The organism is Rhizobium sp. 05N49, assembly GCF_056396805.1.
On record NZ_JBFTME010000001.1, the window covers coordinates 1 to 111966 of the forward strand.

At 61.6% G+C, this 111966-nt stretch carries 110 protein-coding genes, 3 pseudogenes and 1 riboswitch; of the genes and pseudogenes, 58 read left to right on the plus strand and 55 right to left on the minus strand.

Annotated features, from left to right (window positions below):
• Positions 1–310, plus strand: a pseudogene (locus AC1DF8_RS00005) (SGNH/GDSL hydrolase family protein); the annotation flags it as partial.
• A gap of 469 nt (positions 311–779) precedes the next feature.
• Here the strand turns inward: AC1DF8_RS00005 and AC1DF8_RS00010 are convergent.
• Positions 780–1019 carry a hypothetical protein gene (locus AC1DF8_RS00010; RefSeq protein ID WP_477994422.1) on the minus strand — a complete coding sequence of 80 codons (240 nt, stop codon included), beginning with the start codon at positions 1017–1019 and terminating at the stop codon, positions 780–782.
• Between the two features lie 823 nt (positions 1020–1842).
• On the opposite strand from AC1DF8_RS00010, the gene AC1DF8_RS00015 reads away from it, so the two are divergent.
• The gene (locus AC1DF8_RS00015; protein WP_477994423.1) at positions 1843–2403 is read left to right on the plus strand and encodes a hypothetical protein; all 561 of its coding nucleotides are present in this window, start codon (positions 1843–1845) and stop codon (positions 2401–2403) included.
• A 20-nt stretch (positions 2404–2423) separates the two neighbouring features.
• On the opposite strand, the gene AC1DF8_RS00020 is transcribed toward AC1DF8_RS00015, so the two are convergent.
• The 8 genes from AC1DF8_RS00020 to AC1DF8_RS00055 form a co-directional block, all read right to left on the minus strand.
• A complete protein-coding gene (locus AC1DF8_RS00020) occupies positions 2424–3026 on the minus strand; it encodes a hypothetical protein (RefSeq protein ID WP_477994424.1) in 603 nt (200 codons plus the stop codon).
• A gap of 279 nt (positions 3027–3305) precedes the next feature.
• Positions 3306–3656, minus strand: a complete 351-nt coding sequence (locus AC1DF8_RS00025) for a hypothetical protein (RefSeq protein WP_477994425.1) — start codon at positions 3654–3656, stop codon at positions 3306–3308.
• Positions 3657–4205: 549 nt separating this feature from the next.
• On the minus strand, positions 4206–4427 hold the full coding sequence (locus AC1DF8_RS00030) for a hypothetical protein (RefSeq protein ID WP_112543187.1): 222 nt from the start codon (positions 4425–4427) through the stop codon (positions 4206–4208).
• A gap of 207 nt (positions 4428–4634) precedes the next feature.
• Positions 4635–4898 carry a DUF982 domain-containing protein gene (locus AC1DF8_RS00035; protein WP_018115841.1) on the minus strand — a complete coding sequence of 88 codons (264 nt, stop codon included), beginning with the start codon at positions 4896–4898 and terminating at the stop codon, positions 4635–4637.
• 154 nt (positions 4899–5052) lie between these two features.
• Positions 5053–6696, minus strand: coding sequence for a calcium-binding protein (locus AC1DF8_RS00040; protein ID WP_477994427.1), 1644 nt, complete (start codon positions 6694–6696; stop codon positions 5053–5055).
• A gap of 195 nt (positions 6697–6891) precedes the next feature.
• Positions 6892–8139, minus strand: a complete 1248-nt coding sequence (locus AC1DF8_RS00045) for a calcium-binding protein (RefSeq protein ID WP_477994428.1) — start codon at positions 8137–8139, stop codon at positions 6892–6894.
• Between the two features lie 688 nt (positions 8140–8827).
• Positions 8828–9550, minus strand: a complete 723-nt coding sequence (locus tag AC1DF8_RS00050; protein WP_477994429.1) for an SGNH/GDSL hydrolase family protein — start codon at positions 9548–9550, stop codon at positions 8828–8830.
• Between the two features lie 235 nt (positions 9551–9785).
• Positions 9786–10136 (minus strand): hypothetical protein, encoded by a 351-nt coding sequence (locus tag AC1DF8_RS00055; RefSeq protein ID WP_018115837.1) that lies wholly within the window; start codon positions 10134–10136, stop codon positions 9786–9788.
• Positions 10137–10457: 321 nt separating this feature from the next.
• On the opposite strand from AC1DF8_RS00055, the gene AC1DF8_RS00060 reads away from it, so the two are divergent.
• A complete protein-coding gene (locus AC1DF8_RS00060) occupies positions 10458–10661 on the plus strand; it encodes a hypothetical protein (protein ID WP_477994431.1) in 204 nt (67 codons plus the stop codon).
• A gap of 41 nt (positions 10662–10702) precedes the next feature.
• Here AC1DF8_RS00060 and AC1DF8_RS00065 read toward each other — a convergent pair whose 3' ends face one another.
• The 3 genes from AC1DF8_RS00065 to AC1DF8_RS00075 form a co-directional block, all read right to left on the minus strand.
• Positions 10703–11218, minus strand: a complete 516-nt coding sequence (locus AC1DF8_RS00065; RefSeq protein WP_477994432.1) for a hypothetical protein — start codon at positions 11216–11218, stop codon at positions 10703–10705.
• A gap of 59 nt (positions 11219–11277) precedes the next feature.
• A complete protein-coding gene (locus tag AC1DF8_RS00070; protein ID WP_018115834.1) occupies positions 11278–11784 on the minus strand; it encodes a hypothetical protein in 507 nt (168 codons plus the stop codon).
• A 110-nt stretch (positions 11785–11894) separates the two neighbouring features.
• Positions 11895–12158, minus strand: a complete 264-nt coding sequence (locus AC1DF8_RS00075) for a KTSC domain-containing protein (protein WP_112543180.1) — start codon at positions 12156–12158, stop codon at positions 11895–11897.
• A 251-nt stretch (positions 12159–12409) separates the two neighbouring features.
• Here AC1DF8_RS00075 and AC1DF8_RS00080 point away from each other — a divergent pair, with 251 nt between their 5' ends.
• The gene (locus AC1DF8_RS00080; protein WP_018115832.1) at positions 12410–13102 is read left to right on the plus strand and encodes a GntR family transcriptional regulator; all 693 of its coding nucleotides are present in this window, start codon (positions 12410–12412) and stop codon (positions 13100–13102) included.
• Between the two features lie 7 nt (positions 13103–13109).
• On the plus strand, positions 13110–13802 hold the full coding sequence (locus tag AC1DF8_RS00085; RefSeq protein ID WP_477994433.1) for a GntR family transcriptional regulator: 693 nt from the start codon (positions 13110–13112) through the stop codon (positions 13800–13802).
• Positions 13803–14055: 253 nt separating this feature from the next.
• Here AC1DF8_RS00085 and AC1DF8_RS00090 read toward each other — a convergent pair whose 3' ends face one another.
• Positions 14056–15945, minus strand: coding sequence for a bifunctional sugar phosphate isomerase/epimerase/4-hydroxyphenylpyruvate dioxygenase family protein (locus AC1DF8_RS00090; RefSeq protein WP_477994435.1), 1890 nt, complete (start codon positions 15943–15945; stop codon positions 14056–14058).
• Between the two features lie 233 nt (positions 15946–16178).
• Between AC1DF8_RS00090 and AC1DF8_RS00095 the strand changes: the two genes are divergently transcribed.
• From AC1DF8_RS00095 to AC1DF8_RS00125, 7 genes are all read left to right on the plus strand, one after another.
• Entirely contained in the window at positions 16179–17009 is an 831-nt protein-coding gene (locus AC1DF8_RS00095) for a transporter substrate-binding domain-containing protein (protein WP_018115829.1), read from the plus strand.
• Positions 17010–17119: 110 nt separating this feature from the next.
• Positions 17120–17572 (plus strand): type II 3-dehydroquinate dehydratase, encoded by a 453-nt coding sequence (gene aroQ, locus AC1DF8_RS00100; protein WP_112543177.1) that lies wholly within the window; start codon positions 17120–17122, stop codon positions 17570–17572.
• Entirely contained in the window at positions 17569–18237 is a 669-nt protein-coding gene (locus tag AC1DF8_RS00105) for an amino acid ABC transporter permease (protein WP_018115827.1), read from the plus strand. Before aroQ ends, AC1DF8_RS00105 begins: the two co-directional genes overlap by 4 nt.
• A gap of 7 nt (positions 18238–18244) precedes the next feature.
• Positions 18245–18889: an amino acid ABC transporter permease gene (locus AC1DF8_RS00110; protein WP_018115826.1), complete on the plus strand. Its 645-nt coding sequence runs from the start codon at positions 18245–18247 to the stop codon at positions 18887–18889.
• Positions 18890–18971: 82 nt separating this feature from the next.
• A complete protein-coding gene (locus tag AC1DF8_RS00115) occupies positions 18972–19700 on the plus strand; it encodes an amino acid ABC transporter ATP-binding protein (protein ID WP_183847537.1) in 729 nt (242 codons plus the stop codon).
• Between the two features lie 27 nt (positions 19701–19727).
• Positions 19728–20783, plus strand: a complete 1056-nt coding sequence (locus AC1DF8_RS00120) for a Gfo/Idh/MocA family protein (protein ID WP_477994437.1) — start codon at positions 19728–19730, stop codon at positions 20781–20783.
• Positions 20776–21603, plus strand: a complete 828-nt coding sequence (locus tag AC1DF8_RS00125; RefSeq protein WP_477994439.1) for a shikimate dehydrogenase family protein — start codon at positions 20776–20778, stop codon at positions 21601–21603. Before AC1DF8_RS00120 ends, AC1DF8_RS00125 begins: the two co-directional genes overlap by 8 nt.
• Before the next feature lie 220 nt (positions 21604–21823).
• On the opposite strand, the gene AC1DF8_RS00130 is transcribed toward AC1DF8_RS00125, so the two are convergent.
• The 7 genes from AC1DF8_RS00130 to AC1DF8_RS00160 form a co-directional block, all read right to left on the minus strand.
• The gene (locus tag AC1DF8_RS00130) at positions 21824–22150 is read right to left on the minus strand and encodes a hypothetical protein (RefSeq protein WP_183846535.1); all 327 of its coding nucleotides are present in this window, start codon (positions 22148–22150) and stop codon (positions 21824–21826) included.
• Positions 22151–22349: 199 nt separating this feature from the next.
• Entirely contained in the window at positions 22350–23438 is a 1089-nt protein-coding gene (gene opgC / locus AC1DF8_RS00135) for an OpgC domain-containing protein (RefSeq protein ID WP_113213154.1), read from the minus strand.
• Between the two features lie 920 nt (positions 23439–24358).
• Positions 24359–24694, minus strand: coding sequence for a hypothetical protein (locus AC1DF8_RS00140; RefSeq protein ID WP_477994443.1), 336 nt, complete (start codon positions 24692–24694; stop codon positions 24359–24361).
• Positions 24695–24848: 154 nt separating this feature from the next.
• The gene (locus AC1DF8_RS00145; protein WP_018115817.1) at positions 24849–25790 is read right to left on the minus strand and encodes an HlyD family secretion protein; all 942 of its coding nucleotides are present in this window, start codon (positions 25788–25790) and stop codon (positions 24849–24851) included.
• Entirely contained in the window at positions 25787–26032 is a 246-nt protein-coding gene (locus AC1DF8_RS00150; protein ID WP_113146577.1) for a DUF3302 domain-containing protein, read from the minus strand. Before AC1DF8_RS00150 ends, AC1DF8_RS00145 begins: the two co-directional genes overlap by 4 nt.
• 33 nt (positions 26033–26065) lie before the next feature.
• On the minus strand, positions 26066–26332 hold the full coding sequence (locus tag AC1DF8_RS00155; protein ID WP_477994447.1) for a DUF982 domain-containing protein: 267 nt from the start codon (positions 26330–26332) through the stop codon (positions 26066–26068).
• A 5-nt stretch (positions 26333–26337) separates the two neighbouring features.
• Positions 26338–26622, minus strand: coding sequence for a GlsB/YeaQ/YmgE family stress response membrane protein (locus tag AC1DF8_RS00160; RefSeq protein WP_018115814.1), 285 nt, complete (start codon positions 26620–26622; stop codon positions 26338–26340).
• Between the two features lie 1225 nt (positions 26623–27847).
• On the opposite strand from AC1DF8_RS00160, the gene AC1DF8_RS00165 reads away from it, so the two are divergent.
• Positions 27848–29761, plus strand: a complete 1914-nt coding sequence (locus AC1DF8_RS00165; protein ID WP_477994448.1) for an adenylate/guanylate cyclase domain-containing protein — start codon at positions 27848–27850, stop codon at positions 29759–29761.
• Positions 29762–29854: 93 nt separating this feature from the next.
• On the opposite strand, the gene AC1DF8_RS00170 is transcribed toward AC1DF8_RS00165, so the two are convergent.
• The 12 genes from AC1DF8_RS00170 to AC1DF8_RS00225 form a co-directional block, all read right to left on the minus strand.
• Positions 29855–30184: a hypothetical protein gene (locus AC1DF8_RS00170; protein ID WP_113015314.1), complete on the minus strand. Its 330-nt coding sequence runs from the start codon at positions 30182–30184 to the stop codon at positions 29855–29857.
• 62 nt (positions 30185–30246) lie between these two features.
• A complete protein-coding gene (locus AC1DF8_RS00175; RefSeq protein WP_477994450.1) occupies positions 30247–31155 on the minus strand; it encodes an RDD family protein in 909 nt (302 codons plus the stop codon).
• A complete protein-coding gene (locus tag AC1DF8_RS00180) occupies positions 31152–32231 on the minus strand; it encodes a stage II sporulation protein M (RefSeq protein ID WP_113015312.1) in 1080 nt (359 codons plus the stop codon). The genes AC1DF8_RS00175 and AC1DF8_RS00180 overlap by 4 nt, the downstream gene beginning before the upstream one ends.
• The gene (locus AC1DF8_RS00185; protein WP_477994452.1) at positions 32228–33535 is read right to left on the minus strand and encodes a DUF58 domain-containing protein; all 1308 of its coding nucleotides are present in this window, start codon (positions 33533–33535) and stop codon (positions 32228–32230) included. The genes AC1DF8_RS00180 and AC1DF8_RS00185 overlap by 4 nt, the downstream gene beginning before the upstream one ends.
• Positions 33536–34492: an AAA family ATPase gene (locus AC1DF8_RS00190; protein ID WP_018115807.1), complete on the minus strand. Its 957-nt coding sequence runs from the start codon at positions 34490–34492 to the stop codon at positions 33536–33538.
• Complete coding sequence (locus AC1DF8_RS00195) at positions 34479–35753, minus strand: DUF4350 domain-containing protein (protein WP_477994453.1); 1275 nt, start codon at positions 35751–35753, stop codon at positions 34479–34481. The genes AC1DF8_RS00190 and AC1DF8_RS00195 overlap by 14 nt, the downstream gene beginning before the upstream one ends.
• Positions 35746–36453, minus strand: a complete 708-nt coding sequence (locus AC1DF8_RS00200) for a hypothetical protein (RefSeq protein WP_477994455.1) — start codon at positions 36451–36453, stop codon at positions 35746–35748. Before AC1DF8_RS00200 ends, AC1DF8_RS00195 begins: the two co-directional genes overlap by 8 nt.
• Positions 36454–36494: 41 nt before the next feature.
• On the minus strand, positions 36495–36941 hold the full coding sequence (locus AC1DF8_RS00205; RefSeq protein WP_018115804.1) for a DUF805 domain-containing protein: 447 nt from the start codon (positions 36939–36941) through the stop codon (positions 36495–36497).
• Between the two features lie 21 nt (positions 36942–36962).
• Positions 36963–37409: a DUF805 domain-containing protein gene (locus AC1DF8_RS00210; protein WP_113015308.1), complete on the minus strand. Its 447-nt coding sequence runs from the start codon at positions 37407–37409 to the stop codon at positions 36963–36965.
• Between the two features lie 243 nt (positions 37410–37652).
• Entirely contained in the window at positions 37653–38096 is a 444-nt protein-coding gene (locus AC1DF8_RS00215; protein WP_029616564.1) for a DUF805 domain-containing protein, read from the minus strand.
• Positions 38097–38404: 308 nt separating this feature from the next.
• Positions 38405–38851, minus strand: a complete 447-nt coding sequence (locus tag AC1DF8_RS00220) for a DUF805 domain-containing protein (RefSeq protein ID WP_477994456.1) — start codon at positions 38849–38851, stop codon at positions 38405–38407.
• A 411-nt stretch (positions 38852–39262) separates the two neighbouring features.
• Positions 39263–40669: a DUF5939 domain-containing protein gene (locus tag AC1DF8_RS00225; protein ID WP_477994458.1), complete on the minus strand. Its 1407-nt coding sequence runs from the start codon at positions 40667–40669 to the stop codon at positions 39263–39265.
• A gap of 239 nt (positions 40670–40908) precedes the next feature.
• Between AC1DF8_RS00225 and AC1DF8_RS00230 the strand changes: the two genes are divergently transcribed.
• Complete coding sequence (locus tag AC1DF8_RS00230) at positions 40909–41415, plus strand: hypothetical protein (protein WP_477994459.1); 507 nt, start codon at positions 40909–40911, stop codon at positions 41413–41415.
• A gap of 40 nt (positions 41416–41455) precedes the next feature.
• Here AC1DF8_RS00230 and AC1DF8_RS00235 read toward each other — a convergent pair whose 3' ends face one another.
• From AC1DF8_RS00235 to AC1DF8_RS00245, 3 genes are all read right to left on the minus strand, one after another.
• Entirely contained in the window at positions 41456–41902 is a 447-nt protein-coding gene (locus tag AC1DF8_RS00235; RefSeq protein WP_477994460.1) for a DUF4952 domain-containing protein, read from the minus strand.
• Positions 41903–41978: 76 nt separating this feature from the next.
• The gene (locus AC1DF8_RS00240) at positions 41979–42497 is read right to left on the minus strand and encodes a cytochrome P460 family protein (protein WP_477994461.1); all 519 of its coding nucleotides are present in this window, start codon (positions 42495–42497) and stop codon (positions 41979–41981) included.
• A gap of 159 nt (positions 42498–42656) precedes the next feature.
• The gene (locus tag AC1DF8_RS00245) at positions 42657–43331 is read right to left on the minus strand and encodes a VIT1/CCC1 transporter family protein (protein ID WP_477994463.1); all 675 of its coding nucleotides are present in this window, start codon (positions 43329–43331) and stop codon (positions 42657–42659) included.
• A gap of 657 nt (positions 43332–43988) precedes the next feature.
• Between AC1DF8_RS00245 and AC1DF8_RS00250 the strand changes: the two genes are divergently transcribed.
• Entirely contained in the window at positions 43989–45314 is a 1326-nt protein-coding gene (locus AC1DF8_RS00250) for a DUF2254 domain-containing protein (protein WP_477994464.1), read from the plus strand.
• An 83-nt stretch (positions 45315–45397) separates the two neighbouring features.
• Here the strand turns inward: AC1DF8_RS00250 and AC1DF8_RS00255 are convergent, their stop codons facing one another.
• Positions 45398–45841: an SRPBCC family protein gene (locus AC1DF8_RS00255; protein WP_018115791.1), complete on the minus strand. Its 444-nt coding sequence runs from the start codon at positions 45839–45841 to the stop codon at positions 45398–45400.
• 199 nt (positions 45842–46040) lie between these two features.
• Here AC1DF8_RS00255 and AC1DF8_RS00260 point away from each other — a divergent pair, with 199 nt between their 5' ends.
• From AC1DF8_RS00260 to AC1DF8_RS00280, 5 genes are all read left to right on the plus strand, one after another.
• Positions 46041–47045, plus strand: coding sequence for a LacI family DNA-binding transcriptional regulator (locus AC1DF8_RS00260; RefSeq protein ID WP_477994466.1), 1005 nt, complete (start codon positions 46041–46043; stop codon positions 47043–47045).
• A 62-nt stretch (positions 47046–47107) separates the two neighbouring features.
• A complete protein-coding gene (locus AC1DF8_RS00265) occupies positions 47108–48469 on the plus strand; it encodes an ABC transporter substrate-binding protein (RefSeq protein WP_477994468.1) in 1362 nt (453 codons plus the stop codon).
• Positions 48470–48533: 64 nt separating this feature from the next.
• On the plus strand, positions 48534–49490 hold the full coding sequence (locus AC1DF8_RS00270; RefSeq protein ID WP_477995046.1) for a carbohydrate ABC transporter permease: 957 nt from the start codon (positions 48534–48536) through the stop codon (positions 49488–49490).
• Positions 49483–50331 carry a carbohydrate ABC transporter permease gene (locus AC1DF8_RS00275; protein ID WP_477994470.1) on the plus strand — a complete coding sequence of 283 codons (849 nt, stop codon included), beginning with the start codon at positions 49483–49485 and terminating at the stop codon, positions 50329–50331. Before AC1DF8_RS00270 ends, AC1DF8_RS00275 begins: the two co-directional genes overlap by 8 nt.
• A gap of 18 nt (positions 50332–50349) precedes the next feature.
• Positions 50350–51555, plus strand: coding sequence for a glycoside hydrolase family 172 protein (locus AC1DF8_RS00280; RefSeq protein ID WP_477994471.1), 1206 nt, complete (start codon positions 50350–50352; stop codon positions 51553–51555).
• A gap of 107 nt (positions 51556–51662) precedes the next feature.
• Here the strand turns inward: AC1DF8_RS00280 and AC1DF8_RS00285 are convergent, their stop codons facing one another.
• A complete protein-coding gene (locus AC1DF8_RS00285; protein WP_477994472.1) occupies positions 51663–51809 on the minus strand; it encodes a hypothetical protein in 147 nt (48 codons plus the stop codon).
• Positions 51810–51827: 18 nt separating this feature from the next.
• Positions 51828–52376, minus strand: coding sequence for a phosphatase PAP2 family protein (locus AC1DF8_RS00290; RefSeq protein WP_477994473.1), 549 nt, complete (start codon positions 52374–52376; stop codon positions 51828–51830).
• 303 nt (positions 52377–52679) lie between these two features.
• Between AC1DF8_RS00290 and AC1DF8_RS00295 the strand changes: the two genes are divergently transcribed.
• Positions 52680–53012 (plus strand): HNH endonuclease, encoded by a 333-nt coding sequence (locus AC1DF8_RS00295; protein WP_477994475.1) that lies wholly within the window; start codon positions 52680–52682, stop codon positions 53010–53012.
• 61 nt (positions 53013–53073) lie between these two features.
• On the opposite strand, the gene AC1DF8_RS00300 is transcribed toward AC1DF8_RS00295, so the two are convergent.
• Positions 53074–54447, minus strand: a complete 1374-nt coding sequence (locus AC1DF8_RS00300; protein ID WP_477994477.1) for a TIGR02594 family protein — start codon at positions 54445–54447, stop codon at positions 53074–53076.
• Between the two features lie 165 nt (positions 54448–54612).
• Entirely contained in the window at positions 54613–55026 is a 414-nt protein-coding gene (locus AC1DF8_RS00305; protein WP_477994478.1) for a helix-turn-helix domain-containing protein, read from the minus strand.
• A 69-nt stretch (positions 55027–55095) separates the two neighbouring features.
• On the opposite strand from AC1DF8_RS00305, the gene AC1DF8_RS00310 reads away from it, so the two are divergent.
• Together AC1DF8_RS00310 and AC1DF8_RS00315 are read left to right on the plus strand one after the other, a co-directional pair.
• Positions 55096–56340, plus strand: coding sequence for an MFS transporter (locus AC1DF8_RS00310; protein ID WP_477994479.1), 1245 nt, complete (start codon positions 55096–55098; stop codon positions 56338–56340).
• A gap of 207 nt (positions 56341–56547) precedes the next feature.
• On the plus strand, positions 56548–57186 hold the full coding sequence (locus AC1DF8_RS00315; protein ID WP_477994481.1) for a glutathione S-transferase family protein: 639 nt from the start codon (positions 56548–56550) through the stop codon (positions 57184–57186).
• A 37-nt stretch (positions 57187–57223) separates the two neighbouring features.
• On the opposite strand, the gene AC1DF8_RS00320 is transcribed toward AC1DF8_RS00315, so the two are convergent.
• A complete protein-coding gene (locus AC1DF8_RS00320; RefSeq protein ID WP_018115780.1) occupies positions 57224–57550 on the minus strand; it encodes a hypothetical protein in 327 nt (108 codons plus the stop codon).
• Positions 57551–57690: 140 nt separating this feature from the next.
• Positions 57691–58449, minus strand: a complete 759-nt coding sequence (locus tag AC1DF8_RS00325; protein ID WP_477994482.1) for an SDR family oxidoreductase — start codon at positions 58447–58449, stop codon at positions 57691–57693.
• A gap of 264 nt (positions 58450–58713) precedes the next feature.
• Here AC1DF8_RS00325 and AC1DF8_RS00330 point away from each other — a divergent pair, with 264 nt between their 5' ends.
• Positions 58714–59421 (plus strand): hypothetical protein, encoded by a 708-nt coding sequence (locus AC1DF8_RS00330; protein WP_477994484.1) that lies wholly within the window; start codon positions 58714–58716, stop codon positions 59419–59421.
• Between the two features lie 181 nt (positions 59422–59602).
• Here AC1DF8_RS00330 and AC1DF8_RS00335 read toward each other — a convergent pair whose 3' ends face one another.
• The gene (locus AC1DF8_RS00335) at positions 59603–60028 is read right to left on the minus strand and encodes a GNAT family N-acetyltransferase (protein WP_477994486.1); all 426 of its coding nucleotides are present in this window, start codon (positions 60026–60028) and stop codon (positions 59603–59605) included.
• 262 nt (positions 60029–60290) lie between these two features.
• Between AC1DF8_RS00335 and AC1DF8_RS00340 the strand changes: the two genes are divergently transcribed.
• Positions 60291–61373 (plus strand): MerR family transcriptional regulator, encoded by a 1083-nt coding sequence (locus AC1DF8_RS00340; RefSeq protein ID WP_477994488.1) that lies wholly within the window; start codon positions 60291–60293, stop codon positions 61371–61373.
• Positions 61374–61404: 31 nt separating this feature from the next.
• On the opposite strand, the gene crcB is transcribed toward AC1DF8_RS00340, so the two are convergent.
• Entirely contained in the window at positions 61405–61836 is a 432-nt protein-coding gene (gene crcB / locus AC1DF8_RS00345) for a fluoride efflux transporter CrcB (RefSeq protein WP_113203861.1), read from the minus strand.
• Between the two features lie 77 nt (positions 61837–61913).
• A riboswitch (Fluoride riboswitch) is annotated at positions 61914–61975 on the minus strand.
• A 364-nt stretch (positions 61976–62339) separates the two neighbouring features.
• Positions 62340–62627: a DUF4242 domain-containing protein gene (locus AC1DF8_RS00350; RefSeq protein ID WP_018115774.1), complete on the minus strand. Its 288-nt coding sequence runs from the start codon at positions 62625–62627 to the stop codon at positions 62340–62342.
• 155 nt (positions 62628–62782) lie between these two features.
• On the opposite strand from AC1DF8_RS00350, the gene AC1DF8_RS00355 reads away from it, so the two are divergent.
• The 3 genes from AC1DF8_RS00355 (at position 62783) to AC1DF8_RS00365 (ending at position 67553) form a co-directional block, all read left to right on the plus strand.
• On the plus strand, positions 62783–65407 hold the full coding sequence (locus AC1DF8_RS00355) for an ATP-binding protein (protein WP_477994490.1): 2625 nt from the start codon (positions 62783–62785) through the stop codon (positions 65405–65407).
• A gap of 327 nt (positions 65408–65734) precedes the next feature.
• Positions 65735–66679 (plus strand): DUF3616 domain-containing protein, encoded by a 945-nt coding sequence (locus tag AC1DF8_RS00360; RefSeq protein ID WP_477994491.1) that lies wholly within the window; start codon positions 65735–65737, stop codon positions 66677–66679.
• Positions 66680–66731: 52 nt separating this feature from the next.
• The gene (locus tag AC1DF8_RS00365) at positions 66732–67553 is read left to right on the plus strand and encodes a M15 family metallopeptidase (RefSeq protein WP_477994493.1); all 822 of its coding nucleotides are present in this window, start codon (positions 66732–66734) and stop codon (positions 67551–67553) included.
• Positions 67554–67585: 32 nt separating this feature from the next.
• Here AC1DF8_RS00365 and AC1DF8_RS00370 read toward each other — a convergent pair whose 3' ends face one another.
• Positions 67586–68482: a LysR family transcriptional regulator gene (locus AC1DF8_RS00370; RefSeq protein WP_477994494.1), complete on the minus strand. Its 897-nt coding sequence runs from the start codon at positions 68480–68482 to the stop codon at positions 67586–67588.
• Positions 68483–68590: 108 nt separating this feature from the next.
• On the opposite strand from AC1DF8_RS00370, the gene AC1DF8_RS00375 reads away from it, so the two are divergent.
• Positions 68591–69535 (plus strand): AEC family transporter, encoded by a 945-nt coding sequence (locus tag AC1DF8_RS00375; protein WP_113015288.1) that lies wholly within the window; start codon positions 68591–68593, stop codon positions 69533–69535.
• Between the two features lie 327 nt (positions 69536–69862).
• On the opposite strand, the pseudogene AC1DF8_RS00380 reads toward AC1DF8_RS00375, so the two are convergent.
• Positions 69863–71892 (minus strand): annotated as a pseudogene (locus AC1DF8_RS00380) (ATP-binding protein).
• A gap of 380 nt (positions 71893–72272) precedes the next feature.
• Here AC1DF8_RS00380 and AC1DF8_RS00385 point away from each other — a divergent pair.
• Positions 72273–72458, plus strand: a complete 186-nt coding sequence (locus tag AC1DF8_RS00385) for a hypothetical protein (RefSeq protein ID WP_018115767.1) — start codon at positions 72273–72275, stop codon at positions 72456–72458.
• A 153-nt stretch (positions 72459–72611) separates the two neighbouring features.
• Here the strand turns inward: AC1DF8_RS00385 and AC1DF8_RS00390 are convergent, their stop codons facing one another.
• The gene (locus tag AC1DF8_RS00390; protein WP_477994497.1) at positions 72612–72899 is read right to left on the minus strand and encodes a hypothetical protein; all 288 of its coding nucleotides are present in this window, start codon (positions 72897–72899) and stop codon (positions 72612–72614) included.
• On the opposite strand from AC1DF8_RS00390, the gene AC1DF8_RS00395 reads away from it, so the two are divergent.
• Both AC1DF8_RS00395 and AC1DF8_RS00400 read left to right on the plus strand, forming a co-directional pair.
• On the plus strand, positions 72898–73695 hold the full coding sequence (locus AC1DF8_RS00395; protein ID WP_477994498.1) for a class I SAM-dependent methyltransferase: 798 nt from the start codon (positions 72898–72900) through the stop codon (positions 73693–73695). The two genes, AC1DF8_RS00390 and AC1DF8_RS00395, sit on opposite strands and share 2 nt — an antisense overlap.
• A 180-nt stretch (positions 73696–73875) precedes the next feature.
• Positions 73876–74352, plus strand: a complete 477-nt coding sequence (locus AC1DF8_RS00400; protein ID WP_477994500.1) for a hypothetical protein — start codon at positions 73876–73878, stop codon at positions 74350–74352.
• A gap of 115 nt (positions 74353–74467) precedes the next feature.
• Here AC1DF8_RS00400 and AC1DF8_RS00405 read toward each other — a convergent pair whose 3' ends face one another.
• Together AC1DF8_RS00405 and AC1DF8_RS00410 are read right to left on the minus strand one after the other, a co-directional pair.
• The gene (locus AC1DF8_RS00405; RefSeq protein WP_477994501.1) at positions 74468–75205 is read right to left on the minus strand and encodes an SDR family oxidoreductase; all 738 of its coding nucleotides are present in this window, start codon (positions 75203–75205) and stop codon (positions 74468–74470) included.
• Between the two features lie 137 nt (positions 75206–75342).
• On the minus strand, positions 75343–76230 hold the full coding sequence (locus AC1DF8_RS00410) for a LysR family transcriptional regulator (protein WP_477994503.1): 888 nt from the start codon (positions 76228–76230) through the stop codon (positions 75343–75345).
• Between the two features lie 351 nt (positions 76231–76581).
• On the opposite strand from AC1DF8_RS00410, the gene AC1DF8_RS00415 reads away from it, so the two are divergent.
• Genes AC1DF8_RS00415 through AC1DF8_RS00435 form a run of 5 tightly spaced genes read left to right on the plus strand, consistent with a single transcriptional unit; the run spans position 76582 to position 82822 of the window.
• Positions 76582–77217 carry a phage connector family protein gene (locus tag AC1DF8_RS00415; protein WP_477994505.1) on the plus strand — a complete coding sequence of 212 codons (636 nt, stop codon included), beginning with the start codon at positions 76582–76584 and terminating at the stop codon, positions 77215–77217.
• Positions 77210–79309 carry a phage tail protein gene (locus AC1DF8_RS00420; RefSeq protein WP_477994507.1) on the plus strand — a complete coding sequence of 700 codons (2100 nt, stop codon included), beginning with the start codon at positions 77210–77212 and terminating at the stop codon, positions 79307–79309. The genes AC1DF8_RS00415 and AC1DF8_RS00420 overlap by 8 nt, the downstream gene beginning before the upstream one ends.
• Entirely contained in the window at positions 79290–79766 is a 477-nt protein-coding gene (locus AC1DF8_RS00425) for a hypothetical protein (protein ID WP_477994509.1), read from the plus strand. Before AC1DF8_RS00420 ends, AC1DF8_RS00425 begins: the two co-directional genes overlap by 20 nt.
• Entirely contained in the window at positions 79759–80271 is a 513-nt protein-coding gene (locus tag AC1DF8_RS00430) for a virion core protein, T7 gp14 family (RefSeq protein WP_113203872.1), read from the plus strand. The genes AC1DF8_RS00425 and AC1DF8_RS00430 overlap by 8 nt, the downstream gene beginning before the upstream one ends.
• 7 nt (positions 80272–80278) lie before the next feature.
• The gene (locus tag AC1DF8_RS00435) at positions 80279–82822 is read left to right on the plus strand and encodes a DUF5585 domain-containing protein (protein WP_477994510.1); all 2544 of its coding nucleotides are present in this window, start codon (positions 80279–80281) and stop codon (positions 82820–82822) included.
• A gap of 58 nt (positions 82823–82880) precedes the next feature.
• Here AC1DF8_RS00435 and AC1DF8_RS00440 read toward each other — a convergent pair whose 3' ends face one another.
• Positions 82881–84536, minus strand: coding sequence for an alpha/beta hydrolase (locus AC1DF8_RS00440; protein WP_477994512.1), 1656 nt, complete (start codon positions 84534–84536; stop codon positions 82881–82883).
• A 229-nt stretch (positions 84537–84765) separates the two neighbouring features.
• Here AC1DF8_RS00440 and AC1DF8_RS00445 point away from each other — a divergent pair, with 229 nt between their 5' ends.
• Together AC1DF8_RS00445 and AC1DF8_RS00450 are read left to right on the plus strand one after the other, a co-directional pair.
• Positions 84766–86364: a hypothetical protein gene (locus AC1DF8_RS00445; RefSeq protein WP_477994514.1), complete on the plus strand. Its 1599-nt coding sequence runs from the start codon at positions 84766–84768 to the stop codon at positions 86362–86364.
• Positions 86361–86774 carry a hypothetical protein gene (locus AC1DF8_RS00450; RefSeq protein WP_477994516.1) on the plus strand — a complete coding sequence of 138 codons (414 nt, stop codon included), beginning with the start codon at positions 86361–86363 and terminating at the stop codon, positions 86772–86774. The genes AC1DF8_RS00445 and AC1DF8_RS00450 overlap by 4 nt, the downstream gene beginning before the upstream one ends.
• Positions 86775–86850: 76 nt before the next feature.
• Here AC1DF8_RS00450 and AC1DF8_RS00455 read toward each other — a convergent pair whose 3' ends face one another.
• The gene (locus AC1DF8_RS00455) at positions 86851–87522 is read right to left on the minus strand and encodes a VOC family protein (RefSeq protein ID WP_477994517.1); all 672 of its coding nucleotides are present in this window, start codon (positions 87520–87522) and stop codon (positions 86851–86853) included.
• A 105-nt stretch (positions 87523–87627) separates the two neighbouring features.
• A complete protein-coding gene (locus AC1DF8_RS00460) occupies positions 87628–88545 on the minus strand; it encodes a LysR family transcriptional regulator (RefSeq protein WP_477995047.1) in 918 nt (305 codons plus the stop codon).
• A 118-nt stretch (positions 88546–88663) separates the two neighbouring features.
• On the opposite strand from AC1DF8_RS00460, the gene AC1DF8_RS00465 reads away from it, so the two are divergent.
• The 3 genes from AC1DF8_RS00465 (at position 88664) to AC1DF8_RS00475 (ending at position 91926) form a co-directional block, all read left to right on the plus strand.
• Positions 88664–89542 carry an aldo/keto reductase family oxidoreductase gene (locus AC1DF8_RS00465; protein ID WP_477994519.1) on the plus strand — a complete coding sequence of 293 codons (879 nt, stop codon included), beginning with the start codon at positions 88664–88666 and terminating at the stop codon, positions 89540–89542.
• A gap of 257 nt (positions 89543–89799) precedes the next feature.
• Positions 89800–90804: a carbon-nitrogen hydrolase family protein gene (locus tag AC1DF8_RS00470; protein ID WP_477994521.1), complete on the plus strand. Its 1005-nt coding sequence runs from the start codon at positions 89800–89802 to the stop codon at positions 90802–90804.
• 204 nt (positions 90805–91008) lie between these two features.
• Positions 91009–91926, plus strand: coding sequence for a translation factor GTPase family protein (locus AC1DF8_RS00475; protein WP_477995048.1), 918 nt, complete (start codon positions 91009–91011; stop codon positions 91924–91926).
• 277 nt (positions 91927–92203) lie between these two features.
• Here AC1DF8_RS00475 and AC1DF8_RS00480 read toward each other — a convergent pair whose 3' ends face one another.
• Together AC1DF8_RS00480 and AC1DF8_RS00485 are read right to left on the minus strand one after the other, a co-directional pair.
• Positions 92204–92914 carry a hypothetical protein gene (locus AC1DF8_RS00480; RefSeq protein ID WP_477994522.1) on the minus strand — a complete coding sequence of 237 codons (711 nt, stop codon included), beginning with the start codon at positions 92912–92914 and terminating at the stop codon, positions 92204–92206.
• Positions 92915–92984: 70 nt separating this feature from the next.
• Positions 92985–93224, minus strand: a complete 240-nt coding sequence (locus AC1DF8_RS00485) for a hypothetical protein (RefSeq protein WP_477994524.1) — start codon at positions 93222–93224, stop codon at positions 92985–92987.
• 182 nt (positions 93225–93406) lie between these two features.
• Between AC1DF8_RS00485 and AC1DF8_RS00490 the strand changes: the two genes are divergently transcribed.
• The 16 genes and pseudogenes from AC1DF8_RS00490 (at position 93407) to AC1DF8_RS00565 (ending at position 111959) form a co-directional block, all read left to right on the plus strand.
• Positions 93407–95719: a hypothetical protein gene (locus tag AC1DF8_RS00490; RefSeq protein ID WP_477994526.1), complete on the plus strand. Its 2313-nt coding sequence runs from the start codon at positions 93407–93409 to the stop codon at positions 95717–95719.
• A gap of 32 nt (positions 95720–95751) precedes the next feature.
• Positions 95752–99591, plus strand: coding sequence for a hypothetical protein (locus AC1DF8_RS00495; protein ID WP_477994527.1), 3840 nt, complete (start codon positions 95752–95754; stop codon positions 99589–99591).
• Between the two features lie 55 nt (positions 99592–99646).
• Positions 99647–99898: a hypothetical protein gene (locus tag AC1DF8_RS00500; RefSeq protein ID WP_477994528.1), complete on the plus strand. Its 252-nt coding sequence runs from the start codon at positions 99647–99649 to the stop codon at positions 99896–99898.
• Positions 99899–100046: 148 nt separating this feature from the next.
• Positions 100047–100250 (plus strand): hypothetical protein, encoded by a 204-nt coding sequence (locus AC1DF8_RS00505; protein WP_018115743.1) that lies wholly within the window; start codon positions 100047–100049, stop codon positions 100248–100250.
• Entirely contained in the window at positions 100247–100642 is a 396-nt protein-coding gene (locus AC1DF8_RS00510) for a hypothetical protein (protein ID WP_029616554.1), read from the plus strand. Before AC1DF8_RS00505 ends, AC1DF8_RS00510 begins: the two co-directional genes overlap by 4 nt.
• A gap of 209 nt (positions 100643–100851) precedes the next feature.
• Positions 100852–101658, plus strand: coding sequence for a hypothetical protein (locus tag AC1DF8_RS00515; protein ID WP_477994530.1), 807 nt, complete (start codon positions 100852–100854; stop codon positions 101656–101658).
• Between the two features lie 425 nt (positions 101659–102083).
• Positions 102084–102671: a thioredoxin family protein gene (locus tag AC1DF8_RS00520; RefSeq protein ID WP_477994531.1), complete on the plus strand. Its 588-nt coding sequence runs from the start codon at positions 102084–102086 to the stop codon at positions 102669–102671.
• Between the two features lie 62 nt (positions 102672–102733).
• Positions 102734–104365 carry an FAD-dependent oxidoreductase gene (locus tag AC1DF8_RS00525; protein WP_477994533.1) on the plus strand — a complete coding sequence of 544 codons (1632 nt, stop codon included), beginning with the start codon at positions 102734–102736 and terminating at the stop codon, positions 104363–104365.
• On the plus strand, positions 104362–104688 hold the full coding sequence (locus AC1DF8_RS00530) for a 4Fe-4S binding protein (RefSeq protein ID WP_477994535.1): 327 nt from the start codon (positions 104362–104364) through the stop codon (positions 104686–104688). The genes AC1DF8_RS00525 and AC1DF8_RS00530 overlap by 4 nt, the downstream gene beginning before the upstream one ends.
• A gap of 11 nt (positions 104689–104699) precedes the next feature.
• Positions 104700–105536 carry an ABC transporter ATP-binding protein gene (locus AC1DF8_RS00535; RefSeq protein WP_477994537.1) on the plus strand — a complete coding sequence of 279 codons (837 nt, stop codon included), beginning with the start codon at positions 104700–104702 and terminating at the stop codon, positions 105534–105536.
• A gap of 16 nt (positions 105537–105552) precedes the next feature.
• Positions 105553–106410 carry an ABC transporter permease gene (locus AC1DF8_RS00540; RefSeq protein WP_477994538.1) on the plus strand — a complete coding sequence of 286 codons (858 nt, stop codon included), beginning with the start codon at positions 105553–105555 and terminating at the stop codon, positions 106408–106410.
• A 29-nt stretch (positions 106411–106439) separates the two neighbouring features.
• Positions 106440–107474, plus strand: coding sequence for an aliphatic sulfonate ABC transporter substrate-binding protein (locus AC1DF8_RS00545; RefSeq protein WP_477994539.1), 1035 nt, complete (start codon positions 106440–106442; stop codon positions 107472–107474).
• A gap of 436 nt (positions 107475–107910) precedes the next feature.
• On the plus strand, positions 107911–108738 hold the full coding sequence (locus AC1DF8_RS00550; protein WP_029616552.1) for an oxidoreductase: 828 nt from the start codon (positions 107911–107913) through the stop codon (positions 108736–108738).
• Between the two features lie 22 nt (positions 108739–108760).
• Positions 108761–109762, plus strand: coding sequence for an AraC family transcriptional regulator (locus AC1DF8_RS00555; RefSeq protein WP_477994541.1), 1002 nt, complete (start codon positions 108761–108763; stop codon positions 109760–109762).
• A 371-nt stretch (positions 109763–110133) separates the two neighbouring features.
• A pseudogene (locus AC1DF8_RS00560) lies at positions 110134–110526 on the plus strand (hypothetical protein); the annotation flags it as partial.
• A gap of 206 nt (positions 110527–110732) precedes the next feature.
• The gene (locus AC1DF8_RS00565; protein ID WP_018115731.1) at positions 110733–111959 is read left to right on the plus strand and encodes an HlyD family secretion protein; all 1227 of its coding nucleotides are present in this window, start codon (positions 110733–110735) and stop codon (positions 111957–111959) included.
• Positions 111960–111966 lie beyond the last annotated feature (7 nt).

The following is a 111966-nucleotide window of genomic DNA, read 5'->3' on the forward strand; positions in this document are numbered from 1 at the left end:
CCTCAACGACTGGGCCGGCTGGGACTACCTCGACAGCTCCATCCGCGGCCCGGTCCAGATCGGCAACACGGTGACCGTCACCGGCGGCGGCTGGACGACCGGCAACTACATCGGCGGGCGTGGACGTTCGCTCATCTGCGGCTCGAAACTCTGGCTGCCGACGGGGCTGACGATGACGAACATCCGGCTCGATAACCTGCTGATCTTGAGGCACTTGTGCAATACGGGCGGAACAGGTGTTGCCAAGATCGGGGCGCCGGTCATTCGCAAGATTGGCAGTCCAAGGACGGCGTGGGAATTGGCGGCCTGACGTGGCCGCCATTCATCAAATGGCCATACGGTTAGCCGGATCACGAACGCACATCGATCGGCGGCGGTCAGGTTACCGGAGCACGTTTCAGCAGCCTGGATCGCGACCGGGGCGACCCTCGCATCTTTACCGCCGCGACCTCATGTCTCCGAAACGGGTGTCCTGGAAGCTTTCAGCCTGCCTCTCACGAGCAAGAGCAGTATGCCTGCTGCAGTGAGGGCCTGCAAAGACAAGTACGCGTACAAGATCCACCAGAACATGATCACCTTCCTCTCCCTCGGTAGGTGAACATAGAACAGCAGATACCGAGGAAAACACGGACAAAGGTCTGATGTGCGATGCCATTTTTGATAAAGCAAAAGAAACGCCTGAGAGCACAAGCGGGTCTTAAGCTGGCGGGCTCCAATAATTCAAGCTCGCAGAGGCGGCGCAATGTCAGGTGCTTGTATCAAGGGCGTATCTCGGGCGCCTATTCCTGCCCTCGGCGGACGTTGAAGCTGATCTCGGCCAGCGTGCCGAGAGCGATGGCGAAGATTAGAATGTACGTCCCGCGGGCGATCACTTTGCCCGAACTTGGGCCTGGCGCGAATAGCGGCAGAGCGGACGGTCCCAAGAACCCGGTTCCTACTCCGAGACCGATGACGACCTGAAACGCACCTAATACGAGCGCAAGCCAGGCCACGATCCTGGCGAGTTTGCTGAAAATCATGTGTCCCCCCGTACAACTCAAGCATGGCCATAGTGCCATAGATGATGCATGGCGTTGCACGTAAGTTCAATTGATCGGGACAACTTCTCAGGGCGGGTCGTGAGGCGTTCGACAAGGTTCCGACCAGAGCCTTCGAAATCAAGCCTTGGCTGCGGACCGACCCCGCGTTAGGGGCAACCTCGATCAGCATAGTCGACCCATGCCACCAAGCCTAGCAGTCTGAGACCGAGGAAAAACATAGGGCCAAACGCGCCGGCCAGGGCAAGTTCAAGCCCAATCATCGAGACACCGATAGCGAGAAGCCATAATGTTATCTTATCGGCTGTCCGCAACCGGCATGGGAGTTGGCGGCCTAGGCCGCCGCCAGTACTCGCTTGACACAATGAGGCACCCCTGCTCTTGTCTCAACGGGGGCACGGGTGGACCTAAATCAACAACCACATACTGTTGAAGATTGGCTGGTGCTCGCCGAGCGCCACCGCAACGGCGCCCAAATTATGCGTCGCAATAAGCAGTATTCGTTGGCTTGGGATCACGTTGGGTTTGCGGTCGAATGCTACCTCAAAGCCGCGATCATGAAGAAAATGCGCTGGAACCGCTTTCCGGATCGGGATGACCAACCGCGGCTTTACACGCACGATATCACCTACTTACTAAGCGTATTAAGGATAAGCCCGTCGGGCCTTGTTAGGCACCCCGTAGGACCTCATCTAAAAACAGTAATGGATTGGAGTAGGCACCATGGCTATAATCCAAATTCGATGCCGAGAACCTATGTCGATGCGATATATGAGGCCGCGTTTTCAGGGAGAGGAGTGGTCGAATGGATAGCGAAGACCTTTCAACTACCCTGCTGAAGGCGGGCGAGGAATATCTCGCAGCTCTTCGTCGACTTCATCTGGAGCCGGACGGTCTTCTCTGGGCGCGTGAGAACGAGGTTCGAACATCGGAAGACCCTGACGGGAAAACGGAAACAAATAATCTCGGTGATTGGCACTTGGTATTGGTCACGAGCACTATCGATGTTGCCGGGCCGCTCGCCATGAATGCCTTGCTCTTCAAGGCATATAATCTCTCGGCTACGCCTCAGGAAATCTCTCCTTTTATTGTCGATGTGATGAGCACCAATTCAGGGTTTGTTAGGGAGCTAGTCGAAAGCCTCCGTGAGCACGACGATATGCGCGCCGGATTGGGGATTTTCGGGTTCGGCGACGGCGAGAACGCTAGATCTTTTGCAGAGTTTGTGCCAAATCAAGCGCTCGTGGATGGGCTGTGGTTCAATAAAAAATGGATATACCACCTAACAAACTACAAGCCCAAGGAAGTGGCTGGGGAAAAAGCTTGGCGCGACTTTAAGAGGAGCGTAAATGCTCTCGCCGCGTAGGCTAGCCCCGTACCCCAGCATCACATGACAGCGTCAGCGCCTGCCTCAAGCGGCTGTTCCCCATCATGGCCATATGCGCGATTACCGGCGCCGTGTGGCAAACCTACGATCACTGGCGTCAAAGCCTGTCGGAGGGCGTTTAAGCGATGCGACACATCCAGTGCATGCTCTTTACTCGTCAATTGCTCTCCGTGAACGAGCGCGTCAAGAAGTTGAAAGCCAATATGGTTGTCCCGGTTCAAGAAGCCCTGAAGGGGATAGGCCTCCTCCACTCTTCTAACCAGGTCAGCAGGGTAGTGGGGAATAACTTGAGTTTGCTCAGGCCAGTTATTAGCGGCATTGCGAACAATCCCCTCTACAGAACCTGCAAGCTTGAAAAGCGTGTAAGCGGCATGAAGTTTGTCTCGACGGTTAACTTCTAAAGCGGCAGCCCTTGCATCGGCGAGTTCCAGCCGCTGCACCTCAATTTGCTCTTTTAGGAGCCGTGAATTCTCCAGCGCAGCTTGTCTCGTCGCATCGACTGTCCATTTGGCTGCGAGAAGCGCCATGAATCCCGCTGCCGCGGTGGCAAATGCGGAAGTCGCCCCAATGACAACGCTCCATTCTGACGCACCCCAAGACATTTGCGACTCCTCGACTGTGTTTGCATTGCAGATATCTCAGCGACATGAAGCACCCCACACCTCATGCGCAAACGATTCCACAGATAGCTAAACTGCGCGTTATTCTGTTTAAATACCGGCTCTCTCGATACACGCAAAATGAAACCACGCGATCCCGGAACACGTCCCAGAGGCCTTTTCTCCTAGGTTCTTGTTATATTCGAGTTCAGGGGGAAATAGAGGACGCGCAAACCAGCCATCAAGTGCGCAAGGCCATCAACGTGAGACGTACAGCATCCCCTACCGGCATCTGTCAGCGAGGACTTTCCTGCCGAAGAGCCTTGCGATGGAAGCGACGCCCGCATGCCAGGCAACGGATGCGGCAGAAGCTCGGCGAACGATCGGCTGCGGGCCGGCCTTCGGGCGGGAGCGAGGTGTCAGTTGGCTCTCTTCTTTCATGGACCCAGCCTCGCCTTCCCGCATGTCTGCGCGTCCGGGCGAAATCGCTTCCTTGACGATCCTGCCTTCTGAAAGCTCGCGCTTGGTCACAACAGCGGCCTGTATCAGCTCGTCGATGTCGTGAACTTGCGGCTCTTCTTCAAAAAGCCGCTCGAGCTCTGCTGCTTCCTCAAATAACTGCTCGATGCTCATTCCATCTCACTCCGGAAACTTCAACCGTGAGGCAGCGGTATCAGGCTGCAAATTTCACGTAAATCGCGCAATGCATCGCGCTCGGGAGAAAGTCTGATCAAGGTCAACCGGTAAGGTTAAATACCTGCCGTCCCACCCTCTTTTGCCGGGCTGGGGGTCAATGCCCGCCGCAGATCGTCGGCGGGCGGCGCCATCCGCGCCTCAACGAAGCCCGCCAAGGGGTGTTTGGCGGGCATCTCAGGAGAAATGTTTGAAAAGGGCGCTTCCGGTCAGGGAGAGACACCCTTTTCGTACTGACTCTGGAGGCATCAGTGGAAGAAGAATTAATACGCTGATCGCCATCTTCAATCGGACTAAAGTCCCAAATGCCACCATCATCTTGGGTGAGGATCAGCACCGGCGGTCTGGCAAAAAGAAGCCCGCCGAAGCGGGCAAGCTTCCGTGAGGAACGGTGGAACCGCACGGCCGAAGCGATTGAAGGGTCAAGGAGACGCGCATCGGCCGCGCGATCCACCCGCTATAGACTGCAAAGGTGCCGGAAAGTTCCCGTCAGCCCTTGCCTCTGGCAGCAAATACCAGCGCTTTCAGCTGATCGAAATTATGGACGCCCTGACGGTATAGTTCGATCGTGATCGCGGCGATGCGCACCGTCTCCTCGTCATCCTTGTCGAGCTGGAATTCCGCCTTCACGGCATCCAGTACGCGCTGGCAAATGGCGAGGTCTTCCGATGTCATCGGTTGATCGCGCCCGCTTACGTGACGTTCAATCATTCGATCCCTCCATTATGGAAATCGGGATTCGAGATAATTTGTGATCGCGGATTTTCAAGCGGGTTTCGCCGGAATATGTAGGGCAGGCAGAGACCCGACCCCTCGTGCTGACCGGGCCTCCCCCATACCACCTCATAAGGCTGAGCATGGCGGCGGGTCCCTACCCCCTTCACCGCCATCAGTCAATCGCCGGCGCGTTCCCTCTGGTCAGTGAAGAACGGTAAGGGCCGTAACGCCCGCTTCGTCCGCGGCCCGGATGATGGCGCCCCTGAGCTGGTCAGGGTCAGCCCTGCCGGTCATCACGTCCAGGCAGGCCTTCACGGCCGCCAGGAACTCCTCCCCGTCATCGGACGGCCATTCTCTCATCAGCGCGTTGGCGGCTTCCCCGACCGTTCGGACAATCAAACGCCTGTTTCCATCCTTGAAGACAAGGATGACAGGATCGAACGATGCAGAAGTGTCCCATTTCATTACGCTTGGTTCCCGACCAACTAACATATCGGTAACCTTGCAAAACTCGTGCCGCTGCACGCGGTGGTTTGGCGACTGCCCTCGGCCGCTCTCCGGACAACGAAAAACGGCCGGCAAAAGCCGGCCGTTTCAGATGCGGTAACTGCTGCATTCCTCAGACCAGGAGCGAGCTGTTGATCAGGATATCGCTATGGTCGAAGAACGCCTTGTTGACGCCGACGAAGGCGATGTCCTGGGCGGCATCCTTGCCGGCGCCGTCGTGATCGTAGGAGAGCACACCGGTCGCGGCGTTGTAAGTGAGCACCGCATGATCGCCGCTGACCTTCGGACCGTTCTTGACGAGCACGAGGAAGGCGTCGTCATCGACTACGCCGTTATTGTCCTTGTCGAGGCCGGTGAAGACGGAGCCGAGCGAGATCTTGTCGTCGGCATCGAAATCCCAGATCGAATCCTTGTTGGCAGCACCCATTTCGTTGAAATGGAACGTATCGGCGCCACCCTTGCCGTAAAGGCTGTCATTGCCGGCGCCGCCGGCGATGATGTTGGAGGAGGCGCTGCCGGTGATCATGTTGGCGAGGCCATTGCCGATGCCGTTGATGGCAGTGCCGGACAGCCGGAGGTTTTCGACATAGGCGTTGTCGTTGAGATTGACGCTAACCGAGGCCCAGATCGTATCCGTGCCGCCGCCCGCTGCTTCGTTGAGGACGCGATCGCCGGCATTGTCGAAGACATAGCCGTCATCACCAGCCGAGCCATGGACCGTGTCCGCACCGGCGCCGGCGTCGATCCAGTCCTTGCCTGACGTGCCGTAGAACGTGTCGGCAGCGGCCGAACCGACGATGGTCACGCGCTCCACCGAGGTCAGCGAAACGGTCGAGTGGTAGCCGTTGGCGCCGAGGATATCGTAGACGACCGTACCGGATTCCAACGTCGCGGTAACGTGCTGGGCGAGCGAAAAGTCCAGTCCGGCAGAATCGTTGCCGTCTTCACCGACGAAATATGCGGATTGGCCGTGGAGGAATGCTAGGGGATCCGCTTCCCCTCCCAAGCCCAGCTTGTACACCAGCACATCGTCACCAGTGCCGCCGTAGATGAAGGTGCTGGAGGCATCACTTGTCACCAGGAATGTATCGTTACCTTCCCTGCCCTCAAGCGTGTTACTGCCCGCACGGCCATCGAGGATGTTGTTGCCCTCGCTTCCCGTCAACCAGTTATCGAGTTCGTTGCCATAGCCTGACGCGTTGCCCTGAAGAAGATTAAGTTTTTCGAGGTTGGCCCCAAGAGTGTAAGTCGAAAGCGTCGTATTAACGGTATCGCTCAAACTGAAATTGCCGCCAAGTTCGATGACCTGATCGCTGACATCGTCAACGACGTAGGTGTCCATCTCGTCACCTCCAATCATCGTATCGGCCCCGGCGCCGCCGTTGATGAAGGCGGTCCAGCCACCACCTACCTTGATGTAATCATTGCCGGCACCCGTCACGATGCTTGCAGAGTTTACACTCGCCGCTTCGATGTAATTGTCGCCATTACCACCGTATACGCTTAGGAAGTCGGCGGTAACGTTATGGACGTTCAGCGGCGTATCCGAGAGCTGACCAGCGAAGAAAGCCTCATTCATCAGGTTATCGCCGTCAAAATAGAGCCAATATGGCCCCGTCCCGAGAGTAAGTCCGAGCGATGTATCAAACGAACCTATCGCCAGCGAAGTATCGGCGGACCCGCCCGTAAATGTCGTGCCGTCGATAAATTGACCGAAGTATTCGTCGTCAGTCTGAGTAAGAATGATCGTTCCCATTAAATCCTCACAAGAAAATTGTGCGAAAAGGCGATTTCTTTTACGGTTTGCAACCACACGCCAAAATGCCATGTGGGAATTCTTGGCGGAGTGACTTGAGACATCTCGGCACAAGGCAGATCGCGGCTGACGCCTGCCCATCACTCAGAAACGGCCGGCGAAAGCCGGCCGTCTCCAATGCGCTAATTGCGTTCCTCAGACCAGCAGCGAGCTGTTGATCAGGATATCGCTATGGTCGAAGAAGGTCTTGTTGACGCCGACGAAGGCGATGTCCTGGGCGGCGTCCTTGCCGGCGCCGTCGTGATCGTAGGAGAGCACGCCGGTGGCGGCATTGTAGGTGAGCACCGCATGATCGCCGCTGACCTTCGGACCGTTCTTGACGAGCACGAGGAAGGCGTCGTCGTCGACAACGCCGTTATTGTCCTTGTCGAGGCCGGTGAAGACGGAGCCGAGCGAGATCTTGTCGTCGGCATCGAAGTCCCAGATCGAATCCTTGTTGGCTGCGCCCATTTCGTTGAAATGGAACGTATCGGCGCCACCCTTGCCGTAAAGGCTGTCATTGCCGGCACCGCCGGCGATGATGTTGGCGGAGGCGCTGCCGGTGATCATGTTGGCAAGGCCGTTGCCGATGCCGTTGATGGCAGTGCCGGAAAGGCGGAGGTTTTCCACATAGGCGTTGTCGTTGAGATTGGCGCTGACCGAGGCCCAGATCGTGTCCGTGCCGCCGCCTGCTGCTTCATCGACGACGCGGTCGCCGGCATTGTCAAAGACATAGCCGTCGTCGCCTGCCGAACCATAGATCCTGTCCGCACCGGCGCCGGCGTCGATCCAGTCATTGCCCGACGTGCCGTAGAACGTGTCGGCAGCGGCCGAACCGATGATGTTCACGCGCTCCACCGAGGTCAGCGAGACTGTCGAGTGGTAGCCGTCAGCGCCGAGGATATCGTAGACGACCTTATCCCCATCGACGGTTGCCGTAACACGCTGCGCAAGCGAGAAGTCGAGCGCAGCGTTGTCAGTACCGTCCTCACCATCGAAAAATGCCGATTGGCCGTGGTCGATTGCCCAGGGCAGCTCTCCGCCACCCAAGCCCTGCTTGTAGACCAGGGTATCGTCGCCGGTGCCGCCGAAGATTGCGTTGCGCGATTGGTCGCTTGTGACGAGGAACCTGTCGTTACCTCCTCTGCCCTCAAGCACGTTATTGCCTGCGAAGCCGTTGAGGATGTTATTGCCATCGCTTCCGGTGAGGTTGTTGTCGAGTTCGTTGCCATAACCCGATGCGTCCCCCACCAGCAGGTCGAGGTCCTCAATGTTCGCCCCGAGAGTATAGGTCAGGAGTGTTGTGCTAACGCTATCGTGAGAACCAAAGTTGCCGCCGAGGTCGATTACCTGATCGCCAACATCATCGACCATATAGGTGTCGTACTCGGATCCTCCGATCATTATGTCGGCGCCGGCGCCGCCATTTATGGAGACGGAACCAAAGGAGCCAACGGTGGAAATGTAGTCGTTGCCTGCGCCCGTTCCAATGGAGGCGAACGCCGAAGTGATTGCCTCAACGTGATCATCACCATTACCTCCGTACACGAAGAGCGTCTGAGCGGCCACATTGGCATTTAGCGGTGAGTCAGAAACGTTGTCGTAAGCATACGCGCTGTACATCGCGCTATCGCCGGAGAAATATGGAGATGATGAGGATTCTGAGCCGAGAACAACGCCTAGAGACGTGTCAAAAGCTCCGATCGACATGTATGTTAGATCGGTTGATCCGCCAGTAAACGTCGTGCCATCAATAAACTGGCCGAGATACGAGTTATTGGTATTGCTATAAGTAAGGACAAGCGTTCCCATAAAAACCCCACAAAAAATCTGCGCACGCGGGATTTCTTCCACAGACACAACCAGAAGTCAAAGTATTGGTTAACAAATACCCAATACTGTTGCATCGCAGCAATATTTTAGATCATATAAATATATCGATACTATAAGGCGTCCCCTCGCCCATCAAAATTGAGGGTTCCCGGCTTCCTGCAACCCCAGAAATACAGCAATGTTGCGCTTGGAAGACGTAAATTCCTTTTATTACCGCCGCAGTTTCAGCTTAAGCCATTGGCAAGTCCTGCCGACCTGCCTACCGCAGCCCAGCCTCCTCAAGCGAAGACCTCAAGACAGTGTACCCATCCGGAGATAGATGCAGTTTATCAACGGCATAATTCGCGCAGCCCTGCTTGGCGAAGCCGCATGTCAGCTCATCCTCGTCGATCTTGACGAGCGTCACGCCGGTCTTTCCAGCAAGGTCACGTTCGATATTCGCATTCACCTCAAGGCGATCCTTGGCGCGGAAGGTGAAGCCCGAGCCGCGCGGAAGGATGGGCACGACATAGATCGGGCTGTCGCTCCAGCGGCTTCTCAGCGCATCGACAACCGCCACGACACCCTGCGAAACTCCGCAGGGGGCAAAGGAGCCATCCCACAGGTTGTTGGTTCCGATGATGAGCACGATATTCTTGGGCTTGATTGCCGGCGGCATTTCCTTCAGGCGCCAGAGGAGCTCCTGGATGTGGTCGCCGAAGATACCGAAGTTTCCGACGGTCGCGGCCCCGAAATCCCGTTTGAGATTGGGACCCCAGTTCTCCGCCAGCGAATCCCCGAAGAGCGCCACGTCGAGCGCGCCGGAGATTTTCTGCTGCTGGCGTGCCTTCATGATCCGGGCGGGAGACTGCTCGATGACAGGGGTTTGCGCGACGAGAGCCTGAACGGGATCGCAGGCCGGGGCGGCGTTCGCCTGGGATGCTGCGCAGAGCATTAGTCCGGCGATCGCCCAAGGGAGCCACYGCGTCAGAAAATCCGTCATGTCGAGCCTCGCTGCCGAAGCGTGTCGCGCGCTCAGTCACTGGGCCGCCACGCTTCAGGTTTCTGCTTTCCGCACGCCTTAACCGCAAACTAGCGGCACGTCTGCGCGCCGCACTTTAACGTGCGGATATTGCCGCGATCATGATGTGGCCGATAAATAAAGGCGCGGTCGCGATCTCCGAGATCCGCTTGGCACGCATCAGGACCTTGTTGCACACGCTTCTGCGCGACATGCTTCAGAAAAGAAACCACAGGAACACGGCCAGCAGCAGCGCGGCGGCGGCGAACTTCAGGATAGTGGCTGGAGCGAGCGGAGGCTTCCTGCGGGCGACAACATATGGCTCGATGATATTCTGGAAGAAAATGTCACGGTCTTCGGGTCGAGCGGCCATCAACTGTACGTAGCGGGATTTCGTGATGCCGCTTGCCTGGCCGCTGCCGCCATCGGCGTACAGGATCTCGAGGCTCCGGTCGCTCTCATTGTACTTCACCTTCCGTACCTTGTGACATTCAAAGGAAGTCCAGGTCATTGTGGCGTCCAAATAGAATTGCTCCCGATGCGAAGGACTATTGCTCACCTGCGCCATGCGATAGCCAGGTGATCCCCATAGTTACTGATGATGCTGAGCTTGACAAATTGCCCATAATAGTTACTTGCCACCGCCTCTTTAGCTGCAATGCTAGGCCAACACCCCGTTTATAGCCGGGATGTGACGGTTGTTATATCTTTCGACGGAGAGCCGGGGTAGGAGATGGGCGGAACGATCCGGGTTCGTCTCCTGCTGGATTTGCAGCATCGGCAGCGGGCAAGCGAGCGTGGGCAGCAGGAAAGCCCACTGGAGTTTGCGCACCGCAACCGACAGAGGAAAGCGGTGCCCAGGTGAAGACCTCACCTGCTACGATACTCGATGAAGCCAGTGCACTATCTCTTGATCATCTTCATTGCGCCGCCGCTTATTGCGCTCGCGCTCGGGATCGTCGTGATCGTCTCGTCATTCCGCGGCGAGCAGGCTGACTCGCGCCCGACGGGAACGATCGGCGTCCGAAAGGGCGGCAGGATCGGCAATCCCGGCTATGTGCTTCCGCCGCCATCGGACGGTGACTTTCAATAGAACTGTAGCCACCCCTCGCCCACCGCCGCTGGCGCGGGCTCTCAGGATCTGCGCGCCAGCGGCGGCAGAGTTATGAAGGCATTGTCGGGATCGTAGCTCGCCTTCGGCTTTCCCTTGCCGGGCTTGAGCAGCCCTGGTGCCAGATGCCCCTTCGGGCCGAAGAGATAGGCGCTTCCCGCGCAGAGATGGGCAAGCGCGCGGTAGTCGAAATAGCGGAACGTGCTGTCGGCAAGGAAGGCCGCCTCGTTATAGGCCGTGCCCTTGATCTCGGCAAAGCGTGTCTCGGTCATGTAGGCATAGAGCGCCTTCTTGTTGAGCGATGCGCCGCTGCAGAGCGTGGCGAGCGAATTGGCGAGCTTCACCACTCTCAATGTCTGGGCATCCGGATTGTCGAGCGGCCTCATCGCCTCGGCGACATAGTGGTTCGTCGCCGGATCGTTCGTCATGGATTTCTTCCAGAAGGCCGGCACCTCCTCGGCTGCGGCCGGGCCGGGAGATACAAGGCCCGAGATCGCAAGAAGCGCGGTGAAGAGACAAAGTCTGAAATGATAGGTCACGCCATCCCCCGTTCGGCATATCGGCCCGGCGCCATCGCAAGCCCTGCGGAAATGCCCCGTCAGCGCTGCTTCAGTTCGAGCCGGATCCTGTAGAAATTCGCGGCATCCGCCATCGCCTTCACGTCGCATTGCTTGGTGCCGACGGCGACTGTCGCGATGTCGCGGACATCGGTTGTCAGCCAGATCGGTGCCTCGCGCGTATAGGAGCGGCCGGGCAGCGCCCGCCAGTTGGCGAAGAAGATGCCGATCTCCTCGCCGGCCGCATTGAGGAAGGTCGCGACGACGCAGACCTGGTCGTCATCGTCAGGGTCTTCGTTCTTCAGCGTGATTCGCGACATGACGGAATTCGTCTTCGGGTCGGCGCGGAAGGAGAAGCTGTAATATTGCGGCCGCTTCCAATCCCACTTGTCCTCGACGAGCTTGCAATATCCATCCTCGGAGGAAAGGCATTCCTGCGCTGCCTGGACGCGCCAGACATAGTTCTTCCATCCGTCTTCATCGGGAATGGGGGCGTGGTCGCTGGTCAGGAGGCCAAGGGCGATGGAGAGTTGTTTGAGGGTCGGCATACCAGGATGCTCGCCGGATTCGCCGCACCGCGCAAGCCCCTGACACCAGGGGCCTTCGGGCCGGACCAGACGATCCGGTCTTCTATCCTGTCAATGTGTTGCAGGCGCAGTCACGACAATTGACCGCGCTTGCCGGTCACCATGCGAAACATCTGTTTTGCGCGTCCATCAGCACCTTCGGCCGAGCGCGGATAGGCATCGCGGATATGGCGCGTGTAATACCAGCCGGGCGACGTGGCCGTGATCAGGTTTTCATAGACGACCGGCGGCACGTTGAAATAGCGGCGGTGGCCCTTGAGGCGAATCTCGATGTCGAGGACCCCTGTCGACGGGTCGTAGGCAACGGATTTCACGAGTTTTGACGAAAGTTCCATCGTTGCTCCATATGCTGCGTCGCACAATGGAACCATGGTTAAGATAATAGTCAAGCCTTTGTAATGTTTCAGGACACATTACCTCACAAACCTTGCCTAACGTGAAGCCCGCTCTAAAAGGCCGATCCGCAGGCAGTTGCCGCCCTGCAGCATTTCGCCTCACCCGCTGCTTGCGCCAAAATCCGTTTTCCGTTGTGCCCACCCTAGTTCTCCCGCTATATAGGAGGAAATGCAAAATCTCGGAGACAAGCATGCGACAGGAAGATATCGAGGAAACCGTCGCCGAGAGTGGCTACAGGCAGATTCGTGCCGACATCATCTTCGGCCGGCTTGCGCCGGGACAGAAGCTGAAGCTCGAAAATCTCAAGAGCGCCTATGGCACGAGCGTCAGCACGCTGCGCGAAATCCTGAACCGGCTGACCTCGGAAGGGCTCGTCGTTGCCGAAGGGCAGCGCGGCTTCGAGGTGGCAGGCGTTTCCGTCGCCGATCTCAGGGAGATTGCCGCACTCCGGCTGCTGCTCGAGGAACATGCGCTGGAACAATCCTTCGAACAGGGGGATGTGGAATGGGAGGCGCAGCTCGTTTCGGCCCATTACAAGCTGGCGCGCATGGAAAAGGTCATGGCGACGGGCGATACCAGCCAGGCCGAGGACTGGAAGCGCTATGACTGGGAGTTTCACCAGGCGCTGATTGCCGCCTGCGGCTCGCGCCTGCTGATGGAAACGCATTCGGCCGTCTTCGACAAATACCTGCGCTATCAGATGGTGGCGCTTTCCTATCGCGGCAACGTGGCGGAAGAGGAGCACCGGCAACTGCTGGAGACGGCCCTCAAGCGCGACAGCAAGACCGCCAAGGAGATCCTGCAGCGGCACATTCAGGCGGGCGTCGAACATGCGCTCGGCCGGGGGCTGCTGTCGGCCCTGCCCGCGCAGGCCAGGGGATGACGGCCTGATGCGCAGCGAAAAACCCGTGCCGAAAATGGCAAGCGAAACCTCCGAGACGATCAGCGATGTCGTCTTCCGGCAGGTCCGGCAGGATATCATCTCCGGCGCGCTGGCGCCGGGCACCAGGATCAAGCTCGAACAGGCGCGCGAACATTATTCGATCAGTGTCTCGTCGCTGCGCGAAATCCTGAGCCGCCTTGCGATGGAAAACCTCGTGCTTGCCGAGGGCCAGCGCGGCTTCGAGGTGAGCCCGGCCTCGATCAAGGAGCTGGAGGAGCTTGCCGATCTCAGGACAGTGCTCGAAACCCACGCGATCGGCCTCTCCTTTGCCGCCGGCAACCTGGAATGGGAAGGCCGCATCGTCGCCGCCCACCACAAGCTGGCAGCCGCCGAGCGGAAGCTGCTTGCGGGGGACGCCTCGAGGACCGTCGACTGGGTGCGCTATGACTGGGAGTTTCATCAGGCGATCGTTTCCGCCTGCAATTCGGCGACGCTGATGGCGACGCTGTCCTCGGTGTTCGACCGGTTTTTACGCTACCACATGCTGGCGCAGAGTTTTCGCGGACAGGCCGTGGTGGATGATCACAAGCTGCTGTTCGAGCTGGCGCTGAAGCGGGATGTCGAGGGTGCCAGGGCGGTGATCGTGCGGCATGTGCAGAGTGGTGTGGCGCATGTGTTGAAGAGTGGGCGGATTGGGTGATGGTGGCAGACCTGTACTGGCGAACCATTGGAGCTGCACCGTGTAGCACCCCCTCTGTCCTGCCGGACATCTCCCCCACGAGGGGGGGAGATTGGCTGGGAGCACCCCTTTCCTCAAACAAATAGCGTTGCAGACCGTATCACGTCAGAGATGTGTGAAGGTCCGGCCGCTTGTCGATCTCCCCCCTTGTGGGGGAGATGCCTGGCAAGGCAGAGGGGGGTGCCACACCGAGCACACTCGCCATCCAGCACCCTCACCCCGCATCCCTCGGAACCCCCTCCGGCCGCATCTGCTTCTTCAGCGCTGCAATCCTGAAAATCGCATTCGGCGCCCCGTAGCCGCGATAGCTCCGCCGCTCCACCACCTCGAAGAAGAAGCCCTCCCCGTAAGTCCCGCTATAGAGCTGAAAATACTCGCCCTCCCCATCCCGGTCATAGAGGATGTTTTCCGCCTTCAGCCGCTCCGTCAGCTCCGGCTCGAGCCCGAAGCGGGCTTCCACATCGTCGTAATAATTGGGCGAAATCGGCAGCGGCTTGAAGCCTTTCGCGCGCAGGCGCTCGGCAGTGGCGAAGATATCGTCAGTGGAAAAGGCCAGATGCTGGATGCCGGAGCCGAATTTCTCGGCGATGAAATGGCCGGCGAGCGTGCGGCGGTTTTCGGCGCCGTTCATGGTGATGCGAAGCGTGCCCGCCTCGTTCTCGATCACCTGGCTGCGCACCACGCCTGATGGGTCGATGATGTCGACGACAGGAGTTTTCCGGGTTTCGAAGATCGACGTGTAGAAGAGCAGCCAGGTCAGCATCTCGTCATAGGAGACCGTCTGGGCGATATGATCGACCTGCTTGAGGCCGGCATCGTCCTCAACACCCTGCCCCGCCACCGGCTCGAAATCGATCTCGGAGAAGCGGCCGAGCGGGCTTTTCTCGTCGATGAGATAGATCAGCCCGCCGCCGACACCGCGGATCGCCGGCAGCTGCAATTCGCCTTCCACGACCGCCTGGGTGAAGGGCTCGGCATCGAGCGCCAGCGCCCGGGCATAGGCTTGCGCCGCATCCTCGACGACGAGCGCCATCGCATAGGCGAACGTGCCGTGCACGGCATAGGCGGCATTGGCGAAACCCTCGGGATCGACATTGATGAGGATGCGGATATTGCCCTGCTGGAAGAGCGTCACCTTCTTCGAGCGATGCACCGCCGCCTTGCGGAAGCCGAGCGCTTCGAGAATGCCGACAAGCTCCACTGCCTCCTCGTCATCGGTCGCGAATTCGATGAAGCCGACGCCCTTGACGGCGGCGCGCGCGGGCATGTCGATGCCGACTGACGTCTCCACCTTGCGGCGGATCTGGTCGGCCAGATAGATCAGCGAGCGATGGCCGTCGGCGGCGATTGCCCGTGTCGAGCCGCCGCGGAACTGGTCGTTGAAGATCTCCAGCGAGAAGAAACCGTCATAGCCTGTCGAGGCCACGGCCTCGGTAAATTCGGTGACGGGAAGATCGCCCTCGCCCGGCATATTGCGGAAGTGCCGCGACCAGTAGAGCAGGTCCATGTCGATCAGCGGCGCATCGGCAAGCTGCACGATGAAGATCTTCTCTTTCGGGATCGAGCGGATGGAATTGATGTCGATCTTGCGCGATAGCGAGTGGAAACTGTCGAGGATCAGCCCGACATTCTCATGATCGGCGCGCCGTACGATCTCCCAGGCGTCGCGATGGTCGTTGACGAAGCGGCCCCAGGCAAGCGCCTCGTATCCCACTTTCAGCCCGCGTTTTGCCGCCCGCTCCCCGAGCTCGCGGAAATCGGCCGCCGCCCGGTCGATGCCGCCAAGCGCCGCCTGCGAGACATTGGAACAGACGAGCACCATGTCGGTGCCGAGCTCCTGCATGATATCGAACTTGCGCTCGGCCCGGTCGAAGGTGCGGCTGCGCAAACTCTCCGGCATGCCCTCGAAATCGCGGAAGGGCTGGAAAAGCGTGATGATCAGCCCGAGATCGCGCGCCATGCGGCCGACATCGGCCGGGCTGCCGTCGAAGGCCAGGAAGTCGTTTTCGAAAATCTCCACGCCGTCGAAGCCGGCGCGAGCGATCGCTTCGAGTTTTTCCGGCAATTCGCCTGACAGCGTCACCGTCGCAATCGAGGTCTTCATACCAAGCATCCTCCTCGTTCGGGCCACGATGGACAAAGCCATCGACCCTCCTGAGGGCATTATGGCGAATGTCGTGAGTATTTCAATTCAATTGATCAAATCAAAAGTCTCATATGATTTTCAAAAACTATGTTGATTTATGAGCGCGCCTCTGGCAAACATGATGAGAACAGTCGGGAGAGGATGACTGTGAGGCTGCTTTTGGGCGGCCGCCAAAAAGGAGGAGAATTCCAATGCTGAAGTCGTTGCTGACGCGGCGTGGCGCCATGCTGGGTGCCGCCGCTCTTGTGGCCGCCATAGGTCTTGCCAACCCGGCCGCTGCCGTCACCCCCGATGAAATCAAGGCCCGCGGCAAGCTGATCGTCGGCATCCAGGGCGACAACCCGCCATGGGGTTTCGTCACCAGCGCCGGCAAGCAGGATGGCTTTGATGCCGATATGGCTGCGGCCTATGCCAAGGAACTCGGCGTCGAAGTCGAATTCGTGCCGCTCGAAGTCAACAACCGTATCCCGGCGCTGACATCGGGCCGCGTCGACGTGCTCTTCGCCACCATGGCCATGCTGCCGGATCGCGCCAAGGCGGTGCAGTTCAGCCAGCCTTACAATGCCAATGCCATCGTGCTGATTGGCCCCAAGAACAAGTCGATCAAGACCAATGACGATATGGCGAACCTGACCATTTCCGTCGCCAAGGGTGCCGCACAGGACACGCAGGTCACCAAGAATGCCCCGCCGACCGCCACCATCCGCCGCTTCGACGGCGACGCGGCAAGCGTTCAGGCGCTGGTTTCCGGCCAGGTCGATGCGCTCGGCGGCAACATCTTCTACATGGACCGTGTGGAAAAGGCCCGCCCCGGCGAATTCGAAAACAAGCTGGAATTCCAGAAGCTCTATAACGGCGCCTGCACCCGTCTCGGCGAAAAGGAACTCAACGCCTCGATCAATGCCTTCATCGACAAGATCAAGGCCAATGGCGAGCTGAAGGTGATCTACGACAAGTGGATGAAGGTGCCGGTTCCGGAATTCCCGAAGAGCCTCGAAGGCATTTCGTTCACGGCCGGCTGAGCCATAGCTTCTTACAATCCGAACACCAGGGCGGGCATTTCGATGCCCGTCCACGCCACCCCCATGCCCAAGACCAAGCAACCAGCTTTGCCCCGTTCGAGGTGCGCGACATGACCAGAACCATCTTCGTCCTCAACGGACCGAACCTCAACCTGCTCGGCGAGCGCGAGCCTGCCATCTACGGCTCCACCACCCTTGCCGATATCAGGGAGAAATGCCTGGCGAAGGCGAAGAGCCTCGGTTTCGAGATCGATTTCCGCCAGACCAATTTCGAGGGCGAGCTGGTGGAAAGTGTGCATCAGGCCCGGAAAGAGGCCTGCGGCATCATCATCAATCCCGCCGCCTATACCTTCACCTCGGTGGCACTGCTCGATGCGCTCAAAACCTTCGATGCGCCGAAGATCGAGCTGCATATTTCCAATGTCCATGCCCGCGAGGAGATCTACCATAAATCCCTGATCTCGCGTGTCGCCACCGCCATCATGATCGGCTTCGGCGCCCGCGGCTATGAGCTGGCGATCGAGGCGATGGCCGGAATGGTGGGAGCGGCGAAAGCAGCATGAACTATCAACTGGATTTCACGCCCGTCATCGATGGCCTGCCGAGCCTGCTTCTCGGCTGTCTCGGCACGTTCCTGCTGGCGCTCTGCGGCATGGTGCTTGCCGTGATCATCGGCATCGGCGGCGTGGCGCTGAGGGATTCGCATATCAAGGCGCTGCGCTGGCTGGTGATCGGCTTTGTCGAGCTCATCCGCAACACGCCCTTCCTGGTGCAGATCTTCTTTCTCTTCTTCGCCCTGCCGCTGATCGGCATCAGGCTCGCCCCGACGCCGACGGCAATCATCGCGCTCGGCATCAATGGCGGCGCCTATGCGATCGAGATCATCAGGGGCGGCGTGCAATCCATTCCCAAGGGGCAGATGGAGGCGGGCCTGGCGCTCGGCCTGCACAAGGTGCAGGTGTTCCGGCTGATCATTCTGAAGCCGGCGCTGAGGGCGATCTACCCGTCGCTGACCAGCCAGTTCGTGCTCCTGACGCTGTCGACCAGCATCTGCTCGGCGATCTCCGCCTATGAGCTGACCTCGGTGGCGCAGCGCATCGAATCCGACAGTTTCCGCAGCTTCGAGGTCTATTTCACCATCACCGTGTTCTACCTCGTCATCTCCTGGCTGATGATGCGCCTCTTCGCGCTCTTCTCGGCCCGTTATTTCACCTATCCGGTCAAGTGAGGGCACCATGGGCAGCGAAGAATTCATCTTCCTTCTGATCGGCCTGAAATGGACCGTTCTTCTCTCCGCCGTCGGCTTCGTCTGCGGCTGCCTCGCCGGCCTTGCCGTGGCGCTCGCCCGCACCTCGGGCATGCCGTGGCTGGAGCGGCTGACTTCGGCCTATATCGCCGTCTTCCAGGGCACGCCGCTCCTGATGCAGCTCTTCGTCACCTATTACGGGCTCGCCCTTATCGGCTTCAAGCTCGACGCCTGGGAGGCGGTGGCGATCGGCCTCACGCTCCATGCCAGCGCCTATCTCGGCGAGATCTGGCGCGGCGCAATCGAAGCCGTGCCGCGCGGCCAGACGGAGGCGGCCAAGGCGCTGAGCCTCAAATATGTCTCGCGCATGAAGGATATCATCCTGCCGCAGGCGCTGCGCATTTCGCTTCCGGCCACGATCGGCTTCCTGGTGCAGCTCATCAAGGGCACCTCGCTCGCCTCCATCGTCGGCTTCACGGAGCTGACGCGGGCCGGCAACATCATCTCCAACCAGATCTTCCAGCCGCTCACCGTCTTCGGCATCGTCGGCATCCTCTATTTCCTGATGTGCTGCCCGCTGACCATCCTCGGCGCCCGCCTGGAGCGGCGCTTCAACGCGGCCCACGCGCGCTGATGCAGCGCCCTCACGAATTGGACCAGAGACCATGACATCAGCTCCCGCTCCATCCCCCAATCAGAACATGATTGGCGAAACCATGATCACCATGAGCCATGTGGAGAAGTGGTACGGCGCCTTCCAGGCCCTGCACGATATCAATATCGATGTGCACAAGGGCGAGCGCATCGTGCTCTGCGGCCCCTCGGGAAGCGGAAAATCGACGCTGATCCGCTGCATCAACCACCTGGAGACCTACGAGAAGGGCGAAATCCGCGTCGGCGGCATATTGCTCGGCAACCAGGCCAAGGCGATCGACGCGATCAGGCGCGAGGTCGGCATGGTCTTCCAGCAGTTCAACCTCTTCCCGCACCTGACCGTGCTGCAGAACTGCATGCTGGCGCCGATGCGCGCACTCGGCGTCGCCAGGGCCGAAGCCGAGGACCGGGCGCGGACCCTGCTGGCCCGCGTAAAAATCTCCGAACAGGCGGAGAAATATCCGGTGCAGCTCTCGGGCGGCCAGCAGCAGCGCGTGGCGATCGCGCGCGCGCTCTGCATGCGCCCGAAGGTGATGCTCTTCGACGAGCCGACCTCGGCACTCGACCCTGAGATGGTCAAGGAAGTGCTGGATACGATGATCAGCCTTGCCGAGGAAGGCATGACGATGATCTGCGTGACCCATGAAATGGGCTTTGCCCGCCAGGTCGCCAACCGGGTGATCTTCATGGCAAGCGGCGCGATCGTGGAAGAGGCGCACCCGGCCGAATTCTTCACCAATCCGCGCCACGAGCGCACCCGCAAATTCCTCGGCGAAATCCTGCGCAACTAGGCCTGAGCGAAGACCGGGAGAAGCTCCATGTCAAAACGCCCCCTTGCTATCGCCGTCATGGGCGCCGGGCTGATCGGCAAGCGCCATATCGAAGGCGTGCTGGCCGAGCCGCGCACCACCCTTGCCGCCATCATCGACCCCTCGCCCGCCGCGCGTGACGAAGCCCGCGCAAACGGCCTGCCCTGGTTTGCAAGCCTTGCCGAAGCGCTCGCTGAAAACCGCCCCGATGGCGTCATCGTCGCCACCCCCAACCAGCTGCATGTGGCAAATGCCGACGATGTGGTGGCAGCCGGCATCCCCGTCCTCATCGAAAAGCCAGTTGCCGACGATGCGGCGGCCGCAGCCGGCCTTGTCGGCCGCGCGGAGCAAGCCGGCGTGCCCATCCTCGTCGGCCACCACCGCCGCCACAACCCGATCATCCGAGAAGCCAAGCGCCTGATGGAAAGCGGCCGGCTCGGCCGCATCCGCTCGATCAACGGCAGCTTCTGGGTCGCCAAGCCCGATGACTATTTCGAGGTCAAATGGCGCCGCGAACCCGGCGCCGGCCCGATCTTCATCAACCTCATCCATGATGTCGATCTCTTCCGCCATCTCATCGGCGAAGTCGAAAGCGTGCATGCGATGGAAAGCAATGCCGCGCGCGGCCATGCGGTCGAGGATACCGCCGTCGTGCTCCTGCGCTTTACAAACGGCGCGCTTGCCACGCTCAGCGCCACCGATGCCGTGCCCTCGCCCTGGAGCTGGGAGCGGACCTCGGGCGAAAACCCCGGCTTCCCCAGGGAAAACCAGTCCTGCTACCAGATCGGCGGCACTGAGGGCGCGCTCACGATCCCCGATCTCACCCTCTGGAGCAATGAAGGCCGCCCCGACTGGCGCGAGAAGCTGGCGCAAGAGCGCCTGTCCGTTACCCCGGCCGACCCGCTCACCCTGCAGCTCCAGCATTTCTGCGATGTCATCGAAGGTACGGCCACCCCCCTCGTCAGCGGCCGGGAAGGCCTCGCCACGCTTGAGGTCATCGAGGCGATCAAGGCCTCCGCCAGCACCGGAAGGACTATATTCCTAAAAGGCAAATCCCATGATTAGCGGCACCACACGGCTGATCGCCCATCTCGGCTACCCGACGGAAAGCTTCAAGGCGCCGCTGATCTACAACCCCTATTTCGAGGAACAGGGCATCGACGCCGTCGTCGTGCCCATGGGCTGCCGGCCGGAAGACTACCCCGCCTTCCTGAAACTCGTCTTCCGCCTCTCCAACATCCACGGCGCCCTCATCACCATGCCGCACAAGATCCCGACCATGGATCTGCTCGACGAAATCTCCACCAACGCCCGCGTCGCCGGCTCCTGCAACGCCATCAAGCTCGGCCCCGACGGAAGACTGATCGGCGACATGTTCGACGGCGAAGGTTTCGTACGCGGCCTCAAGCGCAAGGGCCAGACGATATCAGGTGCCAAAGCCCTCCTCATCGGCGCCGGCGGCGTCGGCTCGGCAATCGCAGCGTCGCTCGCCTCCGCCCAAATCGGCCACCTCGCCCTCCACGACGACAACAAGGCCGCCCTCGAAGGCCTGAAAACCCGGCTCAACACCTGGTACCCCGCAACCCGGGTGACGACAGGCTCCAGCGACCCCGAAGGCTTCGACATCGTCATCAACGCCACCCCGCTCGGCATGCGCAAGGATGATCCGCTGCCGCTGGATGTGAGCAGGCTCTCGGCCGGAACTTTCGTGGGGGAAGTGGTGATGAAGGAGGAGATCACGCCGTTTCTGGCTGCGGCGCGGGAGCGAGGATGCCGGTATCAGGTGGGGACGGATATGCTATTCGAGCAGATACCGGCCTATCTGGAGTTTTTCGGGTTTGCGACGACCACGGCCGAGCATTTGCGGCGGGTGGCGCGGTTGTAGAGTGCGGCTGGCAAAGCAGAAGTCGGCTCGGGACCGAGGTCTCTCATGCCCCGGCTCCGCGATCACGAGGTTGCCGTGCGCCGGACCTCGCCGAAGCCAATCCTATGTCTTTGAATGGGCACTCATCCAATGAGGCCAGACATGCTCTTTGGTTAGGCCAAACCCGCCGCAGAAGATGCATTTGCCCTGTGGCTTTATCACAAGGCTCATGAACTCTTGATCACGACAATGATTTGCTTTTCCCGAAGAGCTTCGCGACGAATGCGAGCGCCATGTGAAGGACCGTGGATACGCCGGACGGACGGCGAACGATCGGCGGCAATCCAACCTTCACGCGAGAACGAGGCGTCAGTTGCACGGTGTCATGCATCGACCATCCGTCCGCCTCGCGAACTTTGACCAGACCCAGCGCTTCTGCCTCTTTGACAAATTTGTCTTCCGAGATTGCGATGCCGGAAAGCTCACCGCTGTTGGCGGCAACCTTCTGTATCAGATCGTCAATACCTTGAAATTGCTGTTTCTCTTCGAACAGCTTCTCGATGCTCATTTATACCCCACCCCATAACCTCAACCCAAGGACAGCGGTATCAGGTTGTGATTTGCACGTAAACCGTGCGATGCAGCAGAGGTTGTAAAAAGCCTGGAAAATGGTCAACCAGTAAGGTTAAGGCTGACCAGGTACGGATGCGACCCTGCTGGACACGGGGAAGCCGTGACCGAGCATCATAGGCGATGAAGATGTTTCTTCACGAGGGCAGCGCAGCAACTGAGTGCGACTGCTTGTATCGCTCCAACAGAATTCCCGTAAGGCCGACGAATGCAGCGCAGGTGAGAGAGAAGACGATGATCTCCGCGGGAGTCAGCCCAATTGCAGCGGCAATCGCAGAGAAGAAGTAAACAGACAAGCAACTGACGAGATAGCACTCAAGCGAGTTTTTCCCGATAACCGCAACAGTTCTTGCGACGAACGTCTGGTGATAGGTCTGAGTAAAGTTGAGGAACGCGGCAAGGAAAGCTAGTACCACCGCTGTGTGGATTATGCGGAGCGCTCCGAGGGCCTCCTTGTCCGCTAAGACGGCGTTCAGGCCAAGCAAGTTTGTCCTATAGCTCACGGCAGCGAATGCCAGCGTGGCCAAGGCAAGCAGGGCGATCCGGCGCTTTTGGGTCCACGCGAACAACTTCCGATGAACCTTCGCCATTCCAAGCATGATCCCAAGAAGAAACAGGAACTGATAGGCGAACGGGTTCATATTGTATTGGTAATCGTCGGCCTGAGGACCACCCGGGAGATTTAACCAGTCGAATGAGTTGGCAGAGAGATATGCCAGGAAGGATACCGCGACCGCAAGGATCGGTCTGCGCCGAATGATATCAGCAGCGAAAGCCGTAATGATCATCAGAATTATATAGACTTGGAGCACGTCCACGAGGGCCGGAGCCTGGCCGAGCAGCAGGAACTGCAGTGTCCCCTGTAGAGGGTTCTGGATCGTAAATGCCGTGCCCGAAGCAACCTGAAAGTTTTTCGGGGCGAACCAGCCGACCGTAATGACTGCCGCAAATAGCAGTGCATTTACGAAGTACAAGTACGAGGCGCGGTGCAGCAGTCTTTTTTCTATCTCTGGTTTCCTGAAATAGACCAGTCCAACCATATAGCCGGACATGGAAAAGAAGATTTCAGCGCCGCTCGAGTATCCGAACTGTGTGAGCGTCGGGATGATTGCTCCTTGGTAGCCCATACTTTTGCAAAGCCAAGCGAGGTGGTTGACCGTAATGGTCAACATCGCAAACCCTCTGATTAGATCGATACGAGAATCTCTTACTTGCAATATAGTCATCACTAACACCTCGACGAGTTTAGCAACTCGTTTGAAATGAGTTTGTTTTCTAGGACGAAACTCAGATTAATTACGGTTCCAGAGTCGTAGGTCTGAACCGGAGGTGCAGAAAATGCCAAGTTATATTAATGTTAAACTGTATCTCGATCATGCGTCGATCTGTGATGCGGACAGCAGTCCACAGCACGCCTCCCAAAGTTCCTCAACCCAGGGAGATAATTAACAACCTGTCGTTTAGGCGTAAAGCGGGATCCCTATCGCGTCGGTAGAAATACCAAAAAAAGTCAAGAAGAAGAGCCGCCTCTCCTCCTATTGCAATGTTGCCAGCAGCAGAAAGTAATCGAAAAACCACAATACCATCCATCCAGTGGAAATAGCTGCGAGCAATGCGGCGGTGAGCTTCACATGGCTTATAGAAACTCGACGGACGGGTTTTCGACTTACAATAAACGGTTCAATGAAATTGACGAAGAACGTGTATTGGTCATCCTTGTGTGAATTGATAAGTTCTTCGTACCTAGACGCCGTTATGCCCACTGCGCGCGCCGTTGAGCCATCTTTGTATAGAATGGATAGAGATTTGTCGTCGATGCTGTATTTAACAGAGCGAATCTTGCGGCAATAGATTTGATTCCAAGTCATCAACTGATTCGCATAGTCACGTGTTTCATGTCAGTGGAGACATTATGACTTACTGATCGATTTTAGCCAACACGCGGCTATGGAATACTATCGCCACGGTTAACCGCCGATCTTGGTAAACGCTGGCGAGAGCACAACTTAAGGGCGTAAAATAATATATCTGCGAAAATTGGAGAAAAGGTAGCTCGACGGCGCGAGCGCCGGAACGCGGAGATGAGAATGGAGAGGGTTGCCGCCTTGAGCTGTTGCCGGCAGCTACCCTCTTCCCTCACCCTCGCCTACAACTTGCACCCCTTCGAGAGCGCCGCACTCTCCATCGCCGAAACCTTGCCCTTCGACACCGCGACCTCACCTTCCTTGTCCCCGCCGGCCACACTGCCGATCGGCACCCCCACCAGAAACACCCCGAAAGCATCGCCATTGGCGGCCGAGATCTGCTGCTTCGACAGGTCGTCGAGCTTCTTCTTTTCCGTCGTGTGGAGCTGGGCGATCTGCGGGCAGCCGAGATTGGTATAGGCCTGCATCGGGATGTCGGCCTGGACGATGGCGTCCGGTCTTTTCGCGCAAGCGGCGAGTGTCGCGGCAAGTGCCACGGCGAGAACGAGTTTTTTCATGATGTAACCCCAGTTAGCGGCCGATTTCTAGCATTGCCGCCCGTGTGGCGCGAGTAACTGGGAGGAACAACCACAGGAGAATTATCTGACGCCGCCAGCGGCTTTTCGACCACCGGCCCTGCCTTTCAGGTGCACCCGCCCCTCGGAGAGTTCCTCAAAGAGGATTGATGTAATTCATGATCGCCACCTGCCGCAGCACCACTCGGCGGATGATGTGGGTCGCCTTCACATGGTCGGTGAAGATTGCCGCCGTGCCGGTGGCGCCGGCCGGCAGGCTGGCGGCGAAGGCCTGGTCGTCGAGGCGCACGCGCACGACGAGCGGGGCGGTCAGGATCGCCGATGGGGCGATGGCGCTGCCGGATGTCTGGGTCTGGCCGCTGGCGACGGCCTGGATGACCGTTTCCACCTTGCCGGTGAAGATGCGGCCCGGCGCGAACTTGAAGGTGATTTCCACCGCCTGGCCGGGCTCGATATAGCGCGCGTTGATCTGGGCGATCTCCACCCCGATCAACGTATCCGACGTATCGATGAAGGCCATGACGGGCGCAAGCGGCAGGCTGGAGACGCGGGCACCCGAACGCAGCGCCAGATTGGTGACATAGCCATCGGCCGGCGCGCGCACCACCGTCTTGTCGAGATCCCATTGGGCGCCGGCGATTTCGGCGGTCAGCTGCTCCACCTCCGCCTGCCGCTGCTCGACATCATAGGCGCGCCCTGCCCCCGTCGTCTGCAGACGCGTGGTCTCTTCCAGCCGCTGCCGGTTTAGGCCGAGCTGCGCCTTCAGTGCGTCGAGCTTCGCCTGATAGGGCTGCGGATCGATCCTGAACAGGGTATCGCCGGCCTTCAGGGCCACGTTTGCCTTGACCGGCACATCGGTCACCTCGCCCGCGACATTAGGCACGATCGCCACCGAATTGCGCACCACGAGCGCATTGCCCTGCGGCGCGCCCCAGCCCATGGGAATGAACAGGCCGACGAGCAGAAACAGGAAGACGAGGATGGGCGAGATCTTCCAGAACAGGTTGAACCTGACGATATGCAGCTTCACCAGCAGGAAGAGGATCACGAGATAGGTGTTGAGCAGGACGACGATCATGGCGCCCGCTCCGGCGCCGCCTTGCGGGGAATATCGACATAGGCCCAGATGAGAACGAGCGGCCAGAGTGCAAAGCCGAGAAAGAGCGTCACCCAGCCGCCGACGGTGACCGCCTCCTTCCAGGGATGGTCGCGGCGCCTGGCGATCATGCCGGGTAGCATCGCCATAAAGACGACGACGAAGACCGTGCTGGCGATCAGCACGATCAGCACGATCCAGGCGAAGATATCGATGCCACTCATCCCTCACTCCGTTGACGATACCAGACGGCATTTTTACCAGGACAAACCGGCTTCCCGGACGGCATCCTCGAAAGCGATCCTCGCCAGGTAGCTGGGCGACCAGCTTTTCATGACATCGCCGCAAGTGGCGACGGCATGGTGATAGGCCGCTTCGCGCACCGGCCACCTGTCTGCCAGGCGGGCCAGCGCCTGCCTTGCCGAACTCACGAACTCGAAGCCGTCGTGCTCGGCACTGCGAACGAGCACGCATACGTTCCGCGGACCGGGACTGAGATCATCGCCTCCACCATCCTTGGCCATGGCGCTCACCAGTCGTTCGGCGGGCGCGGCTTGCGCAGGCGCACGCGCATCCACCGCACCGGCGCCAGCAGCAGGCACGCCCCGACGAAACCGAGCGCCAGGAATTCCACCCAGCCGCCATAATGAAAGCCGAGCCCCTCGAACATCGCATTGAGCAGGACGGCGCCGGCAACGCCCGCCACGACATCGACAATCAGATGGGCATGCGCATGCATGAACTTGTTTGCCATCCACCCGGCCATGCCGCCGATCAGGATGGCGCTACCCCAGTCGACCGGTCCTTCGTTCATCGGTCTTCTCCATCGGCGTTCGCCCGGACGATAGCGCGGTCGCATGCCGTGGGAAGTACGTAACGGTAAATGCGGGGCCTCATTTACGTTGCAATCGAGTATTGCGAACATCCGCCGGGCGCCGGCGGCACGGTCGTGACGGGCCGTAATCGACGGGCAGAAGGCGCCGGCTCGCAGCCGGAAGAGCCGCTTCATCTACCCCCTGCAACGGAATGATGAGGGGCGGCCGGCGGGCATGCGCGGGCCAGTTTCGGCCTAACCCTTTTGGATGAATTGCGAATCGTCCGAACCTCGACGAAAGTAGCTAGGCGGCGGTAGTAGGATTACTTGGACCGAAACCGATGCGGGGGGCTTGCCGAGTATCGAGTGGAAGCCCTTCAATTGTTGATGCCTGCGCCGTGCAGAGCGCGGGTGAATGATCAATGGCCGCTTCCGCCTGAAGCGGCCATTATCGTATCGGCAGGCGTTGAGGCATGCTCCGGGCCCTCCGCCGCCTGCATCGCGCAGCCATCCAGAATCGCAAGTGAGGGTCATGATCGGAGACGCGCGGCCGCCGGGCGGGGCCGTGGTATCGCGAGGAAATGAGACAGGGAAAGGCTGAAATCTGCTGTGAATTTGAAGCCAGTTATAGGGCCCGCCACGCCATACGTTCGCGAGCCTCTATACCTGCTCAGTCCGCCAAAACGCGTTTAGCGCGCGAAATAACCATGAATAAAGGCCGAAGTCGCGTGAAAAGTGTGTGACACGCCCGACCGGGCAATATCCCATTCGGCACGCGTCATTTTTCGCTGATCCTCGCGCGCCGTCATCCGATCGCAGCCCTGCGCCCGCCGCTCGATACCGCCTGCAGCGCCTCCCCGTGATGGCTGTTCTTCTCCGCATCCTGCACCGCCGCGACCCGCGACGGACCGGAAGAGGAAGCCCTCGGGCGCGTCGGGTAACGGAGCTCGCGTACGCCCTTCCCGCTCTTGCCGTGCGATCGCCGGAGGGATCGCCTGATGGCATGAAGGCGAGGCGTCAGCGCCAGCCCGCACCCCGATCGGGTGCAACCAAGAGGAGTACTCCTATCGGTGCCTTGTATAACCCGTGAAAAAGCGGTTAGCTGCGGCAGTTGGGTACGCTCATTCCGCATGGTCGAGTGCGCCCGCATGTCGAGGCCCGGCATGTGGCGGCTCCGCATTTCGAGTCCGCGCATTTTGAGGCCCCGCATTTTGAGGGAAGTTCCGTGGGCTGGTCCAAACCCTTAAGGCTGCATCTCGGCGTCCTGGTCGTCGCATCGCTGCTCTGCACGTCGATGCCGATCATATGGCTGGCCTTCAGCCGCGGAAGCGAGGCCGCGGTCAGCGCCGGCGTACAGCAGATGCGCGGCATGAGCCTGCGGCTGATCGAGGGATACCGCAATACGCTGGAGGGCGCCATGGAAGCGGCGGCGCTCGCCTCCACCTCGCCCCAGCTTGCCTCCCCGCCGCCTCAGGATATCAAGGCAAAGCAGGACTTCTTTCTGGAGGTTCTGCGCAACGTCCCCAACGCGACAAGCGTCTATGCCGGCTATCCTGACGGCTCCTACCTGCAGGTCATCAACACCGAAAGGCAGGATACCCGCCGCACGCTCGCAGCCCCTGACGGGACGGCTTTCGCGATCCGCACCATCGCCGGCAGGCAAAGCGCCGACGTCGTCTCGACGCTGCAGTTTCTCGATAGCGAGACAAGGCCTATCGGCGAGCGAAAAGTGGACTACGCCTCCTTCGATCCGCGCCAGCGCCCCTGGTATCAATCCGTCGTCCAGGATGGCATGCCGGTCTCCGTCGGGCCCTATGTTGCGGGAACACTGGGTGTCCCGACGCTGACGATCGCAGCGCCCATGCGCGACGATGCCAAGGTGGTGGTCGGCATCAACATCCACCTGGAGACCATCAGCCGGCTGCTGGACGCGCGCGGGATCTCGCCGCGTGCGCGCGCCTATATCATCGATGCCGGCGATGATCTCATCGCCCATTCCAACCCCGATATCATGAGCAGGATCATCGCCATCTGGTCGCGAACGGCAGGCACGCTCGACGCAACGGCCAACGGCTTCGAGACGAGCATCGAGACCGTGGCGAGGCTGAGGCGCGATCCGGCCTTTGCCAATGGCGGCCTGGCACGCATCGAGCTCGACGGCGAAAGCCATCTCGTGCAGATCGCCCCCGTCAGCGTCTCCGGCCTGTTCAAGGGCAGCGCGGCGGTGATCATCGTGCCGATGGAGGATCTGGTGGCCGAGGCCAACCGGCTGCTCCTGCACAATCTGCTGATCGCCGCGGGCTTGGTGCTCGCTGGTGTCGCAGCTTCGGTGCTTCTGTCGCGCATGGTCAGCCGCTCCCTCTATCGGCTGGCCGACGAGGCGCGCAGGATCGGCGATCTCGATGTCGGCGAGAAAGCCATCTCGCACTCCTTGATTACCGAGATCAACACGCTGGCGACAGCTCTTGCCGCCAGCCGCCACGCCATCGGCCAGTTTGCCCTCTATGTGCCGCGCGAGGTGGTCCGCCGCATCGTCAGCCCCGGCGGCCGGGCCGTCGTCAAGGCGACGCGCCAGGATGTGACCGTGCTCTTCACCGATATCAGGGATTTCACCGCCATATCGGAGCAGCACTCGCCTGAAGACGTGGTCGATACGCTGTCAGCCTATTTCGAGCTTCTGAACACCATCGCCGAGCGCCATGGCGGCACGGTGGTGCAATATCTCGGCGACTCCATCTTCGTCATGTGGAATGCGCCTGTCGAAGATCCGGCGCACGCCGAACACGGCTGCCGCTGCGCCCTCGCCATGCGCGCCGCGATCGATGGCCTGAACGACGAGAACGCCAGAAACGGCCGCCCCGAACTCATCACCCGCTTCGGCCTCCACACCGGCCCCGCCGTCGTCGGCAGCTTCGGCGCCGTCTCGCGCCAGCAGTACACGGCCATGGGCGACACGATCAACGTCGCCTCGCGTCTGGAAGGCCTGAACAAGGAATTCGGCACCTCGATCCTGACGAGCGCGGCGATCCACGACGCGGTCGGAACCCGGTTCGGCTTTCGCCCGCTGGGGCTGGTGCAGGTGAAGGGCCGCGCTGAGAAGGTGGATCTGTGGGAGCTTGTCGGGGAGAGCGGCGGCTAGTGCTGTCGAGCAATATCACGATCAGCCGCAAACGATGCCGTATTCCTCCGCGCCGTCCTTAGCCTGATACCGGCTTATCCATGCCAGCGTCAGTCACTGCCACCACTTGGCCTTTTCAAGCGTAACCTTGCGCAGCACATTGCGATTGTCGCGCGCCTGGATCTCAATGGTTTTGCCTTTGTTTCCTTTTTTCATCTCGGCACAAACTGCAAACATCGCCGAAAGCGTTGAATCGAGACCGGGAGCAGTCATTCCAAAAGTGCTTGCGGCTTTCATTGCCGATTCTGTCGTCATGTTGAAACCGCATGCCGACTTTGTCATGGCGTGAAAGGTAGCTGCCGCTGCGGCTGTGCGACCGTCAGCCTGAGCATGACCCGTAGCAGCAAGAACAAGCGCGACAGCGCCCAAAATACGCAGATTCATTACGTCGCCCCCCAATATGATTTCTAAGCACAAGACAGCCGATGAGGCCCGCCAACCCCGCCTCAGACAAGCTTCTTCGGCTCTGTCTTCGTATGCTCGTGATACTTGTTCTCCCGCGCCTTTCCGAACAGCTTCAGGCTCTCCAGATGCTCGCGCTGGGCGCGGTAGAAATCGTTGAGGAACAGCATCTCCTGGCCGGGCTTCACGGGATCCTCATAGCGGATCCTTCTCGTAATCGTGCGCACGATCTTGACGATCTCTTCGGTGTTCGGCTTCTTCGTGGTGTCGCGCAGCACATCCTCCAGCGTCTGCAGCTCGTATTTGCCGTAGATATCGAGATGCTCGGGCAGGAATTCGAATGCCGGCTGCGACGAAGCCTTGGCAGGAGACGAAAGCGCGAGATCCGAGAGCAGCACCGAGCGCGGATTGTCGACCACCAGCGTGCCGGCGATCATGTCGCCGATACGTTGCCGGCGGCGGTTGGCGAGCGGAACGATCACCACCACCAGGAGCCAGGCAGCCGTCAATCCGCCTTCCAGCCCCGACTGTTCGCCGATCGTGCCCAGAAGGCCCATTGGAGCGAAGATCTCCACCTCTTTCATCAGGTTGCGCGCGGTCACCTGATGCGGCGTCAGGCGTCTGCCATCGACGTTGATGACGCGGATGCCGGTTATCCGCTTTCCGAGCGTGCGCCCGTTCCAGATCAGCTCCGAGAGCACGTAATAGGGTGTCCGCAGCAGAAAGCCCATCAGGGTGATCAGGACCGTCATGGCGCTAAGGGGCAAGACCCCCGTGAAGATGACGGCAAGCGCGATAATGATGAAAAGCAGGGTCGTGAAGATGATATCGAGGATCTGCGCGCCCAAACGCGCTCCGATCGAGGCGATCGCGAAACTGATCGGCACGCCCTCCGGCGGAATGAACTGCATGACGCGCTTGCCGTCAGTCATCGTCTGGTCCGGCTGCTTCATCTGGCGGCCCCATGCTTGGCCTTGCCTTCGCGCCCTGCAAGCGAGAGCCATGCGACCCAGAAGACACCCATGCCCCAGCCGATGCCGATCCGCCAGACCGGCTCCTGCACCAGCTGGCGCAGGAAGCCTTCGATAAAGGCTGCCACGACCAGCATCAGGGCCGCGAGGATTGCGAGCTTGACAGCATCATGCCCCTGGTGGCGCAGAGCCTCTTTGCGGGTTCTCGCCCCCGGAAGAAGGACGGCGAGCCCGAGCCCCGCTCCGCCGGCGCAGGCAATCGAGATCGCCGCAAGCTCGGTGACGCCGTGGATGGAAAGCCAGGCGAAGGCATCGTAGCCGAGCCCTTTCTGCCGGAACATCGCGAAGAAGGCGCCGAGCATCAGGCCATTGTAGAAGGTCAGAATGAAGCTCGGCACCGATGCGAAGACGCCGAGCGCGAAGATCATTACGGCTATCCCCGTATTGTGGGAAAAGAGATAGGCCGAAAAGGCTGCGAGCCCGTCGCTCTCATGCCGTTCATTGCCGTAGATCGTCGAGCGCAGGTAATCGGCCGACGCGTCCGGCGTGCGCAGATCGGCGAGCTCCGACGGCACGAACGTATAGAACCAGCTCGGATCGCTGCTGCAGAGCCTGTATCCGGCAAGAGCGCCGAGAACGAGCGCCAGGAAGCCGATGAAGAGAGGCAGGGCCGAGCGGCGCACCGCCTGCGGAATGCCCTTCAGCAGCAGGCGGGAGATCAGCCCGCCGAGGCTTTCCTGCGGCGCATAGACGACGAGATAGGCGCGCGCGCAGAGGCTTTCGAGATAGGCGACCAGGGCCCTGTCGAGCGAAATATCGCGCGCGACGCTGAGCGAATTCATCGCCTGCCGGTAGCCGGCCGCAAGGTCGCGCACCTCGTTATAGCTGAGTGCAGCTGCCCCACCCTCCTCCGCCCGGCTCACCAGCTGGTCCAGCTGGCGCCAGTGCGCCTCGCGTTCCAGCCGGAAGCGGGCCGAGCGCAGGAGATCGTTCTGCACCCCGCCGGCATGGAGCGTCGCGCCACTATCCATCCTGGGGTCGATGCGCAGATCCGTCATATCATCTCGCGGGATTTGATTTCGATGTAGCGGGCAATGAGATCCGATGTCAGCGCCTCGGGCGTGCTGTCGAGGCAGAGCACGCCGAGACGCGAAAGCTTCTCCATCACGGCCCGCCGCTCCTGCACGATCTGCCGTGCCGCGACAGAGCGGGCGATGGCATCGAGCGTCGTCTCCTCCGGCTCCACCAGCTTTGCCAGGACAGGATCGCGCAAGGCGACGTAAACGATGAAATGGTGCCGCGCGAGCACCTGCATATTCTCGATCATCAACTCCGCCGTGATGCTGTCCACGAAATCGGAGAATATCACGATCAGCGAGCGCCGCTTGAGACGGCCGGAAAGATGCGTCAGCCCCAGCGTATGGTTGGTCTCCTGGGTTTCGTAGGCGAGATCGGCGCAGATCGTCTGCAGACGTGGAAACGCCGCACGCCCCGGCAAGGCAGGCTGGAAGAGGCGCGGACGGCTGTCGAAACTGTAGAAGCCGACGAGATCGCCCGCGAGCCCTCCCGCCCAGCACATGGCGAGCGCCGCATTGATGGCGCGGTCGAGCTTGGTGAAGCCGCCGACCTGCTCGGCCATCAGCCGCCCGGAATCGACGCAGAGAATGATCTGGTGGTTTCGCTCCGCCCGCATCTCGCGCACCACGAGATTGCGCATGCGCGCCGAGCGCTTCCAGTCGATGCTGCGCGGATCCATGCCGGCGGCAAATTCCCGCAGCTGATGGAATTCCGATCCCTCGCCGCGCAGCCGCAAATCCTTCTGGCCGGCTTCCAGCGGCAGGATCTGCGTCTTGACCGCGCCCGACAGCACCGGCGAGATATCGGGAATGACGGCGATCTGGCGCCCCACCGGCAGCCGCACGATCCTGTCGATCAGCCTGAGGCGCGACGGCCATTTCAGCCAGAGCTCACGCACCGAAAACTGCCCGCGCCGCGTCAGCTGCAGATCGAAGGATGCCTTCACCGGCCCGGTCTCGGCACGCTCCATGCGACGCTCGCCGATGACGAGCTCCGGCGCGACATCAAGCCTGAGATCGATCCCCTCGGGCAGCTTGCCCTTCTGCCTGTCGATGACAACAGTGAAAGGAGCCGCATGGCCGACAAAACCCTGCGACGGCAGATCGACATCGACAGCCATCCGGCCAGACAGCGCCGACAAGACGAGATCGCCCGCCGTGACGACCGCCAGCGCAACCCAGAGGAAGACCAGCGGCATGCTCATGTCGCGCCACCACACGCTGACGATGACCGTCAGCGCCGCCATGGCAAGAACAAGCGCGATCAGGTGCGAGGACGGCCGCATTTACCGGGGCGCATCCACGCGGTTCCGGAGGCTGCGCAGCACATCGTCAGGCGTGCGCCCGTCGATCTCTGCCGAAGGCGACAGCACGATGCGGTGGCGCAAGGCCGGTGTCAGCAGCGCCTGCACATCGTCAGGCAGGCCGTAGTCCCGACCCTCGAAGGCAGCCCGCACGCGCACGGCGGCAGCAAGCGCATCGGCGGCACGGGTCGATGCGCCATAGAGGATATCGGCATCGGAGCGCGTGGCGCGCACGAGGTCGACGATATAGGTGAGGATCGACTTGTCGAGATGGATCGCATCGATCAGCGCCCGGCCGGCGGCAAGCGCCTCGCTCGTCACCAGCGGCCGGATGCCGGCTTTGCCTATATCTGATTTCAGCGCCTGATCGGCATGGCGCGACAGGATCGAGATCTCCGTCTCACGGTCGGGGAAGTCGACGACCAGCTTGAACAGGAAGCGGTCGAGCTGCGCCTCCGGCAGCGGATATGTGCCCTGCTGCTCGATCGGGTTCTGCGTGGCGAGCACGAAGAAGTCAGGCCCGAGCTGATAATCGACGCCATCGAGCGTCACCATCCGCTCGTTCATCGCCTGCAGCAGCGCCGATTGCGTCTTTGGCGGCGCGCGGTTGATTTCGTCGGCGAGAAGGATGTCGGTAAAGACCGGTCCCTTGGTGAGATGGAACTGGTTGGTCTGGAAGTTGAAGAGATTGACGCCGAGCACATCGCCCGGCATCAGGTCCGGCGTGAACTGGATGCGCCGATAATCGAGCGCCATGGCAGCCGAAACCGAGCGGGCAAGCAGGGTCTTTGCCGTGCCCGGAGGTCCCTCGACGAGGCAGTGCCCGCCCGAGAATATCGAGATCAGCACGAGATCGATGATCGCATCCTGTCCCTGCACCACCTTGCCGATCTCGCCCCTGACAGCGGCGATGAGATTGCGAAATTCACCCAGATCCAAAGTCGACGCTCCCTAGCGATTTCCTGAATGTTTCAAGATTGCGGTGCAGATCCGCAGATTTCATCAAATGCCCGCGGTCAATCAGCGCCTGAGCCGACGAATGCAGCGCCTGCGCCGCCGCGTGATCGCGGCGCGCCAGACGTTTGAACAGCCGATCTATGCCGGCCTCGTTTCCGGCTCCGGGGCCGAAGAGCAACTGCGCCTTGTCGGCAAGCAGATGGAGCACGAACTGCGACACCATCCGCCCGTCATTGCCCGACAGGCGAAGCAACCTGGCGGTTGCTTCGATCGCCGCAGATTTCGACAGTTCGATATTTCCCGAGGAATCCTTGAGCGGCGGTCCGAAACGCCAGAACCCGCGCCAGAAGCAGATTGCCACGACAACGAACAGGGTTCCCCAGATGGCGGAGAGCGGATAGGCGAAGAAGCGCTTGAGATCGGAGCCGGAACGCTCATAGCTGCGCCCTTCGTCCACCGGTTTCTTGTCATCAAGCGGCGCGCCAGTCGTGTCGATATAGACCGGCCGCGTCTCGCCGACGCCACGCAGATACTCGAAGAGGGCCACGGCAAAGCTGGCATTGTCAGCGAGCGCCAGCCCGTGATTGGTCACGAGATCGGGGTCGGACAGCAAATAGACGTCGGGATTGTCATCGCAGCGAACGAGCAGCGCGCCCGACGGCATGCCGACGATCTCCTTGCAATCGTCCGACAGGCTTTCCCGATCGAAGGTCTGCGCCTGATACAGGGCGATCTTCATCTGCTGGAACTGTTTCAGACCGACTTGTGCCTCTTCGAACTCAGGCGCGTTGCGCGAGAGATGCTTGCTGGAAAGTTCGACCCTGTTGAGCCTCTCCTGTATGGCGGRCAGAGCCAGCAGGTCCGACTGCCCTGCAATGCCATCCCTCAACACGCTGCCGCGCCATTTCGGCATGACGATCAGCGTCGGCAGACCGTGGTTGACCGCTTCGTAGGCCCAGTCTTCCGGAGACACATCGCCCGTTTTCTCTTCTCCCGCGGGTGCGGCGGTCTCGATCTCCGATATCGGCAGGAAAAGCATGCGCACGGAGATTTCCGCCCGCGCCCTGACGAAATGCGGATCGGAGCGAATAACGGGAATGCCCTTGGCTTCCAGCCAGACCTGCAGCCCGCGGCTGCCGAGCGGCGAATGATCGAAATCATTGTCCCGCGGCATCCCGAACAGCGCCAGCGCCGCAAGCCCTACCAGAACCAGCAGGATGAGAACGGGCGCGGCATTACGCATGGCTGAGCCTGCCTACCGACAGCAAAGCGCGCGCCGAGTTGAGAAGCGTATCGAAATGCCCTTCCTGCAATGTGCGGCCGCCATAATGCACGAGCTCCGCCTCGGCCAGCAGATGTTCCAGCCGCTCGCGGTCGGGCATGGTTGCCGGCAGGCGGGCAAAAACCGCCCGCTCCGTATCCGAGCGGAAAAGCCGTGTCCCCGTCGCGTCAGCCGCGTGCAGCAGGCAGTGCCGGAGTAGCAGCACCAGGGCCTGCCGGCGATCGGCCATGGCGGCAATCCGCGACAGGAAATCATTCGGCCTTTCCTCGACCGCAGCGTCGGATGTGCGCCAGCTCTCCGGCGCCTCCCCCTGCCGCTTCTTCACGTCACGCGGCGCAGATGAGAGCAGCACGCCGCCATTGCCGAAAAACATTGCAAGGCCGATGATGACGACAAGGGCGACCAGCACCAGTACGACTGCCAGCGAACCGCCGACGGCTGGCTCCTGCGAAGAAAACGAGCGGTTGTCACGCGATAGCGCCGCATCCGGCACGCGCTTCGACTTTTCGACGCCATCATGGCGATAGGTGAGCTTGCAGCGCACGCCATTCAGCGCACATTGCGCGGCATATTCGCTGCCGACGACGCTGAGAGGCCGGTCGGCCTGCTGACCGCTGCTGTCCTGCGCCAACGCAGGATAAAACTGGGCCGAGGCGGCCAACGATAGCGCCAGCAGCAGGCCAATATGACGGAGGATGCGGCTCAGGTGAAAACCTCCGCCCGTGGTTCCGCAATCAGCGAATTCGGCCCGTATTTGTTCGGACCTTCCGTGCCCGGAAGCAAGCAGATCACGATCACCGCAGGCCCGGCAAGGATCGCCAAACCCGGAATGGCACAGAGAAGAACCAGCGTGCCATATCGGGAGCTGGAAATACCGCAATCCTGGAAACGTCGCGCGTGAAGGGCCGTTTGCGGCGACAAGGTCGCCAATAGGAACAGGATCAGGATGGTCATCATGACTTCTGCGATCTGCGAAAGTCCGTCAGGCCCATCCGTCGCCTCGCTGACCGTAACAAGCAGCGGGACATACGCAGCCAGCAGCGCCCAGTAGAGCAGTTGGAACCACCAATATTCCGAGCGGGAGGCGCGACCGGAGAAGATCGCGTACTTCTTCGACAGAACCGTTCGGACAGATTCAGCAAACCCCATTTGAAATGCCCACTCCCAGCCCTAGGCGAAAACCTCGGCCCTGCCCTCCGGGCGCAGCGGATCCGGCCCGTATTTGTTCGGACCTTCCGTACCCCTGAGCGCCGAAACGATAAGAATTCCTATGCCCGCACCGCGACCGATATAGGGAACAAAGCTCAGAATGACTGCCACAAAATACCACCAACCGGACATGTTGCGATCATGGAAGCGGCGAACATGAAGGGCTGCCTGCGGCAAGAACATTGCAAGTATGAACAGTCCAATCACGACAATAATAAACGTAGTCGATGACGAATATCCGTCAGGCCGGCGCGTCGCGTCTGTGACCACGCCGAACAGCACAAAAAGGGCAAGCAAAAGCCCCCAGAAAAACAGCTGAAACCACCAATATTCTGAACGGCCGGCGCGACCGGAAAAGGTCAAATATTTCCTCCTCAGAACCGTCCGGACAGATTCAGCAAACCCCATCGAAATGCCCCATTTCCGCTTACCCCAAGCGCCCCCACGTCAACCCATCCCACTGGAATGGCAGTCGTTTCGGATAAAAAGTGCTACAATTCAAACGTGGGGATTGCAACAACACAGTTGTATCGCCTCGCATTTCAAAGAAATAACGATCTTGCGTTGTTTTTCTGCATCGCAGTATCGCTCGAGACTAATTTGCCGGGAACGCAGCTCTCGGCAAGTCGATATTGCGGGTAAACCAATGCCCTAGGCAAAAACCTCCGCCCTTACCTCAGGACGCAGCGGATCCGGTCCGAACTTGTTCGGACCTTCCGTGCCCCTAAGCACGGTAATGACGAAGCCCGCGAGGCCCGCGACAACATTGAGGTAGGGAATGAAGTTTGCGATAAAAATCGCGAGATACCACCAGCCCGAGATGTTGCGATCATGGAAGCGGCGAACCGTGAGGGACATCTGCGGCAACATCATTGCGAGCACAAACAGGCCGGCGATGACCCCAATGGCAATGAGCAGTGACGACGGTCCATCCTGACCATTGGAACCGGCGGCCAAAGCAGCAAAAATTCCAAGCCCGACCAGCACCAACCCGTAGAACAGCTGAAACCACCAGCACTCCGAGCGGGAGGCCCGACCGGAGAAGGTAGCATATTTTTGCGTCAGAACCGTCCGAACAGCTTCGGTAAACCCCATAAAGTGCCCCCATTTCTGCTTGTTGCTCGCGTGGTGACCTCTCACCATCGCCTTGGAATGACAGTTGTTTCGAATGAGAAACAGCTACGATTCAAACGCAGAAATTGCAATAAATCAGTCGTATCCGTCACTATTCAAAAATGAAAACGCTTTTGCGTTCAATTTCTTCACACAGCTGGAATTAGGCCGTCGATTCCATCGGAAGCGGGCCGCCGCGCCGATTGACCTGCCCCCCCCTGCGAAAGGCAAAACAGAGCCAAGGTGGCAATAGCGCAGCCAGCAAACCCAACATTCCCGATGGCGATGCCTTAGGCGAAAACCTCGGCTCTCACTTCCGGACGCAGCGGATCCGGGCCGAACTTGTTCGCGCCGACAGTGCCCGGAAGCACGCTGATCACGAAAATGGCGATGCTCGCAATCAAACCGACATAGGGAACCAGCCCCAGGATCACCAGCGCGAGGTACCACCAGCCGGACATGTTGCGATCGTGGAAGCGGCGGATCTGAACGGCTAACACCGGCAAAATAGTTGCAAGCAGACACAATCCGCCGATGACCATGAGACCAACGACAAGCGACGAAAGTCCATCCCAACCGCCAGAAGCAGCGGCGGCCACACCAACTACAATTCCAAATCCGATCCACACCAAGGCATAAAATAGATAAAACCACCAATATTCCGAGCGGGATGCCCGACCGGAGAAGGTTGCATATTTTTCTCTCAGAACTGTGCGAACAGCGTCAGTAAACCCCATTGAAATGCCCCCATTTCTGCTTGCCGCGAGCGCGGTGCCGACTCACCATCGCCTAGAAACGATAGTCGTTTCGTAGGACAAAGTGCTACAATTCAAACGCAGAGATTGCAATAAGTCAGTTGCAGCTCTCCGCGATGTGAGAAAAGCAACGATTTTGCGTTGAGTTTTTTCATCTCCAGGGCCGACGATGCCTTAAAGGCAATGGCGAAGTACAACCGGAATTCTTTCAACGACGTGCCCCGCCGTTGCCGATATGGTATTCTCGGCCACCACCGGCTGACGTTAGGGATATTGCCGCAGCCAGGTTTCTTTCGGGGAACTATCCGGAGGCACTGTCGCTTCTGGAAAAAATGGCCGAGCCCGGACCTCGCCCTTTCAAGCCGCCACATCGAAGACGCCGCCGGCCGATCCTCACGACAGCGCGAATATCCTCACCTCGCGCGCGATGCCCTGCAGCTCCTCCATGCGGGAGGCCGAGGTGATGCCGCTGTCGCGCAGCATTTCCGAGACTTGCTCGTTGCCGACGACCGCCTCCGTCGTCAGGATCACCTGCGGTTCGGCAAGGCCCTGCACGCGCGAGGCGATATTGACGGTCTGGCCGAAATAGTCCTGCCGGTCGTTCATGCTGACGGCAAGGCATGGTCCCTCGTGGATGCCGATCTTCAGGAGCAGATCCTCGCTGCCGCGCTCGGCATTCAGCCGCATCATTGCCTCGCGCATCCTGAGCGCTGCCGCCACCGCGCGGTCCGGGCTCGGGAAGGTCGCCATCACGGCATCGCCGATGGTCTTGACCACCGCCCCGGCCTCGGTGGCGACGATCTCGTGCAGGACCCGGAAATGGGTGCGCACCAGGTCGAAAGCGGCGAGATCGCCGACGCGCTCGTAAAGCGCCGTCGAGCCACGCAAGTCGGTGAAAAGGAAGGTCAGGCTGGTGATCTTCAGGCGCTGGTCCACATCGAGCGTGTCGGTGCGGTAGATGTCGCGAAAACTCTGGTTGGTCAGCAGGCGCTTGGCCGTCAGGAAGGGCCGCCTGCGGCCGAGAATGTCGTGCATCTCGTCTGCCGCGATACAGACATTCGGCAGCACGCGGCGATCGGTGTGATTTTCCAGCGTCAGGCGCAGCACACCGGGGTGCATGACGAGCGTATCCTGCTGTGCATGACCGTGACTGAGGACCATCGAGAGGTTCTGGCGTTCGCTGGTCGGCTCGCCCTTCACATCGATGAACTGCGCCGAATGCGTCACCGCATCGAAGATGATGACGAATTCCGCCGGCAGCTGCAGCGAGACGAAGGCCTTCTCGCCGGGATCGAGCTCGATCATTTCAAGCAGGATGCGCGCAAACCTTTCCTCGAGATCGTCAGGCAGGTCGACGCCGGAGGAGAAGAAGATCTGCCGGTAATATTCGAAGGGCGGCAGCCGGTCCGGGTCGTGGCCGGCAATCCGGCGCACGCGCGGGCTGACAGTGAAGGTGACCTCGACCATCTCGTCGAGCGTCGGCTCGTAGCCGGCCGCACACAGCGCGCAATGATAGGCCTCCCGGTCGACGGCTTTCAGGGTGGCGCCGGTATCGAGCACTCCGCCGCATCCCGGGCAGAGAACGTTCCAGGTCATCTCGAAGGCGCCGATGCGGGCTGCGTGCAGAAAGGCTGCGATCGACCTCTCTTCATCGAGATCGTGTGCCTTGGCAAAGGCCAGCGCATTGATGCGGTTGAGGTCGCGATCGGCGCCGTGCCGGACGATATTCTCGATGCACTCGACCGCCTGCGGATCGGCCGCTTGTCTCAGGGCCGAAAAGAGAACGTCCACTTCGCTCATCGCACAGGTCTCCGTGCACGCAACGCCACGGCTGATGATGCCGTATCAGGCTGAAATTATATCACGGAACGTGCTGATAGAAATCGGTATGGCGGGGTGCCGCGCAATACCCGATCGAATGCCGGATTTTTTCGAAACCATGCGCCGTCCGGCTCTGGAAATCCGCGACATCGGGCTGTCGCCCGTCACAATCTCCCGCTAGAAGGTCAGGCCCGGATCGGGCAAGGGAGACCAGAAAGTTGCAGCAGCGAAAGTCACTGAAGATTGTACCCGTCCTGACGGCCGTCGCATCCCTGTGGTGCGTATCCCCTCTGCAGGCGCAGGACCCGGCTGGCGGCCTGGCCTGGTCGAAAGATCCGGCCAGCCATTGCGAATTCGTCTCTCCCGTGTCCCTGACCGCAGGCCCGACATACTGGACCGGCGCATGCCCTGATAACAAGGCGTCCGGCCCGGGGATGCTGCGCCGCCGCGACGGCGATCGCGCCGGACCTGCCTTCTATGGAGAGATGCGGGCCGGCGTGCCCGTCATCGGCGTGATCGACGACGAAGGCTACCGCGTCGGCAAGTTTAGGGGTGGCGATATCGGGGGCGATGCGGAACTGGACCCTCAGGTCAGGCTCGACGCGTTCCGCGCAGCCGCAAAGGCCGCCCGTGACGTTGCCGGCCTCTACGCCAAGCAAGGGAACGCCGCCTCATCCCGCCACTATGAAAGCGTGGCGAAACAGCTGGACGAGCAGATCGAATGAAGGCCCGGCGCCTCGGCTCTGCGGATTGAGATCCGCCTCGTCACATATCCTCGGTAAACGTCTCGACCGTGATCTCGAAGACGACGATCTGCGGCCACTCGCTGCGGCTGGACACCATGGTCTCCTCCGAGACCATGGAGATCAGGAAGTCGCGGCCGACTGAATCACGGTACTGGCTGGCCGGCGAATCCCACAGGCAGCAGGAGCGCTTGAGCCGGTTCAAACCCACGGCCTTGATGAGATAGGCCTCGGTTGCAGCCGCAAACCGGCCGGAGACGCGGTATGTCGCCTCAAGCGGTTTGCCCTGCCGATCCGGGGCATAGTTGCAGCCGGCGAATTCGACATGAGCAGGCTTCTTCCTGATCTGCGCCAGGAAATCGCCGCAACCCTGCGCCGTCACCGGCCTGGGTGCGGACGCTGCCATCAGCGGTGGCGCAACCATATTGCCGAGCGACCATATGGCAAGAAGACAAGCGGCAAACTTCATGACCAGCCCCGTCCGGACACCCGATGCCGGCATCGAGCCTTATAGCGGATAATCGGGTCGGGGACAGATAGGCCGGTCAGGGTGCGTAGCGGCTGAACACGAAGTCGCGGTCCTTGACGACCGAGTGACAGGAAAAACATGCTTCGGGCATTGCTTTTGCGGAGGGCTTGCCGTCGTCGAACTCGACATATCCCCAGCCGCCTGTCGAAGCATATTTTGTCGCGTCCTTGACCATGAACTGCACGCCGTTCTTGGGCAACCCGGCAACGAATGACTGGGCAGCGCCAAAGGCCGCCTCGCTCTCTTCCAGCGGGTGATAATCCCAGGCCAGGCGCCCGATGATGGTGCCGTCGGGATAGGTGGCGGCCCCCTCCCGGAAGGCTTTGATCGCGATATCATTGCCGAGGATGGCCCTGATATCGTTGAGCTTGCCTTCCTCATGCGCCACGGTGATCAGCGGCCAGTCGCGGTAGCCGGCAGGCAGCTCCGACAGGGCCGGCGCACGTCCCTCATCGGCCCCGGATGCGGCGGCATTGTAACCGACGAGGCCGGTAACCAGACCAACGGCCAGTGACACCACGACAATCTGCTTCATTGAATGCTCTCCTGCGATCAAATGCGGAGCAACATTCGCAGATATTGCCGCGAGCGAAATCATACCTTGATATGGTAGAACAGTCCCGCTGCAAGTCTAAGGGCCCTGCTGACAGGCGTGAGTGCCGCGCCGGTTCCGCCGGTGAAGCGGCGTATTTCCTCAGCCGCCCAGGGCGACCGCGATTGCAACCAGGAACAATCCGAGGCAGGTCATGGTGATGCCCGCATAAAACGGGCGGCCGCCCGAAAACCGGGCCCACGCATAGCCGGTCACGAACAGCAGCGCGATCAGAAGGAAGTTGCTCGCTCTCAGGGCGCGGTTGGCATCGTCGATCAGAAAGAACGGGACGACCGCAGGAAGTGCGGTGGCCGAGACCAGGATAAAGATCGCAATTGCCGCCGACAGATCGTCTCTCGTCAGCGGCACCTTCACCGGCTCGGCACGGGTTGTGAGTGCCAGCAGCGACCGATAGAGCGCCTCCGCGTCGGCAGGCTTTGCGGAGAGCGGCGTGCCTTCGATCGGAAACTCCTTCGCGAGCACCGCGAGTGCGGCGCCTTCGTCGCTCGCCGTCTTGACCTGCCGGAACAGGCGCAGACGCCTGCTCCTGAAAAACTTCGTTCCGAGCGTGAACAGGACGGCGTCGATAATGCCCCAGGCGAGATTGCATCCGATTGTCGCAACGACGAGGTCGCGCACGACCAGTCCTTCCTCACGCAGGACGAGCCTCGAACCGATCGTCCAGGTCAGCGCCATGATCAGCCCGAAAAGCACCTCGCCGAGCGCATCGCCGGGATCGAGATTTTCGAAGATGGAAAAGATCCCCGTAGGCTTCATGGAATGGCTCCGGGCAGGTCGCAGCCCGGGAACTATGATCGAAGTGGCGGATCTCTTCATTGCGTTGAATCAAGGCCGAGACAACGAGGGCCTGAAAAGCGGGGTTCGGCATTGCGTCGGGAACTGGCGCGCGCCCCGCGTCCCGTGTGCGTGTCCTACAGTAATATACGTAGCCGTTGAGCCATTTCATGCATAATGGCAGGGTCGATCCCGGTCGGTTGGCCGCCATCGAAGATCGGGCGAAATCCTGAAGCGCGGTCCTCCGCGGATGATCTTATCGCTACTTGTTCTGACGCGGGATCACCCGTGCGTGCGCCTACCCAAGACATGGACCTTCCGATGGGGATCGGAAGCATGTCGAGAAGAGTGAGGCAATGATGCGCGGCAGGGCGCGCGCAATACGAAACAGGCCTGCCGCGTGGCCAATGACCAGAGCAACGCCGCCTGCAGACAGGACAAGCGCCAGACCAGGCAGAGCGGCCGCAAGACTGCGCGCGACCTGAAAATACTGAGATCTGGCCCTTCGGGCACAGCAGCTGGAGCGGCCGGAAACTCGCAGTCCCGCCCTTCAGGCGCACCGAGATCATACCGCGCCGATCCGCAGCAAGGACGGCGCGGCATTTGCCGGGCGGGGGCCCGGGCACTGGGGGGAAAATCATGGGCTGGAACCGGCTCTATAGCTTGAAGAGCTACATCAAGTCATCGCTATGGCTGGTGCCATTCATTGCCCTGCTCCTCTATATCATGGCAATCCGCGTTGCCTCTCTGCTGGAGCCTTGGCTCGTCTCGATCGAAGCATGGCCATGGGGCATAGAAGGCACCCAGAGGCTGCTCGAAACGATCGTCACGATGACGCTCACCTTCGTCGTCTTCACCTTCGGCTCGCTGCTGGTGGCGATCCAGATCGCAGGTGGCCAGCTGACGCCGAGGATCATCGCGACGACCCTGCTGAGCGACAACGCCATTCGCTTCACCGTCGGGCTTTTCACATTCACCCTGCTCTTTGCAACCGGTGCGCTGATGCGGCTGGAAGCCGCCATCCCGCAGGCCATCGTGGAGATCGCCGGCCTTCTCGGTTTTCTGTCCATCGCCGCCTTCCTCTATCTGATCGACTATGCCGCCCGCCTTCTGCGGCCGGTGAGCATTATCCTGCGCGTGAGCGAGCAGGGCCGCGCGGTGATCGAGGATGTCTACCCTGCAATGGCGAAAGCCGAGGCCGACGCCGCCCCCACTTACCTGCGCCCCGGCAACGAGCCGGACAGAGTCATCCTCTACCGGGGGCGGCCCGCCATCATCGTCGCCGTCAACAAGGATGCGCTGCTGGCGCAGGCCGAGAAGACACGCTCCGTCGTCGAGCTGGTTCCGCGCATCGGCGATTTCGTCGCCTCCGGCGAACCCCTCTTCCGGCTCTACGGCATCCTGTCGCCGGACGAAGGCAAGCTGAGATCGTTGATTGCCTTCGGGCCGGAACGGACCCTTGAACACGACGCGACATTCGCCTTCCGGATCATCGCCGACATCGCGATCAAGGCGCTTTCGAAAGCGATCAACGATCCAACGACGGCCGTGCTCGCGATCGATCAGCTGCAGCGCCTGCTCTGCTTCGCCGGCAAGCGCGATCTGGGCAAGGAAGCGATTTTCAACGCGGCCGGCGAATTGCGGGTCATCTGCAGGACCCCGGACTGGGAGGATTTCGTGAAGCTCACCTTCAGCGAGATCAGGCTCTACGGCGCCGAGAACTTTCAGATCGCCCGCCGCCTGCGTGCCGTGCTGGAATATGGGCAGCAGGTGCTGCCCGAATTCCGCCGGCCTGCTCTCGAAATGGAAATGGCTCTGCTCGATCGACGGCTCGCCCAGATCTACGACTTTCCGGAGGATCTGGAACTTGCCAAAATGCCGGACACGCAGGGCCTCGGCGGTTCGAAATCCCTTCCCCCGAAAGCGCAGCCTGCAACCGGCTCGGTCACCCCTTTTCGTCAATAGCGATCGACGCGGTTCCGATTGTGCCAATCCGGACGGCGGGTTCGGGATTTCCGCCGGTCCGGCCTTCCCTCGGGTTTTCGCGCTTACTGCTGGATATCGGGCTCGACCAGGCGTGCGAGATTGCGCAACGATTCCTGCCAGCCGAGATAGCAGGCCTCCGGCGGTATGAGATCCGGAATGCCCGCCTGCACCACGTTGAGTTCGGTGCCGACCGATACCTTCGTCAGGGTCACGGTCACGTCCATTTCGCCGGGCAGGTTGGCATCGTCGAACTTGTCGGTGTAGCGGATCCGCTGGCCGGGAACGAGCTCCAGATATTCGCCGCCGAAGGAATGGCTGTGGCCGGTCGTGAAGTTGCGGAAGGACATCCTGTGCGTTCCGCCGACGACGGGCTCCAGATGATGGACCGTGCAGGTAAAGCCGTTTGGCGGAAGCCATTTGGCCACGGCATCGGCTTCCAGGAATGCGCGATAGACCTTGTCCGGCGTGGTCGCAAGGACACGGTGAAGTTTGATTGTGCTCGGCATGATGATCCTCCTTTGGATTGAACTTTGGCAATGCCTCTAGGACGGCCCTTGTCCTCCCGATCCGACATTGCGACTGATTTTTTTGTTTCCACCCCTTCGCCGATCATAGGGCAACCGTTCAAAAACACGACGGCAAAAAGCTGTTTTTATTTTTGCAAATCGATTTGCAAATCGATTTTTTGTGTGTTTTGATGCGCTCATGAGCACGATAGGCAAGGTCGCAGAACGAGCAGGAGTATCGCGGACGACAGTCTCGCATGTGCTCAATCATGCCGATCGCGTCTCCCAGGCGCTCAGGGAAAAAGTGCTCGCGGCGGTCGAGGAACTCGGCTACGTGCCGAACCCGCAGGCCCAGAGCCTGCGCACCGGCAAGACCAATCTGGTCGCCATGCTGATCCCCGATATCCGCAACCCCTTCTATCCCGAGCTCGTCAAGACGGCGCAGTCGGAGATGGAGGCGGCCGGCCTCGACATGCTGATCTTCAATACCGACGTGCCGGGCGGCCATTCGCAGGAGCACGGACGCGAATATCTGCGCCAGATCCGCAACCGCCRCATCGACGGCCTGATCGTCGGCGACTTCGCCCTGCACGGCATGCACGACGCGCTCTTAGGCATCGACCTGCCGACGGTGTTCATCGGCGACCTGCCCAATCGGGCCGTCGACAGCCTGAAGATCGATGATTTCGGCGGCGGCCGGCTGATGGGGCAATATCTGGCCTCCAAGGGGCACAAGCGCATCGCCCATGTCACCGGCCCCTCCTTCTTTGCCGAAGCGATGGCGCGCGCGGCAGGCTTCGAACAGGGCCTGCGCGATGGCGGGATCGAGCCCGATCCCGCCCTGCGTTTCGAGGGCAGCTATCTCGGTCCGTCGGGCCAGGCCTCCGTCGAGTGGCTGTTGGCGCACCACAAGGGCGCCCTGCCCTCGGTCGCCTTCTTCGCCAACTTCCTGATGGCCTCCGGCGCGCTTGCCGAGTTCTACGATCGCGGCATCAGGATACCGCAGGATATGGCGGTCTCCGTCTTCGGCGACCAGACGCAGCTCGAATATGTGCGCCCGCGCCTGACCCGCGTCGGCCGCCCGCCTGCAGCCCTTGCCGAGCGCGCCACCGCGATGCTGCTCGAGCGCATGTCAGGACGCTATGACGGGCCGCCGCGCTCGGAAATCATCGCCTGCAGCCTTCAGCCTTTCGATACCGCATGAACAAAAACCGCCCGCAGTTCGGAAGAGGAGCCGGCCTGCAGGTCCATCAACGGGAGGAAGACATGACCGATATCAAGACGCCTGCAAAGGGCATTTCCCGTCGGCAGCTGATCCGCAAGGGTGCGCTGTTCACCGGCGCCGGGCTTGCCGCCGGCCTGACCGGCTTTCCCTATATCAACCGGATGGCGGTGCGCGCTCAAGGCACGCCACTGAAATTCTGGCAGTTCTATGCGCCGGGCGGCCAGGTCGCCAGCCAGGTCGATTGGTTCACCCAGATGATCACCGCCTGGAACGACAGCCACGAGCAGAAGGTGGAGCTCGAATACGTTCCGAACGCCGAATATATCAACGGCCCCAARCTCGCCACCTCCTTCGCCTCCAATGAAGGCCCGGATATTTTCCTGATCTCGCCCGGCGATTTCCTGCGCTATTACAATGGCGGCGTGCTGCAGGACCTGACGCCGCATATCGACGACGCCACCAAGGCGGATTTCCCCGAAAGCGTCATCGCCAACCGCATGGTCGACGGCAAGATCTACGGCGTGCCGATGGAAGTCGAGCCGATGGCCATGTATTACTCGGTCAAGGCTTTCGAGGAAGCCGGTCTCAACGAGAACGATGTGCCCAAGACCTGGGACGAACTGCTCGAAGTCGCCACGAAGCTGACGACGCCGAACCGCTACGGCGTGCTCTTCGAGACCACGCCCGGCTATTACCAGAATTTCACCTGGTACCCGTTCCTCTGGCAGGGCGGCGGCGAATTCCAGACGAAGGACGGCAAGAGCGCCTTCGATTCACCGGCAACGGTACAGGCGCTGAAATTCTGGCAGGATGCCGTCAATAGCGGTGCCGCGCCTCGCCAGGTGCTCGGCAATGGCGCCAACGATACGGTGGCCAATCTTGCCGCCGGCTATTGCGCCATCCAGAATGTCGGCATCTGGGGCATTTCGCAGCTTGCGGGCAATGCCAAGGATTTCGAATACGGCGTCTTCAGGCTGCCGACACCGGCCAACGGCAAATATGTGACCGTCGGCGGCGGCTGGGCCTTCGTTGCCAATGCCAAGGGCAAGAGCCCGGATGCGGCTGCCGAATTCTGCGCCTGGGCGCTCGCCTCCATGGACAAGGGTTCCGTGCAGCGTGTCGCCGACTGGTGCACCAAGGCGAAATCCGACATGCCGCCGCGCAACAGCGCGCTGAAGGCCGGCGGCGATGCCTTCACTGCCGGCAATATCGGCACCTTCGCTAAAGATATTCACCCCGGGACACGGGCTGAACCGCGGGTGCCGCCGGAGGTCTACAAGATCATTTCCGACGCCATCCAGCAGACGCAGCTTGGCGGCGCCGATCCGCAACAGACGGCGACCGCAGCTTCCCAGCAGCTCGACGCGTTCCTCGCTTCCTATAGCGGCGCGCCGATCCTCTAGCTGAGAAGCGGGCCGCACGCGAACCTCGCGTGCGGTCTTTCGGGAGATGCAGATGGATACGGGTATGAGCCCACACCAGAACAAGCCGGATCAGAGCCAGGCCGATCCAGTCACGCCCCTTCGCCGCAAGGGCCTGTCGGCCAAGCATCGCGAATGGATCGCGGGCTATCTCTTCGTGCTGCCGGATGCGATCGGCCTTCTGATCTTCCTCGGCCTGCCGATGGCGCTTTCGCTGGTGCTGGCGCTCTTCGAGGTCAACGGCTTCGGCGGCTATCGCTTCGTCGGCTTTGCCAATTTCCTGCGCATGGGCAAGGACCCGCTTTTCTGGCAGGCGGCCCGCGTCACCGCGCTCTATGCCGTCCTGCTCGTGCCGCTTCTCTATGTCTGCGGCCTCGGGCTTGCCCTTCTCGTGCAGAAGACCAACCGTTTCAACGCGGTCATGCGGGCCATGTTCTTCGCGCCGCACATGGTCAGCCTCGTCGTCGTCGCCGTCGTCTGGCAGTTCATGGTGGTCGACAAGATCGGCGTGATCAACAAGCTGACGCCGCTTCTCGGGATTTCAGGCGTTTCCTTCCTCGGCGATCCGCAATTTGCCCTCGTCACCGTCGTCTTCGTCAGCCTCTGGTTCCTGATGGGCTTCTACATGCTGATCTTCTTGGGCGGCTTGCAGGACATCCCCAAGGAATATTACGAAGCGGCCAGGATCGATGGCGCGAGCCCCTATCACTGCTTCTGGCACATCACCCTGCCGCTCCTGAAACCCACGAGCTTCTTCGTGCTGATGGTCTCAATGGTGGCGGCTGTCGCCGGCGCCCAGGCCTTCGACATCATCTACGTCATGACCAAGGGCGGGCCGGCAAATTCCACCTCGGTGCTGATCGTCTACATCTACCAGCAGGCCTTTTCCTTCGGCGCCTTCGGTTATGCCGCCGCCATGTCCTCGGTGCTGGTCATCGTGCTGATGCTGGTCACCGCCATTTTCTTCGTCATGACCAAGGGAGGCCGGTTCAACTATGACTGAGGCACGCGCTTCATCCTATCCTTCCAACTCGCAGGTGACGATCGTGCGCGTCCTCTGGATGCTCGTGACCGCGATCCTGGCGCTGATGATCCTCTTTCCGCTTCTGTGGATGGTGTCGATCGCCTTCAAGACACCGGCCGAATCCTTCTCCGCCAATCTGATCCCCGAACATCCGACCCTCGACAATTTCAAATATGTGCTGACCGGCGTTCCCTTCATCCGCTACATGGCCAACAGCTTCTTCGTGTCGGCGAGCGTGACTGTGATCGCGCTGTTCTTCCACACGATGGCGGGTTATGCGCTGGCGCGCCTGCGCTTTCCCGGCCGCGAGGTGATCTTCCTGGCGATCTTTTCCACCTTCCTCGTGTCCCTGCCCGTCATCATCGTGCCGCTCTTCGTGATCGTGCGCGCCATGGGCATGCTGAACACCTATGCCGGACTGATCGTGCCGGCCATCTTCAATGCCTTCGGCATCTTCCTTCTCCGGCAATATTACCTGTCGCTGCCGCGCGAGATGGAGGAAGCGGCGATTGTCGACGGCGCCGGCTACTGGCGCATCTACTGGAGCATCATCCTGCCGCTCAGCCGGCCGATCATGGCAGCACTCGCCATCCTGTTTTTCCTGGCCAACTGGAACGCCTTCCTCTGGCCGCTGACGGTCGCCTCCAAGGCCGACCTCTGGGTGGTCCAGGTCGGCATCGCCAATTTCAAGAGCCAGTATTCCGCCTCGTGGAACTACATGATGGCGGCCTCCACGATCGTCGCCATCCCGACCCTCGTGCTCTTCATCATCTTCCAGCGCCAGATCATGGATTCGCTGAAAACCAGCGGACTGAAATAACATCGAGAGGAGATTTGAATGACCCAGGCTGGCATTTCGCCGCTGCGCGGGCTTGCGACACTGAGAAAGGCGAAGACGCGCCGTTTCTCCAGCTACGACCGCACCGGCGGCAATGACGACCGGCTGCATATCGAGCCGGGCAAGACCGTCGTGATCGCCGAACATGCGGGCGCCGGCATCGTCACCCACATCTGGGCGACACTTGCCTGCGAGAGCGAAAGCTTCCTGCGCAAGATCGTGCTGCGCGCCTACTGGGATGGCGAGGACAGCCCCAGCATCGAGGCGCCGATCGGCGATTTCTTCGGCATGGGCCATGCTCAAACAGGCAATTATGCCAGCCTGCCGATGCAGGCGAGCCCCGAGGACGGCAAGGCCTTCAACTGCTATTTCCCGATGCCCTTTGGCAGCCACATGCGCTTCACCATCACTAATGAAGCCGAACACGACCTGCTTTTCTACTACTATGTCGATCTCGAGCTGCATGACCGGCTGGAAGACGGCCTTGGCCGCTTCCACGCGCAGTACCGACAGGCGCGCCCCAAGGGCGAAAGCGAGGCGGGTCTCACCAACGAACAGTTCCTCTTCGGCGGCGAGACGACCGACGGCAAGGAGAACTATACAATCCTCGAAGCCGAGGGCCACGGCCACTATGTCGGCGTGCTCTTTTCCGTCTATTCGCGGCGCCGCTCCGATGTCTGGGACTGGTACGGCGAAGGCGACGACATGATCTTCATCGATGGCGAGCCGGGCCTCTCCGTGCCCGATACCGTGCGCAAGCCCGATCCGCGCATCGGCCCGAAAGCAGCCCTCATCGAGCCGCGCGGCGAAAGCAGCCTAGGGGCCAACGACGCCTGGCCGCCGACCCTGCACGGCACCGGAACGGAAGATTATTTCAACACCGCCTGGTGCCCGACGCAGGAGTATAGCGGCCCCTATCACGGCATCATCTCCGCCGGCGGCCCGAACTGGACCGAGCCGGTCACGCTCTACCGCTGGCACCTCGAAGACCCCGCCATCTTCCAGAAGCGCATCCGCGTGACGATCGAACACGGCCACGCCAACCGCCGCTCCGACGACATTTCCTCCGTCGCCTTCTGGTACCAGGCCGAACCGCACAAGCCGTTCGATACATTGCCCGCGATGGAAGAGCGCATCCCGACCTTCCGGCGGCCCTATCAGAACTGGAATGCGGCAGCGGCGGCAGCGAAGAAGAGTGGCATGTAGAGCGAGTAGAATAGACCCCTCCCCAACCCCTCCCCACAGGTGGGAGGGGCCAAACCGGGGCACCGCCTCGTTCCTCTCGAAACGTCGAGGATTCGTCTTCGGAACGGTCAGCGACCGAGGATCTCGCTATGGCAATGACGGCCGAGCCAGAACGAGAAACCATCGCCGATGATCGCGCCCGCAACGGCTGACAACCCCATATGCAATGTGAGGATGGGCCCCACAAAAGCAGAAATCGCCTCGACCCATCGCATGATGGCAAGCTCGTTTGTTCAGAGAATGCCGGTGATGAAACGGTCCACGCGCGTTTCCGGCTTGTAGAAGGTTTTGACGATGACGGCCGCGAGGATGCCCGTCAAGGCTCCACCCAGCACATCGCTGAAGTAGTGGATCCCGATGTAGAGGCGCGAGAAGGACACAAGAATTGCCGCCAGAAAGAAGAGAAGCGCGCGCTTTGGCAGATTGTGCAGAAGGAAGGCCGCGGCAATGGCAAACGTCGCCGTCGCATGATCGGAAGGAAATGACGGGTCGCCGCTGCGCTCGATCAGAAGCCGCGTAATTCCCGCATCATACGGCCGGATGCGGTCGTCGAAGAGCAATATGATCTGGTTGATGCCAAGGCCGATCAAGAAGGTCAGGCCGGCGGCGACTAAGGCATGTCGGGTCTTCAACCGTTCCGAGCCAATCCACCACTGAGCGGCGACGGCAACGACGAGCATTGGTACACCATAGGCGGAGACAATGATCATGATTCGATCTAGGGCGCTACTCCCGGACAGTCCGTTGATCCATCCGGTGATTGTCGCGTCGAGTTCATACATGTGATGCCTTCCCTGCTTTCTCTGTGAGACATTCCTACCAATCCCGAAATATCTCTCAGCCGGAGCACATAGCTCTATTGTCTGACATGCACCTGAAATCTCCATCGAACCGCTGCGCTGGCCGTCTCACAATGTGGAAATCTTGCTGCCACCTCTCCGAGAACCGGCAGAAGAAGGAGGCCATTGCGGCGCCTGGACGCCAGCGCGTTCCCACGACCGGGGCCATTGGTGGCGGACGGCCTGAACCCGTCAGGAGCCAATGCCCGGTTGCCCGCCGGTCCGGCTTGCCGTTAATCTTGCCCCATGCCGCGAAAGAGAAACCAAGACGTCACCTCCTGGTATGAGGCGCCAGCGCCGGATATCTGCCCGCTCTGCGGCCGGGTCGTTCCGGCCGGGCAGCGCGACGAACACCATCTCGTGCCCAAGAGCCGCGGCGGACGGCAGACGCAGGTCCTGCACCGCATCTGCCATCGCCAGATCCACGCACAGTTTTCCGAAGCGGAACTGGAACATTCCTATGCAACCGTCGAGGCCCTGCTCGCCCATCCCGCCATCCAGACCTTCGTCGCCTGGGTGAAGAACAAGCCGCCGGGCTTTTACGACGGCACGCGGCGGAGCAACCGGCGACGGGAGTAAGGCGGCGGTTGCTCCGCGCGCTTTCATCGCCGCGCCGGCATCTCATCTGTCCTGCCTGTCGCTAGCCTCTGCGGATGCCGAGCAGCTTGTAGTGCTCACTGCCGAGATCGCCGTTCTTGGGATAGTTCTGGTAGCAGACCCTGTTCCCCTGATTGCCGCCGAGGATCTTCAGCTTTGCGCCGAGGTCCTCGACGAAAAATCCCACATGGCCGTTCGTTCCGCCTGCCGGACCGCGGGCGAAGACGGCGATGTCGCCTTCCCTGGGATTGTCGCTCGCATCCTCTCCCCAGTCCTTCCAGCTTCTCGCATCCTGCCGGTCGGTGCCGATCATGCCGGCCTGTTCGACGCAGTAGTTCACGAACGAGGAACACCAGGCGACGCTGTCGTCGGTTCCGGACCAGTGATTGGTGGTCTTGTGATACATGACGATGCGCGGGTTGTTGCCACTGCCGGGAACTTCGGCGACACCCTCTGCCAGTTCTTCCCTGGCCTTATCGTAGGGCGTGGCACCCACCGTCGATGCAAGCGGGAACCCGCCCGACAGGACCTTCAGGAAGGTTGCGTGCGTGTAGCCGTCTGCAGCGCCGTCGCCGTTCAGATCGACCTTGGCCCAGTCGCCGTTGCGCTCCAGGATGGTCAGCGGCGTGCCGAGCGCAAGCACCTTTTCCACTGCGAAACTCTCGCCCGGCCCGCGGCGCAGGTTGAGCCCGCCGGTGGCGCTGACTTCGGCCAGTTCGGAATGGATCTCGACCGCAGCCGCAAGCAGCGGCGAAGCGCCGAGCATCGGGGCCTCGGAAACCGCGCTGGCGCGGAACTGGCCGAAATCCTTCCATTTTCCGCCGACGATATTGCCGTCGTAACCGACCCCCCTGTAGGCCAGCGGCGGATGCACCTGGTAGAGCGCCCATTGGTCGGTCTTCAGCATGTCCTTCGTGCCCGACCAGCCTGTTGCCGCTGCCAGCCAGACGAAGTCCGCAAAGCCCGCCTGGCGAACCGCGGCACCGACTGCACCCGAACCATAGACCCCGACACGATGACGGCCGAACAGCGCCTGCGACACAGCCTGGAAATAAGCCCTGATCGAGGCCAGGTCCGGCGCCTTGTAATAATCGTGATCGACCGAGAAATAGATCGCCGAATTCCGCGGCTGCCCGTAGCTCTCGGCAAGATCGAGGGCACGGGCTGCGTCCCTCGCACCGGACTCGGCATCGAGATCGCCAATATTGCCGCCCGCACCGCCGCGCTGCTGAAAGACGATGGCCAGGGACAGGCCTGCATCGAGAATGTTGTCGTATTCGGCCTTTTCGATCCGCTTCTGCGGCAGCTTGTTCGAATTGGTATGATTATAGTAGCGAATGATGGTTTCGACGCCTTCGGCTTTCAGTTCGTTGGCGTATTGGCCCAATTCCCATGGGCTATCGATGACCTTGTGCATGTCGATTCCCCCGAACGATTTTGAAAAACTGGCTGAAGCCAAATAGAATTACCAGATACACTTATAGGGTGCAATATATATTGCAGAATAGCTTTTCACTTCTTCGCCAGAACCTGAACGAAATCTTGGAACTATACTGGCGCAGCAGGACAGGATACGCCAGCACTACCTGCCCTTGCCCTTCCGGGCGCGCTTGCCCGCCACCTCGACCAGCCGCCGGAAAGTCGGGCATTCCATATGGGAGGGCGCGGAGCATTCGGCGACGTGGCGCAGAGTGTCGCTGAGCGCGGTCAGCTCCCGGATCTGGCGGTCGATCTCGTCGGCCTTCTGGTGCAGCGCGGCGCGCGGCAGGTCCGGAGCGCCGGTCCTGCCGAACATGCCGGATATTTCGTCCAGCGAAAATCCGGCCGTCTTGCCCATGGCGATCAGCTTCAGCTGCAACAGCACATCGGGCGCAAACTGGCGGCGCAGCCCGTGGCGGAGGACCGAGGTGATGAGCCCTACCTCCTCGTAGTAGCGCAGCGCCGAAGGCTTGATTCCGCTGCGTGCGGAGACTTCTCCGATATCCAGAAATTTCATGCTTGACCTCAAGTCGGCTTGAATTCGTAGCCTGCTCCTGAACGACATTTCAAGCAAGAGGACATCGATATGGAACAGGCGGAAATGAATGGATCGGAGCGAAGGGAAAGGCGCGGCGCCACACTGGCGCTCTCGCTTTCCATGCTGCTCGCCTCGCTCGGCACCAGCATCGCCAACATCGCCCTGCCAAGGCTCGCGGAAGATTTTTCGGCACCCTTTGCGGAGGTGCAGGGCATCGTCGTCAGCTATCTCGCAGCCTTGACGATTTCGGTCGTCGTCGCCGGTCGGCTCGGCGATCTCTATGGGCTGAAGCGCATGCAGCTTGCGGGCCTCATGCTCTTTGCCGTGGCTTCGCTGCTTTCGGCAATGGCACCCGATCTGCCGCTGCTGATGGCGGCCCGCGCGGTTCAAGGCGTCGGCGCGGCCTTCCTGATGACGATCTCGATGGCGCTGATGCGCGAGACGGCGAGCGAGGCCCGCATCGGCCGCGCCATGGGCCTGCTCGGCACGGTTTCCGCCCTTGGCACGGCGCTCGGTCCTTCGCTCGGCGGCGCGCTGATCCCCCTTGCCGGCTGGCGCGGCATCTTCTGGGTGCAGGTTCCGCTGGCGGCACTTGCGCTGATCCTGGCGATCGCGGCGCTGCCGGCTGACAGGGCCAGGGGCAAGGCGCGCCCGGCGAATATGTTTGCCGTGATGGAAAAGCGCCTCGTCCCCAATCTCGTCGTCAATATCGTGGTGGCGGCCGTGATGATGGCGACGCTGGTCGTCGGCCCCTTCTATCTCGGCCTGGCACTCGGTTTGAAGGCAGCTTCGGTCGGCCTCGTCATGTCGGTCGGCTCCGTCATTTCCATCGTCAGTGGTGTTCCCTCCGGCAGACTGGTCGATGCCTGGGGCGCGCGCGCCGTGCTTTCGATCGGCCTTGCCCTGCTCGCCGCCGGCGCCTTCCTCTTGGCGATCCTCCCGCAGATCCTGGATGTCGCGGGCTATATTGCCGCCATCATCGTGCTGACGCCCGGCTACCAGCTTTTCCAGGCCGCCAACAATACTGCCGCCCTCGCCGATGTGCCGAAGGAACGGCGCGGCATGGCCTCCGGCCTGCTCGGACTGTCACGCAATATCGGCCTGATGGCGGGCGCATCCCTCATGGGCGCCGTCTTTGCCTATGGCGCCGGCACGGGGGATTTCATTCATGCGGCACCGGCAGCGATTTCGGCCGGCATGCAGCTGACCTTCCTGCTCGCCGGCGGGCTGATGATTGGCGCCATCGCAGTCGTCTTCGCTGGCGCCTTTGAGCGGAGATCGGCCAGAGCATGACAATTGCCGACCTGTCTCGGCGGAGCGACCAACGCCCGGGGCCGCCTTTACCAAAGCTGCAGTAACGACATGCCGCCATCGACGATTATCGAGCTGTCTGTCATGAAGTCCGACAGGTCCAACCCTTCCAAAAACMTCTTGCAGGTGCAACCATATGACGCTGACGACAAGGACGCATTGAAGAGCGTACAGCCTTCGGAGGAATTGATGCATTACACACTTCATGCGGCGCCCGGCTCCTGTGCTTTTGCGCCTCACATCCTGTTGGAGGAAATAGGGAAGCCCTATTCGCTGGCGTTAATGTCTCCAGGCCATCCAGAAACCAAGACTGAGGAATTCCGTCGATTGAACCCGAAAGGGCGAATCCCTGTTCTTGCTGCCGAGAATTTCATCCTCACGGAAGCGCCGGCAATCCTGTTGCACCTCGGTCTGGAAAATCCCGATTCCGGGCTCCTGGGAACGGATCCGATCGACATCGTCCGTTCCGTCGAATGGTTTAACTGGCTGTCGAGCGCGGTTCACGCCGTCGCCGTCCGCATGATCTGGCGTGCCGACTTTTTCTTACCGGATGAATCGATGCACCCGCCGCTGGTAGACAAGGGAAAAGAGCATCTAACCTCCGCTTTTGCACTTGTAGAAACCAGATTGAAGGACCGGGTTTGGGCAGTCGGAGAGCATTACTCGATTGTTGATCCCTATCTGCTCGTATTCTTCAGGTGGGGAAATCGCATGCCAATTGACATGCAGAATGCCTACCCGGCCTGGACCTCCCATGCTCGTCGCCTGGAGGGCCGCGCGGCAGTACAGCGAGCCATATCGCAGGAAGGAATATCCCTCTGGAAGTAGAATTTCAGTTGCATCATGCGAAGATTGGCAAGGCAGCTCAGGTAAATACGGCAATGCAGACGGCGGTCCAGAGCAACCCCGTCCCCAGTACCATCGCTCGCCTGGCGACGGCGACCTTGTCTGGCTCGTCCTCGGCCACAGGCGTGGTCACGATCCAGGGCACGCAACCAAGTGCGGCAAACCCGAGGACGGCGACGATCAGCACGAGATAATCGACGGCACGCCAGCTCCCCTGTTCATAGACACCCCAGTAACCCAGAAAGGCCATTCCGACCGCAAACATGGTGGCGGATGCGGAGCAGAGCCCCGTGACCGACCCGGTAGGCGCACGCAAATTGCTTTTTTCACGTGTCTGCGAATTCATGAGGCAATATCCACACCGATTGGCTGTCCCGCGGCGAATATGTCAGGAATCGAGCGCGGCGTGAAGCGCTGGCGACCTACTGGAATGGCCGCGAACTTCCCCGCCTCGGGCGGCGCGACCACCGCCCGAGACCAGTGCGGCTAGAGCAGCCGAACAGACATGCCGCCATCGACGATCATCGGGCTGCCGGTCATGAAGCTCGACTGGTCCGACAGCAGGAAGAGCGCTGCCTGCGCGATCTCCTTCGCTGCGGCCATCCGCTTCATCGGATGCAGGCCCGAGATATAGTCGAGGAATTCGGGGTTGTTCTCTCCACCTGCCGGCGTGATCGTTCCGCCGGGAAGCAGGCTGTTGATCCTGATGCCGTCGGCCGCGTAATCGGCGGCGACCGATTGCACGAGACCGATCAGGCCTGCCTTGGAGGCTGCGTAAGCCCCCATGCCGGGCAAGCCGCCATTGCTGTATCCGACGAAGGACGAGGTGAAGACGATCGAGCCGCTACGCTGTGCCTTCATCACGGGCAGCTGCGCCTTCAGCGCGAAGAAGGCGCTCGTCAGGTTGGTGGACATCACCGCCTCCCAATTGGCAGCGCTCATCTCCGAAAACGCCCCCATCTCGCCGACGATGCCGGCATTGTTGAAGGCGCCGTCGAGCCGGCCATAGGCATCGAGCGCCCGGTCGACGAGCGCCTGCGCATAGGCTTCATCGCGCACATCACCAGCTAGGGACACGGCCATGCCGCCCATTTCGATGATCTCGGAAACGAGCTCCGAGAGGGTCTGCGCCCGCCGCGCACCAAGCACGAGCTGTGCGCCTCTCGCGGCAAACAGCCGGGCTGCGGCCGCCCCGATGCCGCTGCTTGCACCTGAAATGATGATGACCTTGTCTTCGAGTTCCATATCCGAGCCTCCTGTTTTCATGGCAACGGAGGCGTAGGAAATATGGAGACCCGCAGCCACCCGATTCCCGATCGGCGACCCGCCGCCCGACGAGGAACCCGTTAACCATCTCCCGCTCTCTAGGACTATGGTCCGACGAATGACAGACCTCGGTCCGATGCACGCTCCGCGTTTCGCGCCTAACATCGTTCTCATCCTGATGGCCGCTTTCCAGAATCGGCCATCTCACGATTTTTGATGAATTATCCTGCGAGGGAGACCCGGATGCGTATCGCAACTCTTGCGTCCATAGCCGCACTTTCGATTGCCTTGGCTTCCAGTCCGCTGACGATCACCGGCGCCGATATTGCCGCCATGGCAAAGGGCGGTGGAAACGGTGGCGGCAATGGTGGAGGTAATGGCGGCGGCAACGGTGGCGGTAACGGCAGCAGCAATAGTGGCGGCAATGGCGGCGGACAAAGCGGCAGCCACGAGAACCGCGGCCACCAGTCCGGCAATTCGAAGACGGGCAATTCGAAGACGGGCAATTCATCGCACGACAATTCGAAATCCGAAAACGAAGCCAGGGGCAAATCCGGCGAAGCGAAGACAAAATCGCTGGCAGCGAAAAACGCGCCGGCCGAGATCAAGCACGAGAACCTCGCCTCCGAGTTCAAGGGCCTCAACTCTCTCAACCGCAGCTACAAGGCCTATCTGCACACGTCCGATCCGAAGATGACCGCGATTGCTGCCTACGCGGTTGCCTATGCCCAGTTCGAACTCGACAACGGCATTGAACCCTCGGTCGACGATCCCGTCCTCGGCGATGACGCCTTGGAGGATGCGCTCGCCTCAGCCACGCGTCATGGCGAAGTGAGCCCGGCAGTCCTCGCCGAGGCCAAGGCCATCCTCGGCGTCGGTGATGCCGACGGCAAGATTGACCAGATCCGTGAATCCCTGTCCGACTCCGCCCCGACCTCGGCAGGGAATTAACGGCCGCTCGATCCGCCGGGCGGCATACCCGGCGGATCGATTGCACCTGTCATGGGTTTTCCCACGGGCAGGATAATTTCTTTCCCCTCGCAATTCCCCTTCGCCGCCCCGACGTGCGCCAGAGCGCCACGAATCTCCTTCGCTTAGCTTTGCAAAGATCGGCTCCGGCGCAAATGCCGCTTCAGGAAATCTGCTTTGTAAGGAGCGGAACGGCCCTGTCCGCATCGACGAGCAGCCAACCAAGCTTTTCGTAGAAGGCCACCGCATCCGGTGCGGCGTGAACTTCCAGCTGCGTGATGCCTCTGTCGGTGGCGAGCCGTTCAAGAGCCTCCATCATGGCTTTGCCAATTCCCTGCCGCTGATATTGCGGAGTGATTGCGACGAGGCGCACGGTTGCAGGGGCGCCACCTACGAGCCCGATATCCAGCCGAACAGTGCCAACGGGGACATCGTCGTAGATGAACAGCAGAGGAAGATGATTTTCCCGATGCTCGTCCGGATGATCCTCATCATAGCCAGCCTGGCCACGCAGTTCGAAGAGAACGTGACGTCTGATCGCGTGATATGCCTGCCACTGGTTTCTGTCCTGCACCTGCAGCAACTGCATTTTCATCGCCTGCTTGCCTCAGTCATTTTGATCGCAACCGTCATCTACGCGTGGATTTGCYGTAGCGTACTGATCCCACCCTGTCCTGCAATAGACGCCTCTGGCCAACATCGGGCAGAGACCATGAACCGATATTTTCTCGTCACGACCACCTGAGCCTTGCCCGGTATCGAGCCGAAACCGGAAAAACCCGCAAAAAACCTCTTGAGCCGGACCCAGCGTCATAGCTTAGAAACGGTTCCGACAGATCGCGGGAGGCCTGATGGACGCCAAGGGACGGGAAGAGAGCTGGCTGACGGCGGCTCAATGCGCCGAGCGGATCGGCATCACGGTGCGCGCGCTCAGGCTCTATGAGGAAACCGGGCTCATCCGGCCGCCGCGCACGGGAAAGAACTGGCGGCTTTACGGCACAAGGGAAATTGCACGGCTCACCGAGATCCTGGCGCTGAAGCGGCTGGGGCTCAGCCTGCAGGACATCGCCCGGCTGCTCGCCGGCCACGCGACCGATCTCGACCGCATGCTCGCCATGCAGAACCACGCCCTGCAGGAGCAGCTGACCCGCACGCAGCACAGCCTCGCCATGACAGACGCGCTGCGGGCGAAGATGGCCGCAGGCGACATTCTCTCGATCGATGAACTGCTGAAGCTCGCAAAGGACACGAACATGACCGATACCTCAGCCGATGCCATAGCCTGGCGTCGTTATGAGCAGGCGCGACCGCGCACCGAACAGAAGATCGACCCTGCGCTCTATGCCGATTATGCCGGACACTATCATCTGGATACGTCGGCCTATGTGGTAAGCCTGCGCGACGGGCGGCTCTTCACGCGCTTGACCGGTCAGCCGGAGCTAGAAATCTTCGCCGAGGATGCCGACCGCTTCTTCTACAAGGCGGTTCAGGCACAGATCACCTTTACCCGCAACGAAAGCGGCGCTGTCACCGGCCTCGTGCTGCACCAGCACGGCTATGAACAGGCAGCATCCCGCATCGACGAACGCGCCGCGACCGATCTGGAAGAGGCGATTGCCACGCGCATCCGCGACAAGCAGCCGGTGGAAAACAGCAAGGCGCTGCTGGAACAGGTCATCGAACAGCACCAGCGCGGCGAACCCGACTATGAGCGGATGAGCCCRCCGCTCGCCGCCCTCGCACGCGAACAAGCTGCCATGATCAAGGCCGATCTCGATCGCATGGGGCCGCTCAGGGACATATCCTTCAAGGGCGTGACCGCGGAAGGCTGGGATGTCTACGACGTAGCCTTCGACAACGGCCATCTCGAATGGAGTTTCGCGCTGGCGGCAGACGGAAGATTCGGAGGCATCTTCATTCGCCCCTCGCTGTGATCAGTCACGAGGCAGACGTCCCTGCCCCGCCTCACGCCTGCTCCTCGATCGCCGCCTGCGCCACTTGCGCCATCCCGCCATTGATCCGCGTGGCGATCAGATGCCCGACCGCCACCGCCCCGATGCAGAGCACGACGGAGGCAGCGACATTGATGCAGGCCCGCACCGTGGCGCCCGAGCGCAGCAGGTCGAGCGTCTGCAGGCTGAAGGAAGAGAAGGTGGTGTAGCCGCCGCAGAGGCCGATCATCACGAAGAGGCGCATATTGTCGGAGACCGGAAAACGGCCATTGGCGAGCGTCAGCGTGCTGAACAGGCCGATGATCAGCGAGCCCGTGACATTGATGATAACGGTGCCCCAGGGCAGATCGCGGCTGATGGGCATGGCGAGGACGGATACGGCGTAACGCGCGAAGGTGCCGAGGGCACCGCCGGCCATGACGATAAGGCAGGTATAGAAGGACATGCTCGCTCCAAAACATCAGGGCGGGCAATAAAAAACCCGCCTTGCGGCGGGCTCCGGACAGATTCCCACCGCGGTTAAACACGGTAGGAGTCATCAGCCTTGTGGGCGGTTTCGGGGGCACTCCATCCCCATCGGGGCGATCTATAGCGCGAGCTGCGGTGAAGTGGCAAGGGGTGGACTGCGTGACGGTGCAGGCTCCAACCCTCCCCATTCCTGTTTCCTCATGCGGGCACGAGGGCTGTCAAAGAGATCCGGCAGCGGCGCGCCAGCGCGGCGAGAGACTCATCTACCATGGGAGTGGAAAAAAATCTTTCCTGGCCAAGGACTTGGGCAGGCTGGTCGCTTTGAGATCTCTCGTGCCAGCACGAGGAAACAGGGTGGCCGTGTCGAATGCAGCTCCTTCTGTTGCACTTTCATCCCCCCATTCCCTCCCCGGTCTTGCCCGAGGAGGGAACGAGGTAAGCGCCGGCCGCCGCCCCTCGCGTTGCAGCCGGCGGGGTAACTCATGCGCGCATGGTCTGCCGGGCCGTCTGGGGACCGAACTCCGAGGCGATCTCGCTCACGAGATCGGCCGGGAAGCCGCCTTCGCGGGCGTGGCGGTAGACGGTTTCAGCGCTGTCGGCCTCATGCACGCAGTAGATCTTGTCGCCGGCGACATAGCTGGTGATCCAGGTATAGGGCCGGTCGAGACCCTCGACGACCTGGTTCGACTTGGCGGAAATGTTGCACAGGTCTTCCGAGGTGAGCTTGCTTGCGCCGGGAATATTGCGTTCGATAAGATATCTGGGCATGGCGACCTCCTGTTCGCATCCATGTTGACGAGACGGACGCTAGGCCTATGCCGGTGTCGGCGCATCGGGATATCTCCCCATTTTCTGGGGCTCGCCGCCCTATTTTGACACGCTCCCCTATTCCCAGCCGCCGACGATGCTGGCAATAATCCGCCATGCGGCTAATCGAGCGCGCCCCCAATCTCGATCATCTTCAGTCGTTGTTGCGCGAAGCCGCCGACGGCAGTGGCAGGGTCGTGCTTCTGGAAGGGGAAGCGGGTGCGGGAAAATCCTCCCTCGCCGCAGCCTTTGCCGGCGCCGTGCCCGAGGATACCCGCGTTCTCTCCGGCGCCTGCGAGAATTTCGGCACGGCCGAGCCGCTCGGCCCCTGGCGCGATATTGCCCGGCAAGCCCGCTGGACGCTGACAAGGGTCACGGGCGGCAACTGGATCGCCCTCTTCTCCGAAGTGCTCGATCTCCTGACCGATGGCGGCCGGCCGACATTGCTCGTCATCGAGGATATTCACTGGGCCGACGACGCCACGCTGAACCTCATCCGCTATATCGGCCGGCGCATCCGCCACACCTGCCTGCTGCTGGTCGCAACAGCGCGGAATGACGATACGCCGGGCCAGACGCGGCTCAGGCGGCTGCTGGCCGATATTCCGCCCGCCCACTGGCTGCGCATCACCGTCCCGCCGCTGTCGAAGGCCGCCGTGCTGGAGCTTGCCGACAGCAAGGGCCTCGATGGCGAAGCGATCTTCAGCGCCACCGGCGGCAATGCCTATTTCGTCAGCGAGCTCGTGGACTGCGCCGGCAGCGACAGCCTGCCGCCATTCAACCGCGACCAGCTGCCGACAACCATCCGCGATGCCGTGCTGGCGCGGGCCGATATCCTTGACGAGCATGACAGGGAAGCGCTCTGGGCGGCCTCAACCTCGCCCGATGCCTTTGCGCCCGAATTGATCGAGGCGATCTGCGGCAGCACCGCCCGCGCCTCGCTCGAGGCCTGCACCGCCTGTGGGCTTCTGGTGCCAGCCGGTGGCAAGGGCAGCAACCTCCTCATGTTCCGCCATGAGATCGCCAGGCAGGCCATCGAGCAATCGCTGCCGCCGCTGCGCCGCCGGGCGCTGCATGAAAAGGCGCTCGCCTATTTCCGCGACCGGCCGGAGGCCTCGGTCGCGCGCATGGTCCACCATGCCAACGAAGCGCAGGACATGAGCGCGATCTCCGAGCTCGCCCCGAAGGCTGCGGCCGATGCCGGCAGACTCGGCGCCCACCGGCAGGCGATGCGCCATTACGAGCTGGCGCTCGCCCATGCCGGCGACCTGAGCGATGCCACCCGCGCCTGCCTCTACGAGGGCTATGCCTTCGAATGCCACCTGACCGGCCAGATGGAACGGGCCATTGCCGCCCAAACCAGCGCGCTTGCGCTCTACAGGGCGCTCGGCGACATCAGGCATGTCGGCGACAACCTGCGCTGGCTGTCGCGGCTGAGCTATCTTGCCGGAGACCGCAAGGGCGCCGATGCCTTCGGCCGCGAGGCGGTTGACGTGCTGGAGCAGGCCGCAAGCCCCGCCGAGCTCGCCATGGGCTATTCCAACCTGTCGCAGCTCGGCATGCTGGCCGGTGACGCCGAAACCGCCACACTCTACGGCGAGCGCGCCATCGCGCTGGTGACATCGGACGACATCGCCAGGCCCGAGGTCCTCTGCCATGCGCTGAACAACGTCGGCACCGCCATCTGCTGGCGCGAGCCGGGCCGCGCCCGCCAAACGCTCGATCAGGCGCTGGCGATCGCTCTCGACCACGGCTTCCAGGAGCATGCTGCCCGTGCCTTCACCAACCGCGCCTGGGTGGAAATCCGGCTCCACGCATTTGATGTCGCCGAGGATGTGCTGACGCGGGGCATCGCCTATTGCATCGAGCATGACCTCGATACATGGCGCGACTACATGCGCGGCGAGCTTGCGGAACTGCTGACCGTCCTCGGCCGCTGGGACGAAGCAACGGCCGCGGCGCAAGCCGTGGTCGACAACCAGAACGCCCCGGCGCTATGCCGCTACCCCTCGCTCGTGGCGCTGGCGACGCTGAAAACGCGGTGCGGCGAACCAGCGGACGAGCTCTTGCAGGAAATGGCGAAATTCCTCGAAAACACCTTCGAGTTCCAGCGCCTGTCCGCCCATGCCGCATTGGTGGCCGAGCGCGCCTGGCTCGGCCTCTGCGACCGGGAGGAGGCGCTCGCCGGTCTGCGGCAGGCCGCTTCCCTCTGCAGCGACGATGCCGCCGGCTCGATGATCGGCTTTTGGGCGCATATTCTCGAAGAAACCGGCCTTGCGCCTGACGGCGACGATGGCGACGCAGCCGTGATCGCCACGCTGCGAGGCCGATGGCAGGAGGCTGCCGATATCTGGACCGACCGCCGCGCGCCCTATCTCACCGCCCTCGCCCTGCTCGACGGCGACAATGACGCGCTCTACCGGGCCCTGGCGATGCTGGAAGCCCTCGGCGCCACTGCCGTCGTCACCCACGTGAAGGAGCTGATCCGCAAGCGCGGCGGCCGGCTTGCGACGCGCGGCCCCCGCGCCAGCACCCAGGCCAACGCCGCCGGCCTCACCACGCGGGAAATGGACGTGCTGCGGCTGATCGACGAGGGCCGCTCCAATGCCGAGATCGGCGCGCGCCTGTTCGTCTCGGCCAAAACCGTCGATCACCACATCTCCTCGATCCTCGCCAAGCTGAATGCGAAATCGAGGGGCCAGGCGGCGGCCGAGGGGCGCAGGCTGCGGCTACTGCAGTAGAAAGCACGCCCCTGCCCGGACCGCGCCGTCCATCAGGATCACTCCGCAATGCGGCCAGCAACAGGCATTGCCGATGCAGCGCCGTGCGTAATGCCGATAATATTTTCCAATCCGGACATATTGCAAACAAGCTCGAAAGGAGGGTTTTTATTTACGACTGCCGAGCTGTTCACAGAACTATAGATCGACCGTAAGCTTTCCGACCGCGCGGCAAAAGTATAGCCAGATTAATTATTAAAGATTATCTTGACGCGCACCTTCCACGATAGTTTAATTACAAAATGCCACCCCACCGGGAGGCTGAACATCGAAACGGGGGCTTGTCGCATGAGCAATAAGAGCCGCGTGATCCTCTTGGCCGCATTTTCATCCTTCCTTGGCCCATTGGCGGCCAATGCGGCGAACCATCTATATCAAGGCATTTGCGAGGCCTCGGCCGCAGCGATGGTCGACAAGTCGCATATGGCCGTCGCGAGCGATGATTTCTCCGCGATCATGATCTATGAGCGGGGGAAGCCTGAGCCGGTGGCGAAATTCCCGGTCGACGATGTCACCGACATCGAAGGCGCCGCCCGTATCGGCGACACCATATTCTGGCTGACGTCCCATTCGCTGAACAGCAGCGGCGAAGACAAGAAAAAGCGCAAGGAACTGTTTGCAACGACCGTATCGGCCGACGGGACATTGTCCGGTTCCGGCGAGGTCTACCGCAATCTTCGCGCGGATATGGCCGCAGCGCTGAAGCTCAGCGAGGATGATTTAAAGACCCACGTCAACATCGAAGGCCTGGCGGCGACACCCGAAGGACATCTCCTGATCGGCCTGCGCGGACCCGTGCCCGATAACCGCGCCATCGTGCTCGAGCTCGCCAATCCGATGCCGCTGGTCAAGCTGGGCACCGGGGACACGGGCTCTCCAATAATTACCCAGGTCGTCACGATGGACCTTTCCGACGGACCGGGAACGACCGGCCGCGGCGTGCGTGACATTGAGCGGGTCGGCAACCGCTATCTCGTGCTTGCCGGCTCCGAACCCGATGGCGGCAATCCTCCGCCCAAGCTTTTCTGGTGGGACGGAAATGCCGATGGCCGCGTGACACCAGGTCCCGATGCGGATTTCTCGGGAATGACGCCGGAAGCGATCATGGTCTGGAACGATCACGAGGGCGAAATCCTCAGTGACAGCGGCGGCGCGATGATCAAGGGAGTGGCCTGCGCCGACAAGGATCCGCCCAAGGACGCCTTCTTTCCGGCCATCGACGTGAGATTCTGAGTTTCGCCAGTGTTTGATCCGGCAAGGCAAGTGCCATCGGGAGGGGAAAGGCATGGCTTACATTTTGTCCGTCGGCGCGTTCGGTAACGACGTCCGCCGCCTTCAGGAATATCTCAATCAGGAGCTATCGGCGTCCTTGGGCACGGACGGCTCCTACGGCAGGAAAACCAAGGAAGAGGTCATCCGCTTCCGGAGGAAATTCGGGCTTCCGGAAAGTCCGACATTTGACGACCAATGTTTCGCGATTTCCGAAGCGCATGCCGATATCAAACCCGATTTCGATCCGGACCCGGCAAAAAAGGGTATCGACTGGCCAAAGAAGAAGCCGGGCCTGTCATCGCCAAGCGCCGCGGACATGCAGTCAAAATGCGGTGTCATAAAGTTCAATCATAGCCCGGTTTCCGGCAATCCGGAGCACATCACGATCACCAACGGTTTCGAGGCGAGCAATATAACGACCGTGAACATTCCGGAGCTGAAAGACTGCGTCATTCCCCTGGATTCGGGCGTCACGAAAACCGACGGACGCATCCGTTTCCACAAGAACCACACGACGCGGCTCGCCAAGCTTTTCTCTGAATGGGCCGCGGCCGGGCTCGCAAACCGGATCCTGACCTTCGACGGCAGTTTCAATGCCCGCCTGAAGCGGGGCAAGACGAAGGCTGTTCCCGAGAATTTATCCAATCATGCATGGGGAACCGCCTTCGACATCAACGCGACGTGGAACGCACGGGGAACCATACCCGCTTTGATGGGAGATCGCGGTTGCGTGCGCGAGATGGTCGCGATTCCCAATGCCAACGGATTTTACTGGGGCGGTTACTTCACCACGAAAGACGGCATGCATTTCGAAGTCGCCGCCGAAAGCCTCTGAACTCTTCTTTCAGATGTACTGGGCCGGCGGCCTCAGCCGGCCTTGTTCTTGCTACTGCCCGTGTGGCCCGCCACCTCGAACAATTGTGGCACGGCCGGGTTCCCGGCGGCGAGCGGTGCGCAGAGCACGACTTCGAATTCCGGGGCGTCGTCGAGCGTCCTCGACACCACGCCCTCGGCCAGATCATCGCAAAGCGATTGCGGGATCAGCGCCACGCCCAGCCCCTCCTGTACCAGCCGGATGATGGTGTGCTGCAGGCGCGGCTCGAAGGCAAAATGCGGCACGACGCCGCCAGCCGCGCAATAATGGCCGATCGCCGTGCGCAGCGTCGGCGCGACGGTCGCGGGTGCTGCGATCAACCTTTCGCCCGCAAGCGACTGCGGCCCGATAGTCTCGGCCTCAGCCAGCCGATGGCCCCGGGGCACGATGAGGCACAGCCGGTCGCGGGCAAGCAGCAGCGTGCGCTGATGCGGCGCCGGACCGCCGCCGAAAGTGACGGCGGCATCGAGCGTTCCCTCCGCCAGCATCTCCTCGATATCGGTCGGAATGCGCTCTTCCAGGATGAGGCGCACATCCGGCCGCGCCTGCGAATAAAGCCGCACGAGAGCTGGAATGACGCTATGGGCGGCATGCATCATGAAGCCGAGCTTCAGCTCGCCCTTCATGCCGCTGGCAACCAGCTGCACATCGCGGCAGGCGGCATCGAAGCCTTCGAGCACGGCGCGGCAATCGGCAAGGAAATGCTGGCCGGCGGGTGTGAGCGCGACATTGCGCGAATTGCGCTCGAAGAGCTGCACGCCAAGCGTCTTTTCGATGGCCGATATCTGCCGGCTGAAGGGCGGCTGGCTCATGTTCATGCGCTGAGCCGCATGGCCGAAATGCAGGGTTTCGGCGAGCGCCACGAAATAGCGCATATGGCGCGTGTCCATTCGATACCTCAGAAGTATCAATCAGTGCTCAAGATGACATTGGATTATCTTGATCCTGCACGCTAGGCAAGGATCGCCCTCAAGCAAGACCCGCCCGAGTTACCCCTGATGCTGACGAACCTTTCGATTGTCCTGCCGATCTTTGCCCTCATCCTCGCCGGCTGGATCGCCCGCAAGACCGGGGCGCTCAGTGAAAATGCCACGCGCGAGGTCAACCGGCTGGTCGTCTATCTCGCCCTGCCCGCGCTGCTCTTCGATATCATGGCCAATGCCAAACCCGCCGAGATCTGGCAGCCGGGCTTCATGACGGCATTTACCGCAGGCTGCGCCGTCATCTTCTGCGCCACGCTCTTCTGGCGCATCGCCAAAGGCCGGCATCTCGCCGATGCGGCGATCGACGGGCTGAATGCCAGCTATGCCAATACCGGTTTCATCGGCTTTCCGCTCGTCCTGTCACTGATCGGCGACACCGGCATGGCGCCGGTGCTGATCTCCACCATCCTCACCGTCTGCGTGCTCTTTGCCGTCGCCATCATCCTCATCGAAGGCGGGCTGCAATCGGAGACCCGGCGGCGCGACATCGCCATCAAGACGGCCCGCTCGCTTGCGAAAAACCCGCTGCTCGTCGCGCCCGCCCTCGGCGCGCTGGTGATGTTTTCGGGTGTGACGCTCCCCGCTCCCGTTCATGCCTTCCTGAAGCTGCTCGGCGGCGCCGCCTCGCCCTGCGCGCTGATCGCACTCGGCCTGTTTCTGGCCGGCACCAGGGCCGGTGAAACCAGCGCCCGCGCAACGACGACAAGCATAATCGTCGGCCTGAAGCTGATTGCCCAGCCCGCCGTCACCTGGGTCATCGCCGCGCCCCTCCTCAACCTGCCGCCGACCGCCACCCATACCGCCGTGTTGCTCGCGGCCCTGCCGACCGGCACCGGCCCCTTCATGCTGGCGGAATTCTACGGCCGCGAGGCAAGCCTGACGGGCCGCGTCGTGCTCGCCTCGACCGTGCTTTCGGTGCTGACGATTTCAGCCTATCTGGCGCTGGCGGGGCGGGTGTAGAGCGATTTTTCCGAGTTTGATCTGCGACCTGCCTTGGGCAGGCGGCCGACCTCCGTTCCCGTCATCCCTCTGCTGCTTCTTACAGGAATAGTCGAAGGTGCACGCAGTGCCCGTCGCCCCCTCATCCGGCCCTTCGGGCCACCTTCTCCCCGTTGGGGCGAAGGGGTGTCGCGGCTGCGTCCTGCGCATCGAGGTATCGTGTCTCTCCGCAGATCGTACCGGCGGCTCCCCCTTCTACCCATCGGGGAGAAGGTGGCCCGAAGGGCCGGATGAGGGGGCTCCGGGCGCTAACCCAACCCTCCTCATTCCGATGGCAAGATCGCTGTCCTACTTCCCCAGCAGATCCTTCACTCGCCGCCCGAACGCATCGCTCAGGAACGGCTTCGTCATCACCTGCATGCCATGGTCCAGATGGCCGTGGTTCAGCACCGCATTCTCCGCATAGCCGGTGATGAACAGCACGCGCAGATCCGGGCGGCTGAAGCGCACGGCGTCAGCAAGCTGGCGGCCGTTCATGCCGCCGGGCAAGCCGACATCCGTAATCAGGAGATCGATCGGCTGGCCGGTATTGATGATACGCATCGCCGCAGATCCATCTCCGGCTTCCAGCACCCGGTAGCCGAGTTCCTGAAGGATTTCGACAGCCACCATGCGCACGAGCGGATCGTCATCGACGACGAGAATGGATTCGGAACCGGCGGAAAGCGGCTCCGTCACGGTGTCGGCCACCTCATCCTCGTGCCTGTCCTCGCCGAGATGGCGGGGCAGATAGATGCAGATCATCGTGCCCTTGCCGAGCTCGGAATAGATGCGCGCCGTGCCGCCAGACTGCCCCGCAAAGCCATGCACCATGGAAAGGCCGAGACCCGTCCCCTGGCCGATCGGCTTGGTGGTGAAAAACGGATCGAAGGCGCGCTCGATGATATCGGGCGCCATTCCGGTGCCGGTATCGCTGACGCAGAGCGAGACATACTGGCCGGGAGCGAGCCCCCGCTGGCGCGCTGCCCGCTCGTCGAACCAGCGATTGGCCGTTTCGACGGTGAGCTTGCCGCCTTCCGGCATGGCGTCGCGGGCATTGAGGCAGAGATTGAGGAGCGCGTTTTCCAGCTGCCCGGTATCGACGAAGGTGGCCCAGAGGCCGCCGGCAAGGGCTGTCTCGACCGCGATCGTCGGACCGACGCTACGGGCGATCAGATCCTGCATGCCGGAAACCAGCCGATTGATGACGGCCGGTTTCGGATCGAGTGTCTGGCGGCGCGAGAAGGCAAGCAGGCGCTGCGTCAGGCCCGCCGCCCGCTTGGCCGCACCCTGCGCGGCGGTCAGATAACGGTCGAGATCGCCGATGCGGCCCTGCGCCAGTCGCGTCTGCATTAGCTCCAGCGATCCGGAAATGCCGGCCAAGAGATTGTTGAAATCATGAGCCCGCCGGTCAGCTGGCCGACCGCCTCCATCTTCTGCGAGTGGCGCAGCTGTTCTTCGGCGCGCATCAACTCGGCCGTGCGCTCGGCCACACGCTGTTCCAGCGTATCGTTCAGGCCGCGAAGCGCGGCAGCGGCCCGGTCGCGCTCGGCTTCGACAGCGCGGCGTTCCTCGATATCGAGGAGCACGCCCGGAAAGCTCAGCGGCGTTCCATCGGCAGCAAGCTCGACGCGGCCGTTGGCCTCCAGCCAGTAATAGTGGCCATCGGCGCGGCGCGTGCGATACTGGTGGGCATAGGCTCCGCCGCGACCAAGCGCCTCGTTCATCGCGGTTACAAGCCCGGCCTTGTCATCAGGGTGAACCGTATCGATCACCTGTTCCAGGCTGAGGCCGTGGCTGCCGAGAGCCGGATCGAGGCCGAAGGCCAGAGCGAAAGCCTCATCCACCGTGAACCGGTTTGTCTGAACGTCCCAGAGCCATGTGCCGATAATCGCCCCGGCCGCGAGTGCCAGGTTTACGCGCTGCACATTCTCGCGCGAAATCTCTTCGCTGGCGCGCAGCGCCGCCTCCGCGAGCTTGCGCGCAGTGACGTCGCGAAACAGGACCGAGACCTGGCGCAGGCCGGCAGGCTCGACGCGGGAGGATGAAACCTCGATATAGCGGCCCGCCGCCACAAAATGCTGCTCGAACCGGATTGATTGCCCGCTGGCCAGCACTCCGCCGTAAAGCTTCAGCCATTGCTCGGCATTGTGAGGCTCGATCTCGCGCAGCCGCTTGCCGACGACATCGGAAATGCCGGTATGACGCTCATAGCCGGAATTTGCCTCGATATGCACATAGTCGCTGAGCGGCCCCTCGGGACCGTCGATGAATTCGATGATACAGAAACCGTCGTCGATCGCTTCGAACAGGGCGCGGTAGCGCGCTTCGCTTCGCATCTGCGCGTCATCGCCGGCGTCCCGAAGCGCACCATCGGCTTCATTCGCCCCTGCAGGCACCTGCGCGTTCAGGCGCTGCGCTTCTTCTCCCAGTCCCTCCCCGGAGGGCGATGAAATATCCTGATTCAAGAACAGACCTTTGTGAGCGGTATGATCCGCCTACGCGACGACAGGCGGGGAAACTAGTTCAGGGCGGCATGACTGCAATGGGTCGACGGGCGAAGATTTAGGATTTCGGCATGCAGCAAGGCTCTCGCGCATTTTACCACCACTCCGGGCCTTGAAGGCGCGCTGCGCTGCAGCATGTTTATGACTAATCCTTTTTCGTTAGTCGCCATTTGCCATGGCATCGGTATCTTGGACCCTAGGAGGACTCAGCAATGGAACGCGTAGAGCCAACCCATGTCGATGCCGATGCCCTTACCAAAGTCTGGTCAGTGACCGAATTCTGCAGCCGGCACCGGCTGGATAGCCAGGAGGAAAAGCGGCTGCTGCAACTCTTCGGCTGCTTTGCGACCGCCAGCGAACTCCTGCACAACGCCCGCCGCGAGCCGAAGTTCCGCTAGCCGACAGCCGCGCCCTCTGCGCAAAAAGATCAACAATACAAAGTGAGTACACTGAAGATCCGCCCCGACAGGACGGAGGGCTGAAGCTTTGCGGGCTTTGCCTCCTTCGTCACCGGATCACCAGCGACGGGCGCCTGCCGGCCTGTCAGGGATCTAGAACAATCCGATCAGTCGGGCGGAGCTGATCGCAAGGCCGGCGATCGCCACCAGAATGACGACGCTCGCGATGACGAGAAAAATGGGGCTCTTCACAATATCTCCTTCAAGGCCGGCGATGGCCGTGCGCGTGAGGTAGCAGTTGCGATTGAGAGCGGCAACCGTGCGGTCGTGGTCGAAGGCCAGATATGGCACCAGATATGGCAATTGTCTGCTACGCCGCAAAGTTGCAGAATAGGCCGCCGCATTCATGCCATGCGACTGAGGGGAGCAGGGGCCGATCATGCCATCCATCACCACGGGCAATGCCGAGCAATATAGCGACAGCAAGAAACTTGCCGCGCGCGGGCGCCTGAACCGGGAATATACAATTGCCGAAACCGGCTGGTTTCCCTGGGTGGCGCAGCAGCTTCCCCTTAAAGCCGGCGATCACCTGCTGGATATCGGCTGCGGCCCCGGCTGGTTCTGGGCTTCGGTCGCCGCCGACCTGCCCGACAATCTCGACCTCACGCTCGCCGATCTCTCCCCCGGCATGCTGCAGGAAGCGCTCGAACGCTGCCACCCGCTCTCCTTTGTCCGCGTGACCGGCCAGCAGGCCGACGCCACCACCCTGCCCTTCGAAGACGGCTCTTTCGACACCATCATCGCCATGCACATGCTCTACCACGTGGCCGATCAGGCCAAGGCGCTTGCCGAAATGCACCGCGTGCTGAAACCGGGCGGTCACCTTGCGGTGACGACCAATGGTGCGAACAACATGCGCGGCATGTACGAACTGACGACGGCCTTCGGCAGCCCGCCCTGCGACCCCGCCGGTGCCGCCTTCGGCTACGAGACTGCCGAACGGCTGATGCAGGCGCAGTTCGGCAATGTGACGATGGCGGAGCACCCGGCCCACATGCGGATAACGGAGCCGGAAGACGTGTTCCTGGCGCTGACCTCCTATCCACCCGGTGACAGGGCGAGCGAAGCCGAGCTTGCTGCGTTTCGGGCAGCGATATCGGAGGCGTTCCGGGCGGGCGACGGCGTGCTGGAGGTGGGCAAGGAGACGGGGTTGTTTCTCAGCCGCAAGGCGGGCTAACCGCAACTCATCTCCCGAGATTCCGAGAGAAATTTCGTGTTGAAAATTCGCTCCCGCCGTGCAACCTGCATCTGGGGTTTGGGGTGAATATAAATGCTTTCATTTCTTTTCAGTTTACAGGGCATGTCGGTTGCAATGCTTTTCTCGACTGCCGCTCTTCTTCCAACGTCAAGAATTGCCGTGGACAAATGGGCGGAGAAACTCTTCCCCGACCCTGTTGATTGCGCCTTTGGCGAAGGCGGGCTTTCCTATAACGCCGACAACAAGGAAATGCTGATCAACAACCTCGCCCTGCCCGACGCGACGAGGCAAAGCCTGAAGGCCATGGAAAGCAGGATATCGGCGACCTGCACCTCGAAGGAAGGACCACCCGTGGTGGTCAATACGGTTGGAGAATATTTCGGAAGCCGCTTCAACCAGTTCAGCCTGCCGATCTATGCTCTCAACGCCGGCGGTGGCTGCATGTCGGATTTCTATTACAGTTTCACTTTCCCGGAAAAAGCAAAGACGGTGCACGACAATATCCTGCAGCGCACCGGCAAGGATCTGAAGGTCATCACCGAATCCGGGCGCAAGCCGGAATTCGAGGACGATGGCTGGATCACGGACTATGGCACTTACAGCAAATATACCTGCAGCATGATTGGTTACGGCTGATGGGYTGCACGCGCCCCCGCTTTCCGCCATTCCTGAACCATCCCTCGTACCTGCACTACGAGGGAATGCGGGAGGTTCGGCAGTCGTCCCGCCTCACCTCTCTCCATCCCGCGGTTCAAAACTGCGCCACACCACCATCCACGAACAGCTCGATCCCCGTAATATAGCTGCTGTCCTCGGACGCGAGGAAAACCGCAGCCTTGGCAAGATCATCTGAAGTGCCCATGCGCCCCAGCGGCACATTGGCCTTCATCATGTCGCGCACGCTCTGGTCGGCGAGCGTCGAGAGGCCGGGCGTTTCCGTATGGCCGGGGCTTAGCACGTTGATGCGGATGTCGCGGCCCTTGAGATCGATGATCCATCCGCGCGCGAACGAGCGGATCGCCGCCTTCGTGGCGTCATAGACCGAGAAGGCCGGGAAGCCCTTGATCGAGGCGATCGAGCCGGTGAGGATGACAGACGATCCCCTGGACAGAAGCGGCAGCGCCTTCTGCACGGCAAAGAGCACGCCGCGCACATTGGTATTGAAGGTCTTGTCGAAATGCTCCTCGGTGATTTCGCCGAGCGGGCCGAATTCATAAATGCCGGCATTGGCAAAGAGCACGTCGATGCGGCCGGCCTTCTGGCCGACGATCTCGTAGACACGGTCGATATCCGCAAGGCTTGCGGCATCGGCCCGAATGGCGGTGACATCGCCGCCGATCTCGGCCACGGCCTTGTCGAGTTCGCTCTGTCGCCGGCCAGTGATGAACACCTTGGCGCCCTCGTCGACGAAGCGTTTTGCCGCGCCGAGACCGATGCCCGCACTGCCGCCGGTGATGACGGCGACCTTGTTTTCCAGCTTCCTGCTCATGTTCTCATTCCTTCTGCACAGCGCCGGTTCTTGCCGTCGCTCGTTGAACACGAGGTAGAAATTATGGGCTTTGGTGCGGGCGAAGTAGAAAGCCGGCGCGACTAGGACTTATTCCCGTCAGGAATGGAAAGAACGGTTCAGGCCGCGCTGAGCTTTTCCTCGACAAAGGCCACGAAGGCGCGCGCCTTGGCGCTCACACCACGGCCTGCCGGAAACGCGGCCCAGAGATCGAGCGGCGCAAGGCTCCAGTCCGTCAGCAGCAGCTTGACGCGGCCATCGGCAAGCTCGGGCGCAAACATCCATTCCGAGGCGACGGCAAGGCCAATGCCCGACAGTACCGCCGAACGCACGCCCTCTGCGGCCGAGACGCGCAGGCGTCCCCGCATGGTGACAGGCACTTCCGCTCCATCCTTGCGGAAGAGCCAGGCATCGCGGCCAAAACCCTTGGCATAGACCACGCTCTGGTGCTGGCCGAGTTCGGCGGGATGGCTTGGTTCGCCATGCCCGTCGATATAGGCGGGTGCTGCGACGACGATGCGCGGCGACTGGCCGATCTTGCGCACGGTGAGCGCAGAATCCGGCAGATCGCCCATTCTGAGGGCTATGTCGATGCCCTCCTCGATCAGGTCGATACGCTCGTCATCAAGCACGACTTCCATGTCAAGACCGGGATGCATGCCCAGGAATTCACCGAGATGCGGGATGATGTGCAGGCTGGCGAAGGCCGGCGCTGCACTGACGCGCAGCCGGCCGGAAAGGCTGGCACCGGCGCCGCGCGCTGCATGATCGGCCTCATCAGCCTCCTCGATCGTGCGCTTGGCCCGCTCGTAATAGCTCTCCCCGGCTTCGGTGGGCGTAAGGCCCCGCGTGGAGCGCAATAGGAGCTGGATACCGAGTCGTTGCTCCAGTTGCGCGATGGTCTTGGAGACCGCCGGTTGCCCCACATGCATCTGCCGCGCGGCCTCCGAGAAGGAGCCGGCCTCGACCACGCGGACGAAGGTTTCCATGGCGGCGAGTCTGTCCAATGCGGCGCTCCGTGCGCGGATGGGTGTGGGTGGGTTTTAGCATGTCGGGGCGGGTGTTGGTATTCTCTGAGGGAATGGAAATGGTGAGAATACCGATCCTCCCGATCATCGCAGCATTTTCGAAGACCCCTCCCCAACCCCTCCCCACAGGTGGGAGGGGCTAACTCAGCGGCACCGCATCGCTCCTTCCGGGACGTCGAGAATGTGGCAGCAAGGTGCGGCGAGTTAAGCCCCTCCCCCTTGTGGGGAGGGGTTTGGGGCGGGGTCTTTACCCAAGTCCATCCCCCCACCCACTTCACCCCCACAACCATCCCCACCCTACCCATGAGCTCAAACCCAGGAGGTTCGCCCATGGCTACCGTCGTCTCTATCTGCAATCTCGCCCTTTCCAATATCGGCAAGGAGAATATCAACGATCTCACCGAAAAGAGCGCGGAGGCGCGCGCCTGCAATCAGTTCTACGCGCAGACGCGCGACGTGCTGCTGCAATCCTTCCCCTGGGCCATGGCTGGCAAAACGGTGGCGCTCGGCGCTCTCGATAATGACAAGCCGGGCGTCTGGCGTCATTCCTATGCCCGCCCGGCCGATTGCCTGCAGATCCGCTGGATCAGGTCGGGCTATCTGGCCGACGCGTCCGCGCCGCTCGATGCGCCGACGCCCGATCTCGATGAGGCCGGGCGCGAGATGCAGTATCCCTACGCGCTCGAAGGCGACCGTCTCTATTGCGATATTTCGCCGGTGCTCTTGCGCTATACCAGCCGCCTCACCGATCCGACGAAATATTCGCCGCTCTTCCTCGAGACGCTCTCCTGGCACCTTGCCGTGCGCCTTGCCATGCCGCTGACGCGCGATCCGAAGATCCGCGCCGATGCAATGTCGCTGGCCCAGAGCACGCAGGCCGCCGCCGAGCAGGCCGAGGCCAATCAGATCAGGCATACGAGCGCGGATTTTGTCAGCGAACTGATCGCGGTGCGCGCCCATGGCTGATTTTCGCGCCTACCAGCCTTCGTTTACCGGCGGCGAGCTTTCACCCGCCCTCGGCGCCCGCGTCGATCTCGCCAAATACCAGAGCGGCCTGCGCACGGCGCTGAATGTCTTCGTGCATCCGCATGGCGGCGTCTCCAACAGGGCCGGACTGCAATTCGTCAGCGAGGTGAAGGACAGCGCCAAGCGGGCGCGGCTGATCCGCTTCCAGTTCAATACCGAGCAGACCTATATTCTCGAATTCGGCGATCTCTATATCCGCATCTTCCGCGATGGCGGGCTGGTGCTCTCAGGGGCGGCCCCTTACGAGGTGGCCAGCGCCTATACGGCCGCCCAGGTGCAGAACCTCGTCTTCGTGCAGGAAGCCGATGTGCTCTATCTCTGCCATGTCGACCATCCCGTGCGCAAGCTGGGGCGGCTGGCCGACAATAACTGGACGCTGACGACAGTCCTGTTCAAGCCGCTGATCAATGCACCGACGGGAACGCCTGTCGTCACCAAGCCCGGCGACACATCAGGCAAGACCGGCTATGTGGCGACGACCTATCGCTACCGCGTCTCTGCCGTTGCCGATAGCGGCGAGGAAAGTCTACCCTCCAACGCCGGCTCCGTGGTCAACGATCTCGCCATCCAGGGCGGCATCAACCGCGTAACCTGGACTGCCGTCACGGGTGCGGCGCGCTACATCGTCTACCGCGACGACAACGGCATTTTCGGCTATGTCGGGGGCACGACGGGCCTCACCTTCGATGATGAGAATATCACACCCGATCTCTCCGACACGCCGCAGGCTGGCCGCAACCCGTTCAATGCCGCGGGCAATTATCCGCGCTGCGTGACCTTCATCGAGCAGCGGCTGGCCTTTGCCTCCACACAGAACGATCCGCAGGCCGTGTGGCTCAGCCAATCCGCCAATTACGAGAATTTCGGCGTCTCCTCGCCCGCCAAGGCAAGCGACGCCGTAACCTTTCGTATCCGCGCCCGGCAGGTGAACGAGATCCGCTCGATGATCTCCGTGCGTGGCCTTCTGCTCCTGACGTCAGGTTCAGAATGGATCGTCACCGGCGGCTCGACCTCGGATGCGATTTCGCCCTCCGCCATCAAGCTCGATAACCAGGGCTATCGCGGTGCGGCCAAGGTGCAGCCGATCGTCGTCGGCAATACAGTGCTTTTTGCCCAGCGCCTTGGCGGCGTCGTGCGCGATTTCTCCTATGACTATACCCAGGACAGCTATGTCGGGAAGGACCTGACCATCCTTGCCCGCCATCTCTTCAAGGGCCGCGAGATATCGGCCTGGGACTATGCCCAGGCGCCGGATTCCGTTGTCTGGGTGGTGCTTGATGACGGGGCGCTCGTCTCGCTCACCTACATGAAGGAGCAGGATGTCTGGGCCTGGACCCGCCATGAGAGCGGCCCCGGCAATGATGCCTTCTTCGAGGATGTCACCGTGATTGAGGAAGATGGCGAGGACGTGCCCTATTTCATCGTGCGCCGTACCGTCAACGGCACGCGTAAGCGCTACATCGAGCGGCTGCACAGCCGCGCCTTCGAGGATGTGCAGGATGCCTTCTTCGTCGATTGCGGGCTGACCTATTCCGGACCGCCGGCCACGACCATTTCCGGCCTTGGCCATCTTGAGGGACAAACACTCGTGGCGCTCGCCGACGGCAATGTCGTACGCAATCTTGTCGTCACCGGCGGCGCGGTGCGGCTGCAGAATGCGGCATCGAAAATCCATATCGGCCTGCCGGTAACGGCGGCGATCGAGACGCTCGATCTCGATGTCGGCCAGGTCCAGGGCCTCGGCACCGTGCAGGGGCGCTCGAAATCCGTCTCCGAAGTGACCTTCCGGGTGGAGAATACGCGCGGCATCTTCACGGGGCCGGAGGATGGCGAGCGGGATGGCGGCACGCTGGTGGAATACAAGCAGCGCCGCAACGAAAACTGGAACGAGGCGATCAGCCTCTATACCGGCGATCTGACCGTCACGCCCTATTGGGACTGGAGCACCAGCGGCAGCATGTGGGTGAAACAGTTCGATCCGCTGCCGATGACCATCCTTTCCATCATGCCGGATGYCACCCTTGGCCGCTGAAATCTGCATTGTCACGGCGCGGCCGGGGCACATTCGGCAGATTGCCGAACGGATGCGCGCGGCCGACCGCGCGGAGATATTCGCCGCCTCCGGCCGCTCGCCACTCTCGGCGCTCTCCTTCTCCTACCGCCACTCTTCTCACGTCTGGACCGCCCTCTTCGATGGGCGTCCGGAAGTGATGTGGGGTGTCGGCGATCTCAACATCCTTACCGGCATCGGCGCGCCCTGGCTGCTCGGCACCGATGCGGTGGACAAGAACGTCCGCGGCTTCCTGCGGATTTCGAGACATTGGCCGTCTCAACTGTTGGGCCGTTATCGCTTGCTCAGAAACCTCGTGGATGCGCGCAACACGATCTCCATCCGCTGGCTCGAATGGCTGGGCTTCCGGCTGTCAGACCCCGTCGAGATCAACGGCCATCCATTCCACCTGTTCGAAATGGGAGACGCGGATGTGTGATCTTGGTCTGGCGCTGACTTTGGGCTCGACGCTGCTGGGTGCTGCCGGCCAGGTGCAGCAGGCGAAGGCGACGGCGGAGGCAAACAAATACAACGCCCAGGTCGCTGAAATGAATGCCGAGATCGCCGACAAGCAGGCGAAGGACGCGATCGAGCGCGGCAAGCAGGAAGAGCAGCAGAAGCGGCTGCAGACGGCACAGCTGGAAGGACGCCAGAAAGCCGCGATCGCCGCAAACGGTATCGACCTCTCCTTCGGCTCGCCGCTGGATACGATCGTCGATACCGCCAAGATGGGCGAAATCGATGCGCTCAATGTGCGCAGCAATGCCTATCGCGAAGCCTATGGCTACAAGGTGCAGGGCACCAACCAGCTGGCAAGCGCCAAGCTGGACCGCATGCGCGCCGATGCCGCTGTGAAAGGCGGTTATCTCGACGCCGTCGGCACGATCCTCGGCGGCACAGGCAAGGTTTATACGCAGGGCAAGGCCCTCGGTTACTTCAAGTGAGGGTTTGATGCCGACTGTTCCGACTTATCAGGATACACAACAGCACGTAGCACTGCGCCCGGAATATACCGAGGGCTTCACGGTAAAGGCCGATGCCGAGGCATTCGGCTCCGCCATCGGCAAGGGCATGCAGGGGCTGGCAACCGGCATGGGCACGCTCGGCGAGGCCGTGGTCGAGGTGGAAAAGCTCGACAATGACAATGCCGCCAAGGATGCGCAGACAAAGCTCAACGACTGGGATCGTGACGCGCTTTACGGCAAAAGCGGCTTCCTGACGCTGACCGGCCGCGCCGCCGTGGAAGGCCGCGCCGCCTTCGAAAAGCTGGCCGAGCAGAAGCGTGCCGAATTCGGCAAGGGCCTGACGCCGGGTGCTGCCCGCACCTATGAAGAGACCAGCCGCGCCAGCATGAAGACCCTGCTGGACACCACGATCCGCCACACATTCGACCAGCGCAAGGCATGGTTTGCCGAGACCTCTCAGAAGAGCATCAAATCCTCGGGCGAGAATGCGGTGGCCGTCTACAGCGATCCTGCCAAGGTCGATGCCGAAATCAAAAAGGGCGTTGCCGAGATCGAGCATCAGGGCCGCATGCACGGCTGGAGCGAGGAAAAGCTCGACCGGGAACGCAGCCGATACGTCTCCGACACGATGAAGAACGTCGCGCTGCGCATGGCCGACGACAGTGCCATCAAGGCCGAGCAATATATCAAAGCCGCCGGCGACAGGATGCTGCCGGCCGACAGCACCGCCATCCTTAAATCCCTGCGAACCGCCGTGACCGACGAGAAGGCGCGGCAGAACACCACCGACATCATCGCCGGCCTGCCGCCGACCTATACCGGCGCGCCGGATGCCAATGGCGCCGCCTCGCCAGTAGCGCCGGCTGGAAACGCCGATGTGGGTGCAGGTGGCCCGCAGCAGACCGTGAACACCGGCCAGACGACCGTAGCGGGCGCAAGAGGCAATGGCCTCGAAATGGATGGCGCCGGAAGCAGAACCGGGGCAGCACGCACGCTTGGCGCACAGCCTTCGGCGGGCAAGACCGCAGCCCTGCAAACCGCCGGTAATCGAAGCACAGGCCCTCAAACCACTGGCCCGCAGGTGTCGGCCGCCCCTCGCACGCCACCCCAACAGCCGAGTGGCCCCGAGGATTTCCGCACCGTTGCCGCCACGCTCGCCTTTCCCGGCAAGGCGAAGGACGATCCGGCACTGGCAGGCTTCGTGAAAAATGCCGCCGGCAGTACGGTCGATCCTTCACTCAGGGAGTGGCTGAGCGATGTCACAGGCGCCGTCCTCGGTATCGCCGGGGCGCCTGCCAATCTCGTTGGAAGCGCTGCCGCCGATGCCACAAGATTCCGCCATTTCGGTCTGCCGACGCAGACACCCCGCCCCGGCGACATCGTCGTCCTCGGCCCGCAGCAGAAGAAAGGCGCCGGAAGCAACAGCAGCACTGACAAGGGCCGCATCGGCTTCTTCCGCGGTTACGATGCGGACGGCAACATCCTCGTGCTCGGCCCCGATCCGAGACGTGCCGGCGATACCGCGCTCACCGCCCACCCAGCAAAAGAGGTCGTCAGCTTCCGCACATCCGGCACCGTCGATGAGAAGACCACGACCCTGCCGAACTACAATCCCGAGAGCTTGCGCCGGATCGAAGAGAGCCTGAACAGCATCGCCGACCCGGGGCTGCGCGCCGCCACCGAAGAGCAACTCAGCGGCTACATGGTCGCCCAGAAAAAGGCGCTCGACGCTCAACGCATCCAGGTGCAGGAATGGGCCAATAACCAGGTCATCGCCGACCCGACCTTCGACCCGACGAAACTGCCCCTCCACATCCAGCAGGCGATCGGCCCTTCCGGCTTGCTCACGCTGCGTGACTACAAGGAAAAGGTCCGCGCCTACGGCCAGCCGCTGACGGATACGCAGACGCTCTACGACCTGCAGACCGAATTCGCCAGGGATCCGGCCGCCTTCTCGCAGATCGATCTCCTCGAATACCGCTCCAAGCTCTCAGACAAGGATTGGGAAAAAGTCACCGGCTGGCAGCAAATGGCCGCGACCGACCAGCGCAAGGCCCGGCTCGAGAGCCTCGATATCAACACAGCCTTCGAACTCGCCAAACCGCAACTCGAAGCGCTGGGCCTCCTCACCCAGGACGGCGGCTACGCGACCTCCTATAGTGTCCCGCGCCGCGTCGCCCAGTTCCGGTCAGCACTCCTCGATCAGATGGATGAGTTCAAGGACAAGAACGACGGCCAGAACCCGACCCAGAGCGACATCCAGAAAATGATCAACCGCCTGTTGTTCCCGATCGTCATCAGCACACCGAGCTCTTTCTTCAGCATGGGAACTCCCGCAAAGACCCACGGCTACCTCTATCAGGCCAACTCACTCACCGACGATCAGAGCTACGATATCGACGTGCAATATCAGGATATTCCACGCGATCTCAGGATGGCGATCGAGGCGGATCTGACGAAGAAAAACAACAAGAAGCCGTCGCAGGATGAAATCGCAAATGAATACGAACTCTTCATGCTCAATCGCTGACAAAGCGCATTAGGAAAAACCAGGCGGCCCGGCATCGCGGGAACGCTTGGCCGACACCTCACTTCCCTGTCGAAGTCTTCTCGAACCGAGCCTTCAGACGCTCCACCTCTCCAGCCGGCCACCCCGGCGGGTCCGTCACCGCAAGCCACGCATCGATATAGTGTTGCGGCGCATAGACATGGCCGTAGCCCATCGGCGAGGTCGTGGCGATCATCGCGTCGAAGCCGAGCTGCAAGGCAGTGACGACGGGATACCAGCGGAAGGCCGGCGAGACATCGGGGCCTCTTTGCCCTTTCATCCAGTCCGGCTCGCGGTAGAGCGCGCGCCAGTCGAAGAAGGTGACGGGGTCGCTGGCATATTGCAGGAAGACAATGCGGACGGCGCTCCAGGGCTTGTCCAGCTGATCGGCAGATGTCTGCTGGTTGGCAAAGCGGATCATGCTGCCATCGCGGAATTGCGGCAGCCAGGCCGGCGATCCGGGATTACGGTTTGCGGTCACGTGGGCCCATGTGGCGCTGGCAAAGGGCGGCCCGCTCCACAGCGCCCCCTGGAAGGGATCGGCGAAGACATCGTAGAGATTGAAGGAGAGCTGCGAATTCAGCGCCCCGAGACTGAGCCCATGCAGATAGAGCTTCGGGCGATGATCGCGCGGCAGCGTGCGCCAATAGGTATAGATTTCCCTGAACAAGGCGCGCGCCGTATCGGCCCCGTATTCCGGCTCGACCATCAGCGACAGCCAGCTGCTGAGATAGGAATATTGCACCGCGACTTCGGCCACATCGCCATGCAGCAGATATTCGAGTGTATCCATCGCTTCCGGATCGATCCAGCCGGTGCCCGTCGGCACGATGACGACGAGGTTGGAGCGCTCGAAGGCGCCCTGACGCTTGAGTTCGGCAAGCGCCAGGCTGGCGCGTGCCTCGGCGTCATCGGCACTGTTCAGGCCGACATAGACCCGGATCGGCGACTGTGCGGACGACTGCAGGAAAGCGCCGATCTCTTCCGCCGTCGGGCCTGACGTGACGAAATGGCGGCCTTGCCGGCCAAGCTCATCCCAGTTGACCAGCGATGCGGCGCTTCCCGTTCTGGCCGGGTCGGTGGGAACAGGCGTGTCGTCATCGATCAACGCATCGGCCTCACGGAACGAGGAGTCGACCATACGCAGCGCCAGATGGAACAGCAGCCCATTGGCGACAGCCGAAAAGACCAGGATCGCCAGCAGGATTCCGGCAACGGCTGCGAGCCGGCGCGGAATGAACCGGCTGCTTTTGTTATAAAAGGCAAGCGCCATCAGCCTGAACAGCCGACCGAGGGCAATAAACAGGATGAAGACGATTGCGGCCATCAGCACCAGCAGCAATGGTTCTGCCGTGGTCACCGGGGCAAGCTGCATCAGCGCGCGGACAGAATTCTGCCACGAGGACGATTGCCAGACGAATACGGTGGCGACCGCGGCGCCGCCTAACAGTGCCACGGACCGGACGAGGCGTCCGGCAGCGGGCAGCAGACGGGGGATTTCAAGATACGTCCAAAGCCATTGTAGGAAGGCGCCGCAGCCATAGCCGGCAGCCGCACAGGTGCCCGAAAGCGCGCCCTGCACGAACCAGGCGCGCGGCATGAGGCTCGGCGTCAGCGACAGGCAAAAGCCGAGCAGCGCGAAAAACAGCGCCGGCCAGGAAAGAGGCCTGACGAAACTTGTCATGGAATGCCGCATGAACATCCTCCCAGCTCGCAAACGCTGCACCCCCTGTTTTATGACAGGTCCTGCATACAATCCAGAAGCGTTATGCCATTGACGTCACGGGCTGGAATGTGCCTGTTCTTCAGCAAGCTGCTTTCGGCCGCCGCATACGGAAAAGTGCGGCTGATTGCGCCGATCTACCAGGCCTGTCAGGCCGACAACCTTCCCACGCCTATGGTCGGCAAAACCAGAGGCGTGATCCATGACCATTTCAAGCGAGATAAACCGGTCCGGCCCCTATAGCGGGGACGGCGTCACTACGGCTTTCGACTATAAATTCAAGATACTCGAACCCCGGCATCTGCAGGTGATCCGCACGGACGCGTCCGGCACGGATACGATCCTGGTGCTGGATGCAGACTACACCGTGACCGGGGTCGGCAATGATGGCGGCGGCAGCGCGGTCATCACCCCTGCCCCGGCAGCCGGCAGCAGGGTCACCCTGCTGCTCGATGTGCCCTTCACCCAGGAAACCGACCTGGAAAACCAGGGCGCCTATTATGCCGAGACCGTGGAGCAGGCTCTCGACCTCGTCGTGATGAGGCTCCAGCAGCTCAAGGAAAGAGCGGCCCGCGCCGTCACCATTCCGCCGTCATTCGATTCGGCAACGATAGACAAGCTCATCGCAGACGTCCTGACCCTCAGCGACAAAGGCGATGCGCTGGAGGCCGTTGCCGCCGTCTCGCAATATCTGGAAACTGTGGCTGATATAGCCGATGACATCCCCGATGTTGCCGGCCTCACTGCGACCACGCAGCAGAAGGCCGCCGAAGCCGCCCAATCGGCGACAGCCGCAAATGCCAGCGCTGGGCTCGCAGCCGCCTATGCAGCAAATCCGGAAGATCTGGCGGTTCCCGGTTCGGGCGGGCTGTTTTCCGCCTTTCACTGGTATCGAAAGACGCTGGCGATATACAACGACGTCGCAAATACCCTGGCCGGCTGGTTGCACGGCGCGGCGGCAAAGACCGACATCGTCGATAGCGACGAATTCGCCATCGCCGACAGCGCGGCAGGCTGGGGGCTGAAAAAGGTTCTGGCGGGGAGTATCGTCAAATATGTTTGTGTTGCTACCGGTCTTGATTTCTTTACAGGTTTCATCCCCGCTTATGTCGGCGTTACGTCTGTAACCATCGGACCAGGCGTCGGCTGGTTTGGCGGAAAGAAACATCAGACCACCTCTGCCACCGCAAAAACGCTAGTTCAGCTACTCGACATAGGGGCCGTACAGGCGTCAAAGACGTATTTCCTGTACTCCATCAGGAAACTATCTGATGGCACCACGGACTTCATTATGTCGCTGTCTGGATCAGAGGCAGGCGTCACGAAGCCGCTCGGATGGGAATGCTTGTCCGGGAGCCGTGTGGGCCTGGTCCTCACCAATTCATCAGGAAATATTGTTCCGTTCTGGCAGACTGGCAACGAGGTTAACACCGACACCTACCCATGGTTCACCGCCACCGCCACCGCACAGGGCCTGGCCATACCGAGCAACACCCCTGTTGGACTAAGCGTCGATGTCTGGGTGCTGATTGACACCGGTGTAGCTAGCACGGGACAGGACTGCATCGGGATCGTCTCAGATGCCGCTGCTGCCAACTATACCACCGGTGCCGCGCATCACGTGCGATGCCGATCGCGCTCAGGCAACGACTATCCCGACCAGAGTTCGGCGGCGGGCAAGGTGCGAAGCAACGCCACCGGCCAGCTTTGGAGGTATGTCTCTGTGACAAGCGCAGCCTGTTCGGCCTCCTTTTTCGTGTGCGGCTGGTATGATTACTCTTGCAAGAGGCTATACGCATGACCCCTGTATACGTTCGTTACGACAGCGCCGGAACCATCCTTGAAATATTCACCCGTGACCAGCCTCATATGATCCTCGTCCGTTACGACGACCAGGAGCCCCCGATCGCCAAATACCTCCGGGACCCACTCGGCCTTGAAGAGCGCTTCCCGCCCCTCAGGAAATGGCAACTCTGGATCGCCGCGCTCGAACTCGAACCGCCGATTGCCAAGGCCGATATTCTGGCGACCATCAACGACATGCCCGACATGTCGTTCAAAGACAAGGAAACGGTGCGCATCATGATCGAGGACGCGCAGCAATATTCGCGTGAAGATCCCCGCATCGACCTGCTCGCGGTGGCCATGGGCATTCCGCCGAACCAGATGGACGATCTCTGGAGATGGGCGGCTTGCATCGAGCCTTTATGATCTGAGCTGTCGAAAAACAGTCGGCGGGGACCGGCCAATCCGGCTTGCCCCGCTCGCCAATCACTTCACAACCACCTCATTGCGGCAACGGCTTGCCGGTCTGTTCGGCCATCATGTATTCCGCATACCAGTCCGGCCAATTCTCGTCATGTTTGCCGCCATTGCGCTTCTCATGCTCGCCATGGGCTTCGGCCGCCCGGCGCAGCCCCGCGGCGAGGTCTTTCGCCGTGCCGAAAGCGGCGAGGTCGGAGGTAATTCGCCCCGGCAGCCGGGCGGTGATTTCCTGGAAGAGCCAGCCATTGCCGTCAGGGTCGTTGAAGGCTGCGAAGGAGCGGTAGCTGCTGCGGTCGGGATCGGGGCCATTGACCCGGCGCCGGCCGAAGAGATAGGGCACGTCAGGCCCGCCATAGACCTCTCCCTCGGGATGAAAGGCGTCGCTGACCTCTACTCCGCGCTCCCGCAGCTCCTTTCTGGTTGCCTCGATATCGGAGACGATGAGATACAGTCCCTGTGCGGAGCCAGGTGCCGCCGGCGTAACGTTCTTCCCGAAGATGACGGATGCTTTCGAGCCCGGCGGGGTGAACTGGATCACCCTGTAGTCTTCACCTGAGGAATAGTCTGCATCGAGGCGCCAGCCGAGCCCGCCATAGAAGGCCTTGGCGCGATCGACATCCGAAACGGGCACGACAATGATCTCCAGCTTCATCTCGCTCGTGCCGTTGCCGGCCCTGTTGCTTGCATCGCTCATGATCTTCCCCCTCCCATCGTCACGACGATGGTGTTGATGATGACGGCGATGCGGCAAGTGCATCGCCCGCTCCACTCTAGCACGTTGCGGGCCGATGATCTCTCTTCACGGCTCCCGCGGCATCGCCTTGATGAAATCGATGAAGGCGCGCAGCGGCGCCGGCACCAGGCGCCGGCCGGGATAATAGAGAAAGGGGCCGGAGAAAATCTGCCACCAGGGCTCCAGCACCGCCTCCAGCATGCAACCTTCAAAATAGGGCTTCAGCCAATCCTCGAAGGTGAAGACGATGCCGGTGCCGGCAATCGCCGCGTCAACGGCGAGATCCGTGCCGCCACCATTCTGGACGATCAGCGGGCTCGGCGGATCGACCCTGACGATCTCGCCGTCGCGCTCGAACTCCCAGACCGGGATGGCGCGGCCGGCAAAACGGCCGCGGATGCAGGCATGCTGAAGCAGGTCGCGCGGATGCTGCGGCCGGCCATGCTCTTCCAGGTAGGCGGCGGAAGCCGCACCGGCATAACGCTGGACGCGAGGGCCGATCGGCACGGCGATCATGTCCTGTTCCAGCCGCTCGTCATAGCGGATGCCGGCATCGCAGCCGGCGGCGATGATATCGACGAAATTCTCCTCGGTAACGATTTCGAGGCGAATATCCGGATAAGCTCTCAGAAACGCCGGCACGATCCGTGGCAAGACCAGCCGCGCTGCGCTGACGGGCACATTGAGCTTCAGCGAACCCGCCGGCCGGTCGCGAAAATCCTTCACGAAGTCGAGCGCAGCATCGATCTCGCCGAAGGCCGGGCCGAGCCGCTCCATCAGGCCGCGACCGGCTTCCGTCGGCACAACGCTGCGTGTCGTGCGGTTGAAGAGCCGCACCCCAAGCTCCGCCTCCAGCCGGCGCACCGCATCGCTGAGCGCCGAGGAGCTCATATGGCTCACCCGCGCTGCCTCGCGAAAACCGCCAGCCCTTGCGACGACGAGAAAGGCGCTGACATCGCTGATCTCAGGCACACCCTGTTTCATAGTCTGAGTTCCCATTGATTGTCCTGTAAGCCGGACAGCCCGTCCGGATTATAGCCGATTGTCCGGGAAGTGATACAGGCCTATCTGCTTTCCTGCCTTCAATCGGAGATGAGATTTCATGTCTACTGTCGAAAATTCCGGAAGCTTCAAGCTCGGCGATCGCGTGGTAAAGCGCCTCGGCTATGGGGCCATGCAGCTCGCCGGCAAGGGCGTCTTCGGCCCGCCACGGGATCGCGATGAAGCCATCGCCGTGCTGCGCGAAGCCGTCGAAAGCGGCGTCAACCACATCGATACCAGCGATTTCTACGGCCCCTACGTCACCAATGAGATTATCAGGGAAGCGCTGCATCCCTATGGAGATGATCTCGTCATCGTCACCAAGGTCGGCGCGCTGCGCGGATCCGACGCCTCCTGGAACCCGGCCTTTTCGAAGGAAGAGCTGACCGCGGCGATCCACAGCAACCTGAAAAACCTCGGCCTCGACGTGATCGAGGTGGTCAACCTGCGCGCCATGTTCGATGTGCACGGCCCGGCCGAAGGCTCGCTCGAGGCGCCACTGACGGTTCTGGCCGAGCTGCAGCAGCAGGGCCTGATCAAACATATCGGCCTGTCGAATGCCACGGCAAAACAGGTGGATGACGGCCGCAGGATCACCGAGATCGTCTGCGTCCAGAACCAGTACAACCTCGCCAACCGCGACGATGACGCGCTGATCGACAAGCTTGCAGCCGAAGGCACCGCCTACGTGCCCTTCTTCCCGCTCGGCGGCTTCTCGCCCTTGCAGTCCTCGACGCTCTCCGAGGTCGCCGCCAACCTCGGTGCCACGCCCCTTCAGGTGGCGCTCGCCTGGCTCCTGAAACGCTCGCCGAATATCCTGCTCATCCCCGGTACATCTTCGCGTGGTCATCTCAGGGAAAATCTCGCGGTAGCCGATATCGAGCTGTCGCCCGAGGTCATGGCGCAACTCGACGGCATTGCCGCAGCGAAAGGCGCCTGACTCAACGGAAGGTACGGAACGCGGCGCCCTCGCCGCGTTTCGCAGGCCATACCACGCCCCCTCGACAGATTGACGAATCGGCACAGCCTGAACATCATCATGGTCAGGCGTGACCTGCGCCCAACCTCCAGCGATCCTCCCCGACAGGGTCTTTCAAACGGAGGCAAAGGGACTTCCGTCTCGGGTCCATCAACCTTGGTCCGATCGTGCGGGCGTGGTTGCCGGGGAACATGCGTCCGTGACGGAAAGGCCTGACAATGACCCAGAACGGAAATCTCAAGCGCAAGGTTCGCGCCCGCGCGGCAAGGACGGGCGAATCCTATACCTCAGCCCTCAGCCATATCCGAAAGCCGAAAACAGCCCCGCAACCGCATGAACCAGCCGGCAAATCCCTGCGGCTTGCGGTGGCCCAGACCACGGTTCGCCTCGACCCGCGCGACGCGGATGCGTTCCGCGCCAATGGCGCCGAAATGCGCCGGTCGATGCGCCAGGCAAGCGAGGCCGGCGCCAGGCTTCTGCACTTTTCGGAGGGAACGATCTGCTTTCCCCACAAACGCATCCTGTCCGAGATCGGCCCCACCGAGATCGGCGCTGCAGACTGGAGCCGCTACCAATGGGAGGCTCTGCGTGAGGAACTGGAAGAGACGAGAAAACTCGCAAAAAAGCTGAGGCTCTGGACGGTCTTCGGCGCACCACACCGGCTGACCGCGCCGCACCGGCCGCATAACAGCCTCTATGTCATCTCTGACAAGGGCGAACTGGTAACGCGCTATGATGAGCGGCTGCTCTCCCACACCAAGATCTCCTTCATGTATTCGCCGGGCAGCATCCCCGTCACCTTCGAAATAGATGGCATGCGCTTCGGCTGCGCCGCCGGCATGGAGTCGCACTATCCCGAAATATTCATCGAGTATGAGCGGCTGGATGTGGATTGCGTGCTCTTCTCCACCTCGGGTGAAACACCCTCCGCTGCCCCGCCCTTTGCCGCCGAGGTGCTGGGCCATGCCGCCAGCAACACCTATTGGGTCAGCTACGCCGCCCACGCGCCGCAAAGCGTGATCGCGCCCTCAGGCATTGCCGCCCCCAATGGTCAATGGGCCGCCCTCTGCCCTGCGGACGGCACTCCCGGCCTCGCCTTTGCCGATATCGCCACCAATCCGGAAAACCCCGCGCGCCCTTGGCGGCGCACCGCCCGAGGCGATCTCTACCGGCCGCATCAGGTCGAGGGTGATCCGAGAAGCGACAGCCGCGAAGCCTTTTGAGGCCTGGAGCCGGCGGGCAAATTGCCCGTCGGTGTCCGTTCGGCGCTGCCTACGGCTTTCGCAGGAATTGCAACCGCCGGTGAAATCCCTATGGTCGAGCCAGCCGACCGCGGAAGATAAGACGTAGAGATTTGAGCGGGCTGCGTGGGAGCCCCAGCCCCTCTGCCATGTCCTCTCTAAAACTTTGGGGTGATCAAGCCCATTATGGATGCGACCGCGAAAGACCTCGTTCAGGCGTCAATTGCACCCCGTTCCCAAAAAGATCGGCAGCGATTACGGCTCGCCCTCAGCGCATTTGTTGAAAACGATCCGTCCATCACCTGGCCATCCATCCATTGGATCGAGGCAGAGAGTGGCAATGTGCTCCTGAGAGCAGCAAACGAAGCCGAGCTCACCAGCGCTCTCGACAAGATCAAACGCAACCACGCGATCGGCGCCGATACCGGCCCGCCGCAGGTGGTCTGCCGGGCGACCATCGCGCGGGTCACCAGGATCGACTACACCCACAAACGACAGATCGGCGGAACCGGCGAATTCGCCCGCATCAAACTGACCGCCACGGCAAACGATATCGGCCGAGGCTTCCAATTCCGGTCAGAGATCGTCGGCGGCGCGGTGCCGGAAGCCTACATTCCCGCCGTCGAAAAAGGCATGCGATCGGTCATCGGGCCAGGCGTGATCGCCGGTGATCCCGTCGTCGATATCAGCGTCATCCTGTTCGACGGCGCCTTCCACGATATCGACTCCTCACCGCTCACCTTCGAAACCGCCGCGCGCATGGCGATGCGTCAGGTGCTTGACGCAGGCGAGCTTGTCATTCTCGAGCCGGTCATGCGGGTGGACGTCGTCACCCCGACAGACTACGCCGAGCTGATCGCCGCCGATCTCCGGGCACGGCGCAGCCGGATCGATAGACAGGATCCGAATGGCGATACCGTCATCATAAATGCCCTTGCGCCGCTCGCAAACCTGCTCGGCTATGGCAATCAGCTCCACGTCCGGTCCGATGGACAGGCAAGCCACAGCATGCGGCTAGACCACTACGAGCGGGTTCCGCCCGACGATACCGATCCGCCATCTGCCGGCGGCGCGGCGGCCCTCGCCCGGCGTCTGTTTCGATAGAACCAGACGACAAGGGGTGAGGCGATCAAAGCCAGGAAAATGTACTGCATTTCCTTGATGATGATCTCACCGTTCGTGACATTGGGGTGCGGAAGGATACCCTTGATGACGAAGACTGCCGTAAAGCCAACGAAGGCGGCAAGCACCGTCAACAGCCATATGACAAGCGAAAATAGAAAGCCCATGGGCAATGCCTCCGACAGGCGATTGCAGACGTAAAGAAGCAGCAGCCGACGATGATTTCCATGAATCCCATGATTGCCCTCCCCTCAATGTTTCACTTATTGCCATCCGGCGTCGCAGCTTCGCAATTTTCGATGCAATGCCCGGGAAACAGCATCCGGCGCTGCGAGGCCGACGGTAGAAAGCTCACGATCGTGAGCTCATCGAAATAGAGCGACACGGAAATCTCGACTGCACCCAGCGGCAGGTTTCTCAGATAGGCCTTGGCTTCAGGGAAAGCCGTTTCCGGCGGCGGCTCCATTGGAACGATCGTCAGCCGCTGCAGATTCGGGTTGCCGTCCGCCAGATAACGCGAAAACCTGTTCAACGCTTCCTTGGAACCGAGATCGTGAACGGCCTTGATCACATCGATATAGGCGTTCTTGGTGTGGAATTCGACGAGGGTGCTGACACCGTCATTGAAGGTCTTCGTTGCTCTGACCGTCCGCCAGAAGGCGTGAGGGCCAGACGGAGTGAAGAGGGCAAGATATGCCCTGCCCTCCACCATTCCGATCTCATACTTGCCGACCTGGCCGAGAACCCTTGCCTCGTCAAAGCAGGCGGCCTGCCTTTTGGCATTGCCACAGGCATACCAGCCCTGCTGCGACAGGATGCTCTCATAGCTGTCTCCGGCCCTGATGCCGAAGAGAAATTCCAGCGGAAAAAGGGTGTCCTGGCCAGCAGCACCCGAAGCGAACGAAATGAGAGACGAAGATATCGCAATCCCGGCCGCGGCCAATCGATGGCCGAAATTTTTCGAAAACATCCCGCCCCCCAGTTAAGCTCGCGCCCTGCCTGTCTTCGCCACCCAGACAAGCTTCCGGCGCCGTATGTCTCTAATGAAGTCTGCCCAGGTGATGGAGCTCGCCGATATACTGCGAATAGGGCGCCGCAAGCGTAACGATCGCTCCACTGAGGCCGGCGAAAGGCGCTCCGCTTCTGCGTCTGAGGAAACGGACAATGAGGAGTACGATCAGACCCAGAACGAATGAGGGTATGGCACCGCCGACAGCCTCACCGAAAAACCTTAGCATCGCAGCGGTACCTTCCGGAATGCTCTTGTCGATGACGATCATGATCACAACGTAGCTGGCCTAAGCCACCGCCGCCAATAGCGCGATGCTCTTCCACACGCTGCCCCTGGCACCGGCGGACGCCCCGCGTACATCAGTCCCATTCACCATCGGCACTCCTCCCCCGATTTATAAAACAACCCTTCCGCATCTACCCCTGTCTCTCGGCCGAACGGGGGACAGTCATGGACAGTGTGCAGAACAATAACGCCTTGTCGCGGAAGCAAGCTCGGCAGGCCGCCGCCACCGCAAGCAGCATTATTCAATCCTCGGATGAAAATCCAGATCAAGTTGCAGAAGATAGGGATCTCGCGGTCACGTATGTGCGCGTTACCGGAAACCCGCCCCCGCCTCCCCAGATGATGCCGGGGAATCGCGAGTTTCTTCAGGGAATTATTGAGGCCGAACGCAACAGACTTATTCTGTCTTTGTCACCGCGGACGGCAACCTGGCTCAGCGAAAACCCCACCGCAGCGGTGTTGGCGAAGGATGATATCCACAACCTAGGCTCACTCGAACACGCAGCGCAAAGGTTCGGAGAGACGCCGAAGGCCATCCCTCAAACGAGTACTCCGGCCGCAGAACCCGTCGCTCAAGCCAGCCGAACTGCCGCGCCATCTGCAAGCCCTGTTGCCCAATCTCGGGGGCGCGTCGCCCCAATAGCGCAATCCGTCATTCCAGCCGGCGGTACCGCGATGATGGAGACCGTAGTCAGCGACGTACCAGCGACCGCGCCAACCACGGGCACTGCGACCTCAGTAGCCAATGAGGCACTCAGCGATGACGAGCAAAAAAAAGAGGAACTCATTGCCGAGGTCCGCAATGCGGGGGGCTTGTCTACTGAAGAATATGAAGCACTCAAGGAAAGAGTCCGGACACAGCCGTGGTTCGATGCCGGCACTGCTACGCTCTACCTGGAGGGCGTGTACGAAGGAAGGGTTACGGCAGATGACATCAATGACATCAACGCGCACCTAAAATCTCGGTACAGTCAGGCCACAACCGAGCGCGGTGTGCAGAATTTCAAGGAATTCGGCAAGGGCACCGCCACGGGCGTCGTTGTAGGTACCGGCCGCGTAATGGAAGGAACGGGGCAGCTTCTCAACACCAGCCCTTCCAAAGCGAAAAAGGCACTTGTGGCCCAGATCGCCAGAGCGGGATCATTGTCCCCTCATGAAGTCGATCTGCTACGTCTGAAAATCGATCAGCAAAACATCCTTCCGCGAGATTTGGCGCAGAGGGCGATGTCCGAAGTGCTGGCAGGGGATATGGCGCCCGAAGATGTCGAGCAGCGTTTCGAACCTCTGTTGAAAGAGGTTTCTGAGACCTTACAGCATAGAGGAGAATACGTCGCGGACTATGGCAAGACCATGCTGCCAGCGGCACCGGGGTATGAAAACAGCGTCGGCCGAGTGAGCGGGGAAACCCTGGGTCAGGCGCTGCTCGGAGCCGGGGCGACCGTTGTTTTCGGTCCAGCAGCCGGCCTTGTTGTAGAATCGGCGCGAGCAGCAGGAGACGGAGCTGCTGCTGCGAGAGAAGCGAACCGGCCAGAGGACCAGCAAACCATGGCGGCAATGTCCTACGCGCCGACCGCGCTCGTTGATCGCATCCCATTCGGAGAAGCTGCCTCGTTTGCACTGAAGCACCTTCCCTTGAACACAGTCGTGCGACATTTGGCCAAGACAATCTTCAAGGAAGGCGCAGCACAGGCAAGTCAACTTCTCGCCCAGAACGCCATCAAGCACTACCTGATCGACCCCAAGCAGGAGATATTCGAAAAGTTCAAGGAGACGTTCATCGCAGGCGGCCTTGCCGGCGTGGGAAAAGAAATTTTAGTGGACCTCGGCGAAATAGGTATCAAGGCCCTCACGCGCGGTCGCGGTTCTGCGCATATTTCTGCCTCCCGCCCCGAAGCGGCGATTCAGGACCGCCAGCAATTTGAAGAACTGGCGACGACAGCAGAGTCGTCTAAATTTCGCCAGCGCGACCCTGAAGGGCATCGAGAGCACACCGCCGAAGTGCTGAAAGACACCAAAGTCGAGCACTTCTACACGTCGCCCGAGAGTGTGGACAACTATGGAAAGGCGACAGGCGCGGATCCGTTCGGTCTGAACGACACTCCCGCCATGCAGGTGGCAAAAGATACCGGCAGCGATCTGAAGATCCCAACTACCGACTACCTGGCCAAATCCACTCCTTCCAAAGCGGACGCGGACTTCAGGGACAGTATGCGATTCGGCGCCGACGCCCTCAACCATTCCGAAGCCCTTGCTTCGCATATCGGCGTGCCTGCGCCCGGTCTCAATCCGAGAGTTAAGCAGAACGGCCCTTACATCGCCACTGGATACGTGGGCAACCAAAAGGTCGATGATTACGCGGTTTCGCATTCTCCCAATGCCGATCCCACCGCGAAGAAGATGGGGCGCGTCGGAAATTCAGGAAACACGAAGCGCAACCCCAGCGCGCTGAGCATCACCAGCACCCGCTCACAGCCCTGAACGCCTGCCGATTTCCCGAGAGGATTCCCGTTTTGAACAATCTGACCAACAATTCCGCCGGTAGCGAAGTACTGTCCGCCAAGACTTTGCCCGAGAGCCAAACGGCAGGAGCACATATTCCCCGGGTAGCCAACTTCGTCTCTAAGGATCAAGACCGCAATTTCGATGTCGCGCCCCACGTTCTGAACAGCACCGACGGCTTGGCGATCCTAGATATCTTCCGCAAGCCTGATCTCTCCCCCCTACTGTCCGGAGCAGGCGCTTATTTCCTTCAAACCATGCGGGACATGGCGGCACACGATATCCCCATCGTGACCGAAGATTTCGCCCATCTCGAAAACTGGTGGCGCGCAAGCACCCGCGCCGTGGCCGCCGATGCCGCTCGCGCGGCATCCGGCATCAAAGTCACCGCAAGAGACGTACTCGCCGCCCTCGACCACGGCACTACCGGCAGTCTTCATAAAGACGCCGCCATCGACGCCGGCATGCAGTCCCATTTCGCCCGCGCCGCCGAAACCTATCTGATCGAAGCCCAGGCGCCGTCACCCGAGATACGCGGCGTCTTCGAACAATTCCGCGACTGGTTGCTGTCGATCTATCGCCGCCTCGTCGCCCTCGATATCTCCCTCGCCCCCGACATCGCCGCCATCTTCTTTCGGATGCTCGCCAGCGACACCGCGATCGAGATGGCGGAACAGAATGTCGGCGGCGATGAACCCGTCTTTGCCAATGCGCAAGATGCCGGCCTGACACAGCCGCACTACGATCGGCTGCTAAAACTGCGCGCGCTGGCCTCACAGGAAGCAAAAGCCCGCCTTCTGCGGCAGATGATGGAGCCTGTACGGCGAGAGGGGCAGAAGGCTTACAAAGCGGAAAAAGCTGCCGTACAGCGCGAGGTCGAAAAAGAGATCGACGCCACCGGCCTCTACCGCGCCATTGAATGGATGGCGAACCGCCGATGGCTCGATGCGCAAACGCCGCCACCATCAGGTGACATCCGGTTCGACAAGGCCACTCTCGTGGCGCGCTATGGCGCCGCCATCCTCGAAGCTCTGCCGCAGGGCAAGCACTCCCTCTATACCGATGGCGGCGGGCTCGATCCGCATATCGTCGCCGATCTCTTCGACCTCGGCTCCGGCGATGAACTGGTGGCGGCCATGACGCTGGCCCCGCCTCGCGCGGATGCGATCGCTTTCGAGGTCGACCGCGTGATGCTGCAACGGCACGGCGACATGCTGATCGATGGTTCCGCCGAGGAGCGGGCAATCGCGGCCGTGCACAATGACAGGCGGGCCGAATGGCTGGCGGCCGAGCTTGCGGCCCTCATCGAGGTTGCAGGCTCGGGCGATGGGCTGACGGCGAGTGAAGCCAGGGCCTATGCGCTCTCGGCAACCGCGGGCATGGAGGTGGCCGATGCCATGGACGGCGCGCGCTTTCTCGCGGCCGGCCGGCGCACCGCGATCGAGGCTATCAGGCTGGGTGACGAACTGGCGCAGGATGAGGCCTGGCGCGAGAGGGCAAGCCGCAAAGCTGCCGGCGATGCAGACGCCGCCCCTCACGGACAGGACGATCGTATCGCCCGACTGATCACCGCCAAACGCCGCCAGCTTCTCAATCACGCGATCTATGCAGAGAGCCTCGACATTATCGGCGAGGTGGAAAAATTCGAGGCCGAAGCGCAAAGCCTCGTAAGCGGCCCCGCGCGCGAAAGGCTCGCCGCGGCCGTCCTTCGAGACAACGGCCGTATCGATTATGTCGGCGCGATCGACGCCCTGCTCGACCGCTACGGTCTCGGAGGACGGGCGGATCGGCAGACCGGAGGTCAGCCGGGTGGACAGGGTGATCCGCGCATCGCCCTCAGAGATTATAGTCTCGCCATGAAGGCGGCAGGCCGGGAAAATGAGCTTGCCATTCCCGATAGTGTGCTGATCGGCTCCGGCCGCCAGTCCTACAAGGAGATCACGCTGGAGCGGTTCCGCGCCGTCGCCTCGGCGCTGAAGAATCTGGAACATGCGGCGCGACGCGCCGGCAGGCTGGTCGATGCCGGTCACGAAGCCGATCTCGAGCAGACCGTTGCGAGCCTTGCCGGCGCCCTGAAAAGGCCGCGACCAGCAGGCCTGGACAAGCGCGAGCGTTCTCCCCTCGATCCGGCCCGCGCGGCGGATGCCCTGTTGCTTGAGCTCGACGCCACCCCTGCCGGCCCGGCCCATCAGGCCATCAAGGCGCCGCTCGAAGCCGCCGCAGGCCGCCTTGCACAGCGCAAACAGCAGGCTGCTGCCGATCTCAAAGCGCTCTACGATGTCTATTCCGGCGAGGAGCGACGCCAGATGGCAAGCCCCCGCTATCTCCCGGCCCTCGGCCAGTCCCTGTCGAAATGGGAGGCCATGGCCATTGCGCTGAATACCGGCAACGAGGCCAGCCGCCGGCGCCTGACGGATAGCCGCATCGAAGGCGCCCTGGACGAAGCCGGGCTCGCCGCCGTGCTCGCCTCGCTCGATCCGCGCGATGCCGGCTTCGTGCAATCCGTCTGGGATTATCTCGCTGAATTTGAGCCCGATATCACTGCCCGCGAGAAACGCGTGAGCGGCATCGAGCCTCAATGGGTGCAGCCCATCTCCGTCACCATCGCCGGCAAGGCGCTGAAAGGCGGCTATTATCCGCTGGCTTATGATGGCGTTGATACCGCCCCGGATCTGGCGCAATCCCTGCTATCGGGCCGCTTCGCCAGGTCGCAAACCGAGGCCGGTCATGGCCGGTCCCGCGTCGACCTCACCGCCAGGCCGCTCGATCTCGACATCGCTGTCCTGCACCGGCACGTCAATCGCCTGCTCTACGACCTGGAATTCAGCGAGCCGCTCTCGAATGCAAAGCGTCTGCTTGACGATGTCAGCCTCAGGACGGCCTTTGAGGAAAGCGGTCGTTCGCTCGATCTGGAGGCCCTGCAGGCCTGGCTCAGCGAAACTGGCGCCGGCGAGCTGCGCGCCGCAGACAGCATCGGCCGCATGGCCCGCCTGATGAGAAAGAACGCCACCGCGACAAGCCTTGCGAATGATCTCGCGTCCTCGCTTTCGCGACGCTACCGGCTGGACGACATCATCGGCGCGACAGGCAGGGACGATTTCGCAGCCGCGCTTCAAAATGCCTCCGGTCCCGATATCATCGCCGAGGTCACCAGCCACTCGCACATCATGCTCGGCCGTAGCTCTTTTTCGGAAGGTAAAGCAGCATGGGAAACGATGGCCGGCTGGCTTGCGGAGACATTGCGATTCCATCTCATCGAGATACCGGCCTGGCTTGCCCATTATCACAAGGGTCTCAAGCAATTCGGCAGCGATGAAGCAAAGGCCATCGCCCATGCCGACGCCTGCATGCAGCAGGCGATATTGGACCCGTTCCCGGCCCATCCCGACGGTGGCGAAACCCTGCGGCTCTTCAAGACCCTCGGCGCACATCTCGGCGCAAAGTTCAAAGCTGGTGCCGAAGCCGCCGATCAGGATGCGGCAGACGCCGCCCGGCAGGGCATTGCACTCGCCATGGATCTGACCGCGCTCGCCATGACGGATATGGTCTTCACCACCGCCCTCGGCGGACACGATCTTGACCCTGCATGGCAGGCCTTCCTGGCCCAGCACACCGGCTATTCCGTCATGGCCGCCCTGCCCTTGATCCGCGATGCGCAAAACCCGCCTGCCGGCACTGAGAGCGACGCAAGGGCACTTTCAAATGCCATCCATCCGCCCCCGGGCAATATCGGCATCGACCGCCAGCATGTGAGCGAGATCCTCGAGGCCGCCGGCCTTGTGGCGGGATCACCAACCGATGAAATTGCCCGCAAGGTCGATGCCGGCCTCAAGCAGATCGGTCGGTCGTGATTTTCGATCTCAACCGTTCGCCCCCTATCCATGATGCCAAACAAGGAATGGCATCATGGATGAGACTACCCGCAACGAGCTTGAAAAGCTGCATAGCAGGATCAACGATCTGAAGGAGCGCGTCGTCTCGCTGGAAGCGCAGCAGCCGCATATCAATGCCGCCCTGCTGCGCATCGAGGGCAGCGTCGAAAAGCTCGCAAACCGGATCGGCAAAGCGCTCTGGGCAGTCGTCGCGATCGTGCTGACACCGCTCGCAGGCCTACTGATCAAAGCAATTGCGTCCGGCACGCTCGCCCGCTTTCTCTAGAGCAATTCCAGTAAAAGTGCTTAAGCGGTTCTGCGTCCGGAATTGCATCAAAACAAAGAGATAGAGCACTTACCTGATTCAATCCCTGAGTTCAGTCTGACAACCCTTTCCACCCCATCCTGCCGCCCTCTCCAACCGGGCAGCACATATGACCCTCGTCTTCATCCGCATCCTCCTGCGTTACCTCGCCGCGATCCTCGTCACCCGCGGGCTGATCGCGCCCGATCTCGGCGAGATGATCTCGCGCGATCCCGATGTCGCCATGGCCCTTCAGGTCGCCTCGGGCGCGCTCATCGCCGCCGCGGCGGAGGGCTGGTATTTCCTCGCTCACAAGTTTGGATGGGCGAAATGAAGTGGCTGAGCGACCTGCTCTTCGGCGGCATCATCGAGAAATTCACCGGTCCGCTTCTGGCTGCCTATCAGGCGAAACTCGCGGCCGAAACCGACCAGCAGCGGCTTGCCGCAGCGGAAGTGATCAAGGGCATCGAGTCCGCCCGCGATATCGCGGTCACCGAGGCCGCCGACCGCTGGAGCGCCACCCGCATCGGCCGCCTGCTCATCGTCATCCCCTTCGGGCTCTGGTGGGCGGCGATCTACATGGTGCAGATCCTCAATCCCTGGTTCGGCCTTTCCCTGGTCGTCATCGACGTGCCGCCGCGCATCAATGACATGGCGCTGGTGCTGATCCCTGCGATCGTCATTGGCGACGCCGGCGCGCTGCTGGCACGGCGGCTGAACAGATAGGCAGGACAGCGCCTCAACCATTGCCTGCCATCATCATCCCATCAAGAGAGCGTTGGGTTGGGGGCCGAATTCCTCCGGTGACCTTGCGAAACGCCTTCGGCCGGAGCCAGGCGCTCTCTTGATGCCTCCCCCTTCCGAGAAACGTCCTTGCTCGCGTATAGGATCTCCACGCCGCAATTCGGCATCACGCGAGATCGAAGACGTTGAACATGTCCGCAACTCCAGAAGAAGCCCATGGCCAGGTCATCCTGGTCTCCGCCGAAGAGCGGCCGGACCTGATCCCGGCTTTCGACGAGCTCGGTTCCGCCGTCTGGCCGAAATTCATCGGTGGCGACGCAGCCGTCGTCAAATACTGGGGCAGCCTCTTTTCAGAAGCCCTCCGCCGCCATCAGTTTCTCGCCCTCGGCGTTGACAGTGACGGAAACGAACAGGTTCTGGCGACATCGAACAGCATTCCCTTCCGCTGGCCCAATCCCGATGACGACGCCTCCCTTCCCGACGAGGGATGGGACGCCGTCCTTGCTGATGGCGTCGAAGCCAGCAGGTCCGGGCAGAAACCAAATGCCCTCTCCGCGCTCGCCATCGTCGTCTCGCCCGCCAGGCGCGGCTCGGATCTCGCCGAACGCCTGATTGCCAACATGAAGACAAGCGCCCGACTAAACGGCTTCGATGCGCTCGTCGCGCCCGTTCGCCCGACGAAGAAGCCGGCCTATCCACTGACGTCCTTCGCCGATTACATGGGCTGGACGACCGCCGACGGCGCCCCGTTCGACCCCTGGGTGCGCAAACACTGGCAGCTCGGCGCGCGGATCGCGAAAATCGCCCCGCGCTCCATGCGGGTTGAGGCGCCGTTGGCGCAATGGACGGAATGGAGCGGGCTGCGCTTCCCCCTATCAGGGCCGTATCACGTAGAGGGCGGGCTGGCGCCGCTGATGGCCGATTGCGAGAGCGGGCTTGGGCTTTATGAGGAGCCGAATATCTGGATGCGGCATCAGCTGGAGGATGGTGGGCGGTGATGGTGTTGGCGGGCTGACTGAAAGAGACGTCTCCGACCATTTACGAATAGAGACCTTGTGCCGCGCGGCCCCCCTCATCCGCCCTTCGGGCACCTTCTCCCCGCTGGGGAGAAGGGGCAGCCGCATCGTCCCGACACCCAAAATGCCGCCGCATGGCACGTCCCCTTCTCCCCGCCGGGGAGAAGGTGCCCGAAGGGCGGATGAGGGGGCCGCGCGGCACAGCCTATCCTCTTCTTGCCTGTAAAGATCACAGACTCCCTCCTCGCATCTTCCGCCGTTCCTCAGACCTCACCCTAAAAACTTTCCACGATCATCCCGCATAGCGGAAAGCTATTTCGCTAAAGCGCCAATGACGCAAATTTCTTCGGATACAAACATGATTAAATTTATAGATTATATTGTTTCTACACATCAGGAGGATATCCATGCCGAAGACTGCATCCAATCCCATCGAGCTCGGCACCCGTGCCGCGGACTTCATTCTGCCGGATGCGAGGGGCGTGCTCCACAAGCTCTCGGATTTCGACGGCACGCCGGCGCTGCTCGTTGCCTTCATTTCCAATCGTTGCCCCTTCGTCCAGCTGATCCGCAATGATCTCGCTGCCTTCGCCAGGCAATACGAGGCCAAGGGCCTGCGGGTCATCGCCATCAACAGCAACGATGCCGAGGCGCATCCGGAAGAAAGCCTCGCCGCCGTCGGCCATGAGGCCGAAGCGATCGGCTACACCTTCCCCTATCTGAAGGACAAGGCGCAGGCGGTTGCCAAGGCTTATGGCGCAGCCTGCACGCCGGATCTTTTCCTCTTCGATGGCGCCCGCAAGCTTGCCTATCACGGCCAGTACGACGATGCCCGCCCGGGCAATGGCAAGCCCGTCACCGGCAAGGATCTGCGCGCTGCGACAGACGCCGTTCTCGCCGGCGCACGGCCCGCGCAGGAACAGACAGCGTCGATCGGCTGCAACATCAAATGGACTGCGGGCAACGAACCCTCCTGGTTCTCCAACGCTGCCTGATAGGTCCAGCGCGGCAGCTCTGTGGCTGCCGCGCTCTTTTATCATCACCTAGAGATTTTCTGATGTCGCTGAAGCGTAACGACTTGGCGGGCAGCGGCCCGTTGCATCTGCAGACGGACGTGCTCGTCATCGGCGGCGGGCCGGCCGGTGCCTGGGCTGCCCTTTCGGCGGCGCAGAACGGCGCCCGCGTCATCCTCGCCGACAAGGGTTACCTCGGCACCAGCGGCGCGACGGCCCCGTCGAATACCGGCACATGGCTGGTGCCGCCGGGCGAAAACCGCGCCCAGATCATCGAGCGCCGCTGGCAGCGCACCTCCAATCTCGCCGACCAGCGCTGGATGCTGCGCACCGTCGACCAGGCCTATGAAAACCTGCTGAAGCTTGCCGAATGGGGCTACCCCTTCCCCGATGATGAGGATGGCAAACTCTATATCGCCAATCTGCGTGGGCCTGACTACATGGCTTTCATGCGCCGCCGCTTACTCAAGGCCGGCATCACCGTTCTCGATCACCACCCTGCCCTTGAGCTCTATTTCGATGGCGAAGCCGTCACGGGTGCCGCGGGCATCGACCGCCAGCGCGACCGCGACTGGCGGGTGGATGCCGGCGCCGTCGTGCTGGCGACCGGCGGCTGCGCCTTCCATGAGCGCATCCTCGGGGCTGCCGCTCTCACCGGCGACGGCCATCTGATGGCGGCCGAGGCCGGCGCCAGCCTCTCCGGCATGGAATTTACCGGCAAATATACGCTCGCCCCCTATGGCTCCTCGCTCAACAAGGGCCTGCCCTTCCGCTGGGCCTCCTTTTACCGCGAGGACGGCACGCCGATCCTCGATAGCGAGGGTAATCATCTGCAGAACGGCATCGGCGAGCGCGAGAAGGAAATCGCCAGAGCCATGATCGAAGCCCCCGTCTATGCCGTGCTCGATCAGGCCGAGCCCGCCCTGCAGGACTGGCTGCGTCGCGGCCAGCCGAACTGTTTCGTGCCCTATGACCGCACGCCGGTCGATCCCTTCGCTCAGATGTTCCGCGTCACCTTCCGCGCCGAAGGGACCGTGCGCGGCACCGGCGGCATCCGCATCGCGACATCCGATTGCGGCACCGATGTGCAGGGCCTCTATGTCGCCGGCGATGCCGCAAGCCGCGAGCCCTTGGCGGGCGCCACATCAGGCGGCGGCGGCCCCAATTCATCCTGGGCAATCGCCAGCGGCTGGTGGTCCGGCCAGGGTGCGGCCGGCCATGCCAAACGCCGCGGCGACAAGGCCTTCCGCTCCAATTCCAGCCCGCTCGGCCAGGCAGGTCTCCGCCCCGGCGGCACGGTGAAGGACACGCTGACGGCAAAGGATGTCATCGACAGCGTGCGCGCCGAGGTCACGCCGCTGGAGAAGAATTATTTCCGCGAGGGCAGCCGCCTGCAGACGAGCCAGGACAAGCTCGACACGCTCTGGTCGGACGTCAGAAACCATCTCTCCGGCGCCGGCCTCGACAGACTGAAGGCGCGCGAGGCTGCCGCCATCGCTGCCCACGGCCGCTGGTCGCTCGCCTCCGCACTCGCCCGCAAGGAAAGCCGCGGCATGCACCGCCGCTCGGACTTCAAAGGCAACGACCCGGCCTTCGCCCATTCCATCACCGTGCGCGGCGTCAATGACATCGTGGTCAGCGCACAGGCAGAAAGCCGCCGGGAGATCGCATCATGATCGAAGTCGTCTCCGAAAGCCGCTGCGTGGAATGCGATATCTGCGTGAAGGTCTGCCCCGCCAATGTCTTTGACGCCACCGATGGCGTACCCGTCATCGCCCGCCAGGATGACTGCCAGACCTGCTTCCTCTGCGAAATCTACTGTCCGACCGACGCGCTCTATGTCGCCGAGCGCGCCGACGGTCCTCTCGCCATATCAGAAGAAGAGGTCGAGGCGCGCGATCTCTTCGGCAGCTATTCCCGCGCACTTGGCTGGAAGCGCGGCAAGCCGGGCGGATCGCAATTCGATCCCACCCACCGCATTCGCGTAGCTCAGGTCTGAAAGGAAATATCATGGACCGCATCACAGTCACCGATGTCCGCAAGACCTTCCAGCTGAAGCCCGGCCAGACCATTACGATCGACGGCCGCCCCTCCGACCGCGTCACGGTCTTGAACGGCATCGATCTCACCATTCGCAGGGGCGAGTTCATCACCCTCGTCGGCCCGAGCGGCAGCGGAAAATCCGTGCTGCTCGACATTATCGGCGGCCTCACGGAAGCCTCCGACGGCATCGTCCGGATCGATGGCAAGCACATCGTCAAGCCGGACCCGAAGACCGGCTACGTATTCCAGCAATATGCGCTCTTTCCCTGGCGCACGGCCCTTGCCAATATCGAATATGCGCTTGAAGTCCACGGCGTTCCCAAGCGCGAGCGCACCGAAAAGGCCCGTTACTTCCTCTCCCTCTTCGGCCTCTCCGGCTTCGAGGATCGCTTCCCCAACCAGCTCTCCGGCGGCATGCAGCAGCGCGTGGCGATTGCCCGCGCGCTCGCGACCGATCCCGAAGTGCTGCTGATGGACGAGCCCTTCGCCGCACTCGATGCCCAGACCCGCGAGATCCTGCAGACCGAGCTTCTGCGCATCTGGGAGAAGATCAACACGACCGTCGTCTTCGTCACCCACTCGATCGACGAGGCGATCTACCTCGCCGACCGCATCGTCGTCATGACGGCGCGCCCCGGCACGGTGAAGGAAATCATCGATATCGACCTGCCGCGCCCGCGCGATGGCGACATCAGAGCAAGTGCGGAGTTCAACGCCCATCGCGGTCGCGTCTGGGAAGCCCTTAGGGACGAAGTGAACAAGGCGCAGAAAGATTGGGCGCTTTCACCGGCTTACGCCCACTGAAACCGGGAGAACTGATATGGCCTATATTACTGACAAGACCGTCCTCGGCGCCGAGCTCTCTCCCGCCCGGCAAAAGCGTGCCGCCCCGCGCGCCAAACGCCGCATCGAATTCGGCGCCGCCACCTATGGCCTGCCGCTCATGGTCGTCTTCTTCGGCCTTTGGGAGATCGCGCCGCGCCTCGGCTGGCTGAACCGCATCTTCTTCCCGCCGCTGAGCGAAGTGCTGGAAGCCTGGTATGCGATGCTGCTCGACGGCACGCTCTCGGCCAATATCGGCATCAGCCTTGAGCGCGCCGCCATCGGCTTCCTTCTTGCCGTTGTCGTCGCCGTGCCGCTCGGCTTCCTGATGGGCCGCTACACGCTCTTCGAAAAGGTCTCCGACCTGCTCGTCCAGACGCTGCGCAACACCTCGCAATTCGCCCTTCTGCCTGTTTTCATCCTGCTGCTCGGGATCGGCGAGGCATCGAAGATCGCCATCTGCTTCTATTCGTCGGTCTTTTTCCTGCTGATCAACACGATCTCGGGCGTCAAGTCGGTCGACCCGCTGCTCCTGAAAGCCGCCCGCTCCATGGGCACGTCCGATCTCGACATGTTCCGCAAGGTCATCCTGCCGGCCAGCATTCCCTCGATCGTCTCGGGCATGCGCCTTGCCGTCAAATCCTCGATCTTCGCCGTCATCGGCGCGGAAATGCTCGCCGCCAAATCCGGCCTCGGATTCCTGATCCAGCAGTCGCAACTGATGATGGAAACAGCCGACATGTATGCCGGCATCATCACCATGACCGCGATCGGCCTGCTCGTGAACTACCTGCTCGTCTGGTTCGAGCGCTGGGCGACTGCCTGGAAGGGCAGCTCCGAAATCTCTCACAACTGAATGAATACCGTTTCTGAAGGGGACATCACATGACAAGCTTCAACCCATCGATCCTGCGCCGCACGCTGCTATCAGGCCTCGCGGCCCTCGCCCTCGGCAGCGCCGCCCTCACCGGCCCGGCTCTCGCCGAAGACAAGCCCGAAATCATCCGCATCGGCAGCACGGCTCCCGGCCACCTGAAATTCATCCTCGAACGCCATAGCGGCTCGCTCGCCAGGGAGTTCGAAAAGGACGGCATCAAGGTCGAGTTCATCGCCTTCACCAATGGCGGCTCGGAAGCCACCACCGCGCTTGCCACCGGCGCCGTCGAATTCATCTACACCGGCAATAACCCGGCGCTGCGCGTCGCCGCTGCCGGCGCGGACGTGAAGGCCATCGGCCTTTCGAGCTATGTAAAAGCCAACGGCTCTGCGATCATCGTCAAGGCGGATTCGCCGATCAAGTCGCTCGCCGATCTCAAGGGCAAGAAGGTCGCCTATCTCGCCGGTACCGTGCGCCACTCCACTTTCGCCAAGGCGCTGAAGTCCGTTGGCCTGTCTCTCACCGATGTGGAATCCCTCAACCTCGCCTTCGATGCCTCAGGCCCGGCGCTGGTGCGCGGCGATGTCGATGCCGTCGTCGAAAGCGGCGATGTCGCCGCCAAGCTCGTCGAAACCGGCCAGGCCCGCGTCATCCTCGACGCTTCCTCGCATCCGGAATGGTCCGCCCCCTTCGTCATCTCCGCCAACGGCGAATTCGCTAGAAAATACCCCGATCTCGTCAAACGCCTCCTGAAGGTCGACATTGAAACCGCCCGCTGGGCCGACGCCCACCCGGAAGACACGATCAGGATCTTCGTCGACGAAACCAAGTCCTCGGAAAAGTCGGTCCGCGAGACCTACAAGGACAATGTCTTCTACCAGGATCCGAAGATCACCCCGGAAGCGCTCGCCTCGCTGAAGAGCGAGGAACAGTTCATGGCCGATGCCAAGCTGCTCAAGGGCTCCGTCGACTACGACAAGTGGATCGATACCAGCTTCCTCGACGCAGCCTACAAGGAAGTCGACGCCAAGAAGTCGAACTGACCAATAGGGCAGCGCCGCCAACCTCTCCGCCGTCATGCTCGGGCCCGTCCCTGATATCTGCTGCCGTTTGATATCAGGGACAGGCCCGAGGATGACATTGAGTTGGCGGCAAAGGCCTTGCCGACAGATTGAACCCGCGCCAAAGCCGGCGCTCCGCTCTTCCGGCAGTCGGCAACAGGAAGCCTACCCCGCCAGCTTCACGATCACCTGCCGATAGGTGACCGCAAACTTCTGATGAAGCTCGGGGTTCGCCCCTGCACGGACGATTTTTGATGCCGCGACGAGATCGTCGGCGTCGAGTGCCGCCGTCAGCCGCGATGTCGCTGTGAATATCGGAGAATTGGCGCCTTTCGCAATATCTCTGGCGTCGTGCGCAACTGATCTGGCATGATGCGCCCGTTACCTTGCGTTCCATGCAAGAGCAAAAGGTGCATTCATGAATAGCAAATCCCAACCCACGGCTCTAGTCACCGGCGCGTCATCCGGCATGGGAAAAACCATCGCCGGRCGCCTGATCGCTGACGGCTATCTAGTCTATGTCGCCGCCCGCAGCGTCGAGAAGATGGCCGACCTGGCAGCGCTTGGCGCAATACCGCTGCGGATGGATATTTCGAAGGAAGACGACATCGTGGCCGCGGTGCGCACCATCACCGAGAAATCTGGTGGTGTCGATGTGCTGGTCAACAATGCCGGCTTCGGTCTCTACGGCCCTGTCGAGGAGATCCCGCTCGATGAGGCGCGCTACCAGTTCGAGGTCAATGTCTTCGGCCCCGCGCGCCTGACCCAGCTTCTGCTCCCGGCGATGCGGGCGCGCGGCGCAGGCACGATCGTCAACATCACCTCGATGGGCGGCAAGATCTATACGGTGCTCGGCGCCTGGTATCACGCCACCAAACATGCGCTGGAGGGCTGGTCGGACAGTCTGCGGCTCGAGCTCGAACCCTTCGGCATCCGCGTCATCGTGATCGAGCCGGGGCTTATCGAGACGGGCTTTGGCGATGCAGCGTCCGGAGGCATCCTCGAACGGTCCGGCACCGGTCCCTACGGCAAGCTCGCGCAGCGCGTGGCCGCCTCCATCGACAGGAGCTATGGCCGGGGCCAGGGTACCGATCCCAAGGTCATCGCCGATGTCGTCGGCAAAGCCCTCCTGTCGGCCCGGCCCAAAACCCGCTACGCAGCGGGCAAATACGCAAGGATGATGATCTGGGTGCGCAAGTGGCTGGGCGACCGCGTCTTCGACCGGCTGATCAAGAGCCAGATGTGACGGCCAGGCGGAGGATGCAGCGATGACCAGGGACGCAGGCGACAGGTGCCGGCTGCCGCAGGCCTTCTGGCGGGCGGCAGAGCGCATGGGCCTGCCCGCCCCGGCCCTGCTGCGGCAGGCCAGGCTGCCGGCGACACTGCACATAGCGCCCGAGACATGGCTGTCCACCGCACAGTATTTTGCGCTGTGGCGTGCGGTCGAGACACTTTCGCAAGATCCCGCGATCGGCCTCAGGATGACCGCCGAGACCGACACCTCGCTGCACCCGCCCTCCACGATGTCGGCCTTCTTCGCGCGCGATTACCGCGATGGGCTGCACCGGCTGGCGCGGTTCAAGCGGCTCTGCACCCCGGAGGAACTGACCGCAGCCGAGAGCGGGAGTGAATGCCGGGTCGCGGTGCGCTGGCTTCATACCGATGACGCCGAACCGGATGCGGCAGCCGACGTCACCTTTGCGGCAATCCTCGAGCTCGGACGGCGGGGAACGGGGCGGCACCTCACGCCGATCCGGGTCGAGATGACCAGGACCGGGACCGTGACCGAGGCGCACCGTTCCTATTTCGATGCCCCTGTTCGTACCGGCTGCGCGCAGAATGCGCTGGTGCTGGATCGCGCCGACCTGGACCTGCCTTTCGCAGGATATAACCCCGAATTGCTTGCGATCCTCGACCCGTCCCTTGCCGCATCGCTTAGCGAGATCGAAGCGCAATCCTCGCTGACCGATCAGGTGAAGATCCTGATCAAGCGCCGCATCGCCAGCGGCAAGCCCGATATTGCCGATGTGGCCCGCGAAATGGGCATGAGCGAGCGCACCCTGCAGCGCCGCATCACCGAACAGGGCACGAGCTATCGCGGCCTGCTGGACGAGGCGCGGCGCGAACTCGGCCGCCAGCTGCTCTCCGACGGACAGAACGGCATCGACGAGATCGCCTTTCTGCTGGGCTTTCAGGACACGAGCTCGTTCTATCGGGCCTTCCGCGCATGGGAAGGGCTTACCCCGGCAGCGTGGCGAGACCTTCACTGAAAGGTTGATCGGGCGCCACTCCTTGGTCGGTTTCGGCACGACAGAAAACCCGGTTCTCGGCTGCCAGACGCCGATAGCTCCAGTCTCCGCTTGCCTGTCCGCGCAGACGCCGCCCGGCGCCCCCGAATTTACGCCGATAGTACCGTTACGTACTTTCGCGCCGCGCACAAAGGGCTTAAAATTGAGACGAGACTAAAATGCCGTCCGAGGGGGATATTGGCATGGGGCTTCAAGGCAATACCACAAGGCGGTGCAGCAGCCGCAGGACCGCCGTTGGCACGGCGGCCATAACGGCGCTTCTGGCCGCTCAAAATGCAGCGGCTGAGGATGCGGCAGCACCGCAACCCTATCATGACGCTCTCACCAACCATGTGCCCGGTTTCATCACCGCGCCTGGGCAGACCGACATTCTCTTCATTATCGTCATCGTGTTTCTGCTGGCGGTCGTTCTCGTCATCGGCAACCTGTATTTCCAGCTCCATGCCGTTCCCGAGCGCATCGCGCACAAGACGAACAAGGTGCAGATGGAGATCGTCGCGGTACTGGCGCTGATATCGYTCYTCACGCACAACCACATCTACTGGATCATCGGTCTGCTGCTTGCGTTCATCCGCATTCCGGATTTCTCGACGCCGATCTATTCGATCGCGCGGTCGATGGCGCGGCTCGCCAACCGCGATCCCGCTGAGATCGACAGCGCGGCGGCGCCAGTCGCCCATTCGCCGACGGCCCACGAGCCGCCCGCCCCCGCACCAGTCAACCCTGCACCAGTCCACTCCGCGCCAGTCAACCCTGCACCGGCCACCGCAGCCCCGATCGTTGCAACCCCAAGCGCCAAAACCCCGACCGCGGGCGCCCCGATTGCCCCAGTGCCGGCTGCCTCCCATCCGCAGCCATCCGGCCAGACGAACGCACAGCAACCTGCCGAAAATGCGATAGGGACCGGCCCGCACGAAAGGGGTATCTGACCATGCTCGAACTGATGCTTTGCTCGATGCTGACCATCCTCCCCGACTATCTCTTCCGCCGTTATGTCCAGGACAAGCGCATCGGCCGCGAGATCACCCTCTACAGCATGTGGTACGAGCTGCGCTGGGGCATTACCGCCTGCCTGCTGCTCACCATCTCGCTGATCACCATGATCTTCTATTTCCACCCGGCGACGAAGAGCGTCACCGCCGTCTTCCGTACCGTCACCATCCTGCCGGAAACCATTGGCCGGGTCGACGAAGTCTATGTTGGCCTCAACCAGAAGGTGGAGGCCGGCGCGCCGCTCTTCCGGCTCGACGATTCCGCCCAGAAGGCAGCCCTCGATGTGGCGCACAAGCAGATCGCCGAGGTCGAGGCTGAAACCAAGGTCGCCGAGAGCGAGCTTGCCAGTGCCGACGGCGTGATCCGGCAGGCGGAAGGCGCCCTGCAGGTCTCGATCGACGAGCTGCAGATGAAGACCCAGCTCCTGAAGAACGATGCCGTTGCCCGCCGCGAGGTAGATCGGCTCACCAATACCGTGGAAAGCCAGCGCGGCATGGTCAGCGCCGCCTATGCCAACAAGGAGACGCTGCAGACCAAGCTCAAGGTGCTCCTGCCGGCACAGAAGGCGAGCGCCGATGCAGCACTCAACCAGGCTCAGGTGGAGCTCGACAAGACGGTCGTCAAGGCCGGTGTCGCCGGCACGGTCCAGCAGTTCACGCTGCGCAAGGGTGATGTGCTGAACACCATGTTGCGCCCGGCCGGCATCCTTGTGCCTGAAACGGCCGGCCGCGGCACGCTGGTTGCCGGCTTCGGCCAGATCGAGGCGCAGGTCATGAAGCCCGGCATGGTGGCCGAAGCCACCTGCGTCGGCAAACCCTTCACCATCATCCCGCTCGTCGTCACCGAGGTGCAGGACGTGATCGCCGCCGGCCAGCTGCGCCCGACCGACCAGCTCCTCGACGTTGCGCAACTGACACAGCCCGGCACGCTGACCGTCTTCCTGCAGCCCCTCTTCCCCGGCGGCCTCGACGGCGTGCCGCCCGGCGGCAGCTGCATCGCCAATGCCTATACCAACAACCACGATGCGCTGGCCGACCCCAATATCGGCACCCTCAAATCGATCGGCCTGCATGTCATCGATACGGTCGGCGTGGTGCATGCCATGATCCTGCGTATGCAGGCCATGCTGCTGCCGGTGCAGACGCTGGTGCTGACGGGGCATTGAGGGAGGC

Bases quoted from the DNA above. Each gene is read 5' to 3' on its own strand.
- AC1DF8_RS00500 (WP_477994528.1), top strand. From the start codon at position 99,647: ATGGATGAGACTACCCGCAACGAGCTTGAAAAGCTGCATAGCAGGATC.
- AC1DF8_RS00270 (WP_477995046.1), top strand. From the start codon at position 48,534: ATGAGCCCACACCAGAACAAGCCGGATCAGAGCCAGGCCGATCCAGTC.
- AC1DF8_RS00150 (WP_113146577.1), bottom strand. From the start codon at position 26,032: ATGAGTGGCATCGATATCTTCGCCTGGATCGTGCTGATCGTGCTGATC.
- AC1DF8_RS00390 (WP_477994497.1), bottom strand. From the start codon at position 72,899: ATGATCGGCCCCTGCTCCCCTCAGTCGCATGGCATGAATGCGGCGGCC.
- AC1DF8_RS00020 (WP_477994424.1), bottom strand. From the start codon at position 3,026: ATGTCTTGGGGTGCGTCAGAATGGAGCGTTGTCATTGGGGCGACTTCC.
- AC1DF8_RS00300 (WP_477994477.1), bottom strand. From the start codon at position 54,447: ATGCACAAGGTCATCGATAGCCCATGGGAATTGGGCCAATACGCCAAC.
- AC1DF8_RS00320 (WP_018115780.1), bottom strand. From the start codon at position 57,550: ATGAATTCGCAGACACGTGAAAAAAGCAATTTGCGTGCGCCTACCGGG.
- AC1DF8_RS00365 (WP_477994493.1), top strand. From the start codon at position 66,732: ATGGCTTACATTTTGTCCGTCGGCGCGTTCGGTAACGACGTCCGCCGC.
- AC1DF8_RS00535 (WP_477994537.1), top strand. From the start codon at position 104,700: ATGGACCGCATCACAGTCACCGATGTCCGCAAGACCTTCCAGCTGAAG.
- AC1DF8_RS00090 (WP_477994435.1), bottom strand. From the start codon at position 15,945: ATGAAGACCTCGATTGCGACGGTGACGCTGTCAGGCGAATTGCCGGAA.
- AC1DF8_RS00470 (WP_477994521.1), top strand. From the start codon at position 89,800: ATGACCCAGAACGGAAATCTCAAGCGCAAGGTTCGCGCCCGCGCGGCA.
- AC1DF8_RS00160 (WP_018115814.1), bottom strand. From the start codon at position 26,622: ATGAACGAAGGACCGGTCGACTGGGGTAGCGCCATCCTGATCGGCGGC.
- AC1DF8_RS00350 (WP_018115774.1), bottom strand. From the start codon at position 62,627: ATGCCCAGATATCTTATCGAACGCAATATTCCCGGCGCAAGCAAGCTC.
- AC1DF8_RS00110 (WP_018115826.1), top strand. From the start codon at position 18,245: ATGGGCAGCGAAGAATTCATCTTCCTTCTGATCGGCCTGAAATGGACC.
- AC1DF8_RS00120 (WP_477994437.1), top strand. From the start codon at position 19,728: ATGTCAAAACGCCCCCTTGCTATCGCCGTCATGGGCGCCGGGCTGATC.
- AC1DF8_RS00310 (WP_477994479.1), top strand. From the start codon at position 55,096: ATGGAACAGGCGGAAATGAATGGATCGGAGCGAAGGGAAAGGCGCGGC.
- AC1DF8_RS00490 (WP_477994526.1), top strand. From the start codon at position 93,407: ATGGACAGTGTGCAGAACAATAACGCCTTGTCGCGGAAGCAAGCTCGG.
- AC1DF8_RS00080 (WP_018115832.1), top strand. From the start codon at position 12,410: ATGCGACAGGAAGATATCGAGGAAACCGTCGCCGAGAGTGGCTACAGG.
- AC1DF8_RS00355 (WP_477994490.1), top strand. From the start codon at position 62,783: ATGCGGCTAATCGAGCGCGCCCCCAATCTCGATCATCTTCAGTCGTTG.
- AC1DF8_RS00325 (WP_477994482.1), bottom strand. From the start codon at position 58,449: ATGGAACTCGAAGACAAGGTCATCATCATTTCAGGTGCAAGCAGCGGC.
- AC1DF8_RS00455 (WP_477994517.1), bottom strand. From the start codon at position 87,522: ATGAGCGATGCAAGCAACAGGGCCGGCAACGGCACGAGCGAGATGAAG.
- AC1DF8_RS00450 (WP_477994516.1), top strand. From the start codon at position 86,361: ATGACCCCTGTATACGTTCGTTACGACAGCGCCGGAACCATCCTTGAA.
- AC1DF8_RS00540 (WP_477994538.1), top strand. From the start codon at position 105,553: ATGGCCTATATTACTGACAAGACCGTCCTCGGCGCCGAGCTCTCTCCC.
- AC1DF8_RS00215 (WP_029616564.1), bottom strand. From the start codon at position 38,096: ATGGGGTTTACCGAAGCTGTTCGGACGGTTCTGACGCAAAAATATGCT.
- AC1DF8_RS00225 (WP_477994458.1), bottom strand. From the start codon at position 40,669: ATGAGCGAAGTGGACGTTCTCTTTTCGGCCCTGAGACAAGCGGCCGAT.
- AC1DF8_RS00565 (WP_018115731.1), top strand. From the start codon at position 110,733: ATGCTCGAACTGATGCTTTGCTCGATGCTGACCATCCTCCCCGACTAT.
- AC1DF8_RS00095 (WP_018115829.1), top strand. From the start codon at position 16,179: ATGCTGAAGTCGTTGCTGACGCGGCGTGGCGCCATGCTGGGTGCCGCC.
- AC1DF8_RS00530 (WP_477994535.1), top strand. From the start codon at position 104,362: ATGATCGAAGTCGTCTCCGAAAGCCGCTGCGTGGAATGCGATATCTGC.
- AC1DF8_RS00435 (WP_477994510.1), top strand. From the start codon at position 80,279: ATGCCGACTGTTCCGACTTATCAGGATACACAACAGCACGTAGCACTG.
- AC1DF8_RS00140 (WP_477994443.1), bottom strand. From the start codon at position 24,694: ATGAAAAAACTCGTTCTCGCCGTGGCACTTGCCGCGACACTCGCCGCT.
- AC1DF8_RS00255 (WP_018115791.1), bottom strand. From the start codon at position 45,841: ATGCCGAGCACAATCAAACTTCACCGTGTCCTTGCGACCACGCCGGAC.
- AC1DF8_RS00040 (WP_477994427.1), bottom strand. From the start codon at position 6,696: ATGGGAACGATCATTCTTACTCAGACTGACGACGAATACTTCGGTCAA.
- AC1DF8_RS00440 (WP_477994512.1), bottom strand. From the start codon at position 84,536: ATGCGGCATTCCATGACAAGTTTCGTCAGGCCTCTTTCCTGGCCGGCG.
- AC1DF8_RS00070 (WP_018115834.1), bottom strand. From the start codon at position 11,784: ATGCCGACCCTCAAACAACTCTCCATCGCCCTTGGCCTCCTGACCAGC.
- AC1DF8_RS00480 (WP_477994522.1), bottom strand. From the start codon at position 92,914: ATGTTTTCGAAAAATTTCGGCCATCGATTGGCCGCGGCCGGGATTGCG.
- AC1DF8_RS00060 (WP_477994431.1), top strand. From the start codon at position 10,458: ATGAAGCCAGTGCACTATCTCTTGATCATCTTCATTGCGCCGCCGCTT.
- AC1DF8_RS00430 (WP_113203872.1), top strand. From the start codon at position 79,759: ATGTGTGATCTTGGTCTGGCGCTGACTTTGGGCTCGACGCTGCTGGGT.
- AC1DF8_RS00395 (WP_477994498.1), top strand. From the start codon at position 72,898: ATGCCATCCATCACCACGGGCAATGCCGAGCAATATAGCGACAGCAAG.
- AC1DF8_RS00275 (WP_477994470.1), top strand. From the start codon at position 49,483: ATGACTGAGGCACGCGCTTCATCCTATCCTTCCAACTCGCAGGTGACG.
- AC1DF8_RS00210 (WP_113015308.1), bottom strand. From the start codon at position 37,409: ATGGGGTTTGCTGAATCTGTCCGGACGGTTCTGAGGAGGAAATATTTG.
- AC1DF8_RS00245 (WP_477994463.1), bottom strand. From the start codon at position 43,331: ATGAAGCCTACGGGGATCTTTTCCATCTTCGAAAATCTCGATCCCGGC.
- AC1DF8_RS00445 (WP_477994514.1), top strand. From the start codon at position 84,766: ATGACCATTTCAAGCGAGATAAACCGGTCCGGCCCCTATAGCGGGGAC.
- AC1DF8_RS00175 (WP_477994450.1), bottom strand. From the start codon at position 31,155: ATGAAGCAGCCGGACCAGACGATGACTGACGGCAAGCGCGTCATGCAG.
- AC1DF8_RS00130 (WP_183846535.1), bottom strand. From the start codon at position 22,150: ATGAGCATCGAGAAGCTGTTCGAAGAGAAACAGCAATTTCAAGGTATT.
- AC1DF8_RS00030 (WP_112543187.1), bottom strand. From the start codon at position 4,427: ATGATTGAACGTCACGTAAGCGGGCGCGATCAACCGATGACATCGGAA.
- AC1DF8_RS00525 (WP_477994533.1), top strand. From the start codon at position 102,734: ATGTCGCTGAAGCGTAACGACTTGGCGGGCAGCGGCCCGTTGCATCTG.
- AC1DF8_RS00360 (WP_477994491.1), top strand. From the start codon at position 65,735: ATGAGCAATAAGAGCCGCGTGATCCTCTTGGCCGCATTTTCATCCTTC.
- AC1DF8_RS00475 (WP_477995048.1), top strand. From the start codon at position 91,009: ATGGATGCGACCGCGAAAGACCTCGTTCAGGCGTCAATTGCACCCCGT.
- AC1DF8_RS00250 (WP_477994464.1), top strand. From the start codon at position 43,989: ATGGGCTGGAACCGGCTCTATAGCTTGAAGAGCTACATCAAGTCATCG.
- AC1DF8_RS00330 (WP_477994484.1), top strand. From the start codon at position 58,714: ATGCGTATCGCAACTCTTGCGTCCATAGCCGCACTTTCGATTGCCTTG.
- AC1DF8_RS00460 (WP_477995047.1), bottom strand. From the start codon at position 88,545: ATGAAACAGGGTGTGCCTGAGATCAGCGATGTCAGCGCCTTTCTCGTC.
- AC1DF8_RS00180 (WP_113015312.1), bottom strand. From the start codon at position 32,231: ATGACGGATCTGCGCATCGACCCCAGGATGGATAGTGGCGCGACGCTC.
- AC1DF8_RS00205 (WP_018115804.1), bottom strand. From the start codon at position 36,941: ATGGGGTTTGCTGAATCTGTCCGAACGGTTCTGTCGAAGAAGTACGCG.
- AC1DF8_RS00305 (WP_477994478.1), bottom strand. From the start codon at position 55,026: ATGAAATTTCTGGATATCGGAGAAGTCTCCGCACGCAGCGGAATCAAG.
- AC1DF8_RS00290 (WP_477994473.1), bottom strand. From the start codon at position 52,376: ATGTATGAACTCGACGCGACAATCACCGGATGGATCAACGGACTGTCC.
- AC1DF8_RS00510 (WP_029616554.1), top strand. From the start codon at position 100,247: ATGAAGTGGCTGAGCGACCTGCTCTTCGGCGGCATCATCGAGAAATTC.
- AC1DF8_RS00075 (WP_112543180.1), bottom strand. From the start codon at position 12,158: ATGGAACTTTCGTCAAAACTCGTGAAATCCGTTGCCTACGACCCGTCG.
- AC1DF8_RS00240 (WP_477994461.1), bottom strand. From the start codon at position 42,497: ATGAAGCAGATTGTCGTGGTGTCACTGGCCGTTGGTCTGGTTACCGGC.
- AC1DF8_RS00220 (WP_477994456.1), bottom strand. From the start codon at position 38,851: ATGGGGTTTACTGACGCTGTTCGCACAGTTCTGAGAGAAAAATATGCA.
- AC1DF8_RS00035 (WP_018115841.1), bottom strand. From the start codon at position 4,898: ATGAAATGGGACACTTCTGCATCGTTCGATCCTGTCATCCTTGTCTTC.
- AC1DF8_RS00155 (WP_477994447.1), bottom strand. From the start codon at position 26,332: ATGGCCAAGGATGGTGGAGGCGATGATCTCAGTCCCGGTCCGCGGAAC.
- AC1DF8_RS00105 (WP_018115827.1), top strand. From the start codon at position 17,569: ATGAACTATCAACTGGATTTCACGCCCGTCATCGATGGCCTGCCGAGC.
- AC1DF8_RS00280 (WP_477994471.1), top strand. From the start codon at position 50,350: ATGACCCAGGCTGGCATTTCGCCGCTGCGCGGGCTTGCGACACTGAGA.
- AC1DF8_RS00465 (WP_477994519.1), top strand. From the start codon at position 88,664: ATGTCTACTGTCGAAAATTCCGGAAGCTTCAAGCTCGGCGATCGCGTG.
- AC1DF8_RS00170 (WP_113015314.1), bottom strand. From the start codon at position 30,184: ATGAATCTGCGTATTTTGGGCGCTGTCGCGCTTGTTCTTGCTGCTACG.
- AC1DF8_RS00085 (WP_477994433.1), top strand. From the start codon at position 13,110: ATGCGCAGCGAAAAACCCGTGCCGAAAATGGCAAGCGAAACCTCCGAG.
- AC1DF8_RS00115 (WP_183847537.1), top strand. From the start codon at position 18,972: ATGATCACCATGAGCCATGTGGAGAAGTGGTACGGCGCCTTCCAGGCC.
- AC1DF8_RS00485 (WP_477994524.1), bottom strand. From the start codon at position 93,224: ATGATCGTCATCGACAAGAGCATTCCGGAAGGTACCGCTGCGATGCTA.
- AC1DF8_RS00555 (WP_477994541.1), top strand. From the start codon at position 108,761: ATGACCAGGGACGCAGGCGACAGGTGCCGGCTGCCGCAGGCCTTCTGG.
- AC1DF8_RS00145 (WP_018115817.1), bottom strand. From the start codon at position 25,790: ATGATCGTCGTCCTGCTCAACACCTATCTCGTGATCCTCTTCCTGCTG.
- AC1DF8_RS00285 (WP_477994472.1), bottom strand. From the start codon at position 51,809: ATGCGATGGGTCGAGGCGATTTCTGCTTTTGTGGGGCCCATCCTCACA.
- opgC (WP_113213154.1), bottom strand. From the start codon at position 23,438: ATGACTATATTGCAAGTAAGAGATTCTCGTATCGATCTAATCAGAGGG.
- AC1DF8_RS00055 (WP_018115837.1), bottom strand. From the start codon at position 10,136: ATGGCGCAGGTGAGCAATAGTCCTTCGCATCGGGAGCAATTCTATTTG.
- AC1DF8_RS00235 (WP_477994460.1), bottom strand. From the start codon at position 41,902: ATGAAGTTTGCCGCTTGTCTTCTTGCCATATGGTCGCTCGGCAATATG.
- AC1DF8_RS00295 (WP_477994475.1), top strand. From the start codon at position 52,680: ATGCCGCGAAAGAGAAACCAAGACGTCACCTCCTGGTATGAGGCGCCA.
- AC1DF8_RS00505 (WP_018115743.1), top strand. From the start codon at position 100,047: ATGACCCTCGTCTTCATCCGCATCCTCCTGCGTTACCTCGCCGCGATC.
- AC1DF8_RS00545 (WP_477994539.1), top strand. From the start codon at position 106,440: ATGACAAGCTTCAACCCATCGATCCTGCGCCGCACGCTGCTATCAGGC.
- AC1DF8_RS00045 (WP_477994428.1), bottom strand. From the start codon at position 8,139: ATGATCGGAGGATCCGAGTACGACACCTATATGGTCGATGATGTTGGC.
- AC1DF8_RS00015 (WP_477994423.1), top strand. From the start codon at position 1,843: ATGGATAGCGAAGACCTTTCAACTACCCTGCTGAAGGCGGGCGAGGAA.
- AC1DF8_RS00415 (WP_477994505.1), top strand. From the start codon at position 76,582: ATGGCTACCGTCGTCTCTATCTGCAATCTCGCCCTTTCCAATATCGGC.
- AC1DF8_RS00385 (WP_018115767.1), top strand. From the start codon at position 72,273: ATGGAACGCGTAGAGCCAACCCATGTCGATGCCGATGCCCTTACCAAA.
- AC1DF8_RS00405 (WP_477994501.1), bottom strand. From the start codon at position 75,205: ATGAGCAGGAAGCTGGAAAACAAGGTCGCCGTCATCACCGGCGGCAGT.
- AC1DF8_RS00520 (WP_477994531.1), top strand. From the start codon at position 102,084: ATGCCGAAGACTGCATCCAATCCCATCGAGCTCGGCACCCGTGCCGCG.
- AC1DF8_RS00125 (WP_477994439.1), top strand. From the start codon at position 20,776: ATGATTAGCGGCACCACACGGCTGATCGCCCATCTCGGCTACCCGACG.
- AC1DF8_RS00335 (WP_477994486.1), bottom strand. From the start codon at position 60,028: ATGCAGTTGCTGCAGGTGCAGGACAGAAACCAGTGGCAGGCATATCAC.
- AC1DF8_RS00370 (WP_477994494.1), bottom strand. From the start codon at position 68,482: ATGGACACGCGCCATATGCGCTATTTCGTGGCGCTCGCCGAAACCCTG.
- AC1DF8_RS00185 (WP_477994452.1), bottom strand. From the start codon at position 33,535: ATGCGGCCGTCCTCGCACCTGATCGCGCTTGTTCTTGCCATGGCGGCG.
- AC1DF8_RS00315 (WP_477994481.1), top strand. From the start codon at position 56,548: ATGCATTACACACTTCATGCGGCGCCCGGCTCCTGTGCTTTTGCGCCT.
- aroQ (WP_112543177.1), top strand. From the start codon at position 17,120: ATGACCAGAACCATCTTCGTCCTCAACGGACCGAACCTCAACCTGCTC.
- crcB (WP_113203861.1), bottom strand. From the start codon at position 61,836: ATGTCCTTCTATACCTGCCTTATCGTCATGGCCGGCGGTGCCCTCGGC.
- AC1DF8_RS00515 (WP_477994530.1), top strand. From the start codon at position 100,852: ATGTCCGCAACTCCAGAAGAAGCCCATGGCCAGGTCATCCTGGTCTCC.
- AC1DF8_RS00010 (WP_477994422.1), bottom strand. From the start codon at position 1,019: ATGATTTTCAGCAAACTCGCCAGGATCGTGGCCTGGCTTGCGCTCGTA.
- AC1DF8_RS00025 (WP_477994425.1), bottom strand. From the start codon at position 3,656: ATGAGCATCGAGCAGTTATTTGAGGAAGCAGCAGAGCTCGAGCGGCTT.
- AC1DF8_RS00375 (WP_113015288.1), top strand. From the start codon at position 68,591: ATGCTGACGAACCTTTCGATTGTCCTGCCGATCTTTGCCCTCATCCTC.